The sequence below is a fragment of the Vreelandella sp. F11 genome (assembly GCF_042466685.1).
Taxonomy (GTDB): domain Bacteria; phylum Pseudomonadota; class Gammaproteobacteria; order Pseudomonadales; family Halomonadaceae; genus Vreelandella.
In genome coordinates, this window is record NZ_CP170448.1 from 2,790,409 (window position 1) to 2,905,751 (window position 115,343).

101 protein-coding genes and 2 riboswitches (1 of these 103 running past the window's edge) are annotated in these 115,343 nt (G+C 57.0%); of the genes, 43 read left to right on the top strand and 58 right to left on the bottom strand.

The window, feature by feature from the left end:
- Nucleotides 1–225: 225 nt before the first annotated feature.
- The 8 genes from ACFIOZ_RS12820 to cbiE all read right to left on the bottom strand — a co-directional run bounded on the left by ACFIOZ_RS12820 (nucleotide 226) and on the right by cbiE (nucleotide 6,730).
- Complete coding sequence (locus ACFIOZ_RS12820; RefSeq protein ID WP_386078268.1) at nucleotides 226–933, bottom strand: hypothetical protein; 708 nt, start codon at nucleotides 931–933, stop codon at nucleotides 226–228.
- A 506-nt stretch (nucleotides 934–1,439) separates the two neighbouring features.
- Nucleotides 1,440–2,054: a hypothetical protein gene (locus ACFIOZ_RS12825; protein WP_386078270.1), complete on the bottom strand. Its 615-nt coding sequence runs from the start codon at nucleotides 2,052–2,054 to the stop codon at nucleotides 1,440–1,442.
- Nucleotides 2,055–2,059: 5 nt separating this feature from the next.
- Complete coding sequence (locus ACFIOZ_RS12830; protein WP_386078273.1) at nucleotides 2,060–2,293, bottom strand: DUF2188 domain-containing protein; 234 nt, start codon at nucleotides 2,291–2,293, stop codon at nucleotides 2,060–2,062.
- Between the two features lie 573 nt (nucleotides 2,294–2,866).
- Nucleotides 2,867–3,307 (bottom strand): YtoQ family protein, encoded by a 441-nt coding sequence (locus ACFIOZ_RS12835; RefSeq protein ID WP_022523082.1) that lies wholly within the window; start codon nucleotides 3,305–3,307, stop codon nucleotides 2,867–2,869.
- 207 nt (nucleotides 3,308–3,514) lie between these two features.
- On the bottom strand, nucleotides 3,515–4,282 hold the full coding sequence (gene cobF, locus ACFIOZ_RS12840) for a precorrin-6A synthase (deacetylating) (RefSeq protein WP_386078276.1): 768 nt from the start codon (nucleotides 4,280–4,282) through the stop codon (nucleotides 3,515–3,517).
- The gene (gene cobM / locus ACFIOZ_RS12845) at nucleotides 4,279–5,076 is read right to left on the bottom strand and encodes a precorrin-4 C(11)-methyltransferase (protein ID WP_386078279.1); all 798 of its coding nucleotides are present in this window, start codon (nucleotides 5,074–5,076) and stop codon (nucleotides 4,279–4,281) included. The genes cobF and cobM overlap by 4 nt, the downstream gene beginning before the upstream one ends.
- Nucleotides 5,073–5,462, bottom strand: coding sequence for a cobalamin biosynthesis protein (locus tag ACFIOZ_RS12850; protein ID WP_386078281.1), 390 nt, complete (start codon nucleotides 5,460–5,462; stop codon nucleotides 5,073–5,075). Before ACFIOZ_RS12850 ends, cobM begins: the two co-directional genes overlap by 4 nt.
- Before the next feature lie 32 nt (nucleotides 5,463–5,494).
- The gene (gene cbiE / locus ACFIOZ_RS12855) at nucleotides 5,495–6,730 is read right to left on the bottom strand and encodes a precorrin-6y C5,15-methyltransferase (decarboxylating) subunit CbiE (RefSeq protein ID WP_386078284.1); all 1,236 of its coding nucleotides are present in this window, start codon (nucleotides 6,728–6,730) and stop codon (nucleotides 5,495–5,497) included.
- Between cbiE and ACFIOZ_RS12860 the strand changes: the two genes are divergently transcribed.
- Nucleotides 6,729–7,466, top strand: a complete 738-nt coding sequence (locus ACFIOZ_RS12860; protein WP_386078287.1) for a cobalt-precorrin-6A reductase — start codon at nucleotides 6,729–6,731, stop codon at nucleotides 7,464–7,466. The genes cbiE and ACFIOZ_RS12860 overlap by 2 nt on opposite strands.
- Here ACFIOZ_RS12860 and cobJ read toward each other — a convergent pair.
- From cobJ to ACFIOZ_RS12905, 9 genes are all read right to left on the bottom strand, one after another.
- Nucleotides 7,463–8,215: a precorrin-3B C(17)-methyltransferase gene (cobJ, locus tag ACFIOZ_RS12865; RefSeq protein ID WP_386078289.1), complete on the bottom strand. Its 753-nt coding sequence runs from the start codon at nucleotides 8,213–8,215 to the stop codon at nucleotides 7,463–7,465. The genes ACFIOZ_RS12860 and cobJ overlap by 4 nt on opposite strands.
- Nucleotides 8,212–8,937 (bottom strand): precorrin-2 C(20)-methyltransferase, encoded by a 726-nt coding sequence (locus ACFIOZ_RS12870; RefSeq protein WP_386078292.1) that lies wholly within the window; start codon nucleotides 8,935–8,937, stop codon nucleotides 8,212–8,214. The genes cobJ and ACFIOZ_RS12870 overlap by 4 nt, the downstream gene beginning before the upstream one ends.
- A complete protein-coding gene (locus ACFIOZ_RS12875; RefSeq protein WP_386078294.1) occupies nucleotides 8,934–9,563 on the bottom strand; it encodes a precorrin-8X methylmutase in 630 nt (209 codons plus the stop codon). Before ACFIOZ_RS12875 ends, ACFIOZ_RS12870 begins: the two co-directional genes overlap by 4 nt.
- A gap of 193 nt (nucleotides 9,564–9,756) precedes the next feature.
- Entirely contained in the window at nucleotides 9,757–10,920 is a 1,164-nt protein-coding gene (locus tag ACFIOZ_RS12880; RefSeq protein ID WP_386078297.1) for a cobalamin biosynthesis protein CobG, read from the bottom strand.
- Entirely contained in the window at nucleotides 10,898–14,767 is a 3,870-nt protein-coding gene (gene cobN / locus ACFIOZ_RS12885; RefSeq protein WP_386078300.1) for a cobaltochelatase subunit CobN, read from the bottom strand. The genes ACFIOZ_RS12880 and cobN overlap by 23 nt, the downstream gene beginning before the upstream one ends.
- Nucleotides 14,767–15,873 (bottom strand): cobalamin biosynthesis protein CobW, encoded by a 1,107-nt coding sequence (gene cobW, locus ACFIOZ_RS12890; protein WP_386078303.1) that lies wholly within the window; start codon nucleotides 15,871–15,873, stop codon nucleotides 14,767–14,769. The genes cobN and cobW overlap by 1 nt, the downstream gene beginning before the upstream one ends.
- Entirely contained in the window at nucleotides 15,860–17,230 is a 1,371-nt protein-coding gene (locus ACFIOZ_RS12895; protein ID WP_386078305.1) for a cobyrinate a,c-diamide synthase, read from the bottom strand. Before ACFIOZ_RS12895 ends, cobW begins: the two co-directional genes overlap by 14 nt.
- Nucleotides 17,230–17,823 carry a cob(I)yrinic acid a,c-diamide adenosyltransferase gene (gene cobO, locus ACFIOZ_RS12900; RefSeq protein WP_386078308.1) on the bottom strand — a complete coding sequence of 198 codons (594 nt, stop codon included), beginning with the start codon at nucleotides 17,821–17,823 and terminating at the stop codon, nucleotides 17,230–17,232. The genes ACFIOZ_RS12895 and cobO overlap by 1 nt, the downstream gene beginning before the upstream one ends.
- A 20-nt stretch (nucleotides 17,824–17,843) precedes the next feature.
- On the bottom strand, nucleotides 17,844–19,589 hold the full coding sequence (locus ACFIOZ_RS12905; RefSeq protein WP_386078310.1) for an AAA family ATPase: 1,746 nt from the start codon (nucleotides 19,587–19,589) through the stop codon (nucleotides 17,844–17,846).
- A 324-nt stretch (nucleotides 19,590–19,913) separates the two neighbouring features.
- Here ACFIOZ_RS12905 and ACFIOZ_RS12910 point away from each other — a divergent pair, with 324 nt between their 5' ends.
- The 5 genes from ACFIOZ_RS12910 to ACFIOZ_RS12930 all read left to right on the top strand — a co-directional run bounded on the left by ACFIOZ_RS12910 (nucleotide 19,914) and on the right by ACFIOZ_RS12930 (nucleotide 25,770).
- Nucleotides 19,914–21,671, top strand: a complete 1,758-nt coding sequence (locus ACFIOZ_RS12910) for a type VI secretion system PAAR protein (protein WP_386078313.1) — start codon at nucleotides 19,914–19,916, stop codon at nucleotides 21,669–21,671.
- A complete protein-coding gene (locus ACFIOZ_RS12915) occupies nucleotides 21,661–22,260 on the top strand; it encodes a DUF2931 family protein (RefSeq protein ID WP_386078315.1) in 600 nt (199 codons plus the stop codon). The genes ACFIOZ_RS12910 and ACFIOZ_RS12915 overlap by 11 nt, the downstream gene beginning before the upstream one ends.
- Before the next feature lie 412 nt (nucleotides 22,261–22,672).
- Nucleotides 22,673–22,865, top strand: a riboswitch (cobalamin riboswitch).
- A 63-nt stretch (nucleotides 22,866–22,928) separates the two neighbouring features.
- Nucleotides 22,929–23,945, top strand: coding sequence for an ABC transporter substrate-binding protein (locus tag ACFIOZ_RS12920; RefSeq protein ID WP_386078318.1), 1,017 nt, complete (start codon nucleotides 22,929–22,931; stop codon nucleotides 23,943–23,945).
- Complete coding sequence (locus ACFIOZ_RS12925; protein ID WP_386078321.1) at nucleotides 23,942–25,006, top strand: FecCD family ABC transporter permease; 1,065 nt, start codon at nucleotides 23,942–23,944, stop codon at nucleotides 25,004–25,006. Before ACFIOZ_RS12920 ends, ACFIOZ_RS12925 begins: the two co-directional genes overlap by 4 nt.
- Nucleotides 25,006–25,770 carry an ABC transporter ATP-binding protein gene (locus ACFIOZ_RS12930; protein WP_386078323.1) on the top strand — a complete coding sequence of 255 codons (765 nt, stop codon included), beginning with the start codon at nucleotides 25,006–25,008 and terminating at the stop codon, nucleotides 25,768–25,770. The genes ACFIOZ_RS12925 and ACFIOZ_RS12930 overlap by 1 nt, the downstream gene beginning before the upstream one ends.
- 29 nt (nucleotides 25,771–25,799) lie before the next feature.
- On the opposite strand, the gene ACFIOZ_RS12935 is transcribed toward ACFIOZ_RS12930, so the two are convergent.
- Entirely contained in the window at nucleotides 25,800–26,411 is a 612-nt protein-coding gene (locus ACFIOZ_RS12935) for a Yip1 family protein (RefSeq protein ID WP_386078325.1), read from the bottom strand.
- 171 nt (nucleotides 26,412–26,582) lie between these two features.
- Between ACFIOZ_RS12935 and ACFIOZ_RS12940 the strand changes: the two genes are divergently transcribed.
- Nucleotides 26,583–27,473, top strand: coding sequence for an NAD-dependent epimerase/dehydratase family protein (locus ACFIOZ_RS12940; RefSeq protein ID WP_386078328.1), 891 nt, complete (start codon nucleotides 26,583–26,585; stop codon nucleotides 27,471–27,473).
- A 1-nt stretch (nucleotide 27,474) separates the two neighbouring features.
- Here ACFIOZ_RS12940 and ACFIOZ_RS12945 read toward each other — a convergent pair whose 3' ends face one another.
- The 11 genes from ACFIOZ_RS12945 to cobT all read right to left on the bottom strand — a co-directional run bounded on the left by ACFIOZ_RS12945 (nucleotide 27,475) and on the right by cobT (nucleotide 37,862).
- Nucleotides 27,475–28,245, bottom strand: a complete 771-nt coding sequence (locus ACFIOZ_RS12945) for an ABC transporter ATP-binding protein (RefSeq protein ID WP_386078330.1) — start codon at nucleotides 28,243–28,245, stop codon at nucleotides 27,475–27,477.
- Nucleotides 28,245–29,231 (bottom strand): FecCD family ABC transporter permease, encoded by a 987-nt coding sequence (locus ACFIOZ_RS12950; protein ID WP_386078333.1) that lies wholly within the window; start codon nucleotides 29,229–29,231, stop codon nucleotides 28,245–28,247. The genes ACFIOZ_RS12945 and ACFIOZ_RS12950 overlap by 1 nt, the downstream gene beginning before the upstream one ends.
- Nucleotides 29,231–30,154 (bottom strand): cobalamin-binding protein, encoded by a 924-nt coding sequence (locus ACFIOZ_RS12955; RefSeq protein ID WP_386078335.1) that lies wholly within the window; start codon nucleotides 30,152–30,154, stop codon nucleotides 29,231–29,233. Before ACFIOZ_RS12955 ends, ACFIOZ_RS12950 begins: the two co-directional genes overlap by 1 nt.
- Nucleotides 30,135–31,955, bottom strand: coding sequence for a TonB-dependent receptor domain-containing protein (locus ACFIOZ_RS12960; RefSeq protein WP_386078338.1), 1,821 nt, complete (start codon nucleotides 31,953–31,955; stop codon nucleotides 30,135–30,137). The genes ACFIOZ_RS12955 and ACFIOZ_RS12960 overlap by 20 nt, the downstream gene beginning before the upstream one ends.
- Nucleotides 31,956–32,112: 157 nt before the next feature.
- A riboswitch (cobalamin riboswitch) is annotated at nucleotides 32,113–32,342 on the bottom strand.
- A 67-nt stretch (nucleotides 32,343–32,409) separates the two neighbouring features.
- Entirely contained in the window at nucleotides 32,410–32,835 is a 426-nt protein-coding gene (locus tag ACFIOZ_RS12965) for a bifunctional adenosylcobinamide kinase/adenosylcobinamide-phosphate guanylyltransferase (protein ID WP_386078340.1), read from the bottom strand.
- On the bottom strand, nucleotides 32,787–33,440 hold the full coding sequence (locus ACFIOZ_RS12970; RefSeq protein ID WP_386078342.1) for a histidine phosphatase family protein: 654 nt from the start codon (nucleotides 33,438–33,440) through the stop codon (nucleotides 32,787–32,789). Before ACFIOZ_RS12970 ends, ACFIOZ_RS12965 begins: the two co-directional genes overlap by 49 nt.
- Nucleotides 33,377–34,162, bottom strand: a complete 786-nt coding sequence (gene cobS / locus ACFIOZ_RS12975) for an adenosylcobinamide-GDP ribazoletransferase (RefSeq protein WP_386078345.1) — start codon at nucleotides 34,160–34,162, stop codon at nucleotides 33,377–33,379. Before cobS ends, ACFIOZ_RS12970 begins: the two co-directional genes overlap by 64 nt.
- Nucleotides 34,159–34,710 (bottom strand): bifunctional adenosylcobinamide kinase/adenosylcobinamide-phosphate guanylyltransferase, encoded by a 552-nt coding sequence (locus tag ACFIOZ_RS12980; protein WP_386078347.1) that lies wholly within the window; start codon nucleotides 34,708–34,710, stop codon nucleotides 34,159–34,161. Before ACFIOZ_RS12980 ends, cobS begins: the two co-directional genes overlap by 4 nt.
- A complete protein-coding gene (gene cobD, locus ACFIOZ_RS12985; RefSeq protein ID WP_386078350.1) occupies nucleotides 34,694–35,815 on the bottom strand; it encodes a threonine-phosphate decarboxylase CobD in 1,122 nt (373 codons plus the stop codon). Before cobD ends, ACFIOZ_RS12980 begins: the two co-directional genes overlap by 17 nt.
- Entirely contained in the window at nucleotides 35,812–36,816 is a 1,005-nt protein-coding gene (gene cbiB, locus ACFIOZ_RS12990) for an adenosylcobinamide-phosphate synthase CbiB (RefSeq protein WP_386078352.1), read from the bottom strand. The genes cobD and cbiB overlap by 4 nt, the downstream gene beginning before the upstream one ends.
- Entirely contained in the window at nucleotides 36,813–37,862 is a 1,050-nt protein-coding gene (gene cobT, locus ACFIOZ_RS12995; RefSeq protein WP_386078355.1) for a nicotinate-nucleotide--dimethylbenzimidazole phosphoribosyltransferase, read from the bottom strand. Before cobT ends, cbiB begins: the two co-directional genes overlap by 4 nt.
- Before the next feature lie 280 nt (nucleotides 37,863–38,142).
- Here cobT and edd point away from each other — a divergent pair, with 280 nt between their 5' ends.
- The 9 genes from edd (at nucleotide 38,143) to ACFIOZ_RS13040 (ending at nucleotide 47,645) form a co-directional block, all read left to right on the top strand.
- A complete protein-coding gene (gene edd, locus ACFIOZ_RS13000; RefSeq protein WP_386078358.1) occupies nucleotides 38,143–40,032 on the top strand; it encodes a phosphogluconate dehydratase in 1,890 nt (629 codons plus the stop codon).
- Complete coding sequence (glk, locus tag ACFIOZ_RS13005) at nucleotides 40,032–40,997, top strand: glucokinase (protein WP_386078361.1); 966 nt, start codon at nucleotides 40,032–40,034, stop codon at nucleotides 40,995–40,997. The genes edd and glk overlap by 1 nt, the downstream gene beginning before the upstream one ends.
- Before the next feature lie 22 nt (nucleotides 40,998–41,019).
- The gene (locus ACFIOZ_RS13010) at nucleotides 41,020–41,886 is read left to right on the top strand and encodes an aldo/keto reductase (RefSeq protein ID WP_386078364.1); all 867 of its coding nucleotides are present in this window, start codon (nucleotides 41,020–41,022) and stop codon (nucleotides 41,884–41,886) included.
- A gap of 206 nt (nucleotides 41,887–42,092) precedes the next feature.
- Complete coding sequence (locus ACFIOZ_RS13015) at nucleotides 42,093–43,040, top strand: carbohydrate kinase family protein (RefSeq protein ID WP_386078367.1); 948 nt, start codon at nucleotides 42,093–42,095, stop codon at nucleotides 43,038–43,040.
- Nucleotides 43,041–43,223: 183 nt separating this feature from the next.
- Nucleotides 43,224–43,943, top strand: a complete 720-nt coding sequence (locus ACFIOZ_RS13020; RefSeq protein WP_386078370.1) for a FadR/GntR family transcriptional regulator — start codon at nucleotides 43,224–43,226, stop codon at nucleotides 43,941–43,943.
- A gap of 15 nt (nucleotides 43,944–43,958) precedes the next feature.
- Entirely contained in the window at nucleotides 43,959–45,107 is a 1,149-nt protein-coding gene (gene dgoD / locus ACFIOZ_RS13025; RefSeq protein WP_386078373.1) for a galactonate dehydratase, read from the top strand.
- Nucleotides 45,108–45,125: 18 nt separating this feature from the next.
- Nucleotides 45,126–46,097, top strand: coding sequence for a 2-dehydro-3-deoxygalactonokinase (locus ACFIOZ_RS13030; protein ID WP_386078375.1), 972 nt, complete (start codon nucleotides 45,126–45,128; stop codon nucleotides 46,095–46,097).
- 30 nt (nucleotides 46,098–46,127) lie between these two features.
- A complete protein-coding gene (locus ACFIOZ_RS13035) occupies nucleotides 46,128–46,733 on the top strand; it encodes a 2-dehydro-3-deoxy-6-phosphogalactonate aldolase (RefSeq protein WP_386078377.1) in 606 nt (201 codons plus the stop codon).
- A 15-nt stretch (nucleotides 46,734–46,748) separates the two neighbouring features.
- The gene (locus ACFIOZ_RS13040) at nucleotides 46,749–47,645 is read left to right on the top strand and encodes an SMP-30/gluconolactonase/LRE family protein (RefSeq protein WP_386078378.1); all 897 of its coding nucleotides are present in this window, start codon (nucleotides 46,749–46,751) and stop codon (nucleotides 47,643–47,645) included.
- Nucleotides 47,646–47,744: 99 nt separating this feature from the next.
- Here ACFIOZ_RS13040 and ACFIOZ_RS13045 read toward each other — a convergent pair whose 3' ends face one another.
- From ACFIOZ_RS13045 to zwf, 4 genes are all read right to left on the bottom strand, one after another.
- Nucleotides 47,745–49,340, bottom strand: a complete 1,596-nt coding sequence (locus ACFIOZ_RS13045; protein ID WP_386078380.1) for a solute:sodium symporter family transporter — start codon at nucleotides 49,338–49,340, stop codon at nucleotides 47,745–47,747.
- 250 nt (nucleotides 49,341–49,590) lie between these two features.
- Nucleotides 49,591–50,253 (bottom strand): bifunctional 4-hydroxy-2-oxoglutarate aldolase/2-dehydro-3-deoxy-phosphogluconate aldolase, encoded by a 663-nt coding sequence (locus ACFIOZ_RS13050; protein WP_386078381.1) that lies wholly within the window; start codon nucleotides 50,251–50,253, stop codon nucleotides 49,591–49,593.
- 45 nt (nucleotides 50,254–50,298) lie between these two features.
- The gene (gene pgl / locus ACFIOZ_RS13055) at nucleotides 50,299–50,964 is read right to left on the bottom strand and encodes a 6-phosphogluconolactonase (protein ID WP_386078384.1); all 666 of its coding nucleotides are present in this window, start codon (nucleotides 50,962–50,964) and stop codon (nucleotides 50,299–50,301) included.
- Between the two features lies 1 nt (nucleotide 50,965).
- Nucleotides 50,966–52,471, bottom strand: coding sequence for a glucose-6-phosphate dehydrogenase (gene zwf / locus ACFIOZ_RS13060; RefSeq protein ID WP_386078387.1), 1,506 nt, complete (start codon nucleotides 52,469–52,471; stop codon nucleotides 50,966–50,968).
- A gap of 308 nt (nucleotides 52,472–52,779) precedes the next feature.
- Here zwf and malE point away from each other — a divergent pair, with 308 nt between their 5' ends.
- From malE to trkA, 7 genes are all read left to right on the top strand, one after another.
- The gene (gene malE, locus ACFIOZ_RS13065) at nucleotides 52,780–53,973 is read left to right on the top strand and encodes a maltose/maltodextrin ABC transporter substrate-binding protein MalE (RefSeq protein ID WP_386078389.1); all 1,194 of its coding nucleotides are present in this window, start codon (nucleotides 52,780–52,782) and stop codon (nucleotides 53,971–53,973) included.
- A gap of 77 nt (nucleotides 53,974–54,050) precedes the next feature.
- Nucleotides 54,051–55,631: a maltose ABC transporter permease MalF gene (gene malF, locus ACFIOZ_RS13070; RefSeq protein WP_386078392.1), complete on the top strand. Its 1,581-nt coding sequence runs from the start codon at nucleotides 54,051–54,053 to the stop codon at nucleotides 55,629–55,631.
- A gap of 10 nt (nucleotides 55,632–55,641) precedes the next feature.
- The gene (malG, locus tag ACFIOZ_RS13075) at nucleotides 55,642–56,532 is read left to right on the top strand and encodes a maltose ABC transporter permease MalG (RefSeq protein WP_064233292.1); all 891 of its coding nucleotides are present in this window, start codon (nucleotides 55,642–55,644) and stop codon (nucleotides 56,530–56,532) included.
- Nucleotides 56,533–56,706: 174 nt separating this feature from the next.
- A complete protein-coding gene (locus tag ACFIOZ_RS13080; RefSeq protein WP_386078395.1) occupies nucleotides 56,707–58,197 on the top strand; it encodes a TrkH family potassium uptake protein in 1,491 nt (496 codons plus the stop codon).
- A 27-nt stretch (nucleotides 58,198–58,224) separates the two neighbouring features.
- Nucleotides 58,225–59,370, top strand: coding sequence for a sensor histidine kinase (locus tag ACFIOZ_RS13085; protein ID WP_386078398.1), 1,146 nt, complete (start codon nucleotides 58,225–58,227; stop codon nucleotides 59,368–59,370).
- A complete protein-coding gene (locus tag ACFIOZ_RS13090) occupies nucleotides 59,360–60,082 on the top strand; it encodes a response regulator (protein WP_386078401.1) in 723 nt (240 codons plus the stop codon). The genes ACFIOZ_RS13085 and ACFIOZ_RS13090 overlap by 11 nt, the downstream gene beginning before the upstream one ends.
- The gene (trkA, locus tag ACFIOZ_RS13095; protein ID WP_386078404.1) at nucleotides 60,079–61,452 is read left to right on the top strand and encodes a Trk system potassium transporter TrkA; all 1,374 of its coding nucleotides are present in this window, start codon (nucleotides 60,079–60,081) and stop codon (nucleotides 61,450–61,452) included. The genes ACFIOZ_RS13090 and trkA overlap by 4 nt, the downstream gene beginning before the upstream one ends.
- Before the next feature lie 30 nt (nucleotides 61,453–61,482).
- On the opposite strand, the gene ACFIOZ_RS13100 is transcribed toward trkA, so the two are convergent.
- The 7 genes from ACFIOZ_RS13100 to ACFIOZ_RS13130 form a co-directional block, all read right to left on the bottom strand.
- Nucleotides 61,483–62,235 (bottom strand): anti-sigma factor, encoded by a 753-nt coding sequence (locus ACFIOZ_RS13100; protein WP_386078407.1) that lies wholly within the window; start codon nucleotides 62,233–62,235, stop codon nucleotides 61,483–61,485.
- Nucleotides 62,232–62,795 (bottom strand): sigma-70 family RNA polymerase sigma factor, encoded by a 564-nt coding sequence (locus tag ACFIOZ_RS13105; RefSeq protein WP_386078410.1) that lies wholly within the window; start codon nucleotides 62,793–62,795, stop codon nucleotides 62,232–62,234. Before ACFIOZ_RS13105 ends, ACFIOZ_RS13100 begins: the two co-directional genes overlap by 4 nt.
- Before the next feature lie 109 nt (nucleotides 62,796–62,904).
- The gene (locus tag ACFIOZ_RS13110) at nucleotides 62,905–63,429 is read right to left on the bottom strand and encodes a DUF3455 domain-containing protein (protein ID WP_386078412.1); all 525 of its coding nucleotides are present in this window, start codon (nucleotides 63,427–63,429) and stop codon (nucleotides 62,905–62,907) included.
- 115 nt (nucleotides 63,430–63,544) lie between these two features.
- Entirely contained in the window at nucleotides 63,545–64,660 is a 1,116-nt protein-coding gene (gene ugpC / locus ACFIOZ_RS13115; RefSeq protein WP_386078415.1) for a sn-glycerol-3-phosphate ABC transporter ATP-binding protein UgpC, read from the bottom strand.
- Nucleotides 64,648–66,339, bottom strand: coding sequence for an alpha-amylase family glycosyl hydrolase (locus ACFIOZ_RS13120; RefSeq protein ID WP_386078417.1), 1,692 nt, complete (start codon nucleotides 66,337–66,339; stop codon nucleotides 64,648–64,650). Before ACFIOZ_RS13120 ends, ugpC begins: the two co-directional genes overlap by 13 nt.
- A 162-nt stretch (nucleotides 66,340–66,501) precedes the next feature.
- On the bottom strand, nucleotides 66,502–69,207 hold the full coding sequence (malT, locus tag ACFIOZ_RS13125; RefSeq protein WP_386078419.1) for an HTH-type transcriptional regulator MalT: 2,706 nt from the start codon (nucleotides 69,205–69,207) through the stop codon (nucleotides 66,502–66,504).
- Nucleotides 69,208–69,349: 142 nt separating this feature from the next.
- On the bottom strand, nucleotides 69,350–70,858 hold the full coding sequence (locus ACFIOZ_RS13130) for a carbohydrate porin (protein WP_386078422.1): 1,509 nt from the start codon (nucleotides 70,856–70,858) through the stop codon (nucleotides 69,350–69,352).
- A 429-nt stretch (nucleotides 70,859–71,287) separates the two neighbouring features.
- Here ACFIOZ_RS13130 and ACFIOZ_RS13135 point away from each other — a divergent pair, with 429 nt between their 5' ends.
- The 6 genes from ACFIOZ_RS13135 to ACFIOZ_RS13160 all read left to right on the top strand — a co-directional run bounded on the left by ACFIOZ_RS13135 (nucleotide 71,288) and on the right by ACFIOZ_RS13160 (nucleotide 78,438).
- The gene (locus ACFIOZ_RS13135; protein WP_386078424.1) at nucleotides 71,288–72,559 is read left to right on the top strand and encodes an ABC transporter substrate-binding protein; all 1,272 of its coding nucleotides are present in this window, start codon (nucleotides 71,288–71,290) and stop codon (nucleotides 72,557–72,559) included.
- 15 nt (nucleotides 72,560–72,574) lie between these two features.
- Complete coding sequence (locus ACFIOZ_RS13140) at nucleotides 72,575–73,558, top strand: carbohydrate ABC transporter permease (RefSeq protein WP_386078427.1); 984 nt, start codon at nucleotides 72,575–72,577, stop codon at nucleotides 73,556–73,558.
- Entirely contained in the window at nucleotides 73,558–74,400 is an 843-nt protein-coding gene (locus ACFIOZ_RS13145) for a carbohydrate ABC transporter permease (RefSeq protein WP_386078429.1), read from the top strand. The genes ACFIOZ_RS13140 and ACFIOZ_RS13145 overlap by 1 nt, the downstream gene beginning before the upstream one ends.
- A 30-nt stretch (nucleotides 74,401–74,430) precedes the next feature.
- Nucleotides 74,431–76,056, top strand: a complete 1,626-nt coding sequence (locus ACFIOZ_RS13150; RefSeq protein WP_386084076.1) for an alpha-glucosidase family protein — start codon at nucleotides 74,431–74,433, stop codon at nucleotides 76,054–76,056.
- A 62-nt stretch (nucleotides 76,057–76,118) separates the two neighbouring features.
- Complete coding sequence (locus tag ACFIOZ_RS13155; protein WP_386078431.1) at nucleotides 76,119–77,225, top strand: ABC transporter ATP-binding protein; 1,107 nt, start codon at nucleotides 76,119–76,121, stop codon at nucleotides 77,223–77,225.
- A gap of 163 nt (nucleotides 77,226–77,388) precedes the next feature.
- Nucleotides 77,389–78,438 carry a LacI family DNA-binding transcriptional regulator gene (locus ACFIOZ_RS13160; protein ID WP_386078434.1) on the top strand — a complete coding sequence of 350 codons (1,050 nt, stop codon included), beginning with the start codon at nucleotides 77,389–77,391 and terminating at the stop codon, nucleotides 78,436–78,438.
- A 20-nt stretch (nucleotides 78,439–78,458) separates the two neighbouring features.
- Here the strand turns inward: ACFIOZ_RS13160 and gap are convergent, their stop codons facing one another.
- The gene (gene gap, locus ACFIOZ_RS13165; protein ID WP_386078436.1) at nucleotides 78,459–79,463 is read right to left on the bottom strand and encodes a type I glyceraldehyde-3-phosphate dehydrogenase; all 1,005 of its coding nucleotides are present in this window, start codon (nucleotides 79,461–79,463) and stop codon (nucleotides 78,459–78,461) included.
- Between the two features lie 211 nt (nucleotides 79,464–79,674).
- On the opposite strand from gap, the gene pyk reads away from it, so the two are divergent.
- Nucleotides 79,675–81,195, top strand: a complete 1,521-nt coding sequence (pyk, locus tag ACFIOZ_RS13170; RefSeq protein WP_386078438.1) for a pyruvate kinase — start codon at nucleotides 79,675–79,677, stop codon at nucleotides 81,193–81,195.
- Nucleotides 81,196–81,300: 105 nt separating this feature from the next.
- On the top strand, nucleotides 81,301–81,777 hold the full coding sequence (locus ACFIOZ_RS13175; protein WP_386078441.1) for a methylglyoxal synthase: 477 nt from the start codon (nucleotides 81,301–81,303) through the stop codon (nucleotides 81,775–81,777).
- Here ACFIOZ_RS13175 and cra read toward each other — a convergent pair.
- Entirely contained in the window at nucleotides 81,774–82,751 is a 978-nt protein-coding gene (gene cra / locus ACFIOZ_RS13180; protein WP_386078443.1) for a catabolite repressor/activator, read from the bottom strand. The two genes, ACFIOZ_RS13175 and cra, sit on opposite strands and share 4 nt — an antisense overlap.
- 184 nt (nucleotides 82,752–82,935) lie before the next feature.
- Between cra and ptsP the strand changes: the two genes are divergently transcribed.
- From ptsP to pgi, 4 genes are all read left to right on the top strand, one after another.
- The gene (gene ptsP / locus ACFIOZ_RS13185) at nucleotides 82,936–85,806 is read left to right on the top strand and encodes a phosphoenolpyruvate--protein phosphotransferase (protein ID WP_386078445.1); all 2,871 of its coding nucleotides are present in this window, start codon (nucleotides 82,936–82,938) and stop codon (nucleotides 85,804–85,806) included.
- Nucleotides 85,806–86,777, top strand: coding sequence for a 1-phosphofructokinase (pfkB, locus tag ACFIOZ_RS13190; RefSeq protein ID WP_280110286.1), 972 nt, complete (start codon nucleotides 85,806–85,808; stop codon nucleotides 86,775–86,777). The genes ptsP and pfkB overlap by 1 nt, the downstream gene beginning before the upstream one ends.
- Complete coding sequence (locus ACFIOZ_RS13195) at nucleotides 86,774–88,507, top strand: PTS fructose-like transporter subunit IIB (RefSeq protein WP_386078448.1); 1,734 nt, start codon at nucleotides 86,774–86,776, stop codon at nucleotides 88,505–88,507. Before pfkB ends, ACFIOZ_RS13195 begins: the two co-directional genes overlap by 4 nt.
- A 197-nt stretch (nucleotides 88,508–88,704) precedes the next feature.
- Complete coding sequence (gene pgi / locus ACFIOZ_RS13200) at nucleotides 88,705–90,372, top strand: glucose-6-phosphate isomerase (protein ID WP_386078451.1); 1,668 nt, start codon at nucleotides 88,705–88,707, stop codon at nucleotides 90,370–90,372.
- Nucleotides 90,373–90,455: 83 nt separating this feature from the next.
- Here the strand turns inward: pgi and ACFIOZ_RS13205 are convergent, their stop codons facing one another.
- The 4 genes from ACFIOZ_RS13205 to ACFIOZ_RS13220 form a co-directional block, all read right to left on the bottom strand.
- Nucleotides 90,456–91,169 (bottom strand): Fic family protein, encoded by a 714-nt coding sequence (locus ACFIOZ_RS13205; protein WP_386078454.1) that lies wholly within the window; start codon nucleotides 91,167–91,169, stop codon nucleotides 90,456–90,458.
- Nucleotides 91,170–91,407: 238 nt separating this feature from the next.
- Entirely contained in the window at nucleotides 91,408–91,878 is a 471-nt protein-coding gene (locus ACFIOZ_RS13210) for a GNAT family N-acetyltransferase (protein WP_386078457.1), read from the bottom strand.
- 137 nt (nucleotides 91,879–92,015) lie between these two features.
- A complete protein-coding gene (locus tag ACFIOZ_RS13215) occupies nucleotides 92,016–92,561 on the bottom strand; it encodes a DinB family protein (RefSeq protein ID WP_386078459.1) in 546 nt (181 codons plus the stop codon).
- 68 nt (nucleotides 92,562–92,629) lie between these two features.
- Nucleotides 92,630–93,361: an SDR family oxidoreductase gene (locus ACFIOZ_RS13220; protein WP_386078462.1), complete on the bottom strand. Its 732-nt coding sequence runs from the start codon at nucleotides 93,359–93,361 to the stop codon at nucleotides 92,630–92,632.
- 171 nt (nucleotides 93,362–93,532) lie between these two features.
- Here ACFIOZ_RS13220 and ACFIOZ_RS13225 point away from each other — a divergent pair, with 171 nt between their 5' ends.
- A complete protein-coding gene (locus ACFIOZ_RS13225) occupies nucleotides 93,533–94,615 on the top strand; it encodes a PA0069 family radical SAM protein (protein ID WP_386078464.1) in 1,083 nt (360 codons plus the stop codon).
- Between the two features lie 41 nt (nucleotides 94,616–94,656).
- A complete protein-coding gene (locus tag ACFIOZ_RS13230) occupies nucleotides 94,657–94,956 on the top strand; it encodes a winged helix-turn-helix domain-containing protein (RefSeq protein WP_386078467.1) in 300 nt (99 codons plus the stop codon).
- Between the two features lie 23 nt (nucleotides 94,957–94,979).
- Here the strand turns inward: ACFIOZ_RS13230 and ACFIOZ_RS13235 are convergent, their stop codons facing one another.
- The 4 genes from ACFIOZ_RS13235 to coxB are packed head-to-tail and all read right to left on the bottom strand — an operon-like array spanning nucleotide 94,980 to nucleotide 101,113.
- Nucleotides 94,980–97,157, bottom strand: coding sequence for a heavy metal translocating P-type ATPase (locus tag ACFIOZ_RS13235; protein WP_386078469.1), 2,178 nt, complete (start codon nucleotides 97,155–97,157; stop codon nucleotides 94,980–94,982).
- A 5-nt stretch (nucleotides 97,158–97,162) separates the two neighbouring features.
- The gene (locus ACFIOZ_RS13240) at nucleotides 97,163–97,528 is read right to left on the bottom strand and encodes a hypothetical protein (protein ID WP_386078471.1); all 366 of its coding nucleotides are present in this window, start codon (nucleotides 97,526–97,528) and stop codon (nucleotides 97,163–97,165) included.
- Nucleotides 97,529–97,532: 4 nt separating this feature from the next.
- Entirely contained in the window at nucleotides 97,533–100,073 is a 2,541-nt protein-coding gene (gene ctaD / locus ACFIOZ_RS13245) for a cytochrome c oxidase subunit I (protein WP_386078473.1), read from the bottom strand.
- Nucleotides 100,070–101,113 (bottom strand): cytochrome c oxidase subunit II, encoded by a 1,044-nt coding sequence (coxB, locus tag ACFIOZ_RS13250; protein ID WP_386078476.1) that lies wholly within the window; start codon nucleotides 101,111–101,113, stop codon nucleotides 100,070–100,072. The genes ctaD and coxB overlap by 4 nt, the downstream gene beginning before the upstream one ends.
- Before the next feature lie 36 nt (nucleotides 101,114–101,149).
- Here coxB and ACFIOZ_RS13255 point away from each other — a divergent pair, with 36 nt between their 5' ends.
- The gene (locus tag ACFIOZ_RS13255) at nucleotides 101,150–101,611 is read left to right on the top strand and encodes a DUF2231 domain-containing protein (protein WP_035583470.1); all 462 of its coding nucleotides are present in this window, start codon (nucleotides 101,150–101,152) and stop codon (nucleotides 101,609–101,611) included.
- Between the two features lie 19 nt (nucleotides 101,612–101,630).
- On the opposite strand, the gene ACFIOZ_RS13260 is transcribed toward ACFIOZ_RS13255, so the two are convergent.
- The 8 genes from ACFIOZ_RS13260 to ACFIOZ_RS13295 form a co-directional block, all read right to left on the bottom strand.
- Nucleotides 101,631–102,056, bottom strand: a complete 426-nt coding sequence (locus tag ACFIOZ_RS13260; RefSeq protein ID WP_386078479.1) for a CopD family protein — start codon at nucleotides 102,054–102,056, stop codon at nucleotides 101,631–101,633.
- An 80-nt stretch (nucleotides 102,057–102,136) separates the two neighbouring features.
- Entirely contained in the window at nucleotides 102,137–102,937 is an 801-nt protein-coding gene (locus ACFIOZ_RS13265) for a DUF2797 domain-containing protein (protein WP_386084078.1), read from the bottom strand.
- Nucleotides 102,938–102,980: 43 nt separating this feature from the next.
- Nucleotides 102,981–103,265: a YeaC family protein gene (locus ACFIOZ_RS13270; protein WP_088700504.1), complete on the bottom strand. Its 285-nt coding sequence runs from the start codon at nucleotides 103,263–103,265 to the stop codon at nucleotides 102,981–102,983.
- Nucleotides 103,266–103,275: 10 nt separating this feature from the next.
- Nucleotides 103,276–104,127, bottom strand: coding sequence for a rhomboid family intramembrane serine protease (locus ACFIOZ_RS13275; RefSeq protein WP_386078483.1), 852 nt, complete (start codon nucleotides 104,125–104,127; stop codon nucleotides 103,276–103,278).
- A 254-nt stretch (nucleotides 104,128–104,381) separates the two neighbouring features.
- A complete protein-coding gene (locus ACFIOZ_RS13280) occupies nucleotides 104,382–105,368 on the bottom strand; it encodes a metallophosphoesterase (RefSeq protein WP_386078485.1) in 987 nt (328 codons plus the stop codon).
- Nucleotides 105,369–105,370: 2 nt separating this feature from the next.
- On the bottom strand, nucleotides 105,371–106,315 hold the full coding sequence (locus ACFIOZ_RS13285) for an NAD(+) kinase (protein WP_386078488.1): 945 nt from the start codon (nucleotides 106,313–106,315) through the stop codon (nucleotides 105,371–105,373).
- 63 nt (nucleotides 106,316–106,378) lie between these two features.
- A complete protein-coding gene (locus ACFIOZ_RS13290) occupies nucleotides 106,379–107,248 on the bottom strand; it encodes a carboxylate/amino acid/amine transporter (protein WP_386078491.1) in 870 nt (289 codons plus the stop codon).
- Nucleotides 107,249–107,336: 88 nt separating this feature from the next.
- Nucleotides 107,337–107,882 (bottom strand): YqaE/Pmp3 family membrane protein, encoded by a 546-nt coding sequence (locus ACFIOZ_RS13295; RefSeq protein WP_386078494.1) that lies wholly within the window; start codon nucleotides 107,880–107,882, stop codon nucleotides 107,337–107,339.
- A 232-nt stretch (nucleotides 107,883–108,114) separates the two neighbouring features.
- Here ACFIOZ_RS13295 and ACFIOZ_RS13300 point away from each other — a divergent pair, with 232 nt between their 5' ends.
- From ACFIOZ_RS13300 to putA, 5 genes are all read left to right on the top strand, one after another.
- A complete protein-coding gene (locus tag ACFIOZ_RS13300; protein WP_386084080.1) occupies nucleotides 108,115–108,522 on the top strand; it encodes a CBS domain-containing protein in 408 nt (135 codons plus the stop codon).
- A gap of 266 nt (nucleotides 108,523–108,788) precedes the next feature.
- Nucleotides 108,789–109,148: a hypothetical protein gene (locus ACFIOZ_RS13305; protein ID WP_226250973.1), complete on the top strand. Its 360-nt coding sequence runs from the start codon at nucleotides 108,789–108,791 to the stop codon at nucleotides 109,146–109,148.
- A gap of 74 nt (nucleotides 109,149–109,222) precedes the next feature.
- A complete protein-coding gene (locus ACFIOZ_RS13310) occupies nucleotides 109,223–110,056 on the top strand; it encodes an AraC family transcriptional regulator (RefSeq protein WP_386078497.1) in 834 nt (277 codons plus the stop codon).
- 474 nt (nucleotides 110,057–110,530) lie between these two features.
- Nucleotides 110,531–112,024, top strand: coding sequence for a sodium/proline symporter PutP (gene putP / locus ACFIOZ_RS13315; RefSeq protein ID WP_386078500.1), 1,494 nt, complete (start codon nucleotides 110,531–110,533; stop codon nucleotides 112,022–112,024).
- A 123-nt stretch (nucleotides 112,025–112,147) separates the two neighbouring features.
- Nucleotides 112,148–115,343: the 5' portion of a bifunctional proline dehydrogenase/L-glutamate gamma-semialdehyde dehydrogenase PutA gene (gene putA, locus ACFIOZ_RS13320; RefSeq protein WP_386078502.1), read on the top strand. It continues 461 nt past the right edge of the window; only the first 3,196 of its 3,657 coding nucleotides appear in the window; it begins with the start codon at nucleotides 112,148–112,150; its stop codon lies beyond the right edge, outside the window.

Here is a 115,343-nt window from a genome sequence, read left to right on the forward strand (position 1 = left end):
TGTCAAATTTTCAGTTAGTCTTCCAAATCCACTTTCCATTAACAATTGTGAAAGATCCTGTTTGGATAAATTTAATTCTAATGCTCGTTTCAAAGACGTCCTCACGAGTTCTTTCATTTTCAACACGTCATTTTTATTTATTTTTTTACGATCTCCTGTATGCACTAGTGTCGAGCGTTTATCATATAGCTCTCTTGCCACCTTGAATATCTCGCGAGAACTTTCTCAATCTTCACCTAAAAGCACTGCACACCCCCTTGAAACTCTAAGCCGAAGCTCGGTCTTACCATCATTAAGCAAGGCTTCTAAAGAAATCATTAGGGACAGAAACTCAAATTCTATATGAGGCACATGATAAGATTGCTCAAAATTTGATAGAGAAAATTCTAAGTATTTCGGCATTTTACCTATAAGCTGGGATGATAGATATTCATTAACCAACGGAACTTCGTTCTGATTCAGACTAAACAGACGATTTTCACAAAATAGAGTATTTTCCATTGAGCTGAACATTTCCAACTCATCATCTTCATCTGCATAATAAAATTCTATACTTATCCGAATCGACCCCTCTTTAAAAAGTCTTAATTTATTAATTCTATCACCTAAGTATTTCGAAATCTTTCCATGAAATTTATGCTGCATTTCCCAATATGGCATATGCGCTTCAATATCAGCAGGATCCCCTTGAAACTCAGGATAATCATCTAAATTTTTCTTTATTATATAAACATACTCAGGGCGATAATATGACCCTAATGGAACACATCCCCATTCATGATCTAATTTTGACCATACATCCGCAGTTATGAAACTCTCCTCACACATATCTGCAAAATCAACCATGGTCATTTCTTCAATAACAAATCCATCACCAAGGTCAATCCCGAGGATAGAGCTATCTACGTTACCAAGTAAAGCCAGATATTTCATTAATTTACCTTATTGCCATAACGCTCGCATTAAGTCGGTGGTTTGACGACGCAAAGCGGCGGAAAATACGTCTACTGGAGGGTATATTCTGGCAGCTTAGGTATGCATAGCTACCGCTATTTTCTTCTTTATAGATGAGATAACCTTAAGCAAGGTGGCTGGACATAGTACACCGACTAGTCGCGTCGCTTCGGTGCTTTGGAATGGCAATCATCGAAGCCGACAAGTCGAGCTTGTGCTCAATCATTAAGTGCACGTCGTGTTCAAAAATGCCTGGCTGAAGCTGATCTTGGTAGTTGATCACCAACATGGTGTTCTGACCTTAATTCTTAGCTTTGAAGCGCGGCATGCTGAGCACTCTTCGCCTGTTTTCCAGAGCCTACCAAAGCAGCCGTCAGTGGGATTTTACTACACCTCAACGCCATGGTTCAGGCACGTTTGAGGCGGTGCTTGCGTTTTCGAAAGCAAAGGTGCGCCGCGGGTCAAATGTCACCTGCAACAACTTGTTATACGTTTTCGTCAACCCAACTCTCCATGCTTTCCAATAGCTCCGGAACCGGGAGTCTTTCGATGTCTCTTTTGGAAAACCCCCTTGCGGTGAGCGCATCGTAGTTGTCGCCCATGAAAACGTTGAAAGAATCCCAGATGCGGCTAGCTCCATCCGCACCAAGCCCACATGTTGAGCTGAGCCAATTACGAACCTCGACGACAACGTCTTCAGGAATGTTTTGATGATTCGCAACGTCAGAATTCGACAAATCAGAAATTGCTGCTTGGTATTTATATCTTTCCCCAACAAGAATTAGGCATTTCTTTTGCTCGTGTTCCCCGCCTTTGAACAGGCGACACCCAACGTCAATTCCCAGCTCAAACGGCATATTTAGGCGAAATACTTCTCCTTTCTTTGTGGCTTTGATGCGTGAGAGGTCATGTATTGCGTACTTTGACTCTTGTATGAGCTCGAGGATCTTGGCAATGCGAGCTTCTCCGGAGTCTATCCGCTCAGTTGCAATTCTCGGCTTCAACCCGAGATAGATGATGGTGAATAGTAGTGGCCGAAGCAGCGGATAAAAAGGTTCGTCAAATGGGCAGTTAACGAACACGTTTTGATCGAATGCCACCTTAACTATTTCTTATCTCGCGGAGGAAACGGATCGACCCCATAGCTCCGACGTTCTTTGATGGTTCCGTCTTTTCCGTGGACATAAAGTTCACCATGTGTTTTTTTTGCAGCGTCACGTGCATATTTCACAGCATCGGCTTGGCTCTCAAAGACCTTTCCTGCGCGGGTTTTCCCTGCTGTTTTGACGGCCCAACCACCTCTTTGGCGGGGGACGACATGTTTGCCTTTAGTTTTCATGGGGAGGTCACTCCTGACTCATAAAACATATAATAGTGATTATACACCCAACTGTATAACCTCAATGAAAGTGCCTTCGCGTTTATCGATGTTATCTAGCTCGCCACTTTTACGTAACTCATTGTTTTAAAAACCAACATCACAACCACTAGGCAGCATACCCAATATTTGCGTGCCCGCTCGTTTTTCTATATTCATATCACTCTATTCATAAAATTGGCTTAGGTCACGCATTGGGAAGGTAGAATTTGGGAGTGAGTTTTTGATGGAGTGTGAGGCGGAAGAGGAAGACATTTCATAAGCAATTGTTTTCGTTGGCTAATAAAACGCTGATCGTGCCACAAGTTATGCTCATACAACCCGTATTGCGGGCTTTAGTGGCACGGCTAACTGCTTACCTTTAGCCCCATTTCAACAGGCTTCTGTAAGATCCCGACTTCGTCGGGCGATCACTTTGGGTGGCTGATTAAGCGCTGATCGCCCAATAAATTGTGCTCCTACCGTCCCCTCAACGCGGAGTTTGGTGGCACGATGACCCTTCCATGGCACCGTGCACTTCGCTGAGCGGGCGTATTAGGCTTTGAGGACGTAGCGTAGGGTTTCGACGACTTGGTCGGTAGTGGTGCACCATGCCTGGGCCCCCGCATCAACTTCTTTAAGCGGGTGAACGATATCTTCGCTGTGCAGGGTGATGTAGGGCTTGGCTAGTGCGGCGCAGTAGCCTGCGTCGAAGGCGGCGTTCCACTGTTTGTACTGGTCGCCGAAGCGTACAACAACCAGATCCGCCTGCTCGATCATCGTGCGGGTGCGGATTGCATTGACCTTGGAGGACTGGTGGTCGCGCCAGAAGCCATTTTCCGGCTTGCCCAGGTGGTCGCCGGCGGCGTCGGAAGCGGCGTGGTCGGTCACCGGGGCGGTAAACACGATATCCAGGCCTGCGGCCTCGGCGCCGCGTTGGATTTCTTCGCGCCAGTCGGTGTGGATCTCGCCGGAAAGGTAAACGTAAAAGCTCATGGCTAAACCTCAAATATTAGTTTGTCAGTAGCGCCATTTTATGGAAAAACCTTCCATATTCATACCTGAGCTTTGTACGAAAAGTCGGCGAGCGAAGTTCAGGCAAGGCAAAAAACGGCGAAAAAGCGGAGTTTACGGGGTGTAAATGAGCATTTTGAGACGTTTTTTAACGCCGCATGGCCGAGCGCAGGCAGTTTTCGTACTAAGCTAAGGTTTTTTTTCCGGCTTGGCGAGTAGATAAATATCCATAATCCAGCCGTGCTGCTCGCGCAGTTCGGCGCGGCGTTGGATGATCTCGTCGCTGACATCATCTAGCCAGCCTTTGATTAAGCACTGCTTCTCCATGCCCAGGTAGGTGCCCCACCAAATGTAAGTCTCTTCAGGCGGCAGCGTGGTAAAGGCCCCGCCGCTATCCAGCATTACGGCAACCGTGGCGGCATCGCTTGGCCAGCCGCGTTCGCGTAGGCGGCGGCCGGTGGTGATTTGAACTGGCTCGGCGAGGACATTTAGCGGGATTTTATGTTCGGCGGTGAGTACCTGCAGGCTGGTGATGCCTGGCACTACCTCTACCTCAACCGCCCTGCCCGCAGCGCTTAGCCGTTGGGTGATGCGCAGGCTGCTATCAAAAAGCGAGGGGTCGCCCCACACCAGCATGCCGACCCGCCCGCCGTTGGGGAGGTGTTGATCAATTAGCTGGGCCCATACGCTGGCAATGGCCGCGTGCCAGTCGTCTACTGCGCCCAGGTAGTCATTACGGCCATCTCGGCTGGGTAGATCGAACTCGACGATGTTGGTGGTCACCGGCGCTTCTAACAGCCGTTCGCATAGTAGGCGGCGCAGGTCGAGCAGGTCTGATTTGGCTTCGCCTTTGCGGGGCAGCAGGATCACGTCAGCATTGTTCAGGGCGCGCACCGCCGCCAGGGTGACGTGATCAAGGTTGCCGGTGCCGATACCAATCAGTGACAGCGTGATCATGGTTCGCTCTTATCAGTGGGTGTGGCAAAGGGCGAATCCGCCGACTGGGGGCGAAAGCGACGGTCGTAGCCTACGGCGTAGAGGCTGCTCTCCTGGAAGTCTTCGCTCTCCAGCACTGGCCCCACCAGGATTAGCGCGGTGCGCTGCATGGAGTCATCGATCAGCCCTTCTATGCTGGCGAGCCGCCCCCGCACTACCCGCTCATCGGGCCAGCTTGCCCGCCATACAATCGCCACCGGGCAATGCTCGCCGTAGTAAGGCGTCAGGCTTTCCACTACCTGGGCGAGATTATGGATGGAGAGGTGAATCGCCAGCGTGGCCCCGGTGCGGGCAAAGTTGGCCAGCGTCTCTTCGCTGGGCATGGCGCTGGCCCGCCCCGGCGTGCGGGTAAGCACCACCGACTGGGCCACGCCGGGTAGCGTTAGCTCCTGGCCTAGGGTCGCCGCCGCTGCGGCAAAGGATGGCACGCCGGGGGTAATGCTGTAGGGGATAGCCAGCTCGCGCAGGCGGCGCAGCTGCTCGCCCATGGCCGACCATACCGAGAGGTCCCCCGAGTGTAGTCTGGCGACGTCTAGGCCTTCAGCGTGGGCGGTTTGAATCTCGTGAACGATCTCGTCTAGCGAGAGCGGCGCGGTGTTGATCACACTGGCCCCTGGCGGGCAGTGTTCCAGAATCTGCTCCGGCACTAATGAGCCTGCATAGAGGCACACCGGGCAGGCGGCGATTAAGTCGCGCCCGCGTAGGGTAAGTAGATCCGGCGCGCCGGGGCCTGCGCCAATAAAGTGTACTGTCATTGCGTCATTCCTCTAGGGCCTTCTGCCACCGCAATAGTCGCCTGCCTATCCGCTGATATAAGCCGTGGGCCAAGCAGCGTTGCCCCTGGCCCTGCCGCCAGTAGCGCCACGGCTTCGGCGACGCTGCCCGTACCACGTGCCTGCATACTGCGAGCCGAGTGGGTGAGCGTTACCACTGTAGGCAGTTCGGCGTCCGCCACGGCGATAACTTCAAGGCTGCGCAGTCGGCCCAGCTGTTGAACTAACGGCAGCATGGAGTGGGCCGCCGCCAGCCGGTCGATGGCGCCATGCTGCTCAATCAGATGATCCAGCGCTTGAGCAAGAGACGCCAGCGGCGCTTCGCTGCGAAAGCCAAACCCCGCTACTTTTAGCTTCTGCCCGTTCATCGCGCGCTCTATTGGTTTATCGTAAACACCGTTCATCGAACGCCTCGCCACTGCACAATCGGGTAGCTGGCTTTCCAGCCCCGTCGAGTGCCGATGGGGACAGCGTTAGCCAGTTCAAGGCGCTGCAATTCGCCGCCCGCCTGCTGATGCCAGTGAGCCAGCAGCGCTTCGGATTCCAGGGTGACCGCATTGGCGACGATGCGCACGCCTTTGGGTAGGCGCTGCCATAAGGCGTCTAACAGCGCTTGGGATAACCCGCCGCCGATAAACACCGCATCCGGCAGCGGAGCCTCGTTTAGCAACTCAACTGCGCTGCCCTCTTTGACCTCCAGCCAGTCAACGCCCAGGTTGGTTGCGTTAGCTCGTGCCCTGGCTGCCCGTTCAGGGTGGCGCTCAAAGCCGATAGCCTGATTATCCCCATGGGTAAGCAGCCACTCAATGGCGATAGAGCCTGAACCGGTGCCGATATCCCATAGCCGCTCGCCGGGCATGGGTGCCAGCGCCGCCAGGGTAATGGCGCGAATGGTCTGTTTGGTGATCTGGCCGTCGTGGTCAAAAAAGCGATCCGGCAGACCGGGGGTAAGCGGTAAGGCGCGGCCGGGGCCTGCGACGTCCAGCGCTACCGCAACCGGGTGGGCGATATCGTCGGGTAAGGCAGTATCTATGCGTAGGGTGCGAATACGCTCATTGGCACCGCCTAGTGATTCCAGCAGCGTTAGCTGGGAGTCGCCAAAGCCGAAGCTCTTCATCAGCGCCGCTAACTCGGCCACCGCCTCGCCGTCTCTCATCAGCACCAGTAAACGCCTGCCCGCATGGAGATAGGGGCGGATACGCGTTAGCGGTTTGGCGTGAAGGCCCAGGCAGGTGCAGCGCTCCAACGGCCAGCCCAATCGGGAGGCTGCCAGGCTAAAGGTGGAGGGTGATGGCAGCGCCTGCCACTCCTCTGCCGCTAGGTGGCGTGACAGGGAAGTGCCCGCTCCAAACCAGAAGGGGTCGCCGGAGACCAGCATAACGACTCGGCGGCCGCGCTGATCTAACAGCATGGGAATGCCCTCGGCAAAGGGCACCGGCCATTCATGCATCTCAGTGTTCAGGTCAGCGTTCAGGTGTGGCAGCAGGCGTAAGTGGCGGCGTGCACCGAATACCACCTGGGCATTTTCCAGCGCCTGGCGGCTTGCCGGGCTTAGTCCCATTATGCCACTCTCCCCCCAGCCTAATAGCGTCAGCCAGGGAACCTGACCCACTGGAGCGTGAGAAATTTCAGCCATGATCAAAATCCTAATTCTTGGGGGAACCACTGAAGCCAGCGCCCTGGCCGACGCTATCGCGAAGCGCGGCCTTCCCGCTATTTTCAGCTATGCCGGGCGGGTAAGCTCGCCAAAACCCCAGCCATTGCCCACCCGCATTGGCGGTTTTGGCGGCGTAAGTGGGCTTATTGCTTTTTTAGCCCAGGAGCACATTACCCATATTGTTGATGCCACCCACCCTTTTGCTGCGCAGATGAGTACTAACGTCGTCGCCGCTGCAGCCCAGTGCGGCGTTAAGGCCATTGCCTTTACCCGGCCTGCCTGGCGACCTGTTGTTGGCGACCAGTGGCAGAGCGTGGCAAGTGTCGACGAGGCGGTTAGCGCCCTGGCTGGCCCGCCCCAGCGTGTACTGCTCGCTATTGGCCGCATGCATCTGGCTGCCTTTGCCGCCCAGACCCAGCACCATTACGTGCTACGCCTGGTTGATCAGCCTGACCGCCCGCTTTCGCTTGCTGATTATACCGCCGTGATCGATAGAGGCCCCTTTACCCTGGAGGGCGACATGGCCCTGCTGGAGACCCAGCGGATTGAGCGTATCGTATGTAAAAACTCCGGCGGCGAAGGCGCGGCCTCCAAACTCACCGCTGCCCGTAGGCTCGGCCTGCCTGTGGTGATGATCGAGCGGCCTCAACTGCCATCTCGCCTTGAAGCTCATACTGTTGACGAGGTAATGAGCTGGCTCGGCGACAACTCTTAATCCGCAGAGCGGGGCGTATACACCAGCGGTACCCCTACTTCCCTTTCTATTAAGCGCGTCTGCTGAGAACCAATAATCACCAGGGTGCGCATATCGGCCATCTCCGGCGTTGCCTCGCCTAGGGTGGTGACGCGAATCGACTCCTCCGGGGTGGAAACCGCCCGGGCGAAGATGATCAATCGATCCGGGCCGCAGGCTTCCCGCAGTACCTCCAGGGTTCGCGCAAAGCCCTCGGGCCGCGCCTTGGAGCGGGGGTTATAAAACGCCATGGCGAAGTCAGCCTCGGCGGCCAGGCGCAGGCGTTTTTCAATCAGCGCCCAGGGCTTGAGGTTGTCGGATAGATTGATACAGCAGAAGTCGTGGCCTAGCGGCGCGCCAACGCTGGCACTGGCCGCCAGCATGGCGGAAATGCCCGGCAGTACCTGGATATCCAGCGTGCGCCACTGAGCATCGCCGGTTTCCAAGGCCTCAAACACCGCCGCCGCCATGGCAAAGACGCCGGGGTCGCCGGAAGACACCACCACTACCCGGTGGCCCTCAAGCGCCAGCTGTAGCGCGTGCTCTGCCCGGCGAATCTCTTCGCGATTGTCTGAGCCGTGGCGAATTAACCCGGCTCTAGGCGCGACCCGATTAACGTAGGGCACGTAGCCCACCACATCGGTGGCATCCCGCAGCGCAGCCGTGACTTCGGGGGTGATCATCGCTTCTGACCCCGGCCCCAGGCCGACGATTTTCAGCCAGCCGCTCATGGGCGCCGTCCGTTGCCGTGAATCAGTACAATCGAGAAGTACGGCACGCTCTCACCCACTTCTCTCAAGGGCAGAACTCGCTGTTGGGTCATGGCGGCGTACTCGATTAGCCAGGCTTGCTCTTCACGGCCCGCGTGCACCAGCGCCCGGCGCAGTTTGGCCAGGTTGCGGCCAATTTTCATTACCACCAGCGCGTCGGTTTGGGCGATGCGCTCAGCCAATGCCTCTTCCGGTAACGTGGCCATCAGCACGGTCATGATGTCATCACCCCAGGTAATCGGCTGGCCGGTGGCCGTCCAGGCCGCCGACATACCGGTAATCCCCGGCACCACCGAGACCGGCACGCGGTTCAGTAGCCGCGTGTAGAGGTGCATAAAGGAGCCGTAGAAAAACGGGTCGCCTTCGCACAGCACCACCACATCGCAACCGGCCTCGGCCATCTCGATCAGTTGGGCCACGCTGCGCTCATAGAAAGCTGATAGCAGTTCATTGTAGCGGGGGTCGTCAAAGGGGATTTCCGTGGTGACCGGGTACTCCATGGGCAGCTCGGTTGCATCTGGTGCAATCAAGCCCTCCACGATGGTGCGGGCATGGCCGCAGCGACCCTTCTTACGAAAATAGGCCACGTGGCTGGCGCCGCGAATCAAGCGGTCGGCGCGCACGCTCATTAAGTCCTGGCAGCCTGGCCCTAAGCCAACCCCGTAAATCGTCCCTTGGGTCATTCGATACGATCCGCCATGGCGTTAATAGCCGCTACCGTTACCGCGCTGCCACCCAGGCGGCCGCGCACGATACAGCTGGGGAGTTCAGTAGCCGCCAACAGCGCTTCTTTGGATTCCGCTGCGCCCACAAAGCCTACCGGGCAGCCGATAATCGCTGCGGGGCGTGGGCAGTCTGGATCTTCGAGTATATTGAGTAGATGGAAAAGCGCGGTAGGCGCGTTGCCAATGGCGACCACGGCGCCTTGAAGATGGGGGCGCCACAGTTCCAGCGCCGCCGCCGAGCGGGTATTGGCCATTTCCTGAGCGAGCGTGGGGGTGCGCTCATCGTTAAGGGTGCAGATGACCTGGTTATCCGCGGGCAGCCGCTTGCGGGTGATGCCTTCGGAGACCATCCGCGCATCGCATAGAATCGGTGCGCCCTGCTCCAAAGCGGCGCGGGCTTTGTTGACCACGTCGTTTTGAAAGTGAATATGCGCGGCCAGTTCCACCAACCCGGCGGCGTGAATCATGCGCACTGCAACGGTTTCTTCTTCCGCTGAAAAGCGGGCAAGCTCCGCCTCGCTGCGGATAATGGCAAATGACTGCCGGTAAATCGCCGGGCCGCTTGTTTCATACTTATAGGGCACCCAAATTCTCCAAATAAACTAATTCGCAGTTGCTGGTCTGCAAGGTATCCGTGCCAGGGCAGGTTTCCGCGAGGGCGCTGTGAACCCGTCCCTGGGCGCTACTTTTTCCATCCCTGGAAAAAGACCCTCGCTACAACCTGCCCTGGCACTCAGCTATCTAGCATATAAGCCGCTATTTTTAACTTCGATCAACCTAACTGTTTTCGCTGAGCTTTCTAATAAAATCCAACACCTCACCCTCCGTGAGGCCTCTCTTAACCGGCGTGCTATCGGCATTGCCGTTAACAATAAGATTAAATCGGCCAACCTCACCTACCAAACAAACATCGGAAGGTGATCGGCGGGCACAGCCTTTGGCGCAGCCGGATATATGTACGCTGCTATTTTTCAGGCCGCTTAGCCGCTCGGCAAGGGGCTGAGTGGCGACACTCGCCTGCTCACAGTACGGCGCGCCGGGGCAGGCATCCATCAATAGCCGCGGGTCGCTATTATGCCGGATTAAGCCATCAACCGCTGGCGCTGCATCGCCCTGCCCTAATTTCTGTTTAATCAGCAGGCGCCGCCAGGGCGTGACCTGCACGGTGGTAGCACTCTCAGGCGCTACCAAATCACGCAGCATTGAGGCGGTGGCACGCCCAAAGGGCAGCCCCACCACCTGGCCAGCGGGATGGCTGCCCAGCGCCAGCTTAGCGCCGGGGGGCGCTGGGGCCATATCAGCGGGCGCCCACTCCGGCAGTGGCGCTTTATGGCGGCGCATACGCCCGGCGTCCCAGCCGCCGCTCTCCACAAACCAATGGGTGAGTCGGATTAGCTGCTCAACGGCGGCTTCCGCATCGCTAACTGCTGTGCCTAATGGGTGGCCATCGGCACGTACCAGCAGGCCTCCTTCCACTGAGCGCTCAACGCGAAAATCGGCGGCGCTATCGCTCAATACCGGCGCTTTTCCCGCATCGATGGCGATACCCACTTTGCCGGGCATGACGGCTAATTCGTTGCCCCGTGCTTGCAGCAAGCTGGCAATGGTAGGCGAGTCATCCCCCGCTTGCCAGTGTGGCGCCAGCATCAGCTGCGGCTGGCGTTCTGCTTCCGGGTCGGCGCTGACCAACTGGTGCTCAACCAGAAAGGCCATTAACGGCGGCCAGCTGGTGTCGGTCACGCCGCGCAGCTGGAAATTAGCGCGGCTGGTGAGCTCGATCAAACCACTGCCGAAGGTCTCGGCGGCTTCGCATAGCGCCAGCATCTGTTGCCGTGAAAGCTGCCCCATGGGCGGGCGCACTCTTACCAATAGGCCATCGCCGGTGGCCATGGGTCGCCACGCGCCGGGGCACCAGCCTTTAATGCGCGGGCTGGGTAACATAACCGCTGGTCTCTTTGGCTTCATCCATCTCCAACAGCAGATCCTGCAGCGATTGTCCGTGCTCGCCGGGGGCTTGCCACATGCCCCGCTGGGCGGCTTCGAGCAGCCGTTCGGCCATCTCTTCTAGGGCTGCCGGGTTGTGCTCACGCAGAAACTGCTGATTGGCGGGGTCGAGCACCAGCGCATCGCTGACCTGGGCATACTGGTAGTCTGCCACCAGATCGGTGGTGGCGTCGTAGGCAAACAGGTAGTCCACCGTGGCGGCCATCTCAAAGGCGCCCTTATAGCCGTGCTCTTGCATGGCGTTGATCCATTTGGGGTTCAACACCCGGGATCGAATCACCCGGGCTAGCTCTTCCTTCAAGGTGCGAATCTTGGGCGCGGCGGGATTGGCGTGGTCGGCGTGATAAATCACCGGCGCCTGACCGCTGAGCGCCCGGCTGGCGTTGGCCATCCCACCCTGAAAGGCGTAGTAGCTGTTGGAGTCGAGAATATCGTGCTCGCGGTTATCCTGGTTCTGCATTACCGCATCCAGGCCTTGGAGCTGCTGTTCAAAGGCACCCCGTGCGGCCGTGCCCGACTCCTTAAACTGGCCGTAGGCGTAAGCCCCCGCATCCAGATAGGCGTCGGCTAAATCGTCGGCGTTCTCCCAAGCGCGGTTCTCAATCAGCCTGTTCAAGCCCGCGCCATACTCACCGGGCTTGCTGCCAAAGATGCGGTAGCTCGCCTGCTGGGCGGCCATTGCCGGGCTTAGCCCCTGGGCTTCCAGCGTTTTTTGGCGGGCCAACACCGCCTCGCGAATGGTGTTGCTGTTGCCCGGCTCCTCATAGGCGGCGACCGCTTGCACGGCGGCGTCAAACAGGCGAATCACATTGGGAAACGCATCGCGGAAAAACCCGGAGACCCGCAGTGTAACGTCTACCCGCGGGCGATTGAGCAGCATCGAGGGAATGACCTCGAAGTCACTGACCCGCTGGGAGCCCAACGACCATTTTGGGCGCACCCCCATCAGCGCAAAGGCCTGGGCAATATCATCGCCGCCGGTGCGCATGGTGGCGGTGCCCCAAATCGAGAGGCCCAACCGGCGTGGGTAATCGCCGTTATCCTGCAGGTAGCGCTCAACAAACGCCTGGGCGGATTTTTCGCCTAGCGTCCAGGCGGCGGGCGATGGAATCGAGCGGTTATCGACGCTGAAAAAGTTGCGCCCGGTGGGCAGCGTATCCAGCCGCCCCCGACTGGGGGCACCGCTGGGCCCGGCGGGCACAAAGATGCCCTCAAGGCCATCCAAAAGCGACTGAAGCTCCATCTTAACGCCCCGCTGCATGGCGACCCATAAGTGCTCGCGGGCATAGCGCAGCTGCTCCGCCGTGGCGGGGTAATCCCGAGCCAGCTCGTCCAGGCAGCCCGGCGCTAATACGTAGTCGCTCACCCAGCGCTCGGCGAGCAGTTCCAGGCGCTCCCGAGTATCCCCGCCAGTGCGCCAAGGGGCATCAAGTTGTTCGATCAACATAGCGGGCTTAGGGCCCTGCCAGGCCTCGTTGGCAGCGGCCAGGGGGTCAAAAGGCTTACCATCATGCTGCTCAATCAACCCTAAATCGCGGGCTAAATTGTGCAGCAGGCCGCGCTGGGCCACCGCTTCGCCCCTGGGCAGCCGCAGTAGCGCCACCAGAGTGCCTGCCCGCTTCTCCTCAGGTGGCAACGTGCCGAGCACATGCAGACCATGGCGAATCTGGGACTCTTTGATATCGCAAAGAAAGGTATCCAGCTCGTTGAGAAGTTCGGCGTCATCGCTGGCATGAGCTAGCTCCTGATCGATGCCGGTGTCCCGCAGATGGGCTAAAATCTGCCCGCGGATCAGCGCTTCCCGGCGGGGATCCATATCCAGCGCCTGGTAGTACTCGTCGGTAAGTGCTTCAAGCTCGGCCATGGCGCCGTAGAGCTCGGCCCGGGCCAGGGGCGGCATCAGGTGGTCGATAATCACCGCCTGACTGCGCCGTTTCGCCTGGGCACCTTCGCCTGGGTCATTGACGATAAACGGATAAAAGTGCGGCAGCGGCCCCAAGGCAATATCCGGCCAGCAGTCGGCGCTTAGCGCGGTACTTTTCCCCGGCAGCCACTCTAAATTACCATGCTTGCCTACGTGGATAACCGCATCGACCTGATAGTGCTCGCGCAGCCAGAAGTAGAATGCCAGATAGCTGTGGGGCGGCGCTAACTGCATATCGTGGTAGGACTGGGTGAGATCATCAATAAAATCCCGCTCAGGCTGGATACCCACAAAGGTGTCGCCTAAGCGGATGCCCGCAATCATCAGCCTCCCTTGACGGCATTTGGGGTCATCCTGAGGGGCGCCCCAGCGTGTCCAGACGATGTCCTGTAGTTCAGCGGGAAGGGTTTTAAACCAGGCCAGGTAGTCATCCACACTGATGCTCTGCCAACAGGCGCGCTGATCGAGGCTGGCGTGATCGTTGGTTACCGCGCCTTGGAGCAGAAGGATTAACTCATCGCCACTGTCAGGCAGCTCGCTAAGGGGATAGCCCGCCTCGGCCAGTTCAGTCAAAATATTTAGCGTTGAAGCGGGGGTATCCAGCCCTACCCCGTTGCCGATCCGGCCATCGCGATTGGGGTAGTTGGCCATGATCAGCGCGATGCGCTTTTGGCTATTGGGGGTGAGCCGCAGGGAGCAGATACGCCGTGCCAGTTCGGCCACAAAGGCGGCCCGCTCCGGGTGCACCACGTGGTGGGTGACCGCCAGTTGGCAGCGCTGGTTGTAGTGGGCTTCGGCTTTAAACCCCACCGCCCGGGTGATAATACGCCCATCCATTTCCGGCAGCACCACCTGCATAGCCACATCGCGGCTATGCAGCCCAGCGGCCATGCCCTGCCAATCTTCCGTGGTGCTACTGGCAAGGATCGCCTGGAGCACCACGGGCCGCCCAACAAACAGGCTATTTTGCAGGTCAGTTGACAGCGTATCGCCCAAAGCATCCAACCCATCGGCGTTGCGATTGACCGCAAAGCTGGTGGTGTTAATCACCAGCATGGCGCCGGTCTGCTCAATCAGATGATTAATAAAATCAATGCACGGCCCCTCTTTTAAGGAGGCCACCGCCACCGCCAAGGGCTCCAGACCTTGCTCTTTAAGCGCCGCGATCATACCGTCGGGCACGGCGGTATTGGCCCCCTGCAGGTGGCTGCGATAAAACAGCAGCAGGCATACCGGCCGCCCCGGCACCTGACAATCACGCCACTCGCTAAGGCTTGAAGCCTGCTGATCTTGCGAAGCATAAATCACCGCTGGCGGAATCACCTTGGGCTCCTGCCAGTCGCCGAACTCACTATTTATGCTCTCGCTGGCCATATATTGGCTGGCGACAAAGCGCAGCAGCTGCTCGGCGTTATCAGTACCGCCCTCGCGTAGATAGCGCCACACTCGGTAGGCATCATCAAAGGCAATGGTGGAGTCTTCCAGAAGCGCATCATCCGGGGCGTCGCAGCCCGGCACCAGAATCAGTTGGCGACCGGGTTTGGCTGCCGCCCAGGCCAGCAGACGTTCGTGACCGTACTGCCAGTAGGCCTTGCCGCCCAGCAGCGAGACGATGACCAGCTGAGCCTTTTCCAGCACCCGATCTTCGTAGAGATCATAGGCGGCCGGTTTTACCAGGTTCATCCAGTTGGCTAGCCGCACCGAGGGGTACGCCTCGCCCAGACGATCGACCGCCTGGGCCAGCGCCGAAAGATTGCTATCGGCGGCGGAGAGAATTACGACCTCGGCGGGGCTCTGCTGTAGATCGATGATGCCTTCATCATCGACAAAGCCCCCCGGCTTAGCGGCAAATAAGTGCATTAGCTAGCCGTTTGAACCTCTATGTCAGCTAGCGCTTCCCGCAGCGCTGGGATATCCAGGTCTTTACCAATAATCACCAGTTGGGTTTGGCGGATTTCGTCCTGGGCCCACAGCCGGTCGAAGTAGCCTTCCAGGCGCTCGCCCACCGCCTGAATGACCCGGCGCATCGGTTTACCGGGAATCGCTGCAAAGCCCTTGACACGGTAAATCTCGTGGTCTATCAGCAGCTGCTGCAGTTTGCTGGCCAGAGCATCGCCATCCACTTCGCCCAGGGTGATCACGCAGGAATCAAAGTTATCGTGGGCGTGGTCGTGGTGAGCGCCTTCGGCATGGTGCTTATCGTGGTGATTAGTGATGCTATCAATGCTCTCTTCGCTGGCCGCGCCGATGCCCATCAGTGCTTCCAACTGGGCGGTATCGCCCGTGAGTGTCTGATCGATAAACAGCGTTTTAACCGAGGCACTCACCCGCGCCTGAACCACCGTTTCCACCCGAGCACGCTCTTCCGAGCTGAGTAGATCCGCCTTGCTGACCAGTACCAGATCCGCCGCGCTGAGCTGATCATCAAGCAGCTCACGCAGGCTGGGGTCATGATCAAGACTTTCATCGGCGCGGCGCTGTGCTTCGACTTTATCCACGTCACTGGCATAGCGGCCAGCGGCCACGGCGGGGCCGTCGATCACGGTAATAATCGCATCCACGGTGCAGTGCTGACGCACATCGGGCCAGTTAAATGCCTGCACCAGCGGCTTGGGCAGCGCCAAGCCGCTGGTTTCGATCAGGATATGGTCGATATCGTTACGGCGGGCGACCAGCTTCTTCATTACCGGCAAAAACTCTTCTTCCACCGTGCAGCAAATACAGCCGTTGGCTAACTCATAGATGCTGCCATCTTCACCGTCTAGCTGCCCGCCTTCGCTGCCCGGCTCGCAGTCAAGCGCGCAGCTGCGAAGCAGGCTGGAGTCGATATCCTGCTCGCCGAACTCATTGACGATCACGGCGATCCGTTTGCCGGTCACCTGACGCAGAATATTGGCCAGCAGAGTAGTTTTGCCGCTGCCAAGAAAACCGGTAACCACTGTGGCGGGAATCTTATTCAACTGCATGGGTAAATGCCTCGCTGTGTTGCGGTTCGCAGTACGCCGGGCTGGCAGAAAAGAGCCTTGCCACAGCGTCAGGATTATTGGGAAAAAACAGATGTAAATAAGTCGCTGTCAGACGCTTTTGACGGTAAATCGCCTCTCCCGGCGCGGGGTGGCGCTGGCGGCGGCCGTGGGCAATCGGCTCCGGGGTGCCCTCCGCCATGGAGCGGTGATGGGCATGGCCACGCACCGGTCCTTCCGGCAGTTCGGCGGTTTGCATCCCCTGGCAGCCCCGGCGACCGCGCATGGCGCCCTGCCCAGGCAACAGGCCCAGCAGGGTATGGGGCACATCGTCATAGCCGGTGAGGCTTTCCAGGCAGTACAGCAGGCCTCCACACTCGGCTAGGATAGGTTTATCGGCGTTAAAGAACCCCTGAATGGCTCCGCGCATGGCGCTGTTATCGGCAAGCGTTTGGGCGTGCAGCTCCGGGTAGCCCCCCGGCAGCCACAGGGCATCGCACTCGGGCAGTTGGCTATCCGTTAGCGGCGAGAAGAAACGCAGCGTGGCGCCCATCTGCTCTAACAGATCCAAATTGGCCTGGTAGATAAAGCTAAAAGCAGCATCGCTGGCCACGCCAATGGTGTGGCCGGTAAGCACAGGCTGAACGGCGGCGAGCTGTTCTTGGGGCGCACTAAAGGTCACCGGCGGCAGTGCTGAAAGCGCTCCCAGCAGCCCTGCCGCTTCCAGCGCTTTGGCGCCCGCCTCAAAGCGCGCTTCCAGATCCTCACGAATCTCCGCCGCTTGCACCAGCCCAAGGTGGCGCTCGGGGAGCGATAAAGAAGGATCGCGGGGCACGGCGGCCAGCAAAGGAATCGATGGCGGCAGCGCGTCTTCGATCAGTTCACGGTGGCGCGCCGAGCCGCAGGCGTTGGCGATCAGCCCGGCGATATGGATATCATCCCGAAAGCTGGCCAGCCCCGAGACCAGCGCCGCGGCGGTTTGGGCCATACCTTTAACATCCATAACGATAGCCAGGGGAATGCCAAACAGCGCCGCCAGATCCGCGCTGGAGGGCTCGCCGTCGAACAGCCCCATGGCGCCTTCCACTAAAATCAAATCCGCTTCGCAGGCAGCGTCATAAAAGCGCTGGCGACAGTAGGCTTCGCCGGCCATCCATAGATCCAGCTGATCCACCGGCTGACCGGAGGCCTGGGCGAGGATCTGCGGGTCTAGATAGTCTGGGCCGGTCTTAAACACCCGCACCACTTTGCCTTGATTACGCAGCAGCCGCGCCAACCCTGCCGTGACGGTGGTTTTGCCCTGGCCTGAGGCGGGGGCGGATAGAAACAGCGCGGGGCAAGTCGTGGCTGGCGTACTCATTAGTATTCGATCCCCTGCTGCGCTTTGACGCCACCGCGAAAGGCGTGGCGTTCGTCCTGAACGGTGCTGATGGTATCGGCGATTTCCTGCAGCGGCGTGGCCATGGTGCGCCCGGTAATGATTACGTTTTGATGGGCGGGGCGGCGCTTAAGCGCTTCAACCACGGGCTCGGGATCAAGATAGCCGTACTTGAACATATAGCTCATCTCGTCCAGCACGATCAGGTGATAAGCGGGATTTTCCAGCAGACCTTTGGCGACCAGCCAGGCGGCCTGGGCAGCTTCGATATCGCGCTCGCGGTTCTGGGTTTCCCAGGTAAAGCCGTGGCCCATAATGTGCCAATCAAGCTTGGGGTGATCGCGAAAGAACAGGTACTCGCCGGTTTCGCGACGACCTTTAATAAACTGAATCACCGCGCACTGCTGGCCGTGCCCCAACGAGCGCGCCATGGTGCCGAAGGCGGAGCTGCTTTTGCCCTTGCCGTTGCCTTTGAGCAGGATCAGCACGCCACGCTCTTCGGTGGCGCGGCTAATCCGCTCATCGATCACCTCTTTTTTGCGCTGCATGCGGTTTAGATGGCTAGCGTCGCTCATGGGGTTTCCCCGTTAGTCGTTCAAAGAGGGTTTATAAAAGATGGCTTTATAAAAGAAGGCTTTCCAAAACCAGCTGGCCAGTAGCGTGCGCCCAACTGCTGAGCAATGCGTGCCCCCTGGCCGCGCTTGACCTTGGAGTGTTCGGTATCGATTAACAAACACTCGCCTAACGGCGCGAGATCGTCAACGGATTCCCGGCTGCGGCCATCGGTAATCAGGTAGGTACGCACCTGCAGGCCGGGCTCGCGGCGCTGCCACTGGCGAATCAGCCGTTTGGCTTCAATAATCGCTTCCCGCAGGGGGGTTCCGCCGCCGCCCTTGGCACTATCAAGAGTGTCCCGAGCGTTTTTGGGCGCCCGGCGGCGGGAGAGTATCGGCACCACTCCGCCATTACCAAATCCCAGCACCGCCACCTGCTCCCGCGCGGCGTAGGCTTGAGTCACCAGCGATTCGACCAGCCCTTTCGCCTGGCCTAACAGGCGCTGGCCCAGGGTCGAGCCGGAGGTATCCAGCAGCACCAAGTGCGCCGTCGCTTGCCCCGCCCGGGCCTTGCGCATTTTTAACTGCTGCCAGGGCCACTGGCCGCGATTGGCGATAATGGTCGCAAAGCCATCCAGTCGTGAAGTCGCCACCTGGGAACGCCCCTGGCCCAATGCACCGCCTTTGCCCGCGCTAGCGGCGGTATCGGTGTTCTTTGCCCGCTGAAAAAGGTCTTCGCTATCGGGCAGCTTCAGCGCTGGCTGGCTAATCGACGCTTGAGCCATGGGAGGCATGGCGCCCCACTGGCCCTGTTCACCGCGCTGGCTGGACGACCCGCCGCTGGGCGCGTTATTGGCTGACGACGAACCGCCCTCGCCTTGCGAAGGCGTTTGATTAGGCGGCGATGACGGGGGGTGCTGCTCAGGCGGCTGGGTACGCCGATGCGCCAGCACCCAGGGCTCAACGGTGTCGATATCCTGCGGCTCCACGCTAGCCACGCCACGCCAAGCGGCATGGGCCTGGGCAGCGCGGTGCCAGGTAACGTCGGCGCGCAGGCCTTCAACCCCGGCGGCTTCACAGCGGTTAGCAATGGTTCGATACACCCAGGGGTCGGTGGTGATCTCCTTGAGTAAGCGCTGGGCCTTAGCAATACGCTCGGTCAGGGCGGCCTGGGCGGCCTCAAAGTGTTGCAGCGTGCCAGTAGGGTCGCGGTCAAATGCCTCCCGCTGCTGCACGATGGCAATACGCTCGTCGATGCTTATGGCGCCTTCCTGCTCAAGGCAGAGACCGAAGCGGTCGAGCAGCTGAGGGCGCAGCTCGCCTTCGTCGGGGTTCATGGTGCCGATCAGGCTAAAGCGCGCCGGGTGGGAGTGGCTAATGCCATCGCGCTCGACAATATTGGTGCCGCTGGCGGCCACATCCAGCAACAAATCAACCAGGGTATCCGGCAGCAGATTGACTTCATCCACATAGAGCACCCCACCGTCGGCTTTCGCCAGCAGCCCCGCATGAAAGGTGGCTTCGCCATCGGCCAGCACCTTCTGCAGATCCAGACTGCCAACCAGTCGATCTTCGCTGGCACCCAGCGGCAGAGTCACAAAAGGAGCGCGCTGCCCTTCGCTATCGCCAGGCAAAATAGCGGCCAGCGCCCGGGCTAAAGTCGACTTGGCGCTGCCTCTTGGCCCGCTAATCAACACCCCGCCGATACGCGGATTAATGGCGTTAAGGAGAAGCGCGGTTTTCAGCGCTTCCTGGCCAACCACCGCCGCAAAGGGAAACTCACTCACCGGCACCTCCCGTGCTGGCCAAGCCCGCTAACCGGCCACTAGGAGCCAACTGACCATGGGAGCGTGGGACTTGAATATGATTCATGGTAACTAGCAGAGTGATAATAAAACCATTCATAAAAAAGTGGGAATTTAAAAGGGATTCAGTATAGAGGAAGGCATGCCGGCGAGGCCAATTTGTTCCGCTACCATGAGCCGTACTGGTTTAAAAGCTCATTATACTTACCTGTACACTTTCATATTACGGTGAGTCACTTTAAGCTAATACTAATTAACCGTCAGTAAAGATGATATGAATTCTTAAAGGATCAAAGGAGACAGGGAGTGAGTAAGAAAATTGTCGTCGTGGGTGATATAGGCACAGATCACGAGGGCTTTCCCCCCTCACCGGTCACCGCTGGCTCGCCGGATGTTTTTGTTGATAGCAAACCCGTAGGACGGGTGGGTGACCCTCTGGAAGCCCACGCCAAGCCTAACCATCCTCCTCACCCCCGCTCTATCGCCAGTGGTTCAACCACCGTACTTATCAACGGCAGGCCCGCCGCCCTCACCGGAGGCTCAGTCGATTGTGGTGGCGTCACTATAGGCAGTGGCAGTGTCATCATCGGCGATGATCAAATAGCGACGCCCTCTCGCTCTCTGCAAGGAGCTGCGGCTGCGACGGCATTGCACGCTAATTCCAGCAGTGCTAGCGCTCACCAATCAGCCGCCATTGATGCTCGCCTCAACCAATCAATGCTTCCCCTTACTGCTCGGCAGCCAGGAGCCAGCGCACTGCACAATGGTCAGGGAGGGCCAGCCAGTGCAAGTAATTCGTCGCAATCCCAAGCGACAAATGAGGAAGAAGACTCATCCAGAACCCTACGGCTGGGGGTGTTCTTCGACGGCACTGGCAACCATATGCAGAACGACCTACGGCTAACGGATCGGGATATTACCAATGTGGCTCGATTGTACGACCTTTACCGTGACTTAGGCTCTGGAGGAACCGAGCAAAGTATATATATTCCTGGCCCCGGCACGGTGGACGGAGAAGCCACAGCTGATGGCTTTGATGCCCCAGAAGATAGCTGGGGACTAGCATTGGGAATAGGAGCCACAGGGGGACATTCGAGAATTGAGATGGCTCTGCAACAGCTTCGAACTATTGTAGAAGATACCTCAGCATCTGAAGTGATTATTGATGTATTTGGATTTAGTCGAGGCGCCGCACTGGCCCGGCACTTCGTCAATCTTATCAATTCCTGGCCTGCGACCATCCATGTACCTCAACTTAACTGGTGGCGGCGTCCGGTCATAGAGTTTCGGGAAGTGACTGCTTTTCCTCAAGGCGTTAACGCTAGCGTTGGGTTTGTCGGGCTGTTTGATACAGTGGGCAGTTTTTACTTTCCTGGTAACGAGCAGAACCTTGATTTCAACCTGCACCTGGGTGCCCATAGCGCCGAGCAGGTTGTTCATCTAACCGCCTTTCATGAAATTCGCACAAACTTTCCACTGTCAAAAATAAGTGGGGCTAGCGGCGGCCTGCCCGGCAACTTTATAGAAGAGGCCTTACCGGGGGTTCATTCCGATGTGGGCGGGGGCTATGAGAACCCTGAAGTTGACTTCCAAAACTATGAGCTGTTTGAAGTAAGGCGGTATCAGGGACATGGTCTTAACCCTCGAACAATTCAGTCTGCCCAGCATAAGATTGCGGAACTAAACGCCGCAGACTCAAGAAACATTCAGCCACGAGTGGAAGGAAGCGATGTTATCGCCGAGGAACGACGCCCTACCCGCAAGGAGTTGTCTTACTACGCCTTGCATAAAATGTACGATTACGCGGTTACTGCAGGCGTGCCTTTTAGGGCGATGGGAGATTCCTATAATATACCCGATAAGTTACTAGAGGCTCTTGATCAGTGGCAGGCGGCCGGTGGCAACTTGGCAAATGCTCGTGATTATCTTTATGACTATATTCATACCTCTTACCGCATCGGTGACATTGCTCATAGGCCAGAGCCGAATCGGGTACGGCGCTTTTTCCTAAGCAGTTCTCAGCATGCAGCACAACCACAAGGCCTGGTGAGTCATGGCGGCTAAATCTTCGATGCTTCGAACCTTGCTAGTAGCCTTATGCCTAGCCCTAATCACCGCGTGTTCCGGCGAACCCCATAAATATAATTTTGTTATTTCAGTGGCCGGCGGCCCTAACGGCTGGCCTGTTTGGGTCGAAGATCTCACATTTAACAATGCCTGGAGTGCTCCTGCAGGCATTATCGAAGGCGGCTTTGACCACAATCCCCCTGGAGGGGCACTGGTGGTATTGTCGTCGCCAAAGGCAGTTCCCGATTCAGTGCAGGCTCGCTGGTTTTCACATAGAACCCAAGCCTTTTACCAGATCGATCTTTCGCTTCCAGAAGACTTTAGTGACCGTGTTGATGACTGGTACCAGAAGTACCCCGAACCCAAATACGGACACTACTTAATTGTTGGTTTTTCCGGAAAAGGTGAAGCCCTTGTTTGGTGGCGGGCCAGATGCATGGATTGTGGCTATGATCGCAGTGAGGATTTCAGCACCCCCATCGTTGAAAATGCACAAGCGTCCGTTGTGGAAGGCGACCCAAGTCGATACCGAAGCCAAACCGAACAGTTTGTTAACGAGGGACTCTTTCCCAGGCCTGAGGAGTAATGGTGACTAAACCACCCCCTGCAAGGCGTCACATCCAGATCATGTATATTGCTTAACAAAAGTGACTGACTGTATATGGGGGCACCATTGTGTGCTCTGCGCGGGCAGTGCACGTTTTAATTGTTTTCAGGGCCATTAGCAACCAGCATTGAGAAGCTGTCCAACCATGAGGTCGATACCCTTACTGCTCCAGGTCAGGCGGCATGGTGTTGATCAGCTCAATGCCTGGTGATATCTGCCCGCAAACCTTCAACGGCCGCAGCACCGCCGGCTCGCTCGCAAACTGCGACTTGTAGGCTTAAGAATGCCGCTGGATTTTTACACGCCTTAAAAATAAAATGTTATAACATTACTATAATGACGGGTTTCATAAGATCCTTAGGCTTTGTGTTGTTCGCTCCCCCCCCTGCCACCTAGAATGGCCAGTGTCGGTGTTCCCCACGGAACTTAATAGAGAATCCGCCGCGGCTTGCCGCGAAACGGAACTGCCCCCGCAACTGTAGGCGGCGAGCGATGCTCTTTGATGCCACTGGACACATTGTCTGGGAAGGCGAGCTAGCCATGACCCGTCAGTCAGGAGAACTGCCGATATATTACTTACATCGAGCGAAGTGGCTCGGTCGGTATTTTCTGGCCGAATGCGGAGCTCATCATGCACGGGAGTGTACATGATGTTGAGATTGACCACGGCCATCGCCGCGAGCGCTGTTGGCCTTGCCCAGGCGGCTTACGCCTCCACCGACTACCCGCTTACGCTAACCAACTGCGGCGTAGAGATCAGCGTGGCGTCGCCCCCGGAGCGAACGGTGACTGTAGGCCAGTCAGCCACGGAGATTCTCTATTCGCTGGGGCTCACTGATCGAGTGAATGGCACCTCGGTTTGGTTCAACCCGGTTCTTCCCCAGTTTACTGAGGCCAATGAAACGATCGAGCGGATCGCCAACGATGACCCAAGCTTCGAGGCCGTGGTCAATAAACGGCCCGAGCTGGTGGCGGTACAGTACGAGTGGCACATAGGCCCCACCGGCAGTGTCGCTACCCGTGAGCAGTTTCATGAGCTGGGTATTAACACCTTTATTATGCCCGCCGACTGCGATACCAAGGATAACTCTACCGGCGGCGACGGTACCCGCACGGCCGCTTTCTCCACGGATTCGATCTATAAGGGAATCACCGAACTAGCACAGATTTATGATGTGCAAGACGCTGGCGAGGCGCTTGTAGCCGACCTGATCGACCGCGAAGAGCGTGCTATTGCCCTGGCGAGCAGCCTTGATTTGCCGGAAGATCTGTCAGCGGCATTCTGGTTCTCCTCGACAGACCTGGGGGTTAGCCCCTTCGTTGCGGGTCAGCTCGGCGCGCCGGGCTATATGATGGACAAGCTCGGTATTCGCAATGTGATCGAGTCTGATGAGGAGTGGCCCACGGTGGGCTGGGAGAGCATCGCCAGGGCTGACCCCGATGTGCTCGTGATCGCCAACATGGATCGCCGCCGCTTTCCCGCCGACGACATTGAAGCCAAGCGTGAGTTTCTGCGCAGTGACCCGGTCACTCGCGAGATGAGCGCGGTTAAAAATAATCGCATCGTCGAGATGGATGCCCATGCCATGAGCGCCACGATGCGCACTATTTACGGCCTTGAATCGTTGGCCGAGGCGCTAGCGACAATGGCATTTGACGAATGAGCATTGCGTTAACGCGGCTATCATCGGCAGGCTTTGGGCTACGCTGGCTCTGGATAACGCCGCTTGTGCTCGTGGCGGCACTGATTGCAGGCACCGCCATTGGTGAGACGCCGATTCCGGTTGATACCATTCTCAAAGTACTCGCCAATCAGCTACTGGGCGCGGATTATGCGGTTGACCGGATCGATGCAGGCATTATCTGGAACTACCGGCTTAGCCGCGCCGTGGTCGCTGCCTGCTGTGGTACCAGCTTGGCGCTGGCGGGGGTCGTGCTTCAGGCGCTGCTGCGAAATCCTTTAGCCGACCCCTACCTAATGGGCATTTCCGCTGGGGCCTCTACCGGTGCGGTGGCCGTGGCCGTCGCTGGCATTGGCGCGGGGGCGCTTTCGCTCTCCCTGGGTGCCTTTGTGGGTGCCCTTCTCGCCTTTGGCATCGTGGTGATACTCGCCCATGCGGCCAATAGCGGTGTAGGTGGTGGCCGCGGCGTTCAGGCTGCGGGAGCGATTATTCTGGCAGGCATCGCAGGATCACAGCTGTTCAATGCGCTGACTGCTTTTATCATTACCAAATCAGCAAGCGCCGAGCAGGCCCGGGGCATTATGTTTTGGCTGATGGGCAATCTCTCTGGGGTGCGCTGGGCCGATGTCACCTTGGCCGTGCCTGCCGCGCTATTCGGGCTGCTGGTTTGCCTGTGGCACCGGCGCTCTCTGGATGCGTTTACCTTCGGTGCCGACAGCGCCGCCTCCATGGGCATAGCAGTGCGCCCGGTGCGTGGCATGCTGATTATCGCCATGGCGCTGGTCACAGCGGTAATGGTCTCTATCGTGGGAGCGATTGGCTTTGTTGGGCTGGTGATTCCCCATGCCATGCGTTTTATTGTGGGTAGCCGTCATACCCGGCTGGTACCAGCGACCGCCTTAGCGGGCGCGGTGTTTTTGATTGGTTCCGATATTTTTTCCCGGGTGCTGGTGTCCGGCCAGGTACTTCCCATTGGGGTGATTACCTCGCTGATCGGCGCGCCGGCTTTTGCGTTGATTCTGGTGCGTGGCAAGAGGTCTTAATGCGATTATCTGCTGAACAGCTCGCTTGGTCAGTGCATGGCACGCCACTGCTTAGCGACGTCAATCTCACCGTCGAGCCCGGCCAAACCTTTGGCCTGGTGGGGCCGAACGGCTCGGGCAAAACGTCGCTACTTCGCCTGTTGGCGGGCTTGAACAAACCCAAGTCAGGACAGGTGCTGATAGGTAGCCAGCCCCTGCACAACCTCAAGCAACGGGCGATTGCTCAGTCTATCGCCTTAGTCGAGCAGCAGGCCGACACCACCGATAGAATTAGCGTGCGTGACGTAGTGGCGCTGGGCCGGACGCCCTTTCTTACCGCGTTGCGCCCCTGGTCAACAGAAGATGATGCCATTGTGGTTCAGGCGCTGGTAGATGTCGATATGGTGCATATGGCGGATCGGCTTTGGCACACGCTCTCTGGCGGCGAGCGCCAGCGGGTACATATTGCCCGTGCGCTGGCTCAAAAGCCTAAAATCCTGCTACTGGATGAACCCACCAACCATTTGGATATTCGTCATCAGCTGTCGATTCTTGAATTGGTCAGGCAGTTGCCGATCACGGTGATTATCTCGCTGCACGACCTTAACCAAGCCATGGAGTGTGACCGCATCGGCGTGATGGATGGTGGCCGCCTGATCGACAGCGGCCACCCTAATGAAGTACTCACCACCAGCAGGCTACAGCAGACTTTTGGGGTATATACCCATGTGGTCGATGATCCTGTGGACGGCAAACAGATCATGCGTTTTCGCAGTGCAGTTTAGTTGGATAGGCAGCTCACAATAGCGTCCATTCATCGGAAAAAATGCCAAACCACGCTGTGATCCGTGCCCATACTCCACAGCAGTACAATCACCACGAGCAGCGCTTCCAGCACCAAGACACCAACCCCCAGCGTCGTTGTTGACAGGATAAACCCTCGCTCATGGCTGATGCCTAAAAAGCTGGGGGTTCCCTTATAGAGTAGATAGGCGCTGTAGAGCAGCCCGATCACCATACCCAGCATACAGAACCAAAAAGCCGGATAGAGGGCAAAAACCCCACACAGGAACATTGGTGTAGCAATGTAGCCCGCGAAAATAAGGCAATCGCGGCGGCTGGGGCGAGTGTCTATGCGACGGGCTAACCAATGGATCAAAGTGCCCACAACAGCAACCGCCATTAGGATCAGCGCATAAAAAGCCACTCCTAATGCAATACCATTGGTAAGAGAGACTCGATAGGTTTCAGAGCCACCATAAGTCCAGCCAACCTGGGTAGTGCCGATCAGCGCACAGACGACAGGAATAGCAGCCAGTAAAAGGACATGGTGGGCATACAGATGGCTGATTGATTCATGCTCGCCACGGATCGAGTGCCACTCTTTTTCAGGATGATGGAGGAGCCCCCAAACATGATGGATCATAACGACCTCCCGGTTTTGTAGATGCTCTGTTGTTAGGGTCAGACGATGATCTGATTGGATCAATAAGATTCCGAATCATTTTTAGTGTAGAACACAAAATCATTTTCGGAGGTGAGGATTTTTCTTTGCTAAGGTGGAGTGGTTCATTCTATTAACTGGTGGGATATTAATATGCGTATTCTGTTCACCGGCGGCAGTGGCAAGGCTGGCCGTCATGCGACGGCTTATCTTCGCGACCAAGGTCACCGAGTCACTAATCTGGATTGGGTAGTCTCTGATGTACCCGGTATTACGACCCTGAAAACCGACCTGACCGACGCAGGCCAAGTGTTTAATGCCTGCCAGGCCTACGCCGATTTTGACGAGCTGGAACCGGGCACCGGCGTGCCCCGTTACGATGCGATTGTCCACTTTGCGGCCATACCCGCCATCCTGCATCGGCCAGACAACGAGACCTACCGCATCAATACGCTAAGTACCTACAATATTCTCGATGCTGCCACCAAACTGGGCATTCCCAAGGTTATCTTCGCCTCCAGCGAGACTACTTATGGCGTTTGCTTTGCCGATGGTGAGAAGAAGCCGGACTACCTCCCCATCGATGAAGAGCACCCCACCGTGCCTCAAGACAGCTACGCCATGAGCAAAGTAGTCAACGAGGTAACGGCGCGCTCTTTCCAAGCACGTTCAGGCATCGACATCTACGGCCTGCGCATCAATAACGTTATCGAACCCCACGAGTACCGCCAGAATTTTCCCGCCTATATGGAAGACCCCGCCCTACGCCGCCGCAATATTTTCGCCCACATCGACGCCCGAGACTTGGGCCAGATGGTGGATTGCTGCTTGAAAACAGACGGCCTGGGCTACCAGGTATTCAACGTCGCCAATGACGATCTTTCGGTGGGCCTAACCAACGCCCAAGTCATTGAACGCTTCTACTCCGAGGTGCCGATCAAGAGCGAAATGGGTGAATTCGAGACCTTCTATAGCATCGAAAAGGCCCGCCGGTTGGTTGGTTTCGAGCCTCGCCACAAGTGGCGAGATGAACTGGCTCAATAAGCTAAGCCTTTATTGGCACAAACACCGGAGCCCCATCCACCTCTACCACAGCTAGCCGCTGGCGGTAGAGGCTTTCCAACGCAGTGGGCACCAGCATGCTATCTCGCGGGCCCCAGCACGCCTCGCCATCGGGGTAAAGCAGTAAAATATGGTCGCACCAGCGGGCGGCAAGATTAAGATCGTGCAGGCACATTATCACCGCTTTGCCTTCTGCGGCCTGCTCTGCCATTAGCGTCATGACAGCACTCTGGTGATGAAGATCGAGATGGTTGGTGGGTTCGTCCGCCAGCCACACGTTGGGTGCCTGGGTCAGTACAGTAGCAATCGCCGCCCGCTGGCGCTCGCCGCCAGAAAGCGTACTGACCAAACGATCACGCAGGTGCGCCACATCCAGGCGCTCAAGAGCGGCTTCGGCACGGGCATAGTCTTCGGCGCCTTCCATCTGCCACGGCGAGAGATAGGGATGACGACCAATTAGCGCGGTTTCCAACACGGTCGCAGGAAAGCCATCCTGGCGATCTTGAAACACCACCCCCAACCGCTGAGCGATATAGCGGCGGCGCAGTTGGCCCATCAAATGATCATTCAATTTCACCTGACCTGCACGCGAGGCATGTAAACCCGCCAGGGTATGCAACAGCGTGGTTTTACCTGCCCCGTTAGGGCCTAAAACGCCCCAAACCTGGCCTGGCTTCACGGTTAAATTAAGCGGCGTACCGCTTACACGCCCCGGCACATCGATGACGAGGTCTCGGGTACTCAGTACGCTCATCAGCGGCTCCGGTAGAGCAGAAACAGGAAGGTGGGCACGCCCAGGAGCGCGGTGATCACGCCAACAGGAAGCTGTTCGGGGGCGATCATGGTGCGGGCTAGTGTATCGGCTAACACTAACAGCGTGCCCCCCGCCAACGCACAGGCGGGTAGTATCAGCCGCTGGTCGTTACCTAACAGCAGGCGCAGCATATGCGGCACCACTAAACCGACAAAGCCAATGCTGCCGGCGGTGGTCACTGCCGCTGCGGTGAGTAGGCTGGCAGCAATATAGATACACCACTCCAGCGGCCTAACCGCAACGCCCAAGGCGGCGGCCTGCTGAGGGCCTCGGGCCAGCACATTCAGGCTACGCCCAAGCGGAATCAGTACCACGCAGGTAGCCAACAACAAGAGCAGCGGCGGCCAAGGGGTACGCGCGTAGGAGAGATCGCCCATCAGCCAGTAGAGCATGCCCGGCAGGCGTTCAGCGGGGCTCATCGCTAGCATTAGGGTAATCACTGCGCCCCACCCCGCCGCGACCACCACGCCGGTGAGCAGCAGCCGCGAAGGCGTCCAACCGCCGCTGCCGTGGGCCAAACCAAACACTAAAAACGTCGAAAATAGCGCGCCACCAAACGCCGAGCCTGAAATCGCCAGCCCGCCTAGCCCACCTAACATGGCTGCCAATGCACCAATCGAGGCACCGCCGGAAAGACCAAGTACATACGGATCCGCAAGGGGATTGCGTAGTAAGACTTGCATTAACGCACCGGCTACCGCCAACAAACCGCCCACGGCAAACGCCGAGAGCGCCCTGGGTAGGCGTAACTCCATCACCATCGTCTGCGCCAGGGCATCAGCTTCGTTCTGCCCCATATGACTAACAGCCACATCCCAAATTTGCGCTGGCGGAATCTGTGCGCTGCCAACGCCAAGGGCAATCAGTAGCGAAGCCAGTGCTGCTAGCAACAACACACCAAGCGGAAGCCCCAGCCGCGCTAGCATTAGCGACGCTCGCGTTTTTGACGGACAATGTCGAGCTTCTCACAGAGTATCTGCGCACCCTCCATCAGGCGCGGTGTTGGCCGTTGGATCAGCGATGGCGGTACAAAGAAGAGATTATCTTCGCTCACCGCCGTCAGGTTGGCGTACTGCTCCCAGTGGGTCAGCCAGTGGCGGTTCTCTTCGCCCATACCACCGGCAACAATCGCTTCAGGATTGGCTGCCAGCACGGCTTCATCATCGATACGCGGTACTAGGCGTGCCTGTTCGCCAAACACATTCTCACCGCCACAGATCTTAACCACTTGGCCGATCAGGTGCTGATCGTTAACGCTCATTAGCGGCTCATCCCACACTTGGTAGAACGTGGTTACCGGATCGCGATCACGATAGCGCGACGCGAGCGCAGTCATGGTGTCGCGGAAATTGTCTGCCACCGACTGCCCGGCCGCTTCGGTGCCCGCCAGCCGTGCCAAACGCTCAATGGCACTGGCCACGCCCTCTACATCCCGGGGCTCGATATAGAACACCGGCATGCCCAGAGCTTCGAGGGTTTCAAGCTGTTCGGCGGGATTGCCCGTCACCCAACCAATTACGATATCGGGCGCAAGCGCCACCAGCTTTTCTAAATCAATTCGGGTGTGGCTGCCCACCGAAGCCACTTGCTTGGCTTCCGGTGGATAATCGCTGTAGGAAACGACGGCGACCACTTGATCTCCTGCGCCTGCGGCATAGGTCAGTTCAGTCGCACCGGGCGAGAGGGTGGCAATGCGCTGAGCAGCGTTGTAGAGGCAAACCTCACGATCACGATCATCCACCACGCAGCGCGAGTGATCGTGGGCATGCGACGTAGCCGATGTTAATAACAACGCGAGGCCAAAAGCCCCGCGCGCAACGCCACGTTTACTATTGGCCAAAGTGAACACTTAGGAACCCTGCTCGGCCAGCGTTAATATAGTCACGACTTGTTGAATACTCTTTATCAAAGGCATTTTCTAGCGTAACACGAGCCGTCCAGAGCGGCGCAAACTGCCATCCCGCTCGCAGGTTAACCAGCCCATAGCCACCTAAACGCTGGGTATTGGCGACGTTATCGTAGCGGTGATTCTGCGCGATTAACGAGCCCCCCAGCGACCAATCACCAAGCTCCCGGTCGGCATCCAGACGCACACTTTGAGTGGCCCGACGGGCTAATCGATTACCAGTATCTCGGTCTTCCGGATCCAGATAGGTAAAGGCGGCTTGCAGTGTCCAATTATTCACTTCTACACCACTGGCAAACTCCGCCCCACGAATACGCGCGCTGTTGATGTTCTGCGGCGCCCATAAACCACTCGACGTCGGCGCCCAGGCGATCAGGTCATCGTAGTCGTTTTGGAACGCGGCCAAATCCCAGAACCACTGGTTGTATTGGCCGCGCACGCCCACTTCAACGCTTTCAGACTTTTCTGGATTGAGATCAGGATTCCCCGAATCCGGCCAATAGAGGTCATTAAAGCTCGGCGCTTTAAAAGCAGTCCCTATGCTGGCGCGCAGCGTGTGATAGTTATCTACTTGATAACCTAGCGCCAAACTGCCGGTAACCTCATCGCCGTAGGCTTCGTTGTCGTCGTAACGCAGGCTGGCTTGAATGGCAAACGGCGAGAAGTCGAGCAGCCCTTGGGTAAACACAGCGGTGTTATCGCGGCTGGTGACGTCAAAGTCGTTGGTGCTTGAAACGCGGTCTTCGCTGATTTCAGCGCCAGCAATCAACTCATGGGCACCAAACTGAAGGTTATTCTGCCAACGGGCGGTTTGGGTACGGGTATCAATGATCGAGTCGCCAAAATCATCCAGCGTATCCAGCTCGTCGCGGGCTTCACTAAGGGTCAGGCGGCTCTGCCAGGTATCGGTGACCGGCACCTCGCCGTAAATACCCGCCACCTGCTGGACAAAGTCATTCTCTCCACCGTCATATTCGTTGTTACCGCGAGCGCGCAGTGCCAGCACTCCCACCTCAGCCCCACTCTCAAAGGTATGCGCAACGCGGGCCAGCGACGATGTATTGTCATAGCCTTTGTCTTCACCGCCACGACGAATGGGTTGGCCATCGGTATTGAAATGGCTAGCGGCGAAGCTGTAGCGCGTGCCCCCCTCGCGGCCGGAAACGCCTGCGCTTAACCGCTGAGTATTAAAGGAACCACCGCCAACTGAGATTCTGGGGTTTGGGCCCTCTTCGTCACCATCAGGGGTAAACAGCTGAATGACACCGCCGACCGCATCCGCACCGTATAGACTACCGCGGGGGCCGCGCACGATTTCTGCACGGTCAAACATGCGTGGGTCTAGGTACTGAAAAGCGGCGCCGCCTGCCGTGGCAGATCGCAGCCGAATACCATCGATCATCAGCACGGAAGCATCGCTGGGCGCACCGCGTAGATAAACGCTGCTGTTTTTACCAAAACTGCCGTTGCTGGTGACATCAACGCCCGGCTGGCCGCGCAGCAGATCGCTGAGGCTGGTGGGGTCTTGGCGGCGAAAAGTGGCTTCGTCCAGCACGCTAACCGATGAAAGGCTTTCGTTGGCAGTGCGCGGCGCTAACGTCGCGGTAACCACAACAGGATCAAGCGCTGCTAACTCAGTCGTCGCTGCGGCGTATTGGGCCTGGGCTGAAAAGGAGATGGCGAGCGGTAAAGCAGCCATACTCAACGCCGCCCGTTGGGCGGTGGTGTGAAAACGGTAGTTCATGGAGGGATCCCTTGCTCGCCGTGCTCACCCGCACGGCGTATTTTTTTGACCGAGCGCAGGACAAAACAAGGAAATCACGGTCGCGCTGCATGATTGCGCTGTGCCACCGTTAATCGCCCTGAGAGCACCCACCGCGCCTCGGCATGTATCGGTTCAGGTTGAACCGTTACTCTCGGGCCGGTCTCCGGGCTGACGAGCGAAAGGCAGCGCCTAACAATACGCCTTTCCGAACGACCACCTTCCCGTGCATAAGCACAGTGGCGTCTTAGCCGTTCTTATCTCGATCACCGTTGCGGGGGCAGCGTTGGAATCACGCAAGGCGTTCACCAACTTCCCGTTTCACTAGCGGCGTTATCCACCGCCAGCACCTGAGAGTGGGCGTAAGCTAGCAACTTGTTGGGGGGCGGTCAATTGAAGCACGGCGCAAAGCGCGCCCAGCTTAGGACTTACCGAGCTACTTAACTGCCATCACCAGCCCATGCCGCACATACCAAACCTGCTCAGCCTGGACGGCGGCATCTTGGCTAAACCAGCCATTTAGATCACGCAGGCGTCGCTGATCGGGCTGCATGGGCACAATGCCGCGGCCGACTTCGGTAGTGATGATAATTAACGCCGTGTTTAGCTCGTCAGCCCGCTGGCTTAGCTGTGTCATATCGCCCTGCCACTGCTGGCGCGCGGGGTCGTTTTCCGCGTTTGCTAACGCGGCTTCGACCCAGTCAAAGACGCCGGTAATCACCAAAGGTGTATCCGCAACCAGCGCTTGCTGACACTCCGCCAGTCGCTGACCCGGCGCGAGCCGATGCCATACAGCGCTGGGAAAGCGGTCAGCTACAGCGTCACGTTTGCCAGCGCAGGCACCGCCGATGAAGAGCTGCATTGCCATTCCCCTTTTCCATGGTCGTCTTGCTGATAAATAAGCTGCCAGCGCCTGCCTTGGGCTTGGAGCACGGTACCGTCCCAGAAGTGAATCGTTTCAAAGCGACGGCGCAGCTCGCGAATCACGCCGCCGTGAGTCACTGTCAGTACCTTTTTATGGTCACCCGCTCGGGCATTAGTCGCAACATCGTGTAGCCAAGTATCCAAGCGCTCCCGTAACTGAGCCGCCGATTCACCACCAGGGATTTGCAGCTCGCCCACGCTATCAATCCAGGCACGGTAGTGAGGTAAGTCTTTTAGTTCATCGTAAACCTTGCCTTCGTACTCGCCAAAATCGAGCTCCCTGAGACGCGGTTCCAGTACAAACGGCACGCCCGATTTGGTGACTTCAGACCACTCCAGGGTTTGCTGGCAGCGGTTAAGGTCGCTTGAATAAATAGCATCGAAACGCTCATCCGCTAGTGCCTCACGCAGCGCCAGTAACCCTGCTTCGGCCTCGGGAAACAGAAGCGGAATATCTTGCTGCCCTTGATAACGACGCTCTAAATTCCAAGCGGTGATACCGTGGCGAACTGCCACCAGCTCCACACTAAAATCAGTAGCCAAAGCTCTCCTCCTTCGATGGTGGCGCCTACCATATCGCCGTTAATGCCGTTAAACAGTCGCACCATAAACCCGCGTGAAAGCGCCACGAAGACAGCCGCCAAGAGCTCCATCAGCACCAGCGCAGGGGCGAACAGCGCGATAACCGCCAGCGGCACCAGCGCCAGTGCTACATCCTGGCCGCTAAGCGACTGCTGCCAGCTCCATGCCAAGCCTTTTTGTTGGGCGCAAGGCGTCAACACCAGTAACGCCACACCCGCCCAACGCCCTAGCGCGGGCACCACCAGTAGCCACCAGAGCGGCGCTTGATAGGTGAGCAATGCCCACAGTAGTACGCCCTTCCAGGCGAGTAGAAACAGCAGCGCCAATATCCCAAAGCTGCCGATTTGCGGGTCTTTGATAATCTCCCAGCGGCGCGCCAGCGGCTGATTGCTGCCCAGTGCATCGGCGATATCCATAACGCCATCTAGATGTAGCCCACCGGAAAGCGCCACCCACACGCTTAATATCGCCAGCGCGGTGATCGGCGTGGGGACGTTGTGCATTGCAAACGCTAGCAGCACCAGCACGCTGCCGATCAACAGGCCCACCAAGGGGTAGGCGCGCACCGCCCAGCGGCGGGTATCGGGCGTCCAGGGTACCGCTATTGGTATTGGGATCCGGGTCAGAAACTGCAGCGCCAGCAGGAGACCGAACAGAGCACTCTTTACAGCACTCTCTTTCACAGCGGCCTCCCGTGGTTTTTCCATTCAATGGCACAGCCTGCGACCACTTCTAGCACCGAGTCCGCCTCTGCCGCTAGCCAGCGGTGAGCGCGCTGAAGAAACGCCAGGTAGCGCCAGGTTTGTGTATCAGTGGGCGGCAGCGCTTCGTTAATATCGTTAGAGACAATCACTAGATAAATGCTGCGCGTGCGAACATCCGATAACATCCTTTCCAGCAGCACCATTCCCTCGTCGTCGCTAAGCTCACTGCCATACAGCACTTGGCTGGCCCATAGCGTTAAGCAGTCCAGTAGAACCGCGCTGCCATTGGGCACCTCGGCCAGCGCTTGATCTATATTCACAGGCGCCTCTAGCGTTACCCATCGAGCGGCTTGCCCGTGACCGCTCCTAGCTTGCTGGTGTCGTGCCACTCGCTCCGCCATCTCTGCATCGTATACGGCTGCGGTCGCTAAGTAGTAACAGGGCGAGCTACCCGCTGCATCCACTACCCGCTGCTCGGCAATATCACTTTTTCCGGAGCGTGCACCGCCGCTAACGAAGACAATCATGCAGTACCTTTTTCAGCACATTAACTAGCCGCCGGTTGGCAGATTCGTCGCGCAGCGCCACTCTCAGCCATTCGCCATTAAGTCCGGCAAAATTGTGGCTATGACGCACTAAAATGCCCTGGCGTAGTAGCTGCTCAAATAGCGCATCCGTGGTGATTTCCTGCGCAGCACTGGGGCGAATAAGAAAAAAACATGCCTGGCTGGGCACAACGTCCAACCCCAGCTCGGTAAGCGCTTGAGCCACCCGCGGCCGCTCGCTGGCCAACCACCGTTGGGTGCGCCGGGCAAAGGCATCATCTGCCAGCAGTGGTGCCACCAGTTCGGCCGCAAGGTGATTGACACTCCAAGGTGGCTGGTGAGCCTGTGCCGCTTGAACCGTGGCCGCATCCGCCAGCAGGTAGCCCAGCCGGAGACCCGGCAGGGTATAAAATTTGGTCATTGAGTGGAGCAGCATCAGATGCGGGTAGCGCACCAGTAGTGGTGCCAAGGACACCTCTTGTGACGTCTCACCCACCATATCGATAAAGGCCTCGTCGACCACAACGCGGCAACCATTCGCAGCGGTGCAATTCAACAGGTCTTCCATTGCTGAAATATCGATAAGCGTAGCGGTCGGATTATTGGGTCGGCATAAAAACAGCACCTCAATGCCGTTAAGTCCTGCCAACAGCGAATCAATATCCAGCGTAAAGTGTGGCGCGGGCAGTGCGATCTCAGTGACGGAGAGCCGATGAGCACGACAGGCGCGAGCATACTCGCCAAAGCTTGGGGTAATAATCGCCGCCCGCTTGCCTGCATGCACCGCGGCAGCCAGGAAAATCGCCTCGGCGCCGCCGTTGGTTAGCAGCACCTGCTCGGGCTGAAGCTGGTGATGGGTAGCGATGGCCTGACGTGCAGCGGCGTAATCCGGCGCGGGGTAGCGTTCAAGACCTGCCAGTTGCTTAGCCAGCCAATCGCTAACCCACGCCGGAGGCCCCAAGGGGTTAAGGTTGGCGCTGAAATCTTCCAGGCGGTGATCGGCGGGCAAACCGAAGTGCGCTAGTAGCGCCTCTGCTTGGCCGCCGTGCGCGGGCCATGGAGAGCTGGGCGACATAAATTGACTCATAGTAGCCCCTTAAAAATGAATGACATGCCCGCTATCACCACAACTGACAGCAACATAAACAGCAGCCAGGCGCCATGCATTAAGCGCACCGTGGCAGTGATATGGCTGACCCTTAGCACTTCAAGCGACTCGCCTAGGGTCGCGCGATGAGACACCACACCTTGATAGTAATTGGTGCCGCCCAGTTGAACACCCAGTAGCCTTGCCACCATGGCCTCTGGCCAGCCTGCATTGGGGCTGGGGTGGCGCGGTGCATCGCGGAAGGTACCCCGCAGTGCGCCTTGCCAGCGCAATCGTACAACACCGGCAAGACTTAATAGCAAGCCTGCGAGCCATAGACACAGCGCCGTTAAGCGTGCCGGTACCCAGTTGGCTAAATCGTCCAACTTGGCGGAGGCAAAGCCAAAATCGGCATAGCGCTGGTTTTTGTAGCCCACCATCGAATCAAGAGTATTGACGGCCTTGTACGCTAGCGCTAGCGGCGCCCCGCCGATAAGCGCAAAAAATAGCGGCGCGGTAATACCGTCCACGGTGTTTTCCGCCACTGTTTCCACCGTGCCCCGGGTAATCTCCGCTTCGTCTAGATTGTGCGTATCGCGGCCGACAATCATCCCCAGCGTCGTGCGGGCGGCAGGCAAATCGCCTTGAGTAAGCGGTTGGATCACGGCGCGGGCCGCATCGCCCAGGCCTTTGATCGCCAGCGTAGTAGAGAGCAGCCACAGCTCGGCGATCAGCGCTACCCCAGGGTGCAAGCGTTCCAGCAGTGCCAACGCTAGCCAGCTAATAACCCATACGCCGCCAACGACAAAAATGGTTAGCATAAAGCCACTAACCCGGCGCTGCTGCGCGGTGCCACGATTCCATAGTCGCTCGAAAGCACTGATAAAGCGTCCGATCAGTACCACTGGGTGGGGTAACGAGCGCGGGTCGCCCACCACTAAATCAATCACAATGGCCAGAACAATCAGGGTAATTCCGCCAAGTGTGACGCCTGGGATCATGATTTCGCCTTATCGCTAACACCGGCATCGGCAAAGGTAGCCATTTCACGCATCATCGCGGTGGCTGCTTGCAGTAATGGATAGGCCAGCGCGGCACCACTCCCCTCACCCAGCCGCATGCCCATATCGAGCAGTGGCTTGGCCTCTAACGCCTTTAAGGCGATGTCGTGACCAGGCTCCTGGGAACGGTGGCCGAAAATCAGGTAGCCGCGTACAGCGGGGCAAAGACGGCAAGCAGTCAGCGCCGCCAAGGTGGCAATAAAGCCATCCACAATCGCAGGCAGCCGATGCGCCGCTGCGGCCAGGTAAGCCCCGGTCATCGCCGCAATTTCCAGGCCACCTAACTTGGCAAGCACTTCCAATGGCACCTCTGGGTTGGCTTGCCGAGCATTAATGGCACGCTCAATCACTGCGACTTTATGCGCCTGCTGCTGTGGGTTAATCCCGGTGCCTGCGCCCACCACGCTTGCCCCTGACTCACCCGTCAGTACTGCCAGCATTGCACTGCTGGCGGTGGTATTGGCAATGCCCATTTCGCCAACAATAAGGCACTTTGCACCTGCCCTTTTTGCTCGGTTAACGGCCGCAACACCCACATCAATCGCGGCGATGGCTTGATCAAATTGCATCGCGTCCTCTACCACCATATTGGCGGTGCCATGGCGTACCTTCGCAGGGGTGACACCCTGCATGGTTAAGGGGGCAGCGACGCCCACATCCACAATCTCGACCTGAGCCCCTATTTGCCGGGCAAAGACATTAATCGCCGCCCCGCCGTTGGCAAAGTTAGCCACCATCTGGGCAGTCACTTCTTGGGGAAAGGCGGAGACCCCCTCGGCGGCAACACCGTGATCCGCAGCAAACACGACCACCGCAGGCGGCGTGACGCTGGGCTTGAGCTCACCAGCGATGGCACTCAGCTGTATCGCCAACTCTTCCAGGCCACCCAAGCTCCCGGGCGGCTTGGTCAGCGTGTCCAAATAGCGACGCGTCTCTTCACCGGCATTGAGATCAACGGACTGAATCTGGTCAACAATGGCGTGCATGCAGGCTCCGGCTCACTAAGGGTCATCAAACATTCAAAGGCAAGGCGCAAAATGGTAGCAAAAGCCTGGGTGCTATACTTGCTATTTCCTCAACAGGTCTTCCACCCTGTCAGGGCTTATGGCTTTCTTGAGGTTGTGAGCGTGGCGCCATCGCCACCCTACATTCGGGTAATAAAACTACAAATATGGTTTTTATTGCCGTAAAGTCTCTTAAATCGACACCAAAAAATGTAAAATAACTACAATACTTACTCACCGTCTCTATCACGCAGAGGTCACTATGCCGAGCTCAACACCTGCCACTCTAAACCCTACCGTTGCTGAGGTTACCCAGCGCATTCGTGAGCGCTCTGCTGAGCGGCGCGCGCTTTATGAGCAGCGCATGGCGGATCAGCACAAACGTGGTGTACACCGTGCCGAGCTAAGCTGTGGCAACCTGGCGCACGGTTTCGCGGCCTGCAACCCGCGTGATAAGAACGAACTCAAGCTGATGAACAGCGCCAATCTGGGCATTATCTCGTCCTACAACGATATGCTCTCGGCGCACCAGCCGTTTGAAACATTCCCGGAAACGATTAAAGCCGCTGCCAGTGCCATGGGCTCCACCGCCCAGTTCGCCGGTGGTGTTCCCGCCATGTGTGACGGTGTGACGCAAGGCCAGCCGGGCATGGAGCTATCGCTGTTTTCCCGGGATGTGATTGCCATGTCCGCGGCCGTTGGCCTCTCGCACAATATGTTTGATGCTGCCCTTTACCTGGGCGTATGCGACAAGATTATTCCTGGCCTGTTCATCGCTGCCGCGCGCTTTGGTCATCTGCCTGCCATGTTTGTCCCTGCGGGCCCAATGCCCAGCGGCCTGCCTAACAAAGAGAAGGCGCGCGTTCGCCAACTCTACGCAGAAGGTAAAGTGGGCCGCGCTGAACTGCTAGAAGCCGAGTCGGAGTCCTACCACAGCCCCGGCACCTGCACCTTTTACGGCACCGCCAACTCCAACCAGCTAATGATGGAGGTGATGGGCCTACACCTGCCCGGCACCTCGTTTGTAAACCCTGGCACCGAGATGCGCGAAGCCCTGACCCGCTACGCCACCGAGCAGGCGATTCGCAACACCGAACCCGGCGGCGACTATCGCCCGTTCTTTAAACAGATTGATGAGCGCGCGATTGTTAACGCCGTGGTTGGCTTGCTGGCTTCCGGAGGTTCAACCAACCACACCATGCACCTGATCGCCATGGCCGCCGCTGCGGGCATTACGCTGAACTGGGATGACTTCACCGACCTTTCGGCGGTGACGCCCAGCCTGATGCAGGTTTACCCCAACGGCCAGGCGGATATTAACCACTTCCAGGCGGCGGGCGGCATGAGCTACCTGTTCCGCGAGCTGCTGGGCGCAGGCTTGCTACACGGCGATATCCCTACTGTTTTCGGCACCGACCTAACCGCTTACACCCAAGAACCGTTCCTGGAAGATGGCAAAGTCGTCTGGCATGAAGGCCCCGAAAAAAGCCTTGATGAAGACGTTCTTCGCCCTGTCGCTAACCCTTTCGCGGCAACGGGTGGTTTAACAGTGATGAAAGGCAACCTGGGACGCGGTGTGATTAAAATCTCCGCCGTCGCCGAAGAGCATCGCATTGTTGAAGCGCCGGTAAAAATCTTCGAAGATCAAAATGAAATGAAAGCGGCTTTTGAGTCTGGCGATTTAGACCGCGATGTCATCGTGGTAGTACGCTTCCAGGGGCCCAAAGCTAACGGCATGCCGGAACTACACAAACTAACGCCGTTCCTTGGCGTGCTGCAGGATCGTGGCTATAAAGTGGCGCTGGTCACTGATGGCCGCATGTCGGGCGCATCGGGCAAGGTACCGGCTTCAATCCACATGAGTCCGGAAGCCCTAGATGGTGGCCCGCTGGCCAAACTGCGCGATGGCGATATTGTGCGCCTGGATGCCAATGCGGGCACGCTGGAAGCCAAAGTCGATCCCGCCAGCTGGGCTGAGCGGCAACTGGCCATCGGTAACCTGGATCACTACCACGTGGGCTTGGGTCGCGAGCTGTTCGGAGGCTTCCGCCACCTGGCCATGCGCGGTGAAGAAGGCGCTGGCGTGTTTGGTGGTTTTGAAGCCGATGATCTCGCCCGCCAGCAGGGGCAAATCTCACAAGAGGATGCCTGATGCGACCGGCACTCATCGGCGATATCGGGGGCACCAACGCACGCCTGGCATTGGTGTCTCCCGGTGAAATAACCCCTCGCGACATTTTGAATCTACCCTGCGCCGACTACCCCGGTGTTGTAGAAGCGGTTCAGGACTATTTGAATCGCGTGGGCGCCACCGGTGACAACGCGCCTCAAGAGGCGTGTTTAGCCTTCGCCTGCCCCGTTCACGCTGAACGGGTCAAAATGACCAATAACCACTGGGACTTTTTAAAAAGCGACGTTCAGCAAGTGCTCAACCTATCGCTATTTAAAGTCATCAATGACTTTACCGCTCAGGCGCTGGGTGTCCCTCATGTGGCTGAAAATGATTTAGTGGAAATCCAGCCCGGCCAAACCCAAGCACACTCGACCCGCCTGGTGATCGGCCCTGGTACCGGGCTGGGCGTTGCCGGGGTATTTCCCGGCCAGCACGCCTGGATACCGCTACCCACCGAAGGCGGCCACGTCACTTTCGCACCCACGGATAGTACCGAGCGAGCACTGCTGGAGGTATTTCTGCAGCGTCACCAGCGGGTGAGCGTAGAGCGCATTTTGTGCGGTCAGGGGTTACTGGAGCTTTACCAGGCCCACTGCAGCCTTGAGGGAGTTGAACCTCGCCTAACCAGCCCGGCAGAGGTGACTACAGCGGCCAACGAGGGCGATAGCCTCGCCACCGCTGCCCTGCTGCGCTTTCTCAAAATCCTCGGCGATGTATGTGGCGACACCACCTTAACCATGGGCGCTAGGGGTGGGGTTTATCTATGTGGCGGTATTCTGCCGCGCCTGCTGGAGTGGCTGCCGAAAAGCGAGCTGCGTACGGCGTTTACCAATAAAGGCCGCATGGGTGCCTATAATGCCAACATCCCCGTGTGGGTGGTGACCGCGCCCTGGACGGGGCTGCTGGGCGCCGCCGAAGCGCTGCATAACGAAGAAGTTTTCTAATAACACTCATACGGAACCTGCTATGCCCGCCGCCTTTGATGTGCCGTTTATACTCGGCATGATGCGTTTGCACGAAGCGCCTGCCATGCACGACCCTAAACAGTTAGCCGACTGGATCGAAGCACGCCTGGAACAGGGCCTAAACTGGTTTGACCATGCCGATATCTACGGCAACGGCCAAGGTGAAACGCTGTTTGGCGCAGCGCTACACGCACGCCCTGCCCTGGCTCAGCGGGTTCATATTGTCACCAAGGCGAGCATCGCTAACGACACCCCCACGCCCGGTTCGGGTAAGGTTAAGCACTACAACGTTAGTCCGGATTATCTGAATAGCGCCATCGACGCCTCGCTTGGGCGTTTAAATGCCGAACGTCTTGACCATTTTCTGATTCACCGCCCCGATTTGCTGATGAATGCGGAAGCCACCGGCCGCGCGCTGGACGACGCCATTGAGGCGGGCAAAATTGGCGCCGCGGGTATTTCCAACCACCTGCCCAGCCAGTGGCGACGCTTGCAGGGCGCCATGCATCATCGCTTAAGTGCCAATCAGATTGAGCTCTCAATCGCCCATACCACGCCGCTGTTCGACGGTAGCTTCGATGACCTATGCGCCGACGGCCACTCGCCCATGGCGTGGTCGCCGCTAGCCGGGGGGCAATTGATGCAGGGCGCCGTTGGCGACTGTTTGGATAAGTGGGCAGCTAAGCTTGATAGCTCGTCTAACGCCTTAGCACTGGCTTGGCTGCGCAGCCTGCCCAACTCGCCGACACCGGTGATTGGCAGCGTTAAACCTGAGCGAATTAGCGACATGCTGAATGCCCCTGCAACGCTACCCCGGGAAGCGTGGTATGAGCTGCTTGAAGCTGCTCGTGGCCACTGCGTGGCATGAAACTGCTGGGTGAAACACGGTTCGTTTTAAAACAAATACACTAGGCTTTGTACGAAAAGTCGGCGAGCGAAGGTCAGGCAAGGCAAAAAACGGCGAAAAAGCGGAGTTTACGGGGTGTAAATGAGCATTTTGAGCCGTTTTTTAACGCAGCATGGCCGAGCGCAGGCAGTTTTCGTACAAAGCCTAATCACCATAAGGAGCCACAGATGATACCAGTTATCGCCTTTGGGGAAGCACTGGTTGATATGCTCTCCAGTCGTTTGGGTGCCGCCACTGATGCCCAGGAAACCTTTACGCCCTATGCCGGTGGCGCCCCCGCGAATGTGGCGGTCGCCTGCGCTCGCCTGGGTGTGCCTAGCCAGTTTCTGGGCATGGTGGGCGACGATACCTTTGGACATTTTTTGGTGCGTGAGCTCAATAGCCACGGTGTAGACACCAGCGGTATTGTGTACACCCAGCAATCCCGTACGGCGCTAGCGTTCGTTTCCCGGGATGCCGTGGGCGAACGCACTTTTGATTTCTATCGTCCACCCGCCGCTGACCTGCTCTATCGCCTTGAACATTTACCTCATGGCGTCTTCGAGAACCCGGCCATTCTGCACTTGTGCAGTAACAGCCTGACCGACCCCGAGATCGCCGACGTTACCCTGGCAATGGCCACCATGGCCAAGCGCGCAGGCTGCCTGGTCAGCGTTGATGCCAACCTGCGCCATAATCTTTGGCCCGGCGGTGAAGCAGACGCCAGCTTGGTCACGCAGCTGCTAGACGGCGCCGAATTGCTCAAGCTCTCCCAGGAAGAACTCGACTACCTGCGTGCTGATCACCCTGCAGAGTCGTGGCTTTCTGAACGCTTGGCGGCTGGGGTGAAGGTTATCTTGATTACCGACGGCCCCAACGATGTGGTGCTAAAAGGTATCGGCATCGACCAGCGAATTGCGCCCCCTAAAGTTGAAGCAGTCGATACCACCGCCGGCGGCGACGCCTTTATTGGCGGCCTTCTGGCCGAGCTCTCGGCCCACGGCATCAATGAAAACTGGCAGAGCGATGTCGACTTTTTACACCGCGCAGTGGATACCGCCTGCCGCTGCGGCGCCCATGCCGTTACTCGGCCAGGCGCTTACGCCGCACTGCCAACACGAGCGGATATTAGCTAAATAAGTCGCCCTATAAGCTATTAACATAAGGCACGCCTGACCCAGGCGTGCCTTTTTTTGTACCTGATTTGGAGTGACTAGACGTCAAATTAAGCTCGGACTTTTGTCTAAAGCAGTTCGCTTGTAGAAATGTCAGACATTTACTAGACTAGCGATCATCGAACACACAACAAGAGACAGCCGATGACGCTGGATGCTCTACCGCCCCACCAGGGTGGCGCTGAACAGTTAGCGCGTTTACTCGCCCAGGCACTGCTGGCAGGCCACTGGCAGCCCGGCGATGTTTTTCCCCGCGAGCTGGATATCGGCAAACACTTTGCCGTTAGCCGTAACCAAGTGCGTAACGCCCTTACCAGCCTCACCGCTGCGGGGTTGTTAGAGCGCACCGCGGGGCGCGGCACGCTGGTGCGCGAAATCGGCGACTGGCACCTGCTCGACCCGCTGATGAGCGAATGGATGACTGGTTTGGTCAACCTTGACCCGCAGCTGGTCAGGGCTATTTACGCCTTTCGCTACTCTGCCGAACCCGTAGTGGCAGGTCTGGCGGCGCAGGCTGCCCAGGCTGAAGACATAGAGCGTCTGGAGATCGCCTTTGCAGGCATGGCGAGCAGCGCAGGCAGTGTTGAAGCGCGTGCTGAGCATGCCGAGTACGACGTCGCCTTTCACGATGCCACTTACCGGGCTAGCCACAATTTAGTCTGGCGCCAAATGGGGCATTTACTGCGCCCTTCGATCATGGCGCTGATACACCGTTCGCAACACCGCACCGATACGCTAGACGACAGCCTTGCACGCCACCGTCAGGTGCTTGACGCCATACGCAACAGCGATGCCAGCGGCGCAGAGAGTGCCGCGAAAGAAGTACTGCGCCGCACCGCCATCGATCTTGGCATCGTCAATTAATAAGGATCTGATCTAATGAAAATCACCAAACTCAAGACCTGGCAAGTTCCTCCGCGCTGGCTGTTCCTAAAAATAGAGACTGACGAAGGCTGCTACGGCTGGGGTGAACCGGTGATTGAAGGCCGCGCGGCCACCGTTGAAGCCGCCGTGCACGAGCTTGCCGACTATCTGATCGGCCAGGATCCACACCGCATCGAGCATCTATGGAACATCATGTACCGCGCCGGTTTTTATCGCGGCGGGCCGATCCTGATGAGCGCCATTGCCGGGATTGACCAGGCGCTGTGGGATCTTAAAGGCCGCGACCTGGGTGTGCCCGTTCACCAGCTGTTAGGCGGTGCCGTGCGCGACAAAATGCGCATGTATGCCTGGACGGGTGGCGACCGCCCAAGCGACGTAGGCGCGGGTGCCAAAGCGCTGGTTGAAAAAGGCTTCACGGCTTTTAAAATGAACGGCACCCCCGAAATGCAAATCGTCGACTCACACCGCAAGGTCGATGAAGCCGTCGCCCGGGTGGCAGAAGCCCGCAACGCCGTTGGGCCAGATGTAGGCATCGGCATCGACTTCCACGGCCGCGTGCACCGCCCCATGGCCAAAGCGCTGCTGCGCGAGCTGGAACCTTTCCACCCCATGTTCGTTGAAGAACCGGTTGCCCCGGAGCATCTGCCCTGCTTGAAAGATATTGCTGGTGGGCTTGGCTACCCGTTAGCCACCGGCGAGCGTTTACACACGCGCTTTCAGTTCCGCGACCTGCTGGCAGATGGCATGATCGACATTATCCAGCCGGATATTTCCCACTGCGGCGGCATCAGCGAGGGTCTTAAAATCGCCTCCCTGGCCTCCGCCTACGATGTCGCCCTGGCGCCCCACTGCCCGCTCGGCCCGCTGACCTTAGCCGCTTCGCTACAGCTGGATGCGGTTAGCCACAATGCCTTTATCCAAGAACAGAGCATGGGTATTCACTATAACCAGGGTAACGACGTACTCGACTACCTGGTCGATAAGTCAGCTCTCGCCATTGAAGACGGTTTCTGCGCCATCCCTCAAGGCCCAGGCCTTGGTGTAGAGATCAACGAAGAGTTCGTTGAAGAGCGCGCCAAAGTGGGCCACCGCTGGCGCAACCCGGTCTGGACGCACGAAGACGGCTCTATTGCGGAGTGGTAAGCCATGGGATCAACCGGGATGAATGAAACACCAGGAATTGCAGAACAATTAACCTGGATTGCCGTGGATTGGGGCTCCAGCAATCTGCGTGCCTGGGGGCTGGATCAACACGACCAGGTGATTGCCCAAGCCAGTAGCGACAAGGGCATGCTGTCGCTAAAGGCCGATGAGTACGAAGCAGAGCTGGAGCGGCTGGTGGGTGATTGGCTGCCTACTGCCGGGCCAATTGATGTGATGGTGTGCGGTATGGCAGGCGCCCGTCAGGGCTGGCTGGAAGCCGCCTATTTGCCGGTACCGACACAGCTCGACCAGCTTAGCCAAGGCGCAGTAACGCCAACGCTTACAGGCGACCAGCTGCGTGTTTATCTGCTGCCCGGATTAAGTCAAACCCGCAGTGCTGCAACCCACTTTGATGTGATGCGTGGCGAAGAGACTCAGTTAGCAGGCCTCGTCGCTGACACACCTGACTTTACGGGCCTCACCTGTTTGCCGGGTACCCACGCCAAATGGGCCACTCTTGAAGCGGGTGCTGTGAGTGGATTTTCGACCTACTTAACCGGCGAGCTTTACCAATTATTGGCCAACCAATCGGTCTTGCGCCACTCAATCGGTAGCGATGAGCTTCAAGACCACGCTTGCCGTGAGGCGTTTGTTTCGGCAGTTAGTGAGATCTACACAGCCCCCGAAACCTTTAGTAGCCGCCTGTTCGGCCTGCGCGCGCAAGATTTACTCGACGGCCGACTACCTGCAGGCGATACGCGTGGAGCCGTTCTTGCGGCCAGGCTCTCTGGACTCGCCATTGGCCTTGAGCTCGCTGGCGCCTGCCGTGAGTGCCCTACCGATAAGCCGATCATGCTGATTGGCAACCAAGCCCTGAGTCAGCGCTATGCGTTGGCGCTCAATGCGATCGGCTATCAGACGCAGCATGTGGATGGCGACTCAGCCGTGCTGGCAGGACTATGCCTTGCCCACCATGCGCTCAAGGCCTAACGCCACTAACTATTTATGGGGAGATTTGCTATGTCGCTGCCACTGATTGGTATTTTACGCGGTGTAACGCCTGGTGAGGTCGTGGATATCGCGGAAGCGGTGCTGGCCGCAGGCATCACCCAGATCGAAGTACCGCTTAACTCACCCAACCCGCTGGAGAGCATTCGCCGCTTGGTCGACGCATTTGGCGAGCGCGCGGTCATCGGTGCAGGTACGGTGCTCACTTCGGATCAGGTGCGTGCAGTTCACGCTGCTGGTGGGCGCTTAATCGTTTCTCCCAACTGTCGACCTGCGGTCATTGAAGAGACGCATAGACTCGGTATGGCGAGCTGGCCGGGGATTGTGACACCTTCTGAGGCCTTCGATGCACTCGATGCAGGCGCCACCGGACTTAAACTCTTCCCCGCGGTGCAGGTAGGATTAGAGGGTATGCAGGCAGTGCGCTCAGTACTTCCCACAGGCACCCTTTTGTATGCGGTTGGCGGCGTTGGGGTCGATAACTTCGCCGCTTGGCGCGCAGCAGGTGTCGATGGTGCAGGGCTGGGCAGCGCTTTATACAAACCCGGCCAAAGCGCTTCCCAGGTAGGTCAACAGGCACAAGCCCTCGTCGATGCTTGGTTGGCAGGAGAACAATAAGGAGATCCAATAACAATGAATACAGGTATGCATGTTGCAACGTGGCAGGCAGAGTTGGCGGTCGATTGCCGCTGCACTCTAGGTGAAGGCCCACAGTGGGACGCCCAAAATCAGCGCCTTTATTGGTGCGATATTCTTGAAAAGCAGTTGCACTGGCTCTCCCCTACCAGCGGCGAGAGCGGCCACTATCAGCTCGATCATCGGGTGTCACTGGCTGCGCCCCTTGAAGAGGGTGGCCTGCTGTTAGTCGGCGAAGACCGCTTAAGCCGCTTCGACCCAGGCAGCGACAAGGTCGAAAAGCTGTGTGATTTCGAGGCCGACAACCCCATCACCCGCAGCAATGACGCCCGAGTTGATCGCCACGGCAGCCTGTGGCTTTCCAGCATGGGTAAAAGCGCTGAAAGAAACGCTGGCAGCCTTTACCGCCTGCACCGCGGCGAGCTGTCGCGGCTGCGCTCAGGGCTGACCATTCCCAATGCTATCTGCTTTGCTGAAAATGGCGAGTTTGCCTGGTTTACCGATACGGTGACAGGGGTGGTGATGCGCTGGGCGCTGGATAGCGACGGCTGGCCCCAGGGCGAGCCGCAGCCCTGGGCGGACTTTTTCTCAAGCCAGGGCAACCCCGACGGTGCAGTCATGGATAGCGAAGGCTGCCTATGGCTAGCGCTGTGGGGAGCTGGGCAAGTGGTGCGTTTGGATCATGACGGCGAAATAATAGGCCGCGTCGAGCTGCCGGTCAGCCAACCCTCCTGCCCGGCGTTTGCAGGCCCTGATCTGAAAACGCTATATATCACCACCGCACAAGAGGGATTTAGCGCGGAGCAGCTAGCCCAAGAACCCACAGCCGGCTCGCTGTATAGAGTCGAAACCGGCATCACAGGATTGGCTGAACTGCCGCTGCGCCTGGCATAACTCTCCTATAAACCTCCCAGCAAAAGGCCCCGTTAGCAGTTACTAGCGGGGCCTTCTTTTTACGCTGTTGTGGCTTCACCGATCAGCGACAAGGTGGAATCAGCCAGCGAAGCTTATATACATCACAATAACTAACACGACCAATACAATACCGGCGGGCACAGCGCCTTTCCAGGGTGTTAGATCCACATCGCCACTGTGCTCCTGAATCCAATCGGTTTCACGTGGGCGCAGCTTGCCGATAATCAGCATCACGACGACCAACAGCACAAACACCATCGCCACAAAGTGGAACTCGTGCATAACTTGCGGCAGCAGGGTGAAGGGTGGCACAAAGTAACCGGCGGCAATCAGCAAGCAGCCGCCCACCAGGGCGATTTTGGCCGCCATAGGCGGAACACGTTTGGTTAGCAGCCCGACCAGCACCACCGCTAGAATCGGAATAAAGTAGATCGCGTTCATCTTCTGCAGGTAACCAAACAGGCTCTCCTGGCCAGCCAATAGCGGCGCAATAATCATGGTAAGGATGGCCATGATCCAGCCGAAGACCTTACCCGATTTCACCACCTGCTCTTCCGTCGCCTCTTTATTCAGCACACCTTTATAGATGCCCAGGCTGAAAATCGTCGTGGTACTGTTCAGCGCGGAGTTAAACGACGAAAGAATCGCACCGACCATCACCGCGGCGAAAAACCCGGTTAGATACGGCGGCAGTACGTTAAACACCAAGTGACCGTAGGCCTCGTCAGCACGAACGCCCTGATCGGCATAAAGATGGTAAGCAATGATGCCCGGCAGCACCAGATACAGCGGGCCCAGCAGTTTAAACAGACCGGTCAGCAGAACACCCTTCTGGCCTTCAGCCAGATTTTTCGCCGCAAAGGTGCGCTGAATAATCTGCTGGTTGGTGCTCCAATAAAATAGATTAATCAGGAAAACGCCGGTAAACAGGGTAAAGAACGGCACCTGCTGTTCAGCGCCGCCGATCGAATTGAGCTTATCCGGGTCGCTCTCTTTGAGGATGCTCCAACCTTCCATAATGCCGCTGCCGTCACTCACGGCCTGCAGGCCGAAATAGACGATCACGAAACCACCGATCAACAAACCAACGCCGTTAAGCGTATCCGAAACGGCCACCGTACGAAGCCCACCAAACAGTGCATACACCGCACCGATGATGCCGACGATCCATACCGTTAGCCACAGCAGCGTTGTCGAGGACTCGATGCCGGTGAGTCCCTGAAGGTCGAGCATCCCCTGCAGGCCGATGGCGCCGGAATAGAGAATAATCGGCAGCAGGATCACCGCGTAAGCGATCAGGAAGATGATATTGGTGATTAGCTGGGTGGTCTTATCGAAGCGTATCTCGAGTAGCTGCGGCAGCGTGGCAATACCACTTTTCAAAAACCGCGGCAGGAAGAAGAGCGCCAACGCCACCAGTGCGATAACCGCCACCACTTCCCAGGCCATCACACTTAAACCATCAGCAAAAGCAGCCCCGTTCAACCCTACCATCTGCTCGGTAGAGAGGTTGGTCATTAATAGAGAGCCAGCAATCAGCGGGAAGGTAAGCGTACGTCCTGCTAGAAAGTAGCCGCTGGTGCTTGAGTGGTCATCTCGGCGGGTGATTCGCCAAGTGATAAAGGCGACAAGCCCTGTAAAAAACAGGAAAGACGCCAGGGTCAAAGCGTGCATTTTGACTCACCTCATGATCATTGTAAGTGGCACGCACGTTACTGTATGCGCGTAGAGCGAAATGTCAGACAAATCGTTTCGCCATTTTAGTTGAGCTGAATATAGCCCGTTATACGTCTTTGGTCGTACGCAGGCGGCTACGATACGCGAATGGCATAATTTCGCTATAAAAAAACCCTAGCGATGGTTAAAAACCATAACTAGGGCCAGCATTTAGGTAACCTGCGACAGGTTACTTATGAATGCCTACTTAGTGATGAAAGCGCTCAGCTGATTGACGGGCTAGTTCGCGAATGCCGTCCCAATCTTCAGCATCGACCATTGCTTTGGGCGTCAACCAGGAGCCGCCTACACACATCACGTTCGGCAGTGACAGGTAGGAGTGTGCGTTGTCCACGGTAATACCACCGGTGGGGCAGAAACGCGCTTCTGGAATCGGTGCGCCAAACGCTTTGATCGCTTTGGCGCCGCCGCTGGACTCAGCGGGGAAGAACTTAAACCGACGGTAGCCGTACTGCCAGCCGGTCATCAGCTCAGAAATGGTCGATACGCCTGGCAGCATCGGCACTGGACTTTCTACGCCATAGCGGTAAAGCGCGTCAGTGGCGCCCGGTGTCACCACAAAATCAGCGCCGACCTGCTCGGCTTGGCGATATTGCGCGGGAGTGAGCACGGTACCCACACCAATACTGGCACCCGGCAGCGCTTCTTTCATTCGCTTGATGGCGTCCAGTGCGCAATCGGTACGCAGGGTCACTTCCAGCACGGTTAAGCCGCCTTCTACCAGGGCGCGGCCTAGCGGTACCGCATCTTCCAAGCGCTCAATGGTGATGACCGGAATCACTTCGGCTTTTAAGCAGATGCTATCAAGCTCTGCGGTACGGGTAGAGGGTAACTGTTTGTCGATAGTCATTAGTGAGTCTCCAAGCAACTTATTATTGGCTAAGCCAGCAAACGATCAAGGCGCCCAATAAATGGCCAATGGGCAGGTTAAAAAAGCACGAATAGGCAACTGACGAACATCGTCGCCGCTTAATGCCTTGGCCAATACGGCGCGTTTATCGTCACCGGTAATATGCAGAATATGTCGCCGCGCCTGATGCAGGCGGTCGGCCGAAAAGGTAATCCGTGGCTGCGGCTGACTAGGCGTTCTTACCGCCACTAACAACTCTTCCGTGGCGAGCGCCAGAGTCAGTTCAGGGCTATCGGGAAACAGTGACGCGGTGTGGCCGTCTCCCCCCATACCCAAAATCACCACGCTGGCAGGCCATGCCAGTGATTCCACTTGCTTGGCTACTTCATCTACGCCCTCTTCGGGGGTTGTCGCACCGCAAGTTAACGGTATAAAAGTAGCCGCTTCAGCGTCGCCCTGAAGGAGATGCTCACGCACCAACTTAGCGTTGCTATCACTGCTCTGCTCATCGACCCAGCGCTCGTCGGCAAGCGTTACGTCAATGCGCTCCCAGGGTAGCGGTTTGGCCGCCAGCGCCTTAAAGAAAGGCACCGGGGTGGAACCGCCTGAAACCACCAGCAGGACGCGCTCTTGATGGTTTAAGTCGTCGTGCAGCGCCTGAAAAACGGCTTCGGCAAGCTGCTCTGCCAACTGTTGGCGTGCTTGGCTCATATTAATAATCCTCGTACCAGCTGCGGCCGTCTTGGGTAATCATGGCGATGGAGGCAACGGGGCCCCAAGAGCCTGCCGGGTAACGGCGCGGCGGGGTGTCGCGTCTTTTCCAGCCATCAATGAGCTGGTCGCACCAACGCCAGGCGTGTTCGATTTCATCCCGGCGGACAAACAGATACTGCTGGCCTTTCATGACTTCGAGCAGCAGACGCTCATAGGCATCAGGTATCCGCGATTTGGGAAAGGCATTGTTGAAGTCCAAGTGCAGCGGGCCGGGGCGCAGGCGCATGCCTTTATCCAAGCCGCTATCTTTGGTTAGCACTTGCAGGGCGATCCCCTCTTCCGGCTGCAGGCGAATAATCAGCTTATTCGAGGCGATGCCGCGTTGATCCGGGTCGAAGATATAGTGCGGCTGCTGGCGAAAGTGGATCACGATCTGTGAGAGCTTATCCGGCATGCGCTTGCCGGTGCGCAAGTAAAACGGTACGCCTGCCCAGCGCCAGTTAGCCACTTCGGTTTTCATGGCCACAAAGGTTTCGGTTTGGCTCTGGGTGTTGGCGCCCTCTTCTTCTAAATACCCCGGCACCGACTGACCATCGCTAGTACCGGCGATATATTGGCCGCGCACCACATCCCGACCAAGCGCTTCACCCACAAACGGCTTGAGCGCTTTAAGCACCTTCACCTTCTCATCGCGAATGGCATCGGCATCCAGATTGGAGGGCGGATCCATGGCGATTAAGCACAGTAGCTGCAGCAAGTGGTTTTGCACCATGTCCCGCAGTTGACCCGCTTGGTCGAAATAACCCCATCGCCCTTCGATGCCCACTTTTTCGGCAACGGTAATTTCCACATGAGAGATATTGTTCTGGTTCCACTGGGTACCAAACAGCGGGTTGGCAAAACGCAGCGCAATCAGGTTCTGTACGGTCTCTTTACCTAAATAGTGGTCAATACGGTAAATCCGCGATTCGGGGAACACTTGACCGATGGCATCGTTAATTTCAATGGATGAGTGCAGGTCGTAGCCGATGGGTTTCTCCACCACTACGCGGGCCTCATCGTCCAGGCTTTTACTGGCCTGCAGATGGCGGCAGATATCGCCATAAATAGACGCACCAACGGAGAGATAGACCACCATTGGGCGCGGAGAGCCTTTGCGCCACTGACGAATAGCGTCGTAACCCTCAACGCTTGAAAAATCGAGTTTTAGGTAATCCAAGCGGGCGAGAAAGCGCTCGATACTCTGCTTATCCTGCTCACTGCTTTTCAGCCGTTTTCGCAGGGCGTCGTTGACCATTTTGCGAAATGACGCAACGTCGTGCTCATGACGGGCCAGCCCCATAATGCGCGTGCTTTCAGGCATCAAGCCTTCGCGATCAAGATGGTATAGGGCAGGAAATAGCTTGCGCATGGCAAGATCACCCAGCGCCCCAAACAGCGCTAAATCAATAGCGTGATTCGGATCGCCCAGCGGTGCACCTTGGGAAGCAGTGGACTGGCTCATCGTCGCTCCTATTTATAATTAGGCATCTAATGTAGTTAGATTACCTAAAATCTACCGTAAAGGGGGCATTATACGCAATAATTCGTGTAATTTTACTACAAAATAACCACACCTGCTGCTCTTTCAACGCGCATTCTGCTACCTCCTCACGCCCTATTTGCCACTTTTACTCTACGCCCTTCATATACGCCACTGCTACGCCCCCTAAGGAGGAGGCGAGCTTGGCCATAATTAGCCACGCTGCGGAAGTTGATACATAAATGACCACAACACCAAAATGACCACAACAACAATGAGGTTATTACTTAATGGCATCACTACGCTATGTTATCAGGCCGCTACTCACCGCCACGCTGGCTGCCAGCGCCACCCTGCCCGCCTTCGCCTTCGCCTTTGAAGATGATCGCTTAACCATCTGGATGGGTGATAACAAAGGCCAGGAAGGCATTCAGCTCGTGGCCGAGCAATTTCTAGAAGACACCGGTATTGAAGTGGAAGTGGTCTTCCCAGACAACCTGACCGACCGTTTTCAACAGGCGGCAGGCAGTGGCCAGGGGCCAGATATCGTGATCTGGGCCCACGACCGGATGGGCGAGTGGGCACAAAGCGGTCTATTAAAACAGGTAGCGCCTAGTGACACTTTCCGCGAGGCGTTTTATGACTTTACCTGGGATGCCGCCCTGTGGAATGGCGAAACCTACGGCTACCCCATTTCAGTCGAATCCCTCGGGCTCATTTACAACAAAGCGCTGGTGGACAAGCCACCGGAGAGCTTTGCCGAACTAATGGAACTAGACCAGACGCTTTCCCAAGAGGGCAAAAAGGCCATCCTGTTCGACTACAGCGAACCGTACTACGGCTGGACACTGCTGGCAGCCAACGGCGGCTACCCGTTCAAACAGACCGACAGCGGTTATGACGTTAGCGATATTGGTGTCAACAACGCCGGGGCCTTACAGGGAGCAGAGCTGCTGGTTGAGTTGATCGAAAGCGACGTACTGCCCCGTGGTACCGACTACAACCTGATGGATACCCGCTTTAACCAGGGCGAAGTCGCCACCATGATTAGCGGCCCTTGGGCGTGGCCTAATCTGGAGCGTAGCGGGATTGATTACGGCGTCGCGCTGCTGCCTAAGGTGGGCGATGAACGGGCCAAACCGATGTTTGGCGTGATGACGGCAATGATCAACTCCGCCACGCCGAACGACTTCCTCGCCGTTGAGTTTTTAGAGAACTACCTGCTCAGCGAAGCGGGCATGCGCACCTTTAATAACGACGGCTCGCTAGGTGCAGTAGCCCATATCCACTACCAAGCTGAGCTTGCCGACAATCCCAATATTGCCGCGACGCTGGAAAATGCGGAAGTAGGCATGCCAATGCCCAACATTCCTGAGATGGGTGCCTTTTGGGCGGCCATGGAACCGGCACTGCAAAACATCGGCAGCGGGCGTCAGTCCCCTCAAGAAGCGCTGGATGCGGCGGCACGGCGCATGCGCCAGTAGCGCCATCTTTGCCACCCTTTTATTGTGCCTTTACTGCTTGGCGGCTCCGGCTGCCGAGCAGCTTTCAGGAAGTCATCATGTATACCACCAACGCTTCTCGCGGCCTTCCCCGTCACCGTTCTCGCCACCTCTCCGAACGCTACACCCGCTGGGCCCTGCGTTGCGTGATCGCTGTTCTGGTGATTGCGCTTTTATGGCTGGTGATGGCCTTTCACCTTAACGGCCAGTGGATGTTTGCGCTGCTCTTTTTAGTACTAGGCGGCTCGCTAGCCGTTGTATTTACCAAACGCACGTTAATGAGCCATCGCTATATTTTCCCTGCTGTCGCGGGGCTTGGGGTGTTTGTTATTTTCCCGCTGATTTACACCATTGGCATTAGCTTTAGTAACTACAGCTCTAGCAACCTGCTCTCTGAAGAGCGTGTCCGCAGTCAACTGTTAAGCCAAACTTATCAGGCGGAAGGAAAGGCGTTTGATCTAACGCTCTACCAGGAGGAAGAGCTGGTGCGACTGTATTTGCAGAGCGGTGGAGAAAACGATCATGAAAACAAGGTCCAACGTTTTGTTTCCTCCCCGCTCAACCTGGCCAATCAGGAAACCCGCCAAATAGGTATTCAATCTGTCGATGCACCACCTGCTCAGCAGCCCCTGGGTATGCGTGCCATTATTCAGGTACGTGATTCGCTGCAAGGGCTACGACTGCTTACACCCGGGGGTACTGAGCTGCGTATGGCGGGATTGCGCCAGTTTGCACCCATGGTGAATCGCTATGAAGCCCGCGACGACGGCTCGCTCTATGACCGCCGCGACGACCGTGTGTTGATACCTGATCAAACCACCGGTTTCTTTGTCGCCGATAACGGTGAGCAGATTACCCCGGGCTGGCCGGTCAACGTGGGCTTTACCAACTACGCAAAGATCTTTACTGATCCGGATATTCGCGGGCCGTTTATGCAGATTTTTGTATGGACCTTTGTGTTTGCCGCGCTAACGGTGGTCTTTACCTTGGCCGTCGGCTTTGTACTGGCGTCGCTGCTGCAGTGGAACCAGCTTAAAGGCAAAGCCATTTACCGGACGCTGCTGATACTGCCTTACGCCGTTCCTGCGTTTATCTCGATACTGATTTTCAAGGGCATGTTTAATCAGCACTTCGGCGAAGTGAATATGATTTTAGATACGCTGTTTGGCATTCGTCCTGAATGGTTTACTGATCCCTGGTTGGCGCGTTCCATGCTGCTAATTGTGAACACCTGGCTGGGCTACCCTTATATGTTGCTGCTCTGCATGGGGCTCATTCAGGCGATACCTCAGGATCTCTACGAAGCCTCTGCCGTCGACGGTGGCGGCCCACTGACCAACCTGTTCAAGATTACGCTGCCGCTGATTATCAAGCCGCTCACGCCGCTACTGATTGCTGCCTTTGCGTTTAACTTCAATAACTTTGTGCTGATTGCGCTCCTCACGGGAGGCAACCCGGATATTCTTGGCGCGAGTACGCCAGCGGGCACCACCGACCTGCTGGTGAGCTACACCTACCGCATCGCCTTCCAGGATGCCGGGCAAAACTTTGGGCTGGCAGCCGCTATCGCCACGCTTATTTTCTTATTGGTGGCGGGCATGTCACTGCTTAATTTGCGCCTTTCCAAGGTTAAGGTTTAGGAGGTTTCTCATGGCGATGGTTCAACCCCGCTCTATTGGCGCGCGCCGCCTGGGGGCACACTTGGCGCTGATCGGCTTTGTGTCGCTGATCGTGTTTCCGCTACTGCTGGTAATCTCTATCTCGTTTCGCGAGGGCAACTTTGCCTCAGGCAGTTTGATACCCGAGCGCTTCTCGTTAGAGCACTGGTCGCTGGCGCTGGGTATCCCCTGGGAGCGCCCGGACGGCAGCATCGTCCAGCCGCCCTTCCCAGTGCTGCTGTGGCTATGGAACTCGATCAAAGTGGCAGTGGTATCATCGGTGTTGATTCTAATGCTGGCGACTACCAGCGCCTACGCCTTTGCCCGTATGCGTTTTAAAGGCAAAGAGCCCCTGTTAAAGGGCATGCTGATTTTCCAAATGTTTCCAGCAGTGCTCTCGCTGGTGGCGCTCTACGCGCTGTTTGATCGACTAGGACAGTTTGTGGGCTGGCTGGGGATTAACACTCACGGCGCGCTTATCGTGGCGTCCCTGGGCGCTGTGGCGCTGCATATTTGGACGATCAAAGGCTACTTCGAATCCATCGATGGATCGCTGGAAGAGGCTGCAATGGTCGACGGCGCCAGCACCTGGCAGGCGTTTCGCTATATTTTGCTGCCGCTTTCCATCCCTATATTGATGGTCGTCTTCATTCTGGCGTTTGTGATGAGCATTATGGAGTACCCCATGGCCTCGGTGCTGCTGGTGGATGAGCATAAACTCACCCTGGCCGTCGGGGCTCAGCAGTACCTTGCCGACCACAACCAGCGCTGGGGCAATTTTGCCGCCGCCGCCGTGCTTTCCGGCCTACCGATTACCGTAGCGTTTTTGATCTGCCAGCGCTGGATTATTGGTGGTTTAACCGCAGGGGGCGTTAAAGGATAAACGCAGTTAAATTTGCCAATAGTCAAATTCACCCTAATAGCGCCTTACTAGGCACTCCTCCGCTCCCAGCAACTCGCTGGGAGTTTTTATTTTAATCGGCTTTTTTACAGACTTTTTATACAAGCTCATGGTGTCATAACGGATATTAAGAATACTCAATGGCGAGCTGGGCATATGACTCCATTCACACCATGGTTTTATCGCAGCAGAGATGTGTATCGGCACTGGGCGCCTGTTTTTAAAATCATTTCGATTCTCTGGATTGTGCTTGCGCTGTTTATGCTGGTGCCTTTCATTGTACTGCTGATCGAACAAGACCCTGACGCGCCCGCCTTCGGTGCTTCCATTCTGATAATACTTGGCGCCGCGGCGCTAACTTGGCTATTCACCTATCGCGCAGCGCTGGAGCTCAAGCCATGGCAGATGTTTATTCTTACCGCCGCCAGTTGGGTCACCATTAGCGGTTTTGCCAGCTTGCCGCTAGTACTTGGTGCGCCTCAGTTAACCTTTACCAATGCGGTGTTTGAATCGGTATCGGCGATTACCACAACGGGCTCTACCATTCTGGTCGGCATTGAACACTTCTCCGATGGCTTGAAGCTATGGCGAGGGCTAATGCAGTGGATGGGCGGCATCGGCATTATCGTGATGGGCATTGCCATTTTGCCGTTTCTTAAAGTTGGCGGTATGCGACTGTTTCACACCGAGTCATCCGACTGGTCGGATAAGGTCATGCCACGCACTGGCGGTATCGCTAAAGCGACGCTAACGATCTATGTCGGCCTTACGCTATTTGCCATTGGAAGCTATTGGTTTGGCGGCATGACGCTACTGGACGCCACCGTACACGGCATGACATCCCTCTCCACCGGTGGTTTTGCCAATTCTGATGCCTCCTTTGGCGCCTATAGTGAGCAGCCATGGCTACTCTGGATGGCCAGTTTTTTTATGCTCAGCGGCGCACTGCCCTTTGTACTGTATATCCGTTTTTTACGCGGGTCGCACAGTGCCCTATGGAAAGATCAGCAGGTACTTGGGCTGTTAAAGCTTCTGATGGCGGCGATTTTGTTACTTAGTGTCTGGCGCATCACCCAGGGCGACAACTGGTTTGAATCGCTTACCCACGTCACCTTTAACATCATCTCAGTGGTGACCACCACGGGCTATGCGTCTGATGACTATACTCAGTGGGGGTCGCTGCCGGTGGTGGCTTTTTTCTACCTCACCTTTGTGGGCGGCTGCAGCGGCTCGACCAGCGGCGGGATGAAGATATTCCGGTTTCAGATTGCCTCTTTAATGCTGCTTAACCAGTTGCGTTATTTAATCCACGCCAATGGCGTGTTTACCACCCGCTATAACCAGCAACCTGTAACCAGTGATATTTCGCGCAGCGTGGTAGCTTTCTCGTTCTTCTTCTTTATCACCATAGCAGCCCTCGCGTTGAGCCTTTCAGCCCTGGGATTGGACTTAGTCACCGCCCTTTCTGGTGCTGCAACGGCGGTCACCAATGTGGGGCCTGGGTTAGGCGACATCATCGGCCCTTCGGGTAACTTTGCCCCGCTACCCGACGCAGCGAAGTGGCTGTTATGCATTGGCATGCTGATGGGCCGGTTGGAAATACTCACCGTCGTGGTGTTGCTAACCCCAATGTTCTGGCGGCGCTAGCCAATCATATTGAAGAGCCATCGTGTCATGACACTTAGAAAATCGATATTCAAACCTGTTGAGCAGTTTGCGATCCAGCTGCGCTTACCCCGTCCCTCAGAAATTCTGATCGCGCTGGCGAGTACCTTCGTTGCGCTGTTGATCGCCTGGGGCCTTTATACCTGGTTAGCGTTAGCCAATCTTTCACTGATTTTTCTCACCGCGGTGCTCGTCAGCGCCGTGTTAGCGGGGAGCTACGCGGCGCTGCTCAGTGCTGTACTGGGCTTTCTGACCTTTAATTTTTGCTTCACCGTTCCGCACTTTTCGTTAGCCGTTGAAGAGCAAGAACAGCTGCTAACCCTGCTGTTCTTTCTATTAGTGGCGCTGGTGGTTGGCAAGCTGGCTGGGGACAGCCGCCAACGCCTGTTGGAGCTTAGCGCCGCTCGCCTAGCTGAAGAGCAGGAGAGATTGCGCTCAGCGCTGCTATCGTCGGTTTCCCACGACCTGCGTACTCCTTTAGCGTCGATTATTGGCGCAGCCAGCTCACTGCGCACACTGGATGCACAGCTTAGCCAGCAGGATCGCTTTGCATTATTAGATGGTGTGCTAAGCGAAAGCGAACGCCTAAACCGCTACATTCAGAATTTGTTGGATATGACCCGATTAGGTCATGGCGACATGAAGATTGAGCGTGACTGGGTCGCCTTTGATGATTTAGTCACCTCCGCGCTAAAGCGCTTAGGCGGCGCCCTTGAAGACTTTCAGGTAGCCAAAAACTGGCCTAACAATTTACCGCTACTGTACGTTCACCCCGCCCTGATCGAGCAAGCACTGGTCAACGTACTTGAAAACGCGGCGCGCTTTTCCCCCCTGCATGGCTGTATCACTATTGAGGCCCAGTGTAGCGATGAGAGCAGCGGCGGAGATCACCCCTTCCTGCAGTTTTCGGTTAGCGACCAAGGCCCTGGCATCCCCGCAGCGCTGCGCGAGCGCGTGTTCGATATGTTCGTCACCGGTAACGAAGGGGATCGCAGCCTGCACGGCAGCGGCCTGGGGCTAGCAATTTGTCGGGGAATGCTTGGCGCCCACGCGGGTCAAATTCACGCAAGCCCGGGGCCTGACGGTGTTGGCACCAGGATTACCATGACGCTGCCACTAGCGGCACCCAGCAAAGAGGCCGAGGATGACCACTGATCCAGCGCGCGTCTTAGTAATTGATGACGAGCCACACATTCGCCACTTTTTACGTATCAGCCTCACTTCTCAAGGCTTTCAGGTGATTGAGGCAGCCAGTGGTCACGAAGGGCTGGAAAAACTCAATGCGATGGCCCTCACGCCCAATGCCGACATCGTTCTGCTGGATCTTGGTCTACCGGATATGGATGGACAGCAAGTACTTGATGCGATCCGCCAGCACAGCGAGATCCCCGTTATCATTGTGTCAGTGCGGGGTCATGAGACTGAAAAAGTGCGTGCTCTGGATAATGGTGCAAGCGACTACGTCACCAAGCCCTTCGGCATTCAAGAGTTGCTGGCGCGTATTCGAGCCCTATTAAGGCGGCGCGCCAGCCCAAGCGTTCAGCGTTTCCAACACGGCGGTTTGATTGTCGACCTGGCCGCTTACCAAGTGAGCTTGCACGGCGAGGCTATTCATCTGACGCCTAAAGAGTTCGCCGTTCTGGCCCAGCTTATTGCCTCCGCTGGGCGTGTGGTCACGCAAACGCAGCTATTGCGCCAGGTGTGGGGCCCAACCCACCGGGAAGATACCCACTATTTACGCATCGTGGTGAGCAAGCTGCGTCAAAAACTAGGTGACGACCCCCAATCACCGACCCTATTACAAACTGAACCCGGCATCGGTTATCGACTCTTTCTTGAGCCCGACAGTGAGGACAAGACCCTATGAAAATCATCATTCTCGGCGCCGGTCAGGTCGGCGGCACACTGGCAGAGCACCTCGCCCGTGAGGAGAACGACATCACCGTCGTTGATACTGACGCAAAAAAACTGCGTGAGCTGCATACCAAAATCGACATCCGCACCGTTACCGGGGCGGGCTCCTACCCCATTGTGCTGCGCCAGGCGGGCTGCGAAGACGCCGATATGTTGATCGCGGTGACCAGCAGCGACGAGATCAATATGATCGCTTGCCAGGTCGCCCATACGCTGTTTCGCACCCCCACCAAGATTGCCCGGGTGCGCGCCACGGCGTATTTAACCCGCAAAGGGCTGTTCGCCCACGAAGCGATTCCCATTGATGTGCTGATCAGCCCCGAGCAGGTGGTGACCGACCATGTGCGCCGTCTGATCGAGCACCCCGGCGCCCTACAGGTCCTGGAATTTGCTGGTGGGCTGGTACAGTTGGTGGCGGTAAAGGCCTTCTACGGCGGCCCACTGGTAGGCCAGGACTTGGCCTTTCTACGCCGCCATATGCCCAACGTGGATACCCGCGTGGCGGCGATTTACCGGCGTAATCGAGCGATTATTCCCCGCGGCGATACGGTGATCGAAGCCGACGATGAGGTCTTCTTCCTCGCTGCCCGCCGGGATATTCGTGCGGTGATGAGCGAGCTGCGACGAGTCGAACGGGACTTTCGCCGGGTAGTGATCGCCGGGGGCGGCAATATCGGCGAGCGCCTGGCGGAGCATTTGGAGCATAGCCACCAGGTCAAAATCATCGAACACAGCCTGGAGCGCTGCACCACGCTTTCTGAGCGCTTGGATCGCACCGTGGTGCTCCATGGCAGCGCCACCAGCAAGCGTTTGTTGGAAGAGGAGAACATCGAAGAGTGCGATATCTTCTGCGCGCTGACCAACGACGACGAGGTCAACATTATGTCGTCGCTGCTCGCCAAGCGCTTAGGCGCCAAGAAGGTGCTGACACTGATCAACAACGCCGCCTACGTGGATTTGGTGCAAGGTGGCGACATCGATATCGCCATTTCACCTCAGCAGGCGACCATCGGCAGCCTACTTACCCATGTGCGCCGGGGCGATATCGTTAACGTTCACTCGCTGCGCCGGGGTGCCGCCGAGGCCATTGAAGCCATCGCCCACGGTGATAAGCAGTCGTCTAAAGTGGTGGGCCGTACGATTCGCGAGATCGACCTGCCCGATGGCACGACCATTGGTGCGATTGTGCGCGGCAAAGAGGTCATGATTGCACACGGCGACGTCAAGGTAGAGAGCGGCGACCACGTGATTCTCTTTGTGGTCGATAAACGCCGCATTCGCGATGTGGAGCGCCTGTTCCAAGTCGGCTTATCATTCTTTTAAAGGCACGCTGAACAGACGCTTTGACGCCGTTTAAATCTCGACAGCTCGGCCAATAAACTCAATGGGGCCCGTAGGCAAGCCGGTAGCCGAACCGGTTTCGTCTTCCAACGTGAGCTCAAACAGCTGGTTATTTTCCAGCGGCGGCAATTGGTCTAAGCGCATCCGAATCGGCTGGCCTGGCTCCACTAAACCGAGCGATACAGGCGCCTGCCATTCGTCCGCTTTAGTCCAGAACTCTAGCGCTTTACCTTCAGGCACTTCGAAGGTACCCAATGGGATCAACTCGATTTCCTGTCGCGATGAAGCCTGCACCACCCAACCCGCTGACTGCGTTTGCGGCGCCAGCAGCACCACCATGTACTCGGGCGTCGTTGAAATAGTCGGCTCGGTGACTTCATTAGCCAGCATCACCCCCAGCACTAACGCCGCCGCTAAGCCAAACCCGGCAGCGCCACGCCAAAGCGGCAAGCTATGCAGCATGCGGCGGGGTCTTGGCGGCATGACGGAGGCAGGTCGAGCACGCTTACCAAGCGCTTCCCGTGACGCCAGGCTGCGTTCAATTCGCGGCCATAAGTAATCGGAGGGCGTTACCGGATCGGTGATAGCGGTATAGGGCAAGAAACGCTCTTCCCACGCCATCACGGCTTTTTGCAACTCGGGTTCATTAGGTAACCGCGCTTCCAGTGCTTTGCGCTGCTCTAGCGACAGCGTGCCCAGCACGTATTCACCTGCCAAGTCATGGTCATCGTCGTGTTCTGGTTCGTGCTGACTGGGGCGAGTCATGTCATACACTCCCGTAGGCGCAGCAAACTGCGTTTGATCCAGGCTTTCACGGTGCCTAGCGGCGCCCCTGTATGCGCTGAAATTTGCGCGTGACTAAGACCATCCACATAGGCGTGAAGTACACAGTTACGCCGCTCTGGTTCAAGTTGTTCTAAACAGCTATCCATCCTCTGGCCGGTCTGCCAATCGAAGGCTTCACCGACAACAGAGGCATGCTGGAAATGTTCCGCATCGTCGAGTTCAGTCAGGTCGTGACTATCAAAAGTGATTTCACGGTCACGATAACGGATGGCGTTCAGTGCCAAATGACGCGCCACGCTAAATATCCACGCTCGCGCAGATCCCTTGGCGGGATCAAAACTATCGGCGCGCTGCCAAATATTAAGACAGGCATCGTGGACAATATCCTCGGCCATACCGCGATCTTTAACGATTCTTACCACAACACCTAATAGCCGGGCACCCTCGTGAACATAGAGCTGGTGCAAGGCGTCATGCTCGCCACGGGCACAGTTGGCTAATGCCGCAGCATGATCAAATTCTGAAGAGTCGTCAGTCAAACCCTAGCTCCCTGGTGACGGCGCCGACGCCAGTCGTCTTTTTCACAGACAGCATAGCCGCTGGGGGCTCGACAAACGAGCCCCCAGCGGAATTAGCGCTCTCGTCGACTTATTCGGCCGTCCAGAAGATGTAGTCCGCCTGGTAGGTAACAACCGCCGTGGCACCGTCGTGATCCATATCGCAGGCCACGTCCGGGGCAACGCCACCCTGGGTGTTCAGGCGCTGAATGTAGCTAACGCCGGTCATTGCGCCTTCGCCTTCAGCGGGGTTGGCTTCAACAAGCTGGAGCGGAATATTGCCATTACCATTGGCAGCCGTAGCTAGCTGGGTACCGGTAATTTTTGAACCATCCAACGCTTCCCAGGTGGCGGGCGGACCGTAGTAACTGCCAACCTGGCTGCCGTCGCTACCATTAAGCGCAGCGTGCGGGCCTTTAAAAACCCAAGCCATGGTGTCTTCGTCGTTCATTTCACACATATAAGTGATGGCGCCAACGCCGACGGTTTCGAGCGCAACGGTGTTGCCGTCCGGTACTTGGACATCCGCAGGCGTCATATCTGCCAGCGCGGCATGACTGAAGGATGCAATCAGAGTGGCGGCCAGGGTAGCCCGCGTTAGATGATGAATGGTCATTTTCAGTCTCCTAAAGGTTTATTATCAGCTGCCTTAAATAGCGGCTGTATAGGGAATACCCGCGAGGAGACGTTTTGGATGCACTCTTTTAAAAAAATTTTAAAAAATTAAAAAATCATTGGCTAACCCCATCTATCGTGACTTGACGCGGGCAGGCATTGCCCTGCTGGTCGAACAGATGACAGTGCTGGCCCGCGATGCCCAAACGAGAGACTTGCCCCTCTTCTAAACGGGTAAGGCCATCCAAGCGCTGGGTCAAGGGAGCGGCAATATCCGCCACCTGCCAGTGGGCCAGGGTTTCATAGCCTAATTTTTCGGCCACCATCAGGGTCGCGCTAAGCGTCGTATCGGCCTGCTCCGGGGCGACGAAATCTTCGGCCCGCAGCCCTAGCGTGGCGTTTTCCCCCGCCTGAAGCTGCTGGCCATTGACTGCCACCGCCAGCGTTTCACCGCTGTGCAAACGCACCACCGTTTGGCGCTCGCCGGGGTCGACCACCTCCACTGGCAGCGTATTAATCCGCGGTGAGCCGATAAACTCAGCCACCTCTAAGGTTTTGGGAAAGTGATACAGCGACAGCGGCGCACCCACCTGGGCAATACGACCCTTGGATAGCAACACAATGCGGTCGGCCAGGGTCATCGCCTCCACTTGGTCATGGGTCACGTAGATCATGGTGGCGTTCAAGCGCTTATGCAGCGCGGCGATCTGCACCCGCATATCCACCCGCAGCGCGGCATCCAGGTTAGAGAGCGGTTCATCAAATAGAAACACCGCCGGTTCTTTTACCAGGGTGCGGCCAATGGCTACCCGTTGGCGCTGACCGCCGGAGAGGTCTTTGGGCTTTCGCTCCAGGAGCTCGGTGAGGTGCAACATCTCAGCGGCGTGCTGGACGCGGCGGCGAATCTCCGCCTTGTCAGTCCGCGCCAGCTTCAGGCCAAACGCCATGTTCTCTGCCACACTCATATGTGGGTAGAGCGCGTAAGATTGGAACACCATACCGATGTCCCGCTCCTGGGGCGGAATCTCGTTGATCCGCTGGCCATCCAGCTGCATATCCCCTTCGCTGATATCCTCCAGGCCCGCAATCATGCGCAACAGGGTGGACTTTCCGCAGCCGGAAGGCCCGACAAACACCACAAACTCGCCGTCTTCGATGGTGAGATCGATATCCCGGGAGATTTCCACGCCGTCAAAGGATTTACCGATGCCGCTTAGGGTTAAACGTCCCATGGCACATCCTCCTGGGATTTCGGGCAACGGGCAATCGCCATTCCGTAGGGGGGTAGCGTCAGCACGCCCTCCTGCCACTCACCGTTAAGCCACGTGGGAGCACCGGCGATGGCTTCAGCGCCCTCAGGTGCTGCACGGGTAACCGTTTGGCCGCTAAAATTGAGTGCAATCAATAAGCGCGTTTGTTGGTAAGTGCGCTTCAGGCAAAGCACCTCATCACGTACCGGGTGATAGCGCACATCGCCCTTCACCAATGCAGGTTGGGTACGGCGGAAAGCTAAAAACTCGCGGTAAGCGTTGAGCAGTGAATCAGCCTCCTGATCTTGTTGATCTACCGCCAGACTTGCGTGTGACACGGGCACCGGCAGCCAGGGCATTGCGCTGCTGAAGCCTGCATGGCGAGCATCCGCCTGCCATGGATGCGGGGTGCGGCAGCCATCGCGGCCTTTATAGGCTGGCCAGAAGGTAATACCGGCGGGATCAACCAGCTGCTCAAAGATCAGCTCCGCTTCGGGCAGGCCCAACTCTTCGCCTTGATAAAGGCATACGCTACCGCGCTGAGTAAGGAGAAACACCATATAGAGGCGCAGCTTATCCAGCTGCCCTTCCGCCTGCCAGCGGGTCGCCAGCCGCGTCACATCATGATTACCCAGCGCCCAGCAGGGCCAGCCATCACCAATCCGCGCCTCCATTTCGGTGAGCGTATCATGCAGGTAGCCGGGGTCGGCTTTATCGGTCAATAGATTGAACGAGTAACACATATGCAGCCGCTTGCCGCCCTGGGAGTACTCCGCCATCACGCCCAGCGCGTCGTCATCACCTACTTCGCCCACGCTGGTGGTGCCGGGGTACTCATCCAACAGAGCGCGCAGCCGCTCCAGAAACACAAGGTTCTCCGGCTGGGTTTTGTCGTACTGGTGGAGCTGGTAGCCGTAGGGGTTGTCGGGGCGAACGCCTAGAAAGCTTTCGGTCATCTCCCGGCGCGGCGGGTTATCCTTTAGCTCGCCGTGGGTGCAGAAGTTGACCGCATCCAGCCGGAAGCCATCCACGCCTCGCTCTAGCCAGAAGCGCACTTCCTCCAGCATGGCCTCCACCACCGCAGGCGAGCGGAAATTAAGATCCGGCTGGCTAGCCAGGAAGTTATGCAGGTAATACTGGCAGCGACGGGTATCCCACTGCCAGGCGCTGCCGCCAAATACCGACTGCCAGTTAGTGGGCGGCGCGCCGTCGGGTTTGGGGTCGGCCCATACGTACCAGTCGGCCTTGGGGTTATCGCGGCTCTGGCGGCTCTCTTCAAACCAGGCGTGCTGGTCGGAGGTGTGGGACATCACCTGATCGATCGTTACCTTCAGTCCCCTGGCATGGGCTCCCTCCACCAAACGATCGAAATCATCCAGGGTGCCAAACATCGGATCAACATCGCGGTAGTTGCTGATGTCGTAGCCGAAGTCTTTCATTGGTGAGGTGAAGAACGGCGACAGCCAGATAGCGTCGACGTTAAGCGAGGCGATGTAGTCGAGCTTATCGATTACGCCTTTCAAATCGCCAATCCCTTTACCCGTGCTATCGCCATTACTATCCATAAAGCTACGCGGATAAATTTGATAAATCACGGCCCCTCGCCACCAGTCGGCTCCCTGGCTGCCAACGTAGTGAGAAGTAGAAGGTGTCTGCATCATGGTGAGTCCTTATCCTTGTTATTGCCGACGGTTTTATCAACGACTGAGTTATTACCGATAGTGGGCATGATGCAGGCTACGCCGCTAGATAAAATCCTCCCCCCGGGGTGGTGCTAGGCGTAGACGCGAGGAGGAGGTGTAAAAGCACAAGTGAAGGCACCGTCACTCCCCTTGTATATGTGCCAAGAGCTGCCCGGCCAGGGCAATCGCTTCATCTCGGCGGCGAATATTCTGCTTTTGGTAAAGACTGCGGATATGCGTTTTGATGGTCGTCGGCGCCACCGATAGCTGCTCGGCGATCTGCTCATTGGAAAGACCGGCATGAATCAGCCCCAGGATTTGCCACTCCCGACGAGTCAGTGGCGAAGTACGGATTAGCTCGGGCACATCCGGCCTTGCGACGATATCGGCAATCACCGTTTCATCCAGCATTAAGCGTCGGGCACTGCCAAAGTCCTTTTGACGACCAGCAAGCGTTAACAGTCGCTCTGCCCTTGCTTGCTCTAAAGGAGCCAGCGTGCCGCTGGCGGTTAATCTGGTGAGCAGTTCTCCAAGCGGCTTACCCAGGCGTAAAAAGCTGCCGACTAACGCGGTGCGAGAAGCTAAGCTAAGCGCCTGCTGCATATGCTGGCTGGCTTGCGCAAACTGACCTTGATGCCAGGCAACCGCCGCCAGGCAGAGTTGGTTGCGGTTGGCATCAGTCACCAGCCCCAAGCGCTGGGTATGCGCTTCAAGGGCTTCCAGCAGCGTGCGGGCGGTGTCGTACTCCCCCAACAGCGTAAGCGCCCGGGCGTGGTTACGCACATTGCACTGGGAAAAGTGATTGGTGGCACTATCGATAAGCGGTGCCGGGGCTTCCTGACGCCAGCGCTCTACGGCATCCATATCTTGGGTCGAGTGCCACCAGGCCAGCAGCGTAGCGTGGGCGTTCGCGACCCAGTCAATGTGGTACTCCCCTTCGGCAAGAATTTTACGCAACCGACGAATATGGTCGGCGCACTGAGCCTGGTCGCCACGGCTTTGAGCTACCTTTGCCAGTTGAATATGGCACTGCAGCGTCCAGCGCTCGCCCTGGCTATCCAGCACGGCAATCCCCTTCAGGGCAGCCTGCTCGGCCTCATCCAGGCGGTGCCACTCCCACAGCACCTGGCTGCGAATCCGGTAAAGAAATTCTGCCACCGGTAAATGCTCAAGCTCAGCTCGCTCCAAGTGGGCAAAGGCTCGCTCTTGGATATCGTAGGCGGCCTGTAGGCGCCCTTGGGCAACCAGCACTTCGGATTGATGACAAAACGACCACAGCAGTAGTTGGTGATCTTCACGCTGGCGGGACTGGCGCTCTACCTCGCGAACTCGCTGCAGCGACTCGTCTAAATACCCCTGCACAAATCGCGCCTCGCTCAATATAGCGGTGGCGGTGAGCGGCGTTGAGGCTAAATAGCGGGCGGGCACGGCCAGCGCCTGTTCCGCTAGCGGTGCGGCACGCTCGGCATTGCCCTGGTTAATCGCCAGCTGCGCGCGCAGGGTGGCGAATTCAGCGCTAAGCCGTTGCCACTCTGGTGTATTTAGTTGCGCTTCAATCCAGCCAATCACCCGGGCAGTAATATCAAACTGAAACTGAGCATGAGAGACCCAGCCATACAGCAGTGCAAGCTCTGGGCTGGTGGTTAGCCACGGTTCACCAAGCAGAGCAAAGCCCTTGGCCAACAGTGCGTAGGCACCACTTGCCAATAGGGCTGGCCCTTCTGCGGTCAGTAGACTGGCCACGTCATCCGGAGCTTCGGCGAGAATTGCCTGACGCAGCGCCATCACCGGGTCGTTGAGCGCTATCCACGCTTGACTGGCACGCTGGTGGAGCGCGCGCTGGGTGGCAAGGCTTAGCTCGTGACGACGGTGGCGAAGATACTCACCAAACAAGCGCTGAAAACGGTACCACTGGGCGTGAGGGTCGGTCCGCTCAATAAACAGCCCCGCCTGCTCAAAGGCCTCCAACCGCTGGGTTAAACGTTCACCTTCTAATAGCCGCGCCATTAATTCAGGAGAAAAACGCTCCAGCACCCCCAGTTGCAACATTAGCTCGCGCTCTTCCAGAGGCAGTGCAGCGGAGAGCAGTTCATCAAACCAGGCGACAAAATCAGGGTGAGCGCCACTTAATCGATCAACCAGAGCATCAAACCCGGCCCGGGTGGTGGTGCGCTCCACTAACCAGTTCAGCGCCATGACCCATCCGCCACTTCTGCGCAGCGCACGCTCAAGGCTTACTCGCGTGGGTGGAAAACTGAGCTGCTCTGCGCACAGGGTTTGCGCCTCTTCGCTATCAAAGGCAAGCACGCTGAGGTCGATCTCTTCAATCTCGCCGCGTAACCGTAAGCTGGCTAGCCCAAGAGCGGGACGCGAGCGACTCGCCAGGGTTAAGGTTAGCCAGGGCGGCTGGTGGCGCAGCCAGTGGGCCAGCCCGGCTAAGATATCGGGATGCGTCAGGTGTTCGAACTCATCCACCACCAACCGGCACGGGGTTCGCTGCTCGGGCAACTCGCCAAGCCAGCGCTCTAACTGCCCAACGCAATCGGCCTCTTCGGCCACAGGTGACAGCGGCGCTTTTTCATCCAGCAGCGCATTGAGTGCTGCCTGCCAATAGGCTAAAAATCGCGCGGGCTGATTATCTCGCTGATCCAAGCGTAGCCAAGCGGCTTCCTGCTCCAGCGCCGGTAGCCGCTCGGCCAGCAGCGTGGTTTTGCCATAGCCTGCAGGGGCCTGCACCATCAGTAAACGAACATGCTCATTTAAACCGAAATGATCATTTAGGCGCGGCCGGGCTACCACGCTAAGCGGCAGTAACGGCGCTTTTAGTTTCTCTTGTAGAAGTGACATAGGCTCTCCCCTGGGCAGCCCTGCTAACCGTTCACCAATGCGATTAAAACCAGTGCGATTAAAGCGCTACAAAAAAGCCCGCGACGGATCGCGGGCAAAGTGCATTGGAGAAGAAACAGTTACATCAAGCAACTCGCATCGTTTAGAACCACACTTCGGTCTGAACGCCGAAGGTCCACTGGCCGCCGGTAAAGCCTTCATTGCCCAGGGAGCTGGCACCGTAGTTGTTGAGGTCGTCATCCCAATCGCTAAAGGTAGTGAATAGACGGATCTCGGGACGCTGCCAGAAACCACCGACTTCAGGCTTGAAGGTGGGGGCAATAGTGAACTTGCTGAAGCCACCATCCACGGCGTTACGACCGCTATACCCCTGGGGATCGAGATCCATCCACTGATAGCCAGCTTCGTACTGCATTTCGAAGTTCTGCGTTAGCTCGTTGGCCAAGCGAACGTTAAGCCCTGCCCAGTTGTATTTATCGCCCTGGACATAACGGTCTTCGCTGGTTTCAGCCAGAATAGCGGGGGCAACGCGCCACTGCGGGGCAATATAAGTAGTACCGTAGAGCGCTAGACGCGTGGCGGTGGCGTCATCGGTTAGATCACCCCGTGAACCAATGCTTTTGGTCTCGGCGCCTAACCCCTGACCATGCAACACGGCCGCTTTGAAATTGCCTTCGCCCATGCCGAAGAAGCTGTCGCCATGATAAGCAATCATGGTGTGGAAACCCGTATCGGCAGCGGTTTGACCGACATCAATGTCGCGCTCGTCGTTGTCTGCCGCAGACATACCGTTGACCATCCACTGCCAGTTACCAAAGTAGTTGTTGGAGGTCAGGATTAGGTTATCGGTATCGCCTTCGAGTCCGGGGTTTTCACGGTCAACGATCGGATAGTCAGAAAAACTACGACCATAAATCGAGAGGTTAGACTTCCAGTTATCTGCCAACTGCATGTCGTAGATACCGCCACCGGTACCGGCCAGGAATACCACGTCACTGTCGAGCCAATGAATGTCGAAGTTATCACGGTCAAAGCGCTTACCGGCCCAGATAGAGGCGTTTTCAAATGCACCGGTAAAACTGGGAAGATCACTAAATTCAGCAAACACCTGGCGCACGTTGAGATCGGACTCGCCGCCGGTCCAGTCATTGCTGGAGGTCGTGCCATCAGCAATCATGGTGCGGTAAAGGGCTTTGGCGCCGTTATCAAACTGCATGCGGTAGTTGAAAATTGCTTCGGCGTAGGTGTCCGGCTCATTACCTAAACGACCCACTGCGCCACCCTCTCCACCCGCGGGGGTCAGGTAAGGGCCAGCATTTTCGCTTTTACCATCTTCGCCAATCAACAAACCTGAACGCGCATAAACGTTAAACGAGAAGCCCTCTTCGCCATCGGCATAACGCTCCACCCGGGCCAGGCGCTCTTCGATCTCCGCGTCGCTCTCTGTCGCCACGGCGGTCGATTGTGATTGCTCGGCGATCTCGGCACGGCGCTCGGCGGCATCAGCGCGCTGTTCCGCCGCTTCAATGCGGGCTTCCAGTTCGGCAAAGCGCTGCTCCATGGTCATTTGTGCAGAAGCAACACCGCTCATCCCTAAGCTGGCGGCGGCAATCGCAATCGTTAACGGCGTTTTGAATGTCATTTTATGCATTGTTTTGAGTACCCTATTGTTATTGGTAAGCGGTTATTTTTTACGCAGCTATCTTTAAGAGCTTGTGTCTAAATCGATTAAGATCGAGTCGATAACACTTCCCTTGCACAGTTCGCCCAGCGGGGATAGCGGCGGTCATTAAACGCCACAGTGCTTAAGGAAAGATAGCCAAAACTTAATCGATTAAGTCTCTTATTGCCAACGGCTAGTTGCTAATTAGCGACTAATGTCTAAGGAACGATTCTATTTAGTGAAAACTGAACAATCTCGTTAGACAAAAGTCGCTATTGAACTTTTCTAGTCCAAGCGGCTAACTGAGCGGCATAATCTTAATCGATTAAGAAACGATTAAGGTAGCGGTTGGTTAGCTGTTCAACGCTGATTTTCATGCAACACCATCCACAACAATAAACGCCGAGGTACGCCGTTATGAAAAAGACTTTAATCACTACTGCCATCGCTATAGCCAGTACGCTGAGCACAACAAGCCAGGCCCAGGCTGAAGAACTCACTATTTCCTGTGGCGCGGTAGGCGCGGAGTTAACGCTTTGCCAAGAAGGCGTACGCGCCTGGGAAGAGAAAACCGGCCATAGCGTCGACGTCGTTTCTACACCCAACTCCTCCACCGAGCGACTTTCGCTTTATCAGCAGATCCTGTCGGCTAACTCCAGCGATATCGATGTGATGCAGATCGACGTGGTGTGGCCCGGCCTGCTCGCCAACCACCTGCTGGATTTACGTGAGGTGCTTGGCGATGACGCCGCCGCTGGGCACTTTGAGACCATCGTCACCAACAACACCATTGATGATCGGTTAGTCGCCATGCCGTGGTTCACCGATGCGGGCGTACTCTACTACCGCGAAGACTTGCTGGAAAAATATGGCCATGAAGTGCCAAAAACCTGGCAAGAACTCACCGAAATTGCCCGCGAGATTAAAGACGCCGAGCGTGCTGAGGGCAAAGACGGTATGCAGGGCTATGTTTTCCAGGGTCGCGCCTATGAAGGTTTGACTGTTAACGCCCTTGAGTGGGTAGCCAGCTTTGGCGGCGGCAACGTCGTGGAAACTGATGGCGAAATTAGCATTAACAACGAACACGCTGCCGAGGCACTTGATCTTGCCGCCTCCTGGATTGGCGATATCTCGCCCAACGGCGTACTCAATTACACTGAAGAGGAAGCGCGCGGCGTCTTCCAGAGTGGCGGCGCGGTGTTTATGCGCAACTGGCCCTACGCCTGGTCGCTGGCCCAAAGCGAAGACAGTGACGTTCGCGGCAAAGTAGGGGTTACCCAACTGCCCGCGGGTGGTGAAAACGGCCAAAGTGCCGCGGGCCTGGGTGGCTGGAACTTAGCCGTATCGCGCTACAGCGAGCACCCGGAACTCGCCGCTGAGCTGGTGGCCTTTTTGACCGGTGAAGAGGAGCAGAAGCGCCGCGCCATTCAAGCCTCTTACAACCCCACTATCGACGCTCTCTACCAGGACGACGAAGTACTCGAAGCGGTGCCCTTCTTTGGCACGCTTTACGAAACTTTCGTTAACGCTGTTGCACGGCCCTCTGCTCCCACCGGCGATGCCTATGGTCGGGTGAGTAACGCCTTCTTCAGCACCACCCACGATGTGCTTTCCGGCACTAAAGATGGCACTCAAGCGGTCGCTGACCTTGAAGACGAACTGGCTCGCCTGAAGCGTCGCAACTGGTAACCCTGGAGCCCCTCCATGTCGACCTCCATCAAGCATGATGACGCGCCCGCCGGGGCGCGTTCTTTCACTACCAAACAGCGCCGAGGCACCAAGGTTCGCCGTCAGCGGGTGAAAGCCGCCTGGCTTTTTTTAGCCCCAATGCTGATTGCGCTAACGCTGGTGGCGGGCTGGCCGCTAGTGCGCACCTTTTTTCTCAGCTTCACCGATGCGTCACTGTCAGATTTAGGCGCCGCCAACCTGATTGGCTTTGAGAACTATCTCGTCTATGACGATGGCCGCTGGTATGGAGTACTGGCCGACTCGGTGTGGTGGCAATCGGTATGGAACACCGCCTACTTCTCGGTGGTGTCGGTATCCCTGGAAGTGGTATTCGGGGTGATTGTGGCGCTGATTTTGAACGCAGAGTTTAAGGGTCGCGTCATTGTGCGCGCTGCGGTGCTGATTCCCTGGGCAATCCCCACCATCGTTTCTGCGCAAATGTGGGCATGGATGCTCAACGACCAGTTCGGCATCATCAACCATATGCTGATGGGCCTGGGCGTGATTGACGCCCCCATCGCCTGGACCGCTAACGCCACCTACTCCATGTGGGCGGTGATTATGGTCGATGTGTGGAAAACCATCCCCTTCGTGGCGTTGCTGGTGCTTGCTGCCTTGCAAATGCTGCCCAAGGATTGCTACGAGGCCGCCGAAGTTGATGGCATCCACCCACTGCGGGTGTTCTTCAAAGTCACGCTACCGCTGATTACCCCGGCGCTCATGGTGGCGGTGATTTTCCGCTTGCTGGATGCACTGCGCGTTTTCGATGTGATTTACGTACTGACCTCTAATTCCACCAGCACCATGTCGATGTCGGTATACGCCCGCCAACAGTTGGTCGAGTTTCAGGATGTCGGTTACGGCAGCGCGGCCTCTACCCTGCTGTTCTTAATTATTGCCCTAGCCACCGTGGTTTACCTCTACGTTGGGCGAAAACAAATCCAATTGGGAGGTGACTAATGAACACCCGTCAGTTGACCAAAATTGCCAAACGCATCGGGTTTTGGGCGCTGATTGTGCTGATCATGGTGTACGCCGTTTTCCCGTTTTACTACGCGGTAGTCACCTCGTTAAAACCATCGAGCGACCTATTCCGGGTTGAGCTATGGCCTTCGAACTGGAACTTCGATAACTACATCAGCATCTTCACCCAGACCAGCTTTCTGCGCGCCATTTTCAACTCAATCATCGTCGCGTTTAGCGTGGTGTTTATCGCTCTGCTACTGGGTATTACGGCTTCATATGCTCTGGGCCGTGTGCGCTTTCGCGGGCGCTCTACGGTGCTGCTGGTGATTCTCGGCGTTTCGATGTTTCCCCAGGTGGCGGTGCTTTCGGGGCTGTTTGAGGTGATCCGCGCGCTCAATCTTTACAACAACCCCGCCGGGCTGATTTTAAGCTACACCATCTTCACCCTGCCCTTCACCGTGTGGGTGTTGACCACCTTTATGAAGCAACTACCTATGGAGCTGGAAGAGGCCGCCATTATGGATGGCGCCACACCCTGGGTAACGATTACCAAGGTATTTCTGCCGCTCATGTGGCCCGCCATGGCGACCACCGGGCTGCTGGCATTTATCGCCGCTTGGAACGAGTTTCTGTTTGCCCTCACCTTCACACTCACCGATACCCAGCGCACAGTCCCCGTCGCCATCGCGTTGCTGTCAGGCGGAAGCGCCTACGAACTGCCCTGGGGCCCGATTATGGCTGCTTCAGTGGTGGTCACGGTGCCCCTGGTCGTATTAGTGATTATCTTCCAGCGCCGCATTGTGTCAGGCCTTACCGCAGGCGCCGTTAAAGGCTAAGGATTATTTATGTCAACGATGGATTTTAAGATGCAAGACAACACTTTATGGTGGCGCGGCGGCGTTATCTACCAGATCTACCCGCGCAGCTTTATGGATAGCCGCGGCGACGGTATTGGCGACCTTAACGGTATTACGCAAAAACTCGATTACGTGGCGTCTCTGAACGTGGACGGTATCTGGCTATCGCCGTTTTTCACCTCGCCAATGCTTGATTTTGGCTACGACATTAGCGACTACCGCGACGTCGACCCCATGTTCGGCACCCTGGAGGACTTTAAGGCGCTGCTGGAAAAAGCCCACTCGCTGGGACTTAAAGTGATGATCGACCAGGTGATTAGCCACACCTCGGATCAACACGCCTGGTTCCAGGAGAGTCGCCAAAACCGCACCAATCCCAAGGCCGACTGGTTTGTGTGGGCCGACCCCAAGCCGGACGGCACGCCACCCAACAACTGGCTATCGATCTTCGGTGGCCCGGCCTGGACGTTTGATTCACGGCGCCAGCAGTACTATATGCATAACTTTTTGACCAGCCAGCCGGACATCAACTTCCACAACCCGGAAGCGCGCCAGGCGCAGTTGGATAATATGCGCTTCTGGCTGGAGTTGGGCGTCGATGGCTTCCGCCTCGATACGGTTAACTTCTACTTCCACGACGCCGAGCTGCGCGACAATCCGCCGGTTCCCAAAGGCGAAGCCAAAACCCTGGGCGCTCCAGAAACCAACCCTTACACCTGGCAGCGTCACGTTTATGACCTTAGCCGCCCGGAGAATCTCGACTTCTTGAAAGACCTGCGCGCGTTAATGGATGAATATCCTGGCGCCACCACCGTGGGTGAAATTGGTGATGATAACCCGCTGGAGCGCATGGCTGAGTACACCGCAGGCGGTGACAAGCTGCATATGGCGTACACCTTCGACCTGCTCAACGCACCCCACTCGGCGCGCTACATTCATGAAGTGCTGGAGCGCTTTCAGCGCCTGGCGGGCGACGCCTGGCCCTGCTGGGCAACTTCCAACCACGATGTAGTTCGCAGCGCCACCCGCTGGGGTGCAGGTGAAGATCCTAACGCCTACCCTAAAGTGGCGCTGGCCATGCTCTGCTCGCTACGCGGTAGCGTCTGCCTCTATCAAGGCGAAGAGCTGGGTTTGCCGGAAGCTGACGTACCGTTTGAGCGCATTCAAGACCCTTACGGCAAGGTACTGTGGCCGGAGTTCAAAGGCCGCGACGGCTGCCGCACGCCGATGCCCTGGAGCGACAGCGAACATGGCGGGTTCTCCAGCGTTGAGCCCTGGCTTCCCATGGAGGCCAGTCACCGCGACCTGGCGGTAAGCCGCCAACAGGATGATGCCAACTCCACCTTGAACGCGCTGCGCACCATGCTGGCCTTCCGTCGCCAGCATCCGGCGCTGTTCGACGGCGACTTAACGCTGGTCGATGTAGGCGAAACGCTGCTCGGCTTTACCCGTCAAAAAGATGATGAAAAGCTGCTGTGCGTTTTCAACCTTACCGCCGAGGCGCAGACGGTTAGCCTGCCGCTAGCGATAGACAGCGATTTGCAGGGCCACGGCTTTACCACTCAGCGCAACGGTAACAGCATGACGCTGCCAGGGTATCAAGCAGCCTTTATGCGCGTCGCCGATAATACTTAACCATACAAAACAACAGGCCGACCCAACGCGAGCAAAGCAGTGAGGTCGGCAAGGAGTCACCCATGGCCAGTGTAACGCTTAGCAAGATCAACAAAGTGTTTGGCAGCGATCACATTATTAACAATGTGGATCTACATATTGGCGACGGCGAGTTTGTGGTGTTCGTTGGCCCCTCCGGCTGCGGCAAGTCGACCCTTTTGCGCCTGATCGCCGGCTTGGAATCGATTAGCGATGGCGACCTGCGCATGGACGACACCGTGGTCAATGACTTGCCACCGCGGGAACGCGGTGTGGGCATGGTGTTTCAATCCTATGCGCTCTACCCGCATATGACCGTATACGACAATATGGCGTTTGGCTTGAAACTGGCCAAGACCGCCAAAGAGACGGTGCACGAGCGGGTTATGAGCACGGCAAAGATTTTACAGCTTGAAGAGCTTCTGCACCGCAAGCCCAAGGCGCTTTCCGGCGGCCAGCGCCAGCGGGTGGCCATGGGCCGTGCCATGGCCCGGGAACCGCGTATTCTGCTGTTTGACGAGCCGCTCTCCAACCTGGATGCCTCACTGCGTGTGCAGATGCGTAACGAGATCGCCCGGCTGCATAACCGCCTCGGCTCTACCATGATTTACGTGACCCACGACCAGGTGGAAGCCATGACCCTGGCTGACAAAATCGTGGTGCTCAATGGCGGCCATGTGGAGCAGGTCGGTAGCCCCCACGAGCTTTATCAGCGCCCGGCAACGAAATTTGTAGCGGGCTTTATTGGCTCACCCACCATGAACTTTATGCCCGCAGAGCTACTCGCTGGCGACGGCAACGGCTGCCGCGTGCGGGCCAAAGGGCTTGGTGAGCTCGCCCTTCCCCAGGATGCCCAACAACGGCAAAGCGGTGAAGCGCTGACGCTCGGCATTCGCCCAGAGCATCTATGCTTGGCGGCACCTACCCATGAGAACTGCTTTGATATCGTCAACGTCGAGTATTTGGGCAACGAGGTTTACGTCTACCTTGAGCCCAAACAGGGTGACACGCTGCTGATCCATCGCAGCGAAGCGCCCAGCCAGTGGCAGGAAGGCCAGCAGGTGTCGCTGGCAGCGGATTGGGAAAAAGTGCACTTGTTTGACGAGAGCGGTACGGCGCTAACGTTAGCTGAACAGCAGGCAGCGGCTTAAACACACAGACACTCAAGTGATCCCTTTAACGACCCTCTGTGTGTGCCTAACCTCCCCTTCGCTTATCATGGGAAATGGCAACACCCAGCGGGTCGATTTTATTACGCGCGCCTTTTGAATAACGAAGTCTTCAATTATTAAAAAAGCTTGTAAAGGAAGTACCGTGACTGATCAGCGCCGAATGACACTCAAGGATCTTGCGCAGGAACTCAATGTCTCCACTGCGACGATTTCCAACGCCTTTAACCGCCCGGATCAGCTCTCACCAGCCCTGCGCGAGCGGATACTTAAGCAGGCCAAACGGCTCGGGTACAGCGGCCCTGACGCCAAAGCGCGCAGTCTGCGCACTGGCCGCTCGCGGATCATTGCGGTCATTCTTGCCGAAAGCCTTACCTACAGTTTGAACGACGCCGTGGCCAGCGAGTTTCTATCAGGGGTTGCCGAAGTGCTCGATGCCCACGGCCATACACTGCTGCTCCTGCCGGGCCGCGGCCATGCCTCACAGCCGCCGGGTTCCGCCAATATCGCCGATGGTTTTATCGTCTATGGGCTAATGCCCAACAATAAACTGCTAGATGAACTGCCTGCCCAGCGTAGCTTGGTGTCCGTTGATTTTGATATTGAAGGCTGCCCGACGGTGCATATCGACGATACCGCCGCCAGCTATAAAATCGCCCAACACGCGTTAAGCCAGTTGCCCAAACGCCCGGCGATTATCAACCTGCGCTTGACCAAAGAGGTTTGCAACGGCCGTGTGACGTCTGAACACACCCTGCTGCCCAACACCAGCACAATCAGCCGCGCCCGTTTGGAAGGCTTTCATAGCGCATTGAGTGAACGAGGAGTGGATGCGGAGCAAGTGCCGCTGTGGAATATCGAGGAGAATACCTTTGAGGTTTGCTCACCGGTGATTGCCGAGATTCTCGACCAGCCCACAGAACAACGGCCAGACCTGCTGCTGTGCATGTCTGACCGCATTGCGCTCACGGCGCTAACGCTCGCCGAACAGCGCGGTATTCGTGTACCGGAAGAGCTGCGCATTACTGGCTTTGACGGTATTGCCGAAGGACAGTACCGGGCACCGCGTTTAACCACGGTGCGCCAGGATAGCGTGGGTAAAGGGAGGGTCGCGGCGCAGATGATTCTTGGCCGTATTCCCCTCGCCCAGCAGCTCCTTCAAACGGAGTTACTGCTGGGCGATACCTGCCCTTAACCCTTACAAAAAGGAGGGTATTACTTGGCAGTCGCCTGCATGGCAAGCGCGGTATCCAACATGCGGTTAGAGAAACCCCACTCGTTGTCGTACCAGGCCATGATTTTAACCAGACGGCCATTCACGCGGGTGTGATTGGCATCAAAGGTCGACGAGTTGGCATCGTGGTTAAAGTCGATAGATACCAGAGGCTCAGCGTTAACGGCCAATACCGGCGAGTTAGCGGCAGCTTTCTCGACGATGGCGTTGATCTCTTCTTTGCTGGTATCGCGGCCAGCGGTGAAAGTGAGATCCACCAGCGAAACGTTGATCACCGGCACGCGAACGGCCAAGCCGTCAAACTTGCCCGCCAGCTCTGGCAGCACCAAGCCCACCGCTGCAGCAGCGCCAGTTTTGGTAGGAATCATTGAGTGTGTCGCGCTACGCGCCCGGTAGGGGTCAGAGTGGTAAACATCCGACAGATTCTGATCGTTGGTGTAAGCGTGCACCGTGGTCATCAAACCGTTTTCGATACCGACAGCATCGTTCAGCGCTTTGGCCACCGGCGCTAAGCAGTTGGTGGTGCAGGAAGCGTTAGACACTACCGTATGCTCTGCGGTCAGCACCTGGTCATTCACGCCATACACGATGGTGGCATCGGCGTCGGGGCTGGGGGCGGAAATCAGCACGCGCTTGGCGCCCGCTTCGATATGCTTGGCAGCGGCCTCACGCTTGGTAAATAACCCCGTGCACTCCATCACCAAATCAATATTCATTGATGCCCAAGGCAGCTGTGATGGATCGCGCTCTGAGGAGATAGCGATACGATCACCATCCACCGTGATGCTCTCGGCGTCGTGTTCTACCTTAAAGGGAAAGTGGCCATGCACGGTATCGTGACGCAGCAAGTGGGAATTTAGCGAGGGGTCGCCGAGATCGTTGATGGCGACCACCTGTACCCGGTCACGATAGCTGTTTTCGTAAAGGGCGCGCAGTACGTTGCGGCCAATGCGGCCAAATCCGTTAATCGCAACTCTTATTGTCATGATAGCTCCTCAATTAACCAATAATAATGAGTGGCATCTTTAGTAAAAAAATTACTAAAAATACGTATCTAAGCGTCATGAGGCCGATAAATAGCGTGTTAACCGCCCCAAAAGGCTAGTAAATATCCAATATGTAGTAAAATTACTATATAAACGCTATCGTAGTCCAATACTAAATTGCCAACAATACCTCTACTCAAGGAGAGCGCCCATGACGAATGCGACTTCGAACACAACGGCCCAGACGTCTACTTCCTCCCTTCCTTATACGCCCTCAGGCCCTCATACACCCTTGAGACGCACCAAGATCGTCGCCACCCTTGGACCCGCCAGTGATCGGCCCGGCGTACTGGAAGCGATGCTCAAAGCCGGTGTGGATGTGGTGCGGCTAAACTTCTCCCACGGCTCGGCGGAAGATCATCGTCGTCGCTTGGGCGAAGTCCGCGAGATTGCCGAGCGCCTGGGCCGCAGCGTCGCCGCACTGGGCGATCTACAGGGGCCGAAAATTCGTATTGCCCGCTTTGTTGAAGGTGCCGTCAAACTCAATGTCGGCCAGCCATTCGTTTTGGACATGGCGTTGGATGCCAACAGTGGCACTGCAGAGCGGGTCGGCTGTGATTACCAAACCCTCCCGGATGATGTCGTAGAAGGCGATCGACTACTGCTGGACGATGGCCGTTTGGTACTCGATGTCACACGAGTGATTGGACAGGAAGTACATACCCGCGTTCACGTGGGTGGCAAGCTCTCCAACAACAAGGGCATTAACAAACAGGGCGGCGGACTTTCAGCGCCTGCCCTTACTGAGAAAGATAAGGCCGACCTAAAAACCGCTATTGAGATTGGCGTTGACTACTTGGCCGTCTCCTTCCCGCGTAGCGCCGCGGATATGCAGGAAGCCCGCGAACTGCTTGGCGAAGCCGGTAAAGAGATCGGCTTGGTGGCTAAGCTCGAGCGCGCCGAGGCGGTTGCCGACGATGTCACTCTGGATGGCATTATTGAAGCCTCGGAAGCGGTCATGGTGGCGCGAGGCGACCTGGGTGTTGAGATTGGCGACGCCGCACTCATCGGTACTCAGAAGCGCATTATCAAGCACGCTCGCTCATTGAACCGTGCGGTCATTACCGCCACCCAGATGATGGAGTCGATGATTGAGTCGCCACTGCCCACCCGCGCCGAAGTCTTCGACGTGGCCAACGCAGTACTCGACGGCACCGATGCAGTCATGCTATCAGCGGAGACCGCCGCGGGGGATTATCCGGTGGAAACCATCGAGGCGATGAACCGCGTATGCCTGGGTGCCGAGCGCGAGCGGCTTGCCCAGGAGTCAGGCCACCGTATACATGAAGGCTTTGAGCGCATCGATGAAACCATCGCGCTATCGGCAATGTACGCAGCCAACCACTTATCCGGCGTTAGCGCCATCGCCTGTATGACCTCAACCGGCTATACACCCCTGATTGCGTCGCGCATTCGTTCCGGTCTGCCTATCGTTGGGTTGGCCCACAGCCCTATCGCCCAGCGGCGCATGGCGCTCTACCGGGGCGTGGTTTCCATTCCCTTCGACACCACTGATATGGATCCGGCCAATCTTAACCAGGAAGCCTTGCAGTGCTTGCAGGCTCAGGGATTCATCCACCCCGGCGAGCATGTCATCCTGACTCGTGGCGATCATATGAATGCCCATGGAGGTACTAATACAATGAAAATCCTTGCCCTGGAGAACGATTAATCGACTAACCTCGATAGCGAGCTTTTAGCTTTTGCGACCTTTAAAAAGAAAAAGTCATTCGGCCATAAGGCCGAGCGGCAATAAAACCGTGAGGGAAGTGATCAAATGAGTGACGCGCAACCGCCCCGCCAAGCCATCCGTACGCTGCAAGCGCGTAAGCGCATTGCGCTGATTGCCCATGATGGAAAAAAGATGGAGATGCTGGAGTGGGCAACCCACTGGAAAGATACGCTGAGCCAGCACAAACTGATTGGCACGGGCACCACGTCTGAGCGACTTAAGACCGCTTTAGGACTTGAAGTCGAAGGGCTGATGAGCGGCCCGTTGGGCGGTGACCAGCAGATTGGCGCACGGATAGCGGAGCAGCAGTTGGATGTGCTGATCTTCTTTTGGGATCCCTTCTCACCCCAGCCTCACGACCCGGATGTCAAAGCGTTGCTGCGTTTAGCAGCACTTTGGAATGTACCGGTCGCCTGCAATGCGGCGAGCGCCGACTTCCTGCTCTCCTCGCCCTACTTGAGCGAGAGCTACGACATGTCGATACCGGATGCAGCCGCCTGGGCCCAGGCACGCACGGTTTAACGCCGGTGCAGGTGGCGCGCGACCACCTGTAGTCCGCGCTCATAGCGGCCGCTCATGGCGGCCAGGGCACAGCGCAATGTTAACTCGGCAATACGGTCATAATCCTGTAGCGCCGAGTTAACGGGCTGAGGAAGGAAATCCAGCAGTCGGTGATCACCAAAAGTGGCCAGGCGAATATTTTCCGGCAGGCCGCCGCGCTCCAAGAACACATCAAAAACACCTTCCAGCAGAGTATAGGACGCCGTCACCAGTGCGTCGGCACCGCCCTGTTCATCCAGTAGTTGAACCGCCAAACGAGCCCCTTCGCTGCGCTCATAGTGTGACCCGGTTAGATAGAGCGGCTCTATAGCAGTGCCTTTAAGCGCCGCCTGAAAGCCCGCCCGCCGCTCGCAGCTAACCGACAGATCTGGCATCGCCTCTAGCCAGGCAACGCGCTTGGTTGCTGTGCGGATCACCGAGCGCGTCAACGTCTTCGCCGCCTCCTGATCGTTACTCACAACACTGGCAAAGCGCGCCGGGTTAAGGCCACGATCCATGCCAACCACGCACCAGCCCTCGTCTACCAGATCAGCATAAAAAGTGTCATCGCTAGGCAGGCAACTGGCCGTAATCAATACCTCACAGCGCTGGGCACGCAGCGCCAAGGCAAGCGTTCGTTCGCTCTCTGCGCAGTCATCCGAGCTTACGATCAACAGTTGGTACCCCTGCTCCCGGGCGCCACGCTCAAGACGCTTGGCGAGCCGGGCGTAACTGATGTTCTCCAAGTCCGGCACGATAAGCCCCAGCAAGCGGCTAGCGCCCCGACGCAGCGCGGCCGCCTGGGGGTCAATGTGGTAGCGGTGTTGACGCACCACCGCCATCACCTTATCGATGGTCGCTGCGCTAATGCGCCGCTGCTCGGCCTGGCCATTAATCACGTAACTAGCGGTGGTACGCGAGACGCCGGCTAGTCGGGCAATATCGGCAAGTGTCATGCGGTTTCCCCTGGATGTGATCGGGCAGTTTATCAGCAAGTTAGCGCCTACCAGACCAAAGTCTAAAAGCACAAACCTTGTGTCATTCAGTGAATCGATTCAGCATAGCCAACTATACACAGATGATACGATTCATCTAGCTCACTTCGATGCGCTACGACTATGGTTCTACACGGAGACACCTATGTTGACACTCGGCCCCAATGACATCTTGCTAGGCCGCAACGCTGGCAACTGGCAAACCGCGCTGGACAGTGCCGCTGAGGCGCTGGTAGACGCCGGATTGGTTGAGGCCGAGTATCGCGACGGCCTACACGCCCGCGAGGCGCAATCATCCACATTCCTAGGCAATGCGATTGCAATCCCCCACGGTACGCCGGAAAGCCGCCAGTATGTAAAGCAAACGGGCGTTCGCGTGTTGCAGTTTCCCCAAGGGGTCGAGTGGCACGACGGCCAACGTGTGCATGTACTGGTCACGATTGCTGCCCAAAACGATGAACACCTGGATATTCTCCGCCAGCTAACCCACGTACTCGATAAAGAGGGCGTTTCTGAGCAGTTGGCCAATGCCACCTCGGCGGCCGATGTCGCGCGCCTACTTTCCAAACCGGCACTTGAGCCCCGCCTGGACGCCGACACCCTGTGCATCAACTTCCCCGCCCGCGACCCACATGAGCTCGCCCTGGCCGCGGCTGCTCGGTTACGCCAAAGTGGCTGTGTCGATAACAGCTTTATTACCGCCGTTGCCGCAGCGCAGCCTACATGGTTAGGCAACGGCATTTGGCTGGCCAGCAGCGCTCAGGGCGTTAACCAGCCTGCGCTTGGGGTCGCCACGCCAGCGGAACAAAGCCTTGAAAGCGCGGGCCATCCGGTGCATGCGCTGTTCTGCCTGGCCGCCCATGGCGACGCCCACCGCCCACTGCTAGAGCAACTGATAGCGGTGTTAGAGAACGGCGAAAGCCAACGCTTAGTGGGCAAAACCAGCGCGCAACTGCTGGCCACCCTGGCGGGCGAGACCGCCAGCACCCAGACCCGCCGGGTGCGGGTGCTTAACCCCCACGGTCTGCACGCCCGCCCCGCCAAGCAGTTGGTGCAAATTGCGCGTGCCCAGGCTATGCCGATTCAGGCACGTTTGGAAGAAGGCAGCGCCACCCCGGTTTCCGCCGCCAGCCTAACCAAAGTGATTGGCCTGGGCGCACGGCGCGGCCAGTGGCTGGTACTTTCAGCCGAAGGTGAGCAGGCAAGCGCAGCCCTTGAGGCCGTCGCTGAAGCCGTCGAATCGGGCCTGGGAGAAAAAGTGTCACCCTTTGACGGCGGCATTGACAGCACACCGCAAGCTAACTCCGCCCAACCGGATATCGAGCCCCTCACGGCCGACACGCCACATTCGGGCGTTGCTGCCTCCCCCGGCTTAGCCATTGCGCCTGTATTTGTTATTCGCCCCATGCAGTTCGACTACGCCGAGCACGCCAGCGACCCCGAACACGAAATCAGTCGTTTAAACAGCGCGCTAAAAGAGGGCGCCGCCCAACTGGAAACCTTGGTGCGTAAGGCCCCCGGTGGCGAAGTCGCGGATATTCTCTCCATGCATGAAGAGATGCTCGACGACCCCGAACTTCACCACGCGGCCGTTGATGCCATTCGTGAAGGCCGCTCGGCGGAGGCAGGTTGGTGGGAGGCGATTGAAACCGCGGCCCATGCCCAGGAGATGCTCGCCGACCGCCTGTTGGCCGAACGCGCCGCGGATTTGCGCGACGTTGGCCGCCGGGTGTTGGGTGTGCTGTGCGATGTGACGCTTCCCGAACCGCCAGATCACCCCTACATACTGATCATGGATGATATTGGCCCTTCCGATGTCGCCCGCTTAGACACGACGCGTGTACGCGGTTTGCTTACCGTACGCGGCGGTGCCACGGCGCACAGTGCTATTCTGGCCCGCGCCCTGGGCATCCCTGCGGTCGTCGGCGCCGGGCAGGCAGTAATGGCACTCAACAACGCCAGCATGATGATTCTGGACGGCGAGCGCGGACGTGTCACACCGCAGCCTTCCGAAGAGCGCCTGCAGCGCGCCGAACAGCAGCTGCTCGACCTCCAGCAACGCGAAGCCGATGCCTGGGAGAGCCGCTTTGAGGTCGCCCAAACCCGCGACGGCCACCGTGTCGAAGTCGCCGCCAACCTGGGCAACACTGCCCACGCCGCCGATGCCGTGGAGCGCGGCGCCGAGGCCGTGGGCCTGCTGCGTACCGAATTCCTGTTTATGGCCCACGCCAGCGCCCCGGATTTAGCCACCCAAATGGGCGAATATCGCCAGGCGATTGACGCCCTCGATGGCCGTCCGCTTGTCGCACGCACGTTAGATGTTGGCGGCGACAAACCGCTGCCCTACTGGCCGGTGCCCCAAGAGGACAACCCCTTTCTGGGCCTACGCGGCATTCGCCTGGCGCTGACACAGCCGGAAGTGCTCGAAACCCAGCTGCGCGCGCTGTTGATGGCCGGTAAAGACAGCCCTTTACGCATTATGCTGCCAATGGTCAAAGACATTGCCGAGTTCCGCGCAGTCAAAATCATCTACGACCGCCTACTCCAAGAGATCCCGACGTCCCAGCGTGCTACCGATGTGCAGCTTGGGGTAATGATTGAAATACCCTCCAGCGCACTGCTAGCGCCCAGCCTTGCCACTGAAGTGGATTTCTTCTCAGTAGGTACCAACGACTTGACCCAGTACACCCTGGCTATTGACCGCGGCCACCCTGAGCTTTCGGCCCAGGCCGATGGTTTGCACCCTGCGGTGCTGCGTTTGATTCAGATGACCGTGGCGGCTGCCCATACCCAAGGCAAATGGGTGGGCGTGTGCGGCGAGCTGGCCTCGGATGCCGCAGCCATTCCGGTGCTGGTCGGCCTTGGTGTGGACGAACTTTCTGTTAGCGCGCGACAGGTGCCGCTGGTCAAGGCCCGCCTGCGCGAATTTGATTTTGCGGATGCCCAGGCCAGCGCTCAGTTGGCGCTTTCCCAAGCGACCAGCGATGAAGTGCGCGATGCGCTGGAGGCGCGCTAATGGCACGCGTGCTGTGTATTACCCTCAACCCAGCGCTGGATTTGGCGTTTAACCTTGACGCGCTGGTATTGGGTAGCGTCAACCGCCCTATCAGCGCGCAGTTAGAAGCCGCGGGCAAAGGCGTCAATGTTGCCAGGGTACTGGCGGGGCTGGGCCACGACGTCACTGTTAGCGGTTTTTTAGGTAGCGATAACGATGCTCCCTTTCAATTAGCTTTTGCCAAATACGCCTTAACCGATGCCTTTGTGCGCGTACCGGGCGAAACCCGCATCAATGCCAAAATTGCGGAACAGAGCGGCCGCGTGACCGACATTAACGGCCCCGGTATGCCGATAGATGCCGAGCATTGGCAGGGGTTGATCGACACCCTGAATACCGAGTTGGCCAGTGCCACGCCCCCGCAAGCCGTCGTAGTGGCGGGCAGCTTGCCCCCAGGGCTCTCGCTGGAAGATTTTAGCGAACTGTTAAACCACTTAAACGCCAGCGGCGTACCGCTGTGGGTGGACACCAGCGGCCCAGCACTCAACGCTGCGATAGCGACCCACCCTGCAGGGGTGAAGCCCAATGAAAATGAACTGGCCGAGTGGGCGGGCGAAGACATGGCATCTTCCGATGCACGTTTGAATGCCGCTAAGCGTTTGCATGAAAGCGGCATCGCCAATGCATTGATTTCAGCGGGCGTCGAAGGCGTGCTATGGGTCAGCGCTCAGGGCGTCTGGCACGCTACGCCGCCCCAGGTCACCGCGACCAATACCGTTTGCGCTGGCGATACGTTTGTCGCTGGCATCCTCCACGGCCTGCTGAGTGGCCATGCCCCCGAGCACACCCTTCGCTTCGCCACGGCGCTGTCTGCCGAAGCAGTGCGCCATGTGGGCGTGGGCAATCATCATGCAGCCGATTTCGATTCACTCCAACAACACACCCGGATACGGCGTCTTGATGACACCATCACCGAGGGAGCCACGCTATGAATATTATTTTGATTACCGCCTGCCCCAGCGGCATGGCGACCACCTTCCTCGCGGCTAAGCGCCTGGAACAAGCGGCCCAGCGCCAAGGCTGGACGGTGCACGTGGAAATGCACGGCGAGGTCGCTCCGTTGCAAGCCGCGACTGCCGAACAGGTTGCCAACGCCGATTTAATTGTTGTCGCCGCCGACCATGTCCCGGCCCCAGAGCGTTTTGAAGGCAAGCGCCTATTCCAAGCACCGATCGCCAGCGCCCTCCCCGACCCCAGCGCTTTTCTGGCCCAGGCTAAGCGTGAAGCGCCGATTTACAGCGCGCCTGCCGCCTCTAGCACACCTACCGCGGCAAGCAGCACGGGTGGCAAGAAAATCGTCGCTGTTACCGCCTGCCCCACCGGCGTGGCGCATACCTTTATGGCCGCCGAAGCACTCGCAGAGGCGGGCAAAGCCATGGGCCACGCCATTCGCGTGGAAACCCAGGGCTCGGTGGGCGCACAAGATAAATTGACTGAAGAAGAGATCGCAGACGCCGACATAGTCGTACTGGCCTGCGATATCGACGTTGACCCGTCGCGGTTTGCCGGTAAGCGTATTTACCGCACCTCGACCGGCAACGCCCTAAAAAAACCCCGCCCCACCCTTGAAGCCGCACTCAGCGAGGCCGCCATTGAGAGTGGCAATAGCAGTGCGGGCACAGCCAATAAGAGCGTCAAAGAGAAAGGCGTTTATAAGCACCTGCTTACCGGCGTCTCCTTTATGCTGCCGATGGTGGTGGCGGGCGGCCTGCTAATTGCGCTCTCCTTTGTGTTCGGCATTGAAGCCTTTGAGCAGGAAGGCACCCTGGCCGCAGCGCTGATGCAGATCGGTGGCGGCACCGCCTTTGCGCTGATGATTCCCGTGTTGGCCGGCTATATCGCCTACTCCATCGCCGATCGCCCCGGCATCGCGCCGGGTATGATTGGCGGCATGCTGGCAGCCAATATCGGCTCCGGCTTTATCGGCGGTATTTTGGCTGGTTTCCTGGCGGGCTACGTGGCGCTGGCGGTGACACGCTACGTCAAACTGCCCTCTAGCGTTGAGTCACTCAAACCTATTCTGATTATTCCGCTGGTGGCCAGCTTGGTTACCGGCCTGACCATGATCTACGTGATTGGCGAACCCGTTGCCGCACTGCTTAGTGCCCTGACCAGCTTCCTGGAATCCATGGGCTCTACCAACGCGGTGCTATTAGGTATTCTGCTGGGTGCAATGATGTGCTTTGACCTGGGCGGCCCGGTCAACAAGGCCGCGTACACCTTTGGCGTGGGCTTGCTCGCCTCGGAAACTTACGGCCCCATGGCGGCAATTATGGCCGCGGGTATGGTGCCTGCCATTGGTATGTGGATTGCCAGCTTTGTCGCGCGCAACAAGTTCTCTGCACCGGAGCGCGAAGCAGGTAAGGCGTCGTTTGTACTTGGCCTCTGCTTTATCAGTGAAGGCGCGATTCCCTTTGCGGCCAAAGACCCGCTACGGGTGATTCCGGCCTGTATCGCTGGTGGGGCGCTAACCGGCGCGCTCTCTATGCTGGTGGGTGCCAAATTGATGGCGCCCCATGGCGGCATCTTCGTACTGCTGATTCCCAACGCCATCACCCCAGCGCTGCTCTACCTTGGCGCCATTGTGGCAGGCTCACTGGTAACAGGGTTAGGCTATGCGTTTATCAAACGCGGCGCAGCACAAGTTGCCGTTGCCACTTAACAGCTTATCCCCAAACGTGAAGGGCAGGCATAGTGCCTGCCCTCACAACCTTCCCTCCAAAAAGTAGGTTGCTTTACGCAGTTAACCCTTTTCAGGTCACAAATACCCTCTACTATCTACCATTTTTTATGTAGTATTTTTACATATACTTTTTCGATTCTGATCAACCAATTCATCTATAACAAACGGATCGCCCTATGTTTCAGCTCACTCGTAGTGTTACCTGGCAGGCGCTTGACCGCCTGCGCGACAAAACCGCCAACGACCGCATTCGTGACTACTTCACCAATGACCCGCAGCGCTTTGAGAAAATGAGCCTGCGGGTGGGCGGTCTGTTTCTGGACTACTCCAAGCATCACGTCTCCGATGACGTGCTCGCCAAGCTGATTGAGCTAGCCGACCACTCCGCCCTGGTACAGCGCAGGGCTCAGATGTTCTCCGGCGATATTATCAACGTGACGGAAAACCGCCCGGTACTGCACACCGCATTGCGCCACCTAGGCGATGAGCCAGTGTATGTAGATGGTGAAGACGTGATGCCGGAAATCACCCGCACTCGTGAGCAGATCAAGCTGTTCTCCGAGACGGTGCGCAGCGGTGAATGGAAAGGCTACAGCGGCAAACGCATTAAAGACGTGGTCAATATCGGTATTGGCGGCTCGGATCTTGGCCCCAACATGGCGGTGCGCGCGCTGCTCAAATACCGCCACCCAGAGCTGCACTTCCACTTCGTTTCCAACGTGGACGGCACCCATATTCAGAAAGTGCTCTCGCGCCTAGACCCCGCCACCACGCTGTTTATCGTCTCCACCAAAACCTTTTCTACTCAGGAGACGCTGCTTAACGCCAAAACCGCCCGGCGCTGGTTCCTGGAAAATGCCGGCGAAGACGCCGATGTGGGCGCGCACTTTATCGCTGCCTCCACCAATCGCAAGGCGGCAATGGAATTCGGCATTCGCGAAGAGAACGTGTTCGAGTTCTGGGCCTGGGTGGGTGGACGTTACTCCATGTGGTCATCCATCGGCCTGCCGATTGCGCTATCGATTGGTTTTGAAGGCTTTATCGAGCTGCTGGAAGGCGCCCACGAGATGGATAACCACTTTATCAACGCGCCCTTCTCGCAAAACATGCCCGTGCTGATGGCGCTGATTGGCATTTGGTACATCAACTTTATTGGTGCCGAAACCCAAGCCATCGTGCCCTACGACCAGGCGCTGAACCAACTGCCCTCCTTCCTGCAGCAGCTGGATATGGAGTCTAACGGCAAATCGGTGGATATTTTCGGCCACCCGGTGAATTACAAAACCGGCCCGATTGTGTGGGGCCAAACCGGCTCCAACGGCCAGCACGCCTTCTTCCAGCTGCTGCACCAAGGCACACGCTATGTGCCCATCGACTTTATTGCCTCGCTCAAGCCCGAGCCCGGCGTTGAAGACCACCACTTCGCGCTGCTGACCAATATGCTCGCCCAGGCAAACGCCTTTATGGAAGGCAGCCAAGGGGATAGCAAAGAGCTCAGCCAGCACGACCCCTACAGCTGCCCTGGCAACCGCCCTTCCAGCACGTTACTACTCGACGAGCTAACGCCGAAAAACCTGGGTGCGCTGATCGCGCTCTACGAGCACAAGGTGTTTGTTCAAGGCGTCATCTGGAACATCAACTCCTTTGACCAGTGGGGCGTACAGCTTGGCAAGCGCATCGCCGGTGAAATCAGCGAGCGTATCGACACCAACGCCGCCGATTTCGACACCTCAACGCAAGGACTGCTGGAACTGGTGCGTGCGCACTTCCCTAATGGCGGCAGCGGTGAGAAAGAGAGCGCCCCGGCCAGTGCCGATAAGAAACCTGCGAAGAAGAAGCGCTAGGCTAGGTCGGTAAACGGTAGCAAAACAAACGCCTTGGTTTGAGAGAACCAAGGCGTTTTTGATTAAGTACACCATTCCACTTATTAACCGATTGGCAAGTCGAGCTTAAAATTTTTGATGATTTTCGGGTCTAGGCAGCTGCGTAGAAACGTATTCATAGGCGCCATATCGTTCGATGAGTAAAAATCCATCATCAGGGTGTTGAACTCTTGCTGACGCTTGGCAGGCACATTAATAATCGGGAATCCGTAGGCCAGCAAAATGCCATTCATCATAAATCGGCCAGTACGCTTGTTAACGTCCCAAAAGAATTGCGCCCTAGCCATCTGTAGAAAAGCAGTGATGGCTTGATCGTAACTATCCTCTTCGCTCTCTACCTGCCGCTGAACCTCTTGCCATCTAGCATCAAGCTCGTCAGGCGCGGGCGGCTCATAGTCAGAACCTGCGATCGTTACATAACCAGAACGAAATTTGCCCCACTCCAAGGCCTCTTCCTTGCCTGCGATGGCATGGATATCTAGAGCGGTGTGCTTATCAAAGCGAAATTGGCCTTTATCGACTAGCGTGAATATATGCTCCCAAGCTTTTGCCTGGTTGATCGCCATATTCTGATCGCTGATTTTATGGCCGCCAACGGTTATACCATCCAGGATCGTCTGAACCTCCGGCAGCGTCATAGCTACCCCTTCCAGGTTCACCGCATCGTAAACCAAAGCAGGCACATCCCGTACCGCCAGTTGCCTAGCCAAGCGAATATTAGGCTGCATATTCCACTGCTTATCCTGTGCTGTTGCCATGGGGCCGTGTCTCGTGTTCTGCAAATGGGATAAGTATATCGCCACGGGATAGAGTATATGCTGTGAGGAAGCTATCTGTTACTAAGCATAGCTAATAGACTCTGATGATCCGCTCTTTTTAGCGCCTCTCTGCTCGCACATGTCTGCCAGTTTCGACTCCGATAAAAACGTGGCGGTGATGGTGGATTCTGACCAAATAGCCTGAACGGACTCACTATCGCTTAGCGTAAATGACCGATCATTCAATGTCCCAATACATAATATGTTGAGGCCCCGCAGCACCACCCAGGTAGTGCCCACCTGTCTCATGAAAGCCCGCCTTTCGATAACAGGTGTAAGCCGCAGGGTTCTTGGCGTTCACCGTCAGGTAGATCCGAGGGTAGTTCGCATAGTTTTCTTTTAGGTAGGGAAACAGCGCTTTTACCGCCAACGTTCCGAACCCTCTACCCTGCTGCTTGGAGTCAATGAGAAACGTGCGTAAGCCTATGCTGCCTTTAGTGCAAAAATCATAATCATCAGCGTAGGCTATATCGATTTTGAAGCACCCTATCATCTGATCATTGTGTTTAATCACATGCAGATGGGTAGCCTCGTTTTTATCAGCGAGAAAGTCCTGAGCAGTTCCAACAAACTTCACCTGATCATCATGCACCGCAATACTGCGCACAACAGCGATATCCGATGCATTAAGTTTTTCTAGCTTGATCATCTAGTGTTCGCAGCTATTGTAAGTAATGTGACACTTTTCAATGTAAGCCACCGCTATCAAGGATCTTCAGTGTACACATATCTAATATGTCTGGGCTTTCTCTCTTTACCGTTTCCTACCATAAAAGTGGTTAACCATCATATTGAAGCCTCCTCCGGAATCAACGCCAGTAGATCGGTGACGCCAATATCCACCCCGGCTTGGGAGAATAAAGTAGATGCCTGCCCACGGTGGTGGGTTTGGTGGTTGAAGAAGTGAACGATCAGGCTTGAGTAGCGCCGTTTTGAGGCCACTCCTTTTGTGTTGTGATAACTCAGCGTGGTACTCACATCGTCGTCTGTAAGCGCCGCTACCCAGTTAATAATCACGGTATCGAGCCATTGACGATGCGCTTTCAACCCCTCCAAGTCATCAAAGAGAGGCTGATCAAGGCGCTCTTGCGCAGGTAGTGCCACCATTACCTCAAGTGTTCTTGCGGAAGAGGAGGCATGTGTGGCAAACCGTTTGAGCCAAATAGTGTCAGCGACCGTGATGTGATTCAGTGTGCCAAAAATCGAGCCGAAGAAGGCGCCACGCTCTTCACTCAGTTCAGAGGCGCTCAGCTTACTGGCGGCATCATAGAGTTTAGCGTTCATCCACTGGTTATAAGTGGCTAACTGTTCGAAGTGTTGTTGAAGTGTCATGAGTTAAGACCTTTCCTTGTCAAAAGCAGCATCCGTTTAGAACGTTTGAAATACAGGCGAGAACGGCATTACCGCCCACCTGCGACATCAATAAATGACCCCGTTACATAAGAGGCTTCGTCCGACAGCAGCCAAGCGATGGTATTAGCCACTTCGTCAGCGCTACCGCCACGCTGCATAGGAATTTGGGGAGCTAAACGATCAACCCGTCCTGGCTCTCCACCATCGGCATGCATATCAGTGTAGATAAAACCGGGACGAACGGCGTTAACACGAATCCCCGAACCCGCCACTTCACGAGACAACCCCTTTGTTAGGGTGTCCATGGCACCTTTCGATGCAGCGTAGTCAACATATTCGAAGGGCGAGCCTGTTTGCGAGGCAAGCGATGAGACATTGACGATGGCACTACCAGCAGGAAAGCGTCTGGCGGCTTCTCTGGAGCAAAGAAAACAGCTGACCACGTTGCTATTAAGCACTTGGTTGAAGCGCTCCAGGTCGATGTCGACCAGCTTGGATTGAGCAAACAGTATCCCTGCATTATTAACCAAGTGCGTCACCTCGCCAAAGTGCTCCTCTGCTGCATCAAACAGGCGGATCACGTCAGCTTCATTGCTAACATCCGCTTGATGGGCAAACGCTCGGCCACCGTTACGTACAATGGTATCAACCACACTATTTGCGCGATCTCTGTTCGCAAGATAGTTGACGCACACTGCATAGCCTTTAGTCGCCAGCAGTTTTGCAGTCGCAGCTCCTATACCCCGACTTCCTCCCGTCACAATAACCACTTTTGACATGATGTCTCCTCAATGGCGCTGAGTTCACAAACCCACTTGTCAGATTAGCCCCGTCATAGTGACTTGGGTAGCTTCACCGGAGCCACCTGTCGTATTCCGTCATTTACGGGCTATTGCTTTCTTGCCTTTTCACAACTACTGTATATAAAACCACTAAAAGGAGGTGGACAGATGGCATCTCTTGGCTCGCCTTTTCAGTCAGCTACCTATAAAGGTCGCGGAGCAACCTACGACCCGCACAATCGCTTTTCGCCTACCCACAGCGTGGCAGAAGACGACGGCTGGTGGCGAGAGGAAACGTTAACGACCATCGCCACCGAAGTACGCGAAGAGGTAAGCAAAAGTGCACTCTCCTGGAACAAATCACCGGATTTACCTTTTGATCGCTCGCTGAACCCCTACCGCGGCTGTGAGCACGGTTGCGTTTACTGCTACGCCCGCCCCTCCCACGCCTACTGGGATTTATCGCCAGGGCTGGATTTTGAAACCAAATTGATTGCTCGCAGCGGTTTAGTGGAGCAGTTAACCGAAGAGCTTTGCAATCCCAACTATGTGTGCCGCCCCATCAACCTTTCCGGCAACACCGACTGCTACCAACCGCTTGAAGCCAAATACCAAACCACTCGACAGTTACTTGAACTGCTGCTGGAGTGTCGCCATCCGGTAACGCTGGTGACCAAAAGCACCCTGGTGCTGCGCGATTTAGAGCTACTCGCGGAGATGGCCGAGCACCGCCTGGTACGCGTATTTGTCAGCTTGACCAGCCTGGATGCCAATTTAAAACGCACATTAGAGCCACGAGCGGCGTCGCCCCAGGCGCGCTTACGAGCCATTCGTGAACTTAATACGGCGGGCATTCCCGTAGGTACGCTGATTTCGCCGGTGATTCCGGGGCTGACGGATCATGAAATCGAAAACCTTTTGGAAGCCGCCAGCCGTTCGGGGGCACGCACCGCCGCCTGGATGCTGCTGCGCTTGCCCTATGAAGTGGCGCCGCTATTTGAAGCGTGGTTAGAAGCCCACTACCCAGAGCGAGCGGCTAAAGTGATGAGCCTAATGCGCCAGTGCCGGGGCGGTAAGGCGTACGATGCCAAGTTTGGTAAACGCTTTCGCGGTGAAGGGGTATTTGCGGATTTAATCGCCCAGCGCTTTGCACGCGCCAGCCGCCAGTGGAAGTTGCAGGATCGCACCGAGCAGGGCTTGAACACGCGGGATTTTCGCCCGCCACGAGCGCAACAGGATTTATTCATTTAAGCTAAGCGGCAGATGCAACAATTAGCTGCAAAGGAAGCCGAATGCCCACGCTTAGCAAAACCAAATCGAGTTTTTACCGCCGCTTATATGTCGCCCATTTGATCGAACAAGGCATCGCCAGCGTGCCTGCGTTAATCGAGGCCACCGGCATGCCGAGACGCACTGCACAGGATACAATTACTTCGCTCGCCGAGTTGGATATCGAGTGTGTATTTACTAAAGATGACGGCGAGCGCCACAACATTGGCCGCTACCAGATACGTAATTGGGGCGCGATAGATCCACACTGGGTGGCGACAAATGCAGAGCGCCTTAAACAGGCACTTGGCTATGCCATTTAGCTCTCTTCATTTAGTGAGCCCTCTTACTCCGGCTCAGCCCAGGCTAATCGTGCAGCGTTGAGGGTAACCGTCAGCGAGCTTGCTGCCATGGCGAGCACTGCGATTAACGGGGGGATTGCCATCACGATCACCAAACCGAGCGCCAGCGTGTTATAGAGCGCCGAAAAGAACAGGTTCTGCACCATGGTGCGCCGGGTGCGCTGGGCAATGCCAAGCAGTTTCACTACCCCGCCAACTCCTGGTGTCATAAGCTGAGCAGAAGCACCCTCCCGGGCGGCCTCGCTGGCACTCAATGGCGCGATACCCACCTCTGCTGCGACCAGGCTCAAGGTATCGTTTAAGCCATCCCCCACGTAGAGCGTTGGCGATGGCAGTCCTTGCAATAACCGCGCTTTGGCTTCCGGCGAGCGCTGAGCATAACAAGCTTCACGGGGAAGCCCCACGCGCTCGCCTAACCAATTCACCGCGCCCTGCCGGTCACCGCTGATCATCGCCACTACATAACCTGACGCGAGTAAGCGCTTCACGCTGGGTTCGGCGTCGCCTACCGGCTGATCAGTGAGATAGAGCGTGGCGAGCCAACCCGCCTCATCGGCGATCACCACTTGAGAAGCAAAGGCCAGCGTTGCGTCCTCCGCTTGGGCAGGCAGCACGATGCGCTGGCGAGCCAACCAATGGGCACTGCCTACCGTCAGCCATTCGCCACTACTTAACTGCACGCGGCGCCCTTCCCCGGGCGATTCGTTGACCTCTATACATTGTTCAGGTGGCTGATCGCTTGGGTTACTCGCCCAGCGGGCGAGCGCCTGCGCTAAGGGGTGTTCGCTGCCCGCAACGGCGGCGCTGAGCTTGCGTTGTAACATCTGTTCATCAAAACCTTCCCGCGCCAGCCAGTGAAGCACTGCGTGGCTGCCGGTGGTCAAGGTACCGGTTTTATCCAGTGCGACCGAGCGAATACGTGCCAGGGTTTCAAGCGCTGCGGGGTCGCGCAGTGCAATCCCTTGCTGCATAGCCTGACCACTCCCTGCCAGGCTTGCCAGCGGTACTGCAAGCCCGACGGCGCAGGGGCATGCCACGACTAATACAGAAAGCGCGCGCACCAAGGCATCCTCCCAACCCAACCCGAATAACAGCGCAGCGGGCAGTGTCAGTAACGCGAGCCCTAGTGCTAACGGGCTTAGCCAGGCGGCAAAGCGGTCAGCAAGCTTCTGCAATTCGCCTTTTTTGGCCTGATAGCGGCGCATTTCATCACACAGCCGATCCAGTCGCCGCTGGCCTACCCCAGCGCTGACCTGCATGACGATAGGCGTGGCACCCAAATAACGGCAGCCCGCGTATATCGTCTGCTCTGCTTGAAAATGTCGCGGCAAGCTTTCCCCAGTCAGTGAGGCGGTGTCGATCCAGCCGGGCTCTTCAAGGGCGCCGTCAAGAGCCACCATCGCACCGGGCGCTAACTCAACGCGCATTCCCGTGCTCACGTCATCTACAGGCAGCGATATCCAGGCTTTCTCTTGCCAAGCCGTGATGTTCACGTTCGGCAGCGTCAGGGCATCCAATGCTTTTAACCCCCGATGGCGGCACAGCGTTTCCACCAACCGCCCAACGAGTAAGAGCACGATCAGCATTACCGCCGTATCGAAGTAGACCTCTGCAGAGCCGCGCCATAGCAGCCATACCGACACCATCACCGCGCCAATAACGCCAAGGCTGACGAGCACATCCATACCGGGACGCTTGGCAAGCAGCGTGCGCCACCCCGCCCGGTAAAACGGCACGCCGGCAAACAGCACAACGGGCAGTGAAAAAGCCCCTGAAACCCAAGCGACTACTTGCTCAACCTGCACGTTTGGCAGCGCACCGGCGTAGATCAGTAGAGAAGCCAGCATTGTCCACATGCCGAACAACGAGCCGACCATCAGTCTAAGCGTTAAGTAGCGGCTCTCCTCCTCTAGACGCGCATGGGCATCCGCCACCGGCTCAAGCTCCGTCAGTCGGTAGCCCAGACGCTTAACCTTTGCGGCGAGATTCGAGAGCTGGGTAATGGCAGGTGTGCCGCTGATGCAAAGCGTTGCGCTTGGGTAGTGCACGCTAACCTCACGCACGCCTTCAAGCCGCTTAAGTGAGCCCTCCACGGCTAGGGCGCAGCTGGTACACCACATACCGTGGAGGGTATAGAGCTTTTCCGCGTTGGCGTCAGTCATGCCACTCACAGACAAGGCGGAATGCCGATAATCGGCATTGCCGCAAACACAACGCCTAAGGTAGAGAAAAGATACAGCCCAGCAGACACCGAAGCATTAAAGCGCAGCCGCCCGACCTGGCGCTTGGCTATCCGGCAACAGCCCACTGTTAACGCCGCCAATAACGCAATTGCTAGGATACTGACCATCAGCAGCATGGCATTCACCAGGTTAAAAACCCCTTGCTCGGGAGCAGGCGGCGCGACTGCGCAGGCGACCGCATGCCCACCATAAACCGCCACAAACCAGATACACCATAGCGTTAAACCAATAACGAAATGCAAGGGATGGGTGAGATGTAGGCGCTGCATTACACTGTTCGCAGTCGTCATCAGCTTAGCTCCCTATTATGCGTGGCAGTACCGCGAGCGCACCCACCAGTATCCAGAAGGTCACCAGGTTATAGCGCCACCACTGGGCAACCACGGCGGGCTCGAAAGGCGCATGAGCACCCACATAGCCATAGCCCACTCGCAGGCCTTGAAGCAGGGCCAGCACGGCGCCTAAACCGCCGTGCAGCAGAGCATAGGCCAGTCCGACCATAATGATTGCATCATGGGAGGTCTCGGTCACCGCCAAATCTGCACTCAGCAGCACCCACAGCGTCACCGCTACCTGCACCAACCCAAGGGCGCTGATGCAATACATGCCCGCTGCCAGCCCCGCATCCCTACTCTGTCGCAAACCGCGAACAAGTTTTTCGAAAATTCCCGTGCCCGCGGTTAGCGCTGCCCCGGCAAGGATCAATCCCAGCAAGGAGAGCGGTGAAGACTCGGGCATCTGCCACTCTGGAGATACCGTCCATAAATAGAACCATCCAAATAGATAGGAGAGGAAGAACGAGCCATTAGCGAGTAGCGTGATCGACATGGCCCAAAGGCCGGGGCCATCCATGGTGCGAGAGTGCAGCGGTGGATCGCCGGGGGCAACCTCCGCATCCGGCGCGGCTTTGGGATGCGCCCCGTTCTCCCACGACCAGCGCAGCAGAAATAGCCCCGCAATAATCACCGCAATGCCCGCCAAGGGATAAAGGCGCGTTAGCAGGCTAATACAGACGACCGCCAGCGCCATGGCAGCAAACAGCGGCCACCATGAGTTACCTGGCAGGTGAATGATTTCGCGCACCTTGCCGGTTATCGGGTCGCTGCCCCACATTTCCCGGCGGCCATGAGTCGCCACCGCCAGGCTATGCTGCCCTTCTGCCATGGTGCGGGGCAGGTCGGGATCATCCCATAGTGGGTGGCGCGTCTCGATCTTTGGCAGACTGACAAAGTTATAGGCGCTGGGCGGCATACTGTTGGCCCACTCCAGGGTGTCCGCGTTCCAGGGGTTGTGCTTAGCGGGTTTGCCAAAACGGAAATGCAGCGCAAAATCGAGCAGCACCATGGCAATCCCCGCCGACATGATAAAGCTACTCATGGACGAGAGCAGGTTGAAAATATCCCAGCCCATGCCCGTTTCATAGGAGTAAACCCGCCGCGGCATACCCAGCAGGCCTGTCCAGTGCATGATCAGGAAAGTGCCGTTAAAGCCCAAGAAAGTCAGCCAAAAGCCCCATTTGCCCAGGGTTTCAGACGGCATCCGACCTGAAAACAGTGGCAGCCAGTAGTAAAGCCCGGCAATTAGTGGGAAGAACATTCCGCCCACCAGCACATAGTGCATATGCGCCACCACAAAGTGGGTGTCGTGCACCTGCCAGTTAAACGGCACCAGCGCCAGCATCACCCCGGTTAAGCCGCCACACACAAAGATAATCAGAAAGCCCATGATCCACAGCATCGGCAGTTTCATCTTGGGCTTACCCAGCCATAGCGTGGCCAGCCACACAAATACCTGAATCGCCGTGGGCACTGCTACCAACATACTGGCGGCGGAGAAGAACGCCTGGGCCAACTGAGGGATACCCACGGTAAACATGTGGTGCACCCAGAGCCCAAAGCTGATAAAGCCTGTCACGGCAATGGCAAACACCACCCAGCCATAGCCAACAATCGGACGGCCAGCAAACACCGGTATCAGCGTGGAGACTATGCCCGCTGCAGGTAGGAAGATGATGTACACCTCGGGATGGCCAAACAACCAGAACAGGTGCTGCCAAAGAATCGGGTCGCCGCCGCCGGCCACTTCAAAAAATGGCATCCCCACCGCGCGCTCAAGCTCCAGCAAAATACTGCCCAGAATCAGCGGCGGGAAACCGACCACGATCATCAAAGCCATGGCGAGGATATACCAGGCAAACAGCGGCATTTTGTGCAACGCCATGCCCTGGGTGCGGGTACGCAGTATTGAAACCACCAGTTCAACCCCTGCAGAGAGCGCGGAGATCTCAACAAAGGTAATCCCTAGCAGCCAGAAATCCGAGCCCAACCCCGGTGAGTATTCGCTGCTACTCAGCGGGGTATACATAAACCAGCCGCTATTCGGCGCCATCTCCAGCACCAAACTAAACGACAAAATAATGCCGCCAAACAGATAGCACCAGTAGCCCAGCGACGTTAGCCGGGGGCAGACCAGATCCCGGGCACCGATCATCTTGGGGATCATATAAATCGCCAATCCTTCCAGCATGGGGATGGCGAACAGGAACATCATCACCGTGCCATGCATGGTGGTGACTTGGTTATAGATATCCGGCGACATAAAGTCTTGATCAGGCAGCGCCAACTGGGTGCGCACCAGCATGGCTAACAGCCCGCCGAGCAAGAAGAACGCCATCCCGGTTATCATAAAACGTAAGCCGAGCGTGGTGTGGTTAACAATGGTGAGGGCTTTCAAACCACGTGGGTTACCCCAGATCTCGTGCAAGTCGCTGTGCAGTTGATGGGGGCCTTTGATGTTATCGCCTTCGGGGGTCGCTTCACGGTTGATAGTGGTCATGGGGTGAGCGTCTCCAGCCAAGCACCCAGGCTCTCCAAGGTGGCCGTCTCAATAGTATCGTGGGCCGGCATTTTGTTGCCCGGCTTTAAATCTTGATGGTGCTGTAGCCAACGGGTTACTGCCCCCTCCTCCATGGCCATAATCCCCGCCCCCAGACTTGTCCGGCTGCCAAGATCGGAAAGATCCGGCCCCTCGCCTCCCGAGGAGAGTCCCGCTACCCGATGGCAGCTCGCGCAATGAGTCATAAAGGCCTCCCTGGCCGATTCATGCTGTTGATCGTTTTCCGCTAGCGACGACAATGCGTCTGTTTGGCGAGCGGCAAGCCAAGCCTCGTACTCGTCGCGCTCGACGGCTTCGACATAGAGCTGCATTTGGGCATGCTGGGCACCGCAGAACTCGGCGCACTGGGCGCCAAATACCGCCGGTTCATCCGCTTCCAGGCGGATCTTATTAACCCGCCCAGGAATCATATCGATCTTTCCGCCCAGGCGAGGCACCCAGAAGGCGTGAATAACGTCCGCGCCGGTAACGTGAAAATCGACCGGTTCTCCGGCCGGCATAATGAGCTGATTAGCGGTCACCACCTCGCCCCCTTCCGCGCCTGGGTAGCGCACTTCCCACCACCACTGATGGCCAATCACCTCAATCACCTCCGGCGGCTCTCCCAGTGGCAGCGCTAAAAGTCGCTGCCCAGTGGGCACCCCGAAGGCCAGCAGCGCGGTAATGCTTGCCACCGGCAGCACAATGCCGCCGCCAATAATCCAGCGGCGCGCTATTTTTCGCTCATCAGCAGGCGTTCGCGTTACTTCTTTGCGCTTGAAGGTATAGAGCCAAAAAGCCGTGACCAGCACCAAAACCAGGGTGCCAAACCCTAGCATTACCCACCAGATCATCACCACATCTCGCGCGGCCGGGCCTGCGGGGTCTAAAATAGACTTATCCCCCGCGCAGCCGGTTAGCAGCAGCCCAGCGAACAGCACCAGCGTTACGCCAAGTGAGTTGACCCGCTGCGGGGTTAAGCGTTGAATAGTGTGCCTCACCCTTTGAATTGCTGTTTCGGCCCACAGGAAGTGACCATGGCAAAACCTCGTCAACGCTCGATTAAAAGCCGCGCCTCCCTCGCCGGCCATCCGCTTCATCCCGTGATGATCCACTTTCCCGTCGCGGCCCTGATGGCGCTGGTGGCAAGCGATATCGGTTACCTGCTGAGCGGCGATCCCTTCTGGTTGCGCGCAAGCCTGTGGCTGGCCGGTGTCGGCGCTTTTGGGGGCTGGATTGCCAGCACGGCTGGGATTATCGATCTGGTTACCGTGCCGCGCATTCGCCGCCTGATTACCGGCTGGAGCCACGCCATTGTCGCGGTGGTTATGCTCTCGTTGGCGTCGCTGAACTGGCTGCTGCGCTTCAACGACCCCAGCGCAATTCTGCCCTGGGGGCTGGCCGTCTCGCTGGTCACCGCCGCGTTGATCGCCCTGGCAGGCTGGCTGGGTGGCCAGCTGGTGTATGAACACGCGGTGGGTGTCGAGGTTGAGGATTAAAGATTTATAAGACATGGTGTTAGCTCCAATCCAGCGGTTTTGCTAACACAAACCCCAGCACGCTTAGAATGCCTGCTAAGGCTAAGCAGAGCGCCGTCCAGTTGGCGGGCTTAACCCAGCGATAGTGACCCATCTCAAGACGCAGGATTAACCAGCCAAAGCAGCCGTGCGCAGCCACCATGGCGACCACGGCGCCCAGCTTTAAGATCAGCCAACCACCCAGCAAGCCATGGATAAGAAACAGCAGCGTGCCTGAGGCAATCGCCACCAGGGCAGCTGGGGTAGCAATGGAGTTATAAAAAAAACGCGGCATGGGCGGCGTGCCTTGGGCGAAGCCCGCGTCTTTGCGCAGCTGTAGCGCCTGACTGAGCAAAGCAGGCAGATAAAGCAGAGAGCCGCACCAGATCACTAGCGCGGCAATGTGAAGCAGTTTTAGCCAGGGCATTGGGGGCTTCCTTGCGTTGCATAAGGCGGGATCACATCACCCCCTAACCTTAGTCAAAACCCCCTCATCTGGCTAGCCGGTTAACACACTTGTATCTCGTAACCCGTGAATTTGCGTAGATTTATCACCCCGCTATCGAGGATTAAATACTGCCCTTTGACGCCTTGCAGCACGCCTTCCACCAGTGGCTGCTTGTCAAAATTGTGCGATACCACTTTTTTGGGGAACACACTAACGGGGTAGTGGAAATGCTGGGGTGGCGCTTCCAGCGTGCGAATCGAATCACTGCCGTGGGTCTCACGCAGTTGGTTCAAGCCACTGTCTAACCGATTGAGCAAACAGTCACGCTCGAGGCTTAAATCCAGGGTCTCGACATCACCCTTGAGCATCGCCCGCCAGTTGGTGCGGTCTGCCACCTGCTCTTTGAACAGCATTTCGACAAACCCGGACTGCTGACGGGTATCCACTTCAAGAATCGGCAGCGCCTGAATCGCGCCTTGATCCAACCAACGGGTGGGCATTTGGGTTTTGCGGGTAATGCCCACTTTGAGCCCCGACGAGTTAGCCAAATAGACGATATGCGGCTGAAAACAGTGCCGCTCGCCCCACTCCGGCTCACGGCAGGTACCTTGGAAATAGTGGCAGGTTTCCGGCTTCATGATGCAGGTATCGCATTGGGCTAGCCGCTTGAAGCAGGGGTAGCAGTGGCCCTGGGCAAAGCTCTTCTTGGTTGCTCGCCCGCAGTGGGTACAGGCAATCGCTCCCGTCCAGCGCAGGCTGAGCGGCTCACCGATACGCTCATTAAGGGCGATACGATGTTCGCCCGCACGCAAGTGGTAAATCACCGGTTGATCTTGGCAGCTGGGCAAAGCCGCCGCCATTTTGCTTAAACAGCCCTGTACTGAAAAGCCCGGTACTGCTGCTTCAATCACGCGTGGCATCCCGTGCCAAGCCGGCCATCTCAGGCGTCACACCGGCACCACTCGCTGCCGCTCCACAGGTACGCTGCTCCAGATAGCCTACTCGGTTCTCTTCTGGCACGTTGTTCTCCACCTCAAAACGCATGACTGCCTCCAAACAGAGCTCGGTCTGTTCCGGCGTCAAGCGGCGACCGTCGGGCCATTTGCGCAGCGATACCGCCTGTTTAAGGCTTTCGTAAATCGCCGGGGTCATTTGGTTGATCATTTTTTCGAACGTCATTTCGCTCATTGCAGGCCTCTTAACGATTTTTCAAACGGCGGGATGAATAGTACCAGCCCGTGGCCAACCCCACGAGTAGACCACCCAAGTGCGCTTCATTAGCGACATTGCCAAAGCCAACGCTGCCTGCCATATCGGTCATGGTGAACACCATCCACCCCAGCATAAAGACCACCAGCATTTGGGGGACGAAGAAACCACTGCGGGGCACCCGGCGAGACATTAACCAGACATGCGCCAGTAAGGCGTAAACGACGCCTGACATGCCGCCAAATAGGACGGTACCGGTTGCGTACTGCGCCACATTGGCGCCAATCCCCGCCACAACAAGCAGCAGTAGCATGGTACGGCTGCCCTGGAGGGCCTCGACCTGGCGGCCGAAATACCAAACCCACATCAAATTGAAGATTAAATGCATCCAGCCAAAGTGCAGAAAAGCGGGCGATAACAAGCGCCATACTTGGCCTGAGGTCAGCGTTTGGGTCAGATTGCCGAACGCCAGTTCACCACCCGAAATACCTATCGGCACGATGGTTAGCGTGACGATCAACTGGTCGCCAAAAACAGCAATCAGTGCAAATATCACCAGGCTAATAACAATCATCAGCGCCGTCACCGGCACTTGTTTTAGCGCTACCAAGGAGTTGGCCATCGTGCGTGGTTGCTGTCTAGGCTTCTGAAGCACCAGGGGCTCCCCCTGCTGCCAGCGCTCTAATAGTGCTTTAAGTTCATTAAGCTGGCGTGGGTCGGCGATCCATAGCAGTTGGCCGTCGGCCTCATCGGTAATGCGGTGACCAATGCGATGGCGCCATAGCGCCTGGCGCAGTTCGCTGGTATCCACGTGATCGGGCAGAAGCATCACTGGATGCATAACATCCCCCTAATCAAAGCGCTTGCGGCATGCTGACCGCAGCGGATAGCTATTGAAGATAACGACTGAAATGAACCCTACGAAGGGCCAACAAACAGGCAAAAAAAACCGGCGGTGGAAACCGCCGGAGAATAAAAGCAAGGGATCATTCAAGGGAACACTTACTCTGATAGCCGACAGCAGGGTTAGTTCAGCTGTTTTGAAAAAAATATGTAATTTTATGTAATCAAAAGAAACGTTTGTTATCACCGCAATTAATCAAAATCGATTTCCCAGGGTTTAGGCAGCGCCCGCTCCTCTTTTGGCACTTTAATCCAGACAAAATGATCGGCATTTAAGATCGTCTCTCCGCTCCAACGATAGGCCACTAAACGCCCATATTTGACGGCGCTATAGTCCAGGCAGGCGATATTATTGGCCGGCAGTGCCGGTATCCCCTCGCACCAGTAGTGACCAATAAACAGCGGCGGCTGTTCTGGCCCGTAGTAGCTAAGTTTCTGGCGCTCTTGGTCGGTCAATTCACGGGATTCAAGATCACCAGGCAAATTATCCGGCTGGAAGACCACATCGCCCCACTGCTGGGGCGCCTTGGCCCAAAAATGGGCACGAAAACTTTTCCGTGTGAAACCATCACCAGAGTGTATCGCAATACCTTCAGGCAGTGAGACATGGGGGCCGCGAGTGAGACGATCCAGGATCCTAAACGCCTGAGTGGAAGAGTCGGTGGACTCGACCAGAAACTGCGTGTCCATGCAGCCGTCTGGTCGGCGCTGTTTGAGCTCCTCAATCAGCCCCTCATCCCAGCAGGCATGTACCACGCGGATACCATCGATTTCCAAGCACAGCGGGATGGTTTTAAACCACGCCAGCGTATCTTCCCACTCGTTGGTATAGTCGCGATACTGTTCTAGGGTGTCTTGAATAATCCGATTATGCCGCGGCGTGTGCTCGCGCAACCAGCGTTTATGGCTGCCTGCTGGCCCGGGGTGGGTATACGCCAGGGCGTTATATTCGTGATTCCCCATGACGATGTACGCTTCTCCCTGCTCGACCATTCGACGGGCAATGGTCACTGCCAGGCGGATTCTTGGGCCGCGATCAATCAGGTCGCCCAGAAAGATTACTTTACGGCGGGGGTGGCGATAAACACCGTTGCGCTGGTGATACCCCAGTTTTTCCAGCAGTGCGGCCAAGGTAGCACCGCAGCCGTGGACATCCCCAATAAGGTCATAGCCCTCCATAATCAATCCCCCAGCCGATTGCTCCAGCCTAATTTGCTGCGCAACACTTCGTAGAAATTATGGCCGATGGGATGCACCAGTTGGATTCGCTCGGGCTTGCGGGTTATCACCAACACATCGTTGGGTTTGGCCACCGCGCGGGTCTGTCCATCGCAGCTGATGTGCGGATAGGATTGATTGGTTTCGCCAATGTGAATGCGTATTTCGCTGGCGGCATCAATCACAATGGGGCGACTCGACAGCGTATGGGGGAACATTGGCACCAGCGTCACCACATCCAGCTTGGGATGCATGATCGGCCCGCCACCAGAGAGCGCGTAGGCCGTAGAACCGGTGGGAGTTGCAACGATCAAGCCATCGCTGCGCTGGCTATAGACAAACTGACCATCAATAAACAGCTCAAACTCAATCATGCGCACCGCTTTGCCAGGGTGGAGCACGACTTCGTTCAAGGCGTCACCATTACCTACCGCTACACCGTTACGATAAAGCACGGTATCGAGTAAGAAACGCTGTTCAACCTCAAACTCCCCCGCCAGCACTTCACTGACGCGGGTTTCCAACTCATCTGGAGAAATATCGGTAAGAAACCCCAGGCGGCCTCGATTAACGCCCAGAATCAGCGTACCGCTGCGACATAGCGCACGTGCGGCACCCAACAAACTGCCATCGCCACCTACCACAATTACCAAGTCGCACAGCTCACCCAACATCCGGCGGCTCGCTTCCGGTTGGCCGTGATGCGGCAAGGCTGTGGCAGTGCGGTCTTCCACTAAGACCGAGTAATTATGGGCAGTCAGGTAGGTCACCAGGCGCTGAAGGGAGTCGATCACTTTGTCGCTCCCCAGCCGACCAATCAGCCCGATCGTTTTAAAAGGCCTACCTGATTGATCGCTGGAGCGGGACACACTCCCTGGCTTAGCGTCTGCTGATAAAGTGTTGCTCATGGGCCGACTCTCGCTAACATAAGCCGCCATTATGGGGACACCTCAGCTATCGGGCAAATAGGCTTAGCTAACGGCCACTTGCCGGCGCTGACACCACCAGTGGTTGAGCCATAGAGAGGCGGCCATAATAACTGCCCCCAACAGCAAGCGCGGAATATCCGCATCGCGGTTCCAGATCACTAAATTGACGATTAACCCAGCCGGAACCAGGGCATTGTTCATAATCGCCAGCGTGCCAGCATCCACTTTGGTGGCCCCCTGGTTCCAGGCAAAATAGCCGACACCAGACGCGACCAGCCCCAACCATGCAAGGACGCCCCACTGCAGTGAGGTGGTTGGCAGTGCTGCGCTGTTACCAAACAGTAAATAGGCGGGTAGAGCTACGATCATCGCGCCAATAAAGAACCAGCCAAACACGTTATGCCATGCCAGTGTGGGCGGTAGGTCAGCGGCTAGACGACGATAGCCCACTTGGCCAAGCGCGAAACAGAGGTTGGCCCCCTGAACAACTAAAAAGCCTGTCCAGAAGCCGCTATCAACGCCGTCATAGCGTATAACCCCTGCCCCAACTACCGCGAGTAGCGCGGTGACAAGATAGATCGGTGTAAAACGCCCAAACAGCAGGTCATCCAGCAACGCGATATAAATAGGCGTAAAAATAGTGAATAGCAGGACTTCAGGTACCGATAGCAGCAGAAAAGATTGATAGAAGAAAGTGTACATCACGCCCAACTGGATGGCGCCTAAGCCCATCAGCGCCAGCCGCTGTTTAACTTGCAGCAAGCTTGGGCGTAAAAACGGTAAGAACACCAGCGTAGCAAGCGTTACCCGCAGCAGCACCGCGAAGTAGCTGTCGACCTGGCCCGCTAGATAGACCCCTATCAGCGAAAAGGAGAAGGCCCATAGAGCAGTGACGCCGATCAGATAACCCATCGTAAACCTCAATCTATTATTTAGTTTACGCGAATTATACGCACTTGAAGGGGAGTGCCAAGCAGTAAACGCCTTTAGTAGGTGCTAGTTAACGCCGCTGCAACCACCAAACCGCATGCACAACGCCTGGCAGCCATCCTGCTAGCGTGAGCAGCACGGCTAAACCAACACGTTTGCCTCCCCCCAGGGTTAAACCCACCGCCAGCGGAGGCAGGAGTATCGCCAGCGCATAATAGGCAAGCTTTAACGCTCCAGGCTCAGGCGCAGTTTGCTCTGTTTGTGGCTCAGGGGCCGCTCTGGGTGGTTCGACCTCGACAGCAGCTGATTCAGCTTTAGGTGGCGGTGTGAAGTGCTCCACAGTGCTGGAAGCGGTCTCAGTGGAAGCTTTTGCGGCCCGCTCTTGGGCAAGCCGATGGGCCTCTTTATCAATTTTCTGCTCTAGGGTTTCAGCCCCTTCAGCAAGATCATCGTGGTGACGCTCCCAATCTTCCCAATCGTGAGGCGTCCCCGATTTTGGCCGTTGGTGCCCGGCCCCCCGTGCGCGCTCCCAGGCTTTCTCCTCCAAGGTATTCGGCCGATCAGGGTCTCGGTCAAGCCCCACCCCTTTGCGATTTAAGTACTCACGTGCATCCATGGGTGGCTCCTTAATGCGTTAATTTGCAGGTCATTTGGGTGGTTAGAAAATTAACGGCTCAGAAAATTCAGTACTTACAGCGTTGAATGAAGACAGCTTGCAGACAAAACAGTGCGGATTAAATCACCTACAGTGAAAGAGTCGCTGCTACTTTAGCACTTAGACCAGATCGCTTTGCTTGCGATGCCCTGCTTGCCATAGCGATTACTACGATGAGCAAGGAGTGTCCATGATGAATAGAGCAACCCCCAGCACTGTCCGCGATATCATGTCCCGCGATTGCTACCGTGTCTCACCCAACGCCTCGGTCACCACCTTGGCTAAAGGGCTGGCACTTCACCGCCTGCCCGGCGCGCCGGTCGTGGATGATGCCGATCGTTTAATTGGCTTTATTTCAGAACAGGATGTCATGGGCCGTGTGCTGGACAGTATTTACCATGATGACGAAGCACCCTTGGTAAAAGAGATGATGCGCCACGAAGTGCTCAGTGTCTCTCCCAATAAAAGCATAACCGACCTGGCCCAGGAGATGCTGGGCTCAAAACCTAAAGTCTATCCGGTGGTTGAGCAGCAGCGGCTGGTAGGAATCGTGACACGACGTGATATCCTGATAGCGCTATTAGCTATTCGCCGCCATTAGCAGGGTTGTTAACGCCCAAGGCAAGCTTTTGACAGAAAAAATCTTTAGCCAAAAAAAACCGCTACTCAGGGAGTAGCGGAAGCAAGGGATCAAAACAATAGAGCCAGAACAACAACTTTAGCGACTGCTATCGCGATGTTGCCTGTACATACTCAGACACGCTGTGAAGTAAAAGTTCGCAAAAAAGTAAAATTTTCGACCCTAGCGGCGTCAAGCGTATAATAACGTAGCTATTTATTAACGGATGACGCCCAGGAGCAGAGCGAATGGCGCTGTATTTATTAGTGTTTGGAGTCTGCTTACTCGTCATTGGTGCGGTAATGCTGGTGCTGATGACGTCAAGCACCCCACGCTACCGCACTGAGCCCAAAGATTTACTAGCGGTGTTTGATAAGGCGCTCAACAGCCAAGTGAGCGAAACCGAGTGGAACGCAATAATCGGTTACCCCATTCGACACAACGAGTACTTGGACAATATTAGACGTCGCGCTGCGCACTTAATGGAGCAGCATGGACGGCGGTGGATGGTTGCCCAAGGTAAGCCACTTCTCAATCAGGAAGGTCAGGCAGAACTGCAGGCCCTTCGCGACCACTTACACGCCCACACTGCCCTTCGCCAGCAGTAGCTGACGCGGTTTAAAGGCGTTTTGCGGTTCAGGAGTCCGACTGCAAATGACCTAATGCAATTCAGGAGAACTGCATGCCCAGCACTATTCGACAGATACCGCTAGCTAGCGCTACCCATCACCACACCCATGATTTTCATCAGATTGTGATTACGCTGTGCGGCTCTTCAGAATTTGAAATTGAAGGCTTAGGTGGCCGAGTCAATGCCTTTTCGGGCTGTATCGTTCCCGCAAACCACGAGCATTACTACTCAGGTTACGGTCATAACCGTCAGTTAATTTTCGATCTTCCGGAAGACGCTCCCGCGCTAACCGGCGAGAATCGCGAACTGGTAGCGCTATTCGATGCCCCACGCTTTTTTGGCCTGGATAACGCTCTGCGCCACTACCTGGAATTTATGCAAAGCGAGCTTGCTCAAGGGTTTGATACGTCGACTAACTCCTTTCAGCAAGACCGTTTAGCCGCCACACTGCTGGGCTCACTCAAGGCGCGCCTGGGTACTGCCGCTAACAGTGCTCAGCAGCGTCTGGATTTGACGCGGATCAACCGCTTTATTCGCCAGCACCTCGCGGAGGATCTGCGCGTTGCTGATCTAGCGCGGCTAGCCTGTCTAAGCGAAGCGCACTTTTCCGACTGCTTTCGTGCTCAAACGGGGCTTTCACCCTGGCAGTACGTAAAGCGCCAACGTCTGCATGCCGCCCGACAGCTGATCCTGCAAAGTCGCCTGCCACTCACGGATATTGCGATTCAAACCGGGTTTGCCAACCAAAGTGCACTCTCTCATGCATTTCGTCGCAGTTACGGATTGTCGCCACGCAAATTACGCCAAGCGGATGCACCACCGGTAGCCATTAATCCATCAAAAGCTGCTTTAGGGACAGTAGCAAGCCAGCAAAAGCTCTACTAAAGTCGTATAACTGCTGATCTTACCGCGGAATTGACACGTTTTGCCGTGGAATCAACATACACCAGAGATGACGGCACTCTACATTCGCTTATTTACTTGGGCGTCATGCCCTGTTACCCATTTGCTCTGTACCTACAACGTTTCGTGGCTGAGGAAACCAATACCAATAACACCGCTGCATTAGGCGGGAACGCGTCGCTGCTGGCGCTAGGGGATGAGTGAGCCACTCATCAACATCATGAACCTGAACTCCTGAACAGGAAACTAACTTATGGTCGACAATAATATAGGGATCACTGCTTACCAAGGTACCAACAAGCTCTCTGACTTAATGATTGGTGGATGCTCGTTTGGCCTTCTGACGTGAATAAACAACAGGGGCAATAAAAACAACGCGGTTTACTACTGGGCTCTACCCGGTGACCGCACCAATAGGTCGGACCTAGTTCCTTCCTGACGAACTGGAGAAGTTACATGGCTATAGGTGTCTGGATCAGTCTCATTGCGTACTTTGTGCTCATGGTCGCCATCGGTATTTATGCGATGCGCAAATCCACCTCTTCCTCTGAAGATTACATGCTGGGTGGTCGTACCCTCAGCCCTAAAGTAGCGGCTCTGTCGGCCGGTGCTTCGGATATGAGTGGCTGGTTGCTGCTGGGTTTACCTGGGGCAATGTTTGTCTCTGGCTTGGGTTCCGCCTGGATCGGCATTGGTTTGCTCGTTGGGGCGTTATTCAACTGGATTCTGGTCGCTCCGCGCCTACGTGAACAGACCGTTCACTATGGCAATGCGATCACCATCCCAGCCTTCCTGGCAAACCGATTCCCGACCCGATCCATGTCACTGCGTACCGTGTCGGCCATCGTCATCGTCGTATTTTTCGCCGTTTACACGGCCTCAGGCCTGGTGGCTGGCGGCAAGCTGTTTGAAAGCGCGTTCTCAGGCATTTACAACTTCGGGGATATGAGCAACTACGCCATGGGCGTCATGATCACCCTGGGCGTGGTGCTTATTTACACCGTTGTCGGTGGTTTCCTGGCCGTGAGCATGACCGACTTCGTACAGGGCTGCATCATGATGCTGGCCCTGGTGATCATGCCGGCGGTGGTACTCTTTGGTGAAGGTGGCGGCGGCTTTTCGCAGGCCTCACAAACGCTGAATGAGGTCGACCCTACTCTACTCTCCTGGACCTCGGGGCTCACTTTTATTGGCTGGCTCTCGGCAGTCACCTGGGGGCTGGGTTACTTCGGTCAGCCGCATATCATTGTGCGCTTCATGGCCATCCGGACACTCAAGGATGTACCGATTGCCCGCAACATCGGCATGGGCTGGATGCTTATCTCGCTGATCGGTGCTGTGTCTCTGGGTATCTTTGGCCGCGCTTATGCCATCCGTAATGGCCTGGATATCGAAGATCCGGAAACCATCTTTATCGTCCTGGCAAACCTGCTATTCCATCCGCTGATTACCGGCTTCCTCTATGCAGCACTGCTTGCTGCGGTCATGAGCACCGTTTCCAGTCAGCTGTTGGTGGCCTCTTCGTCACTCACCGAAGACTTCTACCGTCTATTCCTGAACAAGACAGCCTCTGAGGCACAGTGTGTGGCCGTTGGCCGTGTCAGTGTAGTGCTGGTGGGCATTGTCGCAGCGGTTATTGCCTCTGACGAAAACTCCCAGGTTCTAGGGCTGGTCAGTAACGCCTGGGCAGGCTTCGGTGCTGCCTTTGGCCCGCTGATTATCCTATCGCTGATGTGGTCACGCACCAACGGCAATGGTGCTATCGCAGGCATGGTGGTAGGCGCACTCACCGTAATGGTCTGGATTGCACTCGGCTGGAACGGCTCCTTTATGGGTGGCCCGGGCGTTTACGAGATTATCCCTGGCTTTATCGCCTCCTTCATTGCCATCATCGTCGTAAGCAATGCCACCGACGATGTCGGTGAATATCAGCATATCGAACGCAAATAAGCGCTCAAGATACATTTAGCGTATCAAGAGGGCTCCCGCGGGAGCCCTCTTCAGGTTAGAGAATGACTACATTCTAACCGGCGCAGCAACGCCAACCTGTCGGCTAGCAAGGAGAGACCCTGTATGAACGATCATCTGCATAGCGACGTGAGTGATCTACGCTCACGCATTCGCAGCCATTATGATGCCAACGAGGCAGATGTGCTGCACGGGCTTTTAGAGCGTATCAAGCTGTCGGAGGATGACCGCAAGAAGGTCGCTGCTGTCGGTGCCAACTACGTGGAGCGTGTGCGTAAAGAGAGATCGCCCTCAATGATGGAGGCGTTCCTGGCCGAGTACGGGCTCTCGACCACCGAGGGCGTTGGCCTGATGTGTCTGGCAGAAGCGCTGCTGCGTGTGCCCGATGCGGAAACCATCGATGACCTGATCCACGACAAAATCGAGCCCTCCGACTGGGGCGCCCACCTGGGCAAGTCGTCTTCGTCCATGGTCAATGCCTCGACCTGGGCACTGCTACTGACCGGCAAGGTACTGGAAGAGGATCCCAAGGGCCCAACACGGGCGCTGCGCGGCCTGGTTCGCCGTATGGGCGAGCCGGTGGTACGTAAGGCGGTTGGTCAATCGATGAAGATTCTTGGCCGCCAGTTCGTGCTTGGCCAGACCATCGACGAAGGCATGAAGAATGCCCGTGAACTCGAGAAACAGGGCTACACCTACTCCTACGACATGCTGGGCGAAGCGGCGCGCACTGACGAAGATGCCGTCCGCTATCACGAGGCTTATGCCAAGGCGATCTCCGCCATCGCCGAGCAGGCCAAAGGTGATGTGCGCGGCAGCCCCGGTATTTCGGTAAAACTCTCGGCGCTGCATCCGCGCTATGAATACACCCACCGTGACACGGTGATGGCAGAGCTATTGCCCCGGGCCAAAGAGCTGGTGCAGCAGGCGGCCAAGGCCAATATCGGTTTCAATATCGACGCCGAAGAGCAGGATCGATTGGATCTGTCTCTTGACGTGATTGAGGCGCTAATGGCCGACCCCAGTCTGGACGGTTGGGATGGCTTCGGGGTCGTCGTGCAGGCTTACGGGCGCCGCGCCGCGCCGATGATCGAAACCCTCTACGAACTCGCCGAGCGGTTTAACCGCAAGATCATGGTACGCCTGGTGAAAGGCGCTTACTGGGATACCGAGATCAAGCTTTCTCAGGAGATGGGCGTCAAGACCTTCCCGGTCTTCACCCGCAAGGTCAACACCGATGTCAGCTACATGGCCTGCGCGCAGATGCTGCTCGACCGTCGCGACCGCATCTATCCGCAGTTCGCCACCCACAATGCCCACACTTGCGCCGCCGTCGCAGAAATGGCGGGCGACGACAAGGACAGCTACGAGTTCCAACGCCTGCACGGCATGGGCGAATCGCTCCACCACATCGTCAAAGAGACAGAAGGCACCCACTGCCGTATTTATGCCCCGGTTGGCGCGCACCGCGACCTGCTAGCCTATCTGGTACGCCGCCTGCTGGAGAACGGTGCAAACTCGTCGTTCGTTAACCAGGTAGTTGATAGCTCGATTCCACCAAGCGATGTATCAAGGGATCCCATTGAAGGCTTTAAGCAGCTCGGCAACGACGTTTCAAGCCCCCTGATCCGCCAGCCTGGCGAGCTGTTTGCGCCTGAGCGCAAAAACTCCAAGGGCTACCGGATCAATGAGCCCGCCTCAATCCTGCCACTGCTCAATGCTCGCGAAACGTTTGCCGACGCCACCTGGACAGCAGGCCCCATGCTGGTGGGCAACCCCGCTCCCCAGGGCCCGGCGCGCGACGCCGTCTCCCCTGCCGACGGCTCACGGGTAATTGGCAAGGTGCATGAAGCCACCCCGGAAGAGGTCACCACTGCCCTCGACGCCGCCGAACAAGGTTTTAAAGAGTGGTCTGCACGCCCAGCGGCCGAGCGCGCCGCGGTACTGCGCCGCACCGCCGACCTCTACGAAGAACATATCGCTGAGCTAACCGTGATCACCACCCGTGAAGCGGGCAAGATGATGTTCGATGGTATCGCCGAAGTGCGCGAAGCGGTGGATTTCCTACGCTACTACGCCAACGAAGGCGAGCGGTTGGAAGCGGAAGAGCCCGGCAGCGCCCGCGGCATTTTCGTCTGCATCAGCCCATGGAACTTCCCCCTGGCCATCACCACCGGGCAGATTGCTGCTGCCTTAGTGGCCGGTAACGCGGTAATCGCCAAGCCCGCCGAACAGACGCCGCTGATCGCCGCCCGCGCCGTCGAGCTGATGCGTGAAGCTGGCTTACCGGAAGCGGCGCTACAGCTACTGCCTGGCGATGGCCCAACGGTAGGTGGCCCGCTGACCAGCGATCCACGTATCGCTGGGGTCTGCTTCACCGGCTCGACCCCGGTAGCCCAAATCATCCACAAAGCGCTGGCCGAGAACGCGGGCTCCGATGCAATACTGATCGCCGAAACTGGCGGGCTAAACTCCATGATCGTGGACTCCACAGCGCTGACCGAACAAGCGGTGCGCGATATCCTGATCTCCTCCTTCCAGTCAGCTGGTCAGCGCTGTTCCGCGCTGCGCATGCTGTATGTCCAGGAAGAGGCCCGAGACCGCCTGCTCAACATGCTCTACGGCGCCATGGACGCACTCACCATTGGCGACCCTTGGAACACGGACACCGACGTTTCGCCGGTGATCGACACCGATGCCCAGACCGAAATCAGCGACTATGTGGCAGCACAAGAGAAAGCCGGCAAAGTGCTCAAGAAGCTGTCCGCACCGGAGAACGGCACCTTCGTCACCCCGGCGGTGATCGACGTTGGCGGCATCGAAGATCTCGAACGTGAAATTTTCGGCCCGGTGCTGCACGTCGCCACCTTCAAGGCGCGGGATATCGATAAGGTAGTCGACGACATCAATGGTAAGGGCTACGGGCTAACCTTCGGCCTGCATACCCGCATCGACGACCGCGTGCAGCAAATCGTCGAGCGCATCCATGTCGGCAACGTCTACGTCAACCGTAACCAAATTGGCGCCATTGTTGGCTCCCAGCCGTTCGGTGGCGAGGGGCTTTCGGGCACCGGGCCCAAGGCCGGTGGCCCGCTCTACGTCAACCGTTTCCGCCGCACCGCGGAGGCTGAGCGCCACGAAGCACCTGAGGGGAACGCCGTTTCGCTCAGCGACCTCCAAGCGGCCTTCGACGGGCTGGATGCACGCAACTGGGCGGTACGACCCAATCGCATTGAGGTACTGCGCAAGGCACTCTCCGGTAAAGGCGGTGTAATCCGTAAGGCGCTTGCCGAAACGGCAG

Excerpts from the sequence above, each read along its gene's own strand:
- ACFIOZ_RS12820 (WP_386078268.1), bottom strand. The coding sequence starts at position 933 with ATGAAATATCTGGCTTTACTTGGTAACGTAGATAGCTCTATCCTCGGG.
- ACFIOZ_RS12830 (WP_386078273.1), bottom strand. The coding sequence starts at position 2,293 with ATGAAAACTAAAGGCAAACATGTCGTCCCCCGCCAAAGAGGTGGTTGG.
- ACFIOZ_RS12835 (WP_022523082.1), bottom strand. The coding sequence starts at position 3,307 with ATGAGCTTTTACGTTTACCTTTCCGGCGAGATCCACACCGACTGGCGC.
- cobF (WP_386078276.1), bottom strand. The coding sequence starts at position 4,282 with ATGATCACGCTGTCACTGATTGGTATCGGCACCGGCAACCTTGATCAC.
- cobM (WP_386078279.1), bottom strand. The coding sequence starts at position 5,076 with ATGACAGTACACTTTATTGGCGCAGGCCCCGGCGCGCCGGATCTACTT.
- ACFIOZ_RS12850 (WP_386078281.1), bottom strand. The coding sequence starts at position 5,462 with ATGAACGGGCAGAAGCTAAAAGTAGCGGGGTTTGGCTTTCGCAGCGAA.
- ACFIOZ_RS12860 (WP_386078287.1), top strand. The coding sequence starts at position 6,729 with ATGATCAAAATCCTAATTCTTGGGGGAACCACTGAAGCCAGCGCCCTG.
- cbiE (WP_386078284.1), bottom strand. The coding sequence starts at position 6,730 with ATGGCTGAAATTTCTCACGCTCCAGTGGGTCAGGTTCCCTGGCTGACG.
- cobJ (WP_386078289.1), bottom strand. The coding sequence starts at position 8,215 with ATGAGCGGCTGGCTGAAAATCGTCGGCCTGGGGCCGGGGTCAGAAGCG.
- ACFIOZ_RS12870 (WP_386078292.1), bottom strand. The coding sequence starts at position 8,937 with ATGACCCAAGGGACGATTTACGGGGTTGGCTTAGGGCCAGGCTGCCAG.
- ACFIOZ_RS12880 (WP_386078297.1), bottom strand. The coding sequence starts at position 10,920 with ATGTTACCCAGCCCGCGCATTAAAGGCTGGTGCCCCGGCGCGTGGCGA.
- cobN (WP_386078300.1), bottom strand. The coding sequence starts at position 14,767 with ATGCACTTATTTGCCGCTAAGCCGGGGGGCTTTGTCGATGATGAAGGC.
- cobW (WP_386078303.1), bottom strand. The coding sequence starts at position 15,873 with ATGCAGTTGAATAAGATTCCCGCCACAGTGGTTACCGGTTTTCTTGGC.
- ACFIOZ_RS12895 (WP_386078305.1), bottom strand. The coding sequence starts at position 17,230 with ATGAGTACGCCAGCCACGACTTGCCCCGCGCTGTTTCTATCCGCCCCC.
- cobO (WP_386078308.1), bottom strand. The coding sequence starts at position 17,823 with ATGAGCGACGCTAGCCATCTAAACCGCATGCAGCGCAAAAAAGAGGTG.
- ACFIOZ_RS12915 (WP_386078315.1), top strand. The coding sequence starts at position 21,661 with ATGGCGGCTAAATCTTCGATGCTTCGAACCTTGCTAGTAGCCTTATGC.
- ACFIOZ_RS12920 (WP_386078318.1), top strand. The coding sequence starts at position 22,929 with ATGATGTTGAGATTGACCACGGCCATCGCCGCGAGCGCTGTTGGCCTT.
- ACFIOZ_RS12925 (WP_386078321.1), top strand. The coding sequence starts at position 23,942 with ATGAGCATTGCGTTAACGCGGCTATCATCGGCAGGCTTTGGGCTACGC.
- ACFIOZ_RS12930 (WP_386078323.1), top strand. The coding sequence starts at position 25,006 with ATGCGATTATCTGCTGAACAGCTCGCTTGGTCAGTGCATGGCACGCCA.
- ACFIOZ_RS12935 (WP_386078325.1), bottom strand. The coding sequence starts at position 26,411 with ATGATCCATCATGTTTGGGGGCTCCTCCATCATCCTGAAAAAGAGTGG.
- ACFIOZ_RS12940 (WP_386078328.1), top strand. The coding sequence starts at position 26,583 with ATGCGTATTCTGTTCACCGGCGGCAGTGGCAAGGCTGGCCGTCATGCG.
- ACFIOZ_RS12945 (WP_386078330.1), bottom strand. The coding sequence starts at position 28,245 with ATGAGCGTACTGAGTACCCGAGACCTCGTCATCGATGTGCCGGGGCGT.
- ACFIOZ_RS12950 (WP_386078333.1), bottom strand. The coding sequence starts at position 29,231 with ATGCTAGCGCGGCTGGGGCTTCCGCTTGGTGTGTTGTTGCTAGCAGCA.
- ACFIOZ_RS12960 (WP_386078338.1), bottom strand. The coding sequence starts at position 31,955 with ATGAACTACCGTTTTCACACCACCGCCCAACGGGCGGCGTTGAGTATG.
- ACFIOZ_RS12965 (WP_386078340.1), bottom strand. The coding sequence starts at position 32,835 with ATGCAGCTCTTCATCGGCGGTGCCTGCGCTGGCAAACGTGACGCTGTA.
- ACFIOZ_RS12980 (WP_386078347.1), bottom strand. The coding sequence starts at position 34,710 with ATGATTGTCTTCGTTAGCGGCGGTGCACGCTCCGGAAAAAGTGATATT.
- cobD (WP_386078350.1), bottom strand. The coding sequence starts at position 35,815 with ATGAGTCAATTTATGTCGCCCAGCTCTCCATGGCCCGCGCACGGCGGC.
- cbiB (WP_386078352.1), bottom strand. The coding sequence starts at position 36,816 with ATGATCCCAGGCGTCACACTTGGCGGAATTACCCTGATTGTTCTGGCC.
- cobT (WP_386078355.1), bottom strand. The coding sequence starts at position 37,862 with ATGCACGCCATTGTTGACCAGATTCAGTCCGTTGATCTCAATGCCGGT.
- edd (WP_386078358.1), top strand. The coding sequence starts at position 38,143 with ATGCCGAGCTCAACACCTGCCACTCTAAACCCTACCGTTGCTGAGGTT.
- glk (WP_386078361.1), top strand. The coding sequence starts at position 40,032 with ATGCGACCGGCACTCATCGGCGATATCGGGGGCACCAACGCACGCCTG.
- ACFIOZ_RS13010 (WP_386078364.1), top strand. The coding sequence starts at position 41,020 with ATGCCCGCCGCCTTTGATGTGCCGTTTATACTCGGCATGATGCGTTTG.
- ACFIOZ_RS13015 (WP_386078367.1), top strand. The coding sequence starts at position 42,093 with ATGATACCAGTTATCGCCTTTGGGGAAGCACTGGTTGATATGCTCTCC.
- ACFIOZ_RS13020 (WP_386078370.1), top strand. The coding sequence starts at position 43,224 with ATGACGCTGGATGCTCTACCGCCCCACCAGGGTGGCGCTGAACAGTTA.
- dgoD (WP_386078373.1), top strand. The coding sequence starts at position 43,959 with ATGAAAATCACCAAACTCAAGACCTGGCAAGTTCCTCCGCGCTGGCTG.
- ACFIOZ_RS13030 (WP_386078375.1), top strand. The coding sequence starts at position 45,126 with ATGAATGAAACACCAGGAATTGCAGAACAATTAACCTGGATTGCCGTG.
- ACFIOZ_RS13035 (WP_386078377.1), top strand. The coding sequence starts at position 46,128 with ATGTCGCTGCCACTGATTGGTATTTTACGCGGTGTAACGCCTGGTGAG.
- ACFIOZ_RS13040 (WP_386078378.1), top strand. The coding sequence starts at position 46,749 with ATGAATACAGGTATGCATGTTGCAACGTGGCAGGCAGAGTTGGCGGTC.
- ACFIOZ_RS13045 (WP_386078380.1), bottom strand. The coding sequence starts at position 49,340 with ATGCACGCTTTGACCCTGGCGTCTTTCCTGTTTTTTACAGGGCTTGTC.
- ACFIOZ_RS13050 (WP_386078381.1), bottom strand. The coding sequence starts at position 50,253 with ATGACTATCGACAAACAGTTACCCTCTACCCGTACCGCAGAGCTTGAT.
- pgl (WP_386078384.1), bottom strand. The coding sequence starts at position 50,964 with ATGAGCCAAGCACGCCAACAGTTGGCAGAGCAGCTTGCCGAAGCCGTT.
- zwf (WP_386078387.1), bottom strand. The coding sequence starts at position 52,471 with ATGAGCCAGTCCACTGCTTCCCAAGGTGCACCGCTGGGCGATCCGAAT.
- malE (WP_386078389.1), top strand. The coding sequence starts at position 52,780 with ATGGCATCACTACGCTATGTTATCAGGCCGCTACTCACCGCCACGCTG.
- malF (WP_386078392.1), top strand. The coding sequence starts at position 54,051 with ATGTATACCACCAACGCTTCTCGCGGCCTTCCCCGTCACCGTTCTCGC.
- malG (WP_064233292.1), top strand. The coding sequence starts at position 55,642 with ATGGCGATGGTTCAACCCCGCTCTATTGGCGCGCGCCGCCTGGGGGCA.
- ACFIOZ_RS13080 (WP_386078395.1), top strand. The coding sequence starts at position 56,707 with ATGACTCCATTCACACCATGGTTTTATCGCAGCAGAGATGTGTATCGG.
- ACFIOZ_RS13085 (WP_386078398.1), top strand. The coding sequence starts at position 58,225 with ATGACACTTAGAAAATCGATATTCAAACCTGTTGAGCAGTTTGCGATC.
- ACFIOZ_RS13090 (WP_386078401.1), top strand. The coding sequence starts at position 59,360 with ATGACCACTGATCCAGCGCGCGTCTTAGTAATTGATGACGAGCCACAC.
- trkA (WP_386078404.1), top strand. The coding sequence starts at position 60,079 with ATGAAAATCATCATTCTCGGCGCCGGTCAGGTCGGCGGCACACTGGCA.
- ACFIOZ_RS13100 (WP_386078407.1), bottom strand. The coding sequence starts at position 62,235 with ATGACTCGCCCCAGTCAGCACGAACCAGAACACGACGATGACCATGAC.
- ACFIOZ_RS13110 (WP_386078412.1), bottom strand. The coding sequence starts at position 63,429 with ATGACCATTCATCATCTAACGCGGGCTACCCTGGCCGCCACTCTGATT.
- ugpC (WP_386078415.1), bottom strand. The coding sequence starts at position 64,660 with ATGGGACGTTTAACCCTAAGCGGCATCGGTAAATCCTTTGACGGCGTG.
- ACFIOZ_RS13120 (WP_386078417.1), bottom strand. The coding sequence starts at position 66,339 with ATGATGCAGACACCTTCTACTTCTCACTACGTTGGCAGCCAGGGAGCC.
- malT (WP_386078419.1), bottom strand. The coding sequence starts at position 69,207 with ATGTCACTTCTACAAGAGAAACTAAAAGCGCCGTTACTGCCGCTTAGC.
- ACFIOZ_RS13130 (WP_386078422.1), bottom strand. The coding sequence starts at position 70,858 with ATGCATAAAATGACATTCAAAACGCCGTTAACGATTGCGATTGCCGCC.
- ACFIOZ_RS13135 (WP_386078424.1), top strand. The coding sequence starts at position 71,288 with ATGAAAAAGACTTTAATCACTACTGCCATCGCTATAGCCAGTACGCTG.
- ACFIOZ_RS13140 (WP_386078427.1), top strand. The coding sequence starts at position 72,575 with ATGTCGACCTCCATCAAGCATGATGACGCGCCCGCCGGGGCGCGTTCT.
- ACFIOZ_RS13145 (WP_386078429.1), top strand. The coding sequence starts at position 73,558 with ATGAACACCCGTCAGTTGACCAAAATTGCCAAACGCATCGGGTTTTGG.
- ACFIOZ_RS13150 (WP_386084076.1), top strand. The coding sequence starts at position 74,431 with ATGCAAGACAACACTTTATGGTGGCGCGGCGGCGTTATCTACCAGATC.
- ACFIOZ_RS13155 (WP_386078431.1), top strand. The coding sequence starts at position 76,119 with ATGGCCAGTGTAACGCTTAGCAAGATCAACAAAGTGTTTGGCAGCGAT.
- gap (WP_386078436.1), bottom strand. The coding sequence starts at position 79,463 with ATGACAATAAGAGTTGCGATTAACGGATTTGGCCGCATTGGCCGCAAC.
- pyk (WP_386078438.1), top strand. The coding sequence starts at position 79,675 with ATGACGAATGCGACTTCGAACACAACGGCCCAGACGTCTACTTCCTCC.
- ACFIOZ_RS13175 (WP_386078441.1), top strand. The coding sequence starts at position 81,301 with ATGAGTGACGCGCAACCGCCCCGCCAAGCCATCCGTACGCTGCAAGCG.
- cra (WP_386078443.1), bottom strand. The coding sequence starts at position 82,751 with ATGACACTTGCCGATATTGCCCGACTAGCCGGCGTCTCGCGTACCACC.
- ptsP (WP_386078445.1), top strand. The coding sequence starts at position 82,936 with ATGTTGACACTCGGCCCCAATGACATCTTGCTAGGCCGCAACGCTGGC.
- pfkB (WP_280110286.1), top strand. The coding sequence starts at position 85,806 with ATGGCACGCGTGCTGTGTATTACCCTCAACCCAGCGCTGGATTTGGCG.
- ACFIOZ_RS13195 (WP_386078448.1), top strand. The coding sequence starts at position 86,774 with ATGAATATTATTTTGATTACCGCCTGCCCCAGCGGCATGGCGACCACC.
- pgi (WP_386078451.1), top strand. The coding sequence starts at position 88,705 with ATGTTTCAGCTCACTCGTAGTGTTACCTGGCAGGCGCTTGACCGCCTG.
- ACFIOZ_RS13205 (WP_386078454.1), bottom strand. The coding sequence starts at position 91,169 with ATGGCAACAGCACAGGATAAGCAGTGGAATATGCAGCCTAATATTCGC.
- ACFIOZ_RS13210 (WP_386078457.1), bottom strand. The coding sequence starts at position 91,878 with ATGATCAAGCTAGAAAAACTTAATGCATCGGATATCGCTGTTGTGCGC.
- ACFIOZ_RS13215 (WP_386078459.1), bottom strand. The coding sequence starts at position 92,561 with ATGACACTTCAACAACACTTCGAACAGTTAGCCACTTATAACCAGTGG.
- ACFIOZ_RS13220 (WP_386078462.1), bottom strand. The coding sequence starts at position 93,361 with ATGTCAAAAGTGGTTATTGTGACGGGAGGAAGTCGGGGTATAGGAGCT.
- ACFIOZ_RS13225 (WP_386078464.1), top strand. The coding sequence starts at position 93,533 with ATGGCATCTCTTGGCTCGCCTTTTCAGTCAGCTACCTATAAAGGTCGC.
- ACFIOZ_RS13230 (WP_386078467.1), top strand. The coding sequence starts at position 94,657 with ATGCCCACGCTTAGCAAAACCAAATCGAGTTTTTACCGCCGCTTATAT.
- ACFIOZ_RS13235 (WP_386078469.1), bottom strand. The coding sequence starts at position 97,157 with ATGACTGACGCCAACGCGGAAAAGCTCTATACCCTCCACGGTATGTGG.
- ACFIOZ_RS13240 (WP_386078471.1), bottom strand. The coding sequence starts at position 97,528 with ATGACGACTGCGAACAGTGTAATGCAGCGCCTACATCTCACCCATCCC.
- ctaD (WP_386078473.1), bottom strand. The coding sequence starts at position 100,073 with ATGACCACTATCAACCGTGAAGCGACCCCCGAAGGCGATAACATCAAA.
- ACFIOZ_RS13255 (WP_035583470.1), top strand. The coding sequence starts at position 101,150 with ATGGCAAAACCTCGTCAACGCTCGATTAAAAGCCGCGCCTCCCTCGCC.
- ACFIOZ_RS13260 (WP_386078479.1), bottom strand. The coding sequence starts at position 102,056 with ATGCCCTGGCTAAAACTGCTTCACATTGCCGCGCTAGTGATCTGGTGC.
- ACFIOZ_RS13265 (WP_386084078.1), bottom strand. The coding sequence starts at position 102,937 with ATGGCGGCGGCTTTGCCCAGCTGCCAAGATCAACCGGTGATTTACCAC.
- ACFIOZ_RS13270 (WP_088700504.1), bottom strand. The coding sequence starts at position 103,265 with ATGAGCGAAATGACGTTCGAAAAAATGATCAACCAAATGACCCCGGCG.
- ACFIOZ_RS13275 (WP_386078483.1), bottom strand. The coding sequence starts at position 104,127 with ATGCATCCAGTGATGCTTCTGCCCGATCACGTGGATACCAGCGAACTG.
- ACFIOZ_RS13280 (WP_386078485.1), bottom strand. The coding sequence starts at position 105,368 with ATGGAGGGCTATGACCTTATTGGGGATGTCCACGGCTGCGGTGCTACC.
- ACFIOZ_RS13285 (WP_386078488.1), bottom strand. The coding sequence starts at position 106,315 with ATGAGCAACACTTTATCAGCAGACGCTAAGCCAGGGAGTGTGTCCCGC.
- ACFIOZ_RS13290 (WP_386078491.1), bottom strand. The coding sequence starts at position 107,248 with ATGGGTTATCTGATCGGCGTCACTGCTCTATGGGCCTTCTCCTTTTCG.
- ACFIOZ_RS13295 (WP_386078494.1), bottom strand. The coding sequence starts at position 107,882 with ATGGATGCACGTGAGTACTTAAATCGCAAAGGGGTGGGGCTTGACCGA.
- ACFIOZ_RS13300 (WP_386084080.1), top strand. The coding sequence starts at position 108,115 with ATGAATAGAGCAACCCCCAGCACTGTCCGCGATATCATGTCCCGCGAT.
- ACFIOZ_RS13305 (WP_226250973.1), top strand. The coding sequence starts at position 108,789 with ATGGCGCTGTATTTATTAGTGTTTGGAGTCTGCTTACTCGTCATTGGT.
- ACFIOZ_RS13310 (WP_386078497.1), top strand. The coding sequence starts at position 109,223 with ATGCCCAGCACTATTCGACAGATACCGCTAGCTAGCGCTACCCATCAC.
- putP (WP_386078500.1), top strand. The coding sequence starts at position 110,531 with ATGGCTATAGGTGTCTGGATCAGTCTCATTGCGTACTTTGTGCTCATG.